The sequence below is a fragment of the Billgrantia sp. Q4P2 genome, from assembly GCF_052806135.1.
In genome coordinates this window covers 1-110,913 of the sequence record NZ_JBRBAI010000008.1, presented here as the reverse complement: position 1 = coordinate 110,913, position 110,913 = coordinate 1, and the positions used below count along the sequence as shown (strand labels likewise).

Below are 110,913 nucleotides of genomic sequence, written 5' to 3'. Positions count from 1 at the left end.
ACTGGCTGCAGTCGCGGCCGCTGCTGGTACGCGAGAACTTCGACGGGCAGGGCGAGACCGTGATGACCCATGCCGGGCTTCTTCCCGACTGGTCCCCGGAACAGGCGGCCAGCCTTGCCGGCGAGGTCGAGGAGCGGCTCGGCAGTGAGCGCAGCGGGGCGTTTCTCGAGCGGATGTACGGCAACGAGCCGGCCTGTTGGGAAGCGTCGCTCGACGGCATCGATCGCCTGCGCGTCATCGTCAACGTGCTGACACGGATGCGCTTCATCGATGCCGACGGCTGTCTCGACTTCAGCGCCAAGGAGGGGCTCGACAGCGCCCCGGCCGGCTTCGCTCCCTGGTTCCGCTATTCCCGCCAAGACGACGTGCGCCTGCTGTTCGGCCACTGGGCGGCCCTGGAGGGGCGTACAGAAGGCGCCCGGGTGCGCGCAGAGGCGTTGGATACCGGCTGCGTATGGGGCGGCAGCCTCATCGCGTTGAACCTCGCCACCGGCGAACGCATCGGTGTGCCCAGCCGTCAGCGCCACTGATCATTTCTGCTCAATGGGAGGCCTTATGGCGAACCCCACGTTCCAACACCTGACGATAGAGACCCTGACGACCTGGATCGATGCCGACGACCCGCTCACCCTGGTCGATATTCGCGACCCCATGAGTTTCGGCGCCGGTCGCATTCCCGGTAGCCGTCATCTCGACAACGACAGTGCCTCGGCGCTGCTCGAGTCGGCTCCACGCGAACAGCCGCTGGTGGTGGTGTGCTACCACGGCCACTCGAGCCAGCAGGCCGCGGCCTGGCTGGCGGGGCAGGGCTTCGCCGAGGTCTACAGCCTCGATGGCGGCTTTACCGAATGGGAGCATCGCCTACCCGAACGAGTGGAGCGCGGTCGCCCATGAGCGGATGGCGGGATCGCTGCCTCGACGGCCTCGCGGTCTACCGCGTGGGCGGTGCGGTGCGCGACGCTCGGCTAGGCTGGCCCACCGTCGATACCGACTGGGTCGTGGTGGGGTCGACGCCGGAGGAGATGCAGCGCCGCGGCTTCCGTCCTGTGGGGCGCGACTTCCCGGTCTTCCTGCACCCCGAGACCCATGAGGAATATGCCCTGGCCCGCACCGAACGCAAGTCCGGCCATGGCTACACCGGCTTCGAGGTTCACGCCAGCCCCGACGTGACGCTGGAGGAGGACCTGGCCCGTCGCGACCTGACCATCAACGCCATGGCCGAAACACCCGAGGGCCAACTGGTCGATCCCTACGGCGGCCTGGCTGACCTCCAGGCCAAGATGCTGCGCCATGTCTCGCCGGCCTTCGTCGAGGACCCCTTGCGGGTGCTGCGCACTGCGCGCTTTTTGGCGCGCTATGCCCGGCTCGGCTTCGCCATTGCCGAGGAGACCCGGGCGCTGATGCGTGAGCTGGCCGCGAGCGGTGAGCTCTCGCACCTGGTGGCTGAGCGGGTCTGGACCGAGACCGAGAAAGCGCTGGGCGAGCCCGAGCCCGCAGTCTACTTCCGTTCCCTGCACGACTGCGGTGCACTGCCGGTACTGATGCCGGAACTCGTCGAGGATGAAGCGGAATTCGAACGGGCGCTTGCAAGACTCGACAGCTTGCCCCGCGGCTTGCCCGATGAGCAGCGCCCCCGCTGGCGCTGGGCGCGATTGGTGGAGCATCTCGATGAAGACGGGCAGGCGGCGCTGGCCGAACGCCTGCGCCTGCCGCGAATCTATCGCGACCTGGGTCGCCAGGCCGCGCTGACCCGCCAACTGCGCCGCCAGGCCACGCCCGATGCGGATGATGTGAAAGAGTGGCTGGATGGCATCGATGCCTGGCGGCGCAGCGAACGCGTGCAACCCTTGATCGCGCTGCTGGCGCTGGATGCCCCGGCACTTGCTGCGGCGCTTGCGCGCGCCTGGCAGGCGGCATCGCGGATCGAGGCCAAGACCCTGGTGGCGGAGGGCTTTCGCGGCGGTGAGTTGGGCGCCGAGCTGGCACGCCGTCGTTGCGCCATACTCGACACGGAGCTGGCGCGACCGTAGCCCTCTTGGCCATTGGCTGTCAGATCGACGAGACCTAGCGCGCCGTATTGGGTTTCCAGTCGAACTCGACCGGCCACAACCGCTGATCGCCAGCCTCGAATTCGGACCACAGTTCGGCGTAGGTTCGCCCGTCTTCGGGATGCGGCGTATCCGGCAGCAGCTCGGCGAGCGGCAGCAGCACGAAGGCGTGGTAAAGGATCTCGTCGCGTGGCAGCATGACGCCGTCGTGCTCGCCGACCAGGTCGCCTACCGTCAGCAGATCGATGTCCAGTGTCCGCGGGCTGAACTTGGGCGAGCCCTTACGTCGGCCGTGGTCGTGCTCGATGCGCTTGCACCAAGCCTGCAACGCCCCAACCGACCAGTCGCTGTGGAATACCGCCACCAGGTTGAAGAAATTGCGGCCATCCTCGAAGCCCACCGGTTCGCTTTCATAGACACGCGAGACGACCAGCTCGTCAAAGGTGGCGTCGAGAATGTCCAGGCAGCTCCGAATGTGGCGCTCGCGGTCGATGTTGCTGCCGATGCTGACGCTTACCTGGGTCATCGAGTACTCTCCGGGCGAGTGCCGCGTTCGATGCGCACGCCCACGGCCGCCGCTGCGGGTACGGCGCCCGGCTTGCGCAGTGTCAGCCGCAGCCAGGGCACGGCGAATTCGTCCATGAGCCGCTGGGCGAGGCGTTCGGCGAAGGTCTCCACCAGGGCGAAGTCGTGTTCGTCGGCGAAGCGGACGATACGCTGGCTAATGGCAGCATAGTCGAGCGTCCTGGTTAGATCGTCGCCGGCCGCCGCCGGGCGAATGTCGGCGGCCAACTCGAGGTCGAGCGTCAGCCGCTGGCGAATGGTGCGCTCCCAGTCGTAAACGCCAATCACCGTCTCGAACTCGAGCGACTCGATCAGTATGCGGTCCATGCGCGGCCCCCAGCAAAAAGGAGGTCCGATTGTACTGAGCGTCGGGCGCGAATGACAGGTCTGAGGCGCTGTCCCCGGGGCGTCGGGACTGGCAGAATCCGTTGAGTTCCTGGAAAGGCGTGGAGGCGGAGGTTGGGCGAAGCCATGTTGCCGCTGTTGGGCCTGTCGCTGCTGGGTTATCTCAGCGGTTCCTGGCTGGGTGCGCTGTGGGTCTGCCGCCTGGCGGGCGCTGGCGATCCGCGGCAGGAAGGCTCCGGCAATCCCGGTTTCTCCAATGTGCTGCGCCTGCATGGCTACCGCTTGGCCGTGGTAACCCTGCTGTTCGATGCCTGCAAGGGCATGCCGGTGCTGTGGTTGGCCATGGTACTGGGCATGGCGCCTTGGGCCCAGGGCATGGTGGGGCTGGCCGTGCTGCTGGGACACAGCTACCCGCCCTGGCATCGCTTTCGCGGCGGCAAGGCGGTAGCCAGCGCCTTTGGCGTGTTGCTGGTGCTGACGCCGTGGGTAGCACTCTGCTGTGCCGCACTATGGGTCTTGCTGGCCTGGCGGGTGCGAACCGCGGCCGTGGCATCGCTGGCCAGCGCCGGTATCGCCCCGTTGGCCAGTCTGTGGCTGGCCCCGGACTACGTGCTGGTGGTGATGGCCTTCACGGTGCTGGTGCTGGTGCGCCACTTGTTCAATATTCGGCGCCTCAAGGCGGGGGGCGAGCACACCCTTTGAGCCCTTGAGCTTCGAGGTCCTGCCGAGGCCCCGTGGCTCAGGCGCCGGCAGGGGCTTCGAGCGTTGCCATCGGCCAGCGCGGCACCGCCTTCATGCTGCCGATTGCGTCGCGCTCTCCCGCCAGCAGTCGCTGTGCACCGGCGAGAGCGATCATGGCGCCATTGTCGGTGCAGAAGCGGCCACGGGGGTAATAGACCCTGGCGCTGCGCTTCTCGGCCTCGTGCGCCAGGCGCTCGCGCAGGCGTGCGTTGGCGCTCACGCCGCCAGCCATGACCAGGCGCTTCAGTCCGGTATCGTCGAGCGCCCGGCGGCACTTGATCACCAGGGTATCGACCACGGCCTCCTCGAAGGCTCGCGCTACGTCGGCGCGCGCCTGCCCGTCGAGCTTGCCGTCCCGCTCCAGTTGGCGAAGCGTGGTCAGGGTATGCGTCTTGAGCCCGGAGAAGCTGAAGTCGAGGCCGGGGCGGTCGGTCATTGGGCGCGGGAAGCGAAAGCGCCCTGGGTCGCCGTTCTCGGCCAGCCGGGCGACCTGGGGGCCGCCGGGATAGGCCAGTCCAAGCATCTTGGCAGCCTTGTCGAAGGCCTCGCCGGCGGCATCGTCGACCGATTCGCCGAGCAGGCGATAGCGGCCAAGCCCCTGGACCTCTACCAGTTGGGTATGGCCGCCGGAGACCAGCAGGGCGACGAAGGGAAAGTCGGGCGACTCCTCCTCGAGCATGGGCGCCATGAGATGCCCCTCCATGTGGTGCACGCCGAGCACTGGAATGTCGAGGGCACGTGCCATGCCATGGGCGGTGCTGGCGCCCACCATCAGCGCACCGACCAACCCCGGCCCGGCGGTATAGGCGATGGCATCCAGCTCGTGGCGGGTCATGCCGGCCTCGTCGAGCACCTGCTGGATCAGCGGCAGCAGGCGCCGGGTGTGGTCGCGGGAAGCGAGCTCCGGCACCACGCCACCATATTCGGCATGCATGGCGACCTGGCTGTAGAGGGCGTCGGCCAGCAGGCCGCGGTCGGTGTCGTAGATCGCGACGCCGGTTTCGTCGCAGGAAGTCTCGATGCCAAGGACTCGCATGGTGCAGGCTCGTGAAGAGGGAAAGCCGGCATTCTAGCAAATCGGAGCGTGGCCATCCCGTTTCCGATACGCGAAATTTGCAATGCTTGGTGTCGCCGACTAAACTACTGTGCGCTGTACAATTGGGTCGCGTACCTGAGTCAGGGTATGCGTTCTAACCGAACTCAAGATTCTAAGGTAGGTGAGTGCTTAATGCCTTCTGTCAAAGTACGTGATAACGAGCCGTTTGACGTCGCGCTGCGTCGCTTCAAGCGTTCCTGTGAAAAAGCCGGCATCCTCTCCGAAGTGCGTCGTCGCGAGCACTATGAGAAGCCGACTGCAGAGCGTAAGCGCAAGGCGGCAGCTGCGGTGAAGCGTCACGCCAAGAAACTCCAGCGTGAGCGCAAGCGTTTCGAACGGCTCTATTGATCCGTACTAAGGAAGTGTCGATGCCCTGGGCATTGGTGCTTCTGGAAGGATGACCAAGCGGCTGCCGTCAGGTGGCCGCTTGTTTTTCACGACCCGTTCCGCCCCTTTGCTTCATCTATCCCCGCCGGAGAGGTAGCGAGACTGCATGGCCGGCCAGATCCCTCAGCGTTTCATCGATGACCTGCTGGCGCGCGTTGACGTGGTCGAAGTGGTGGGCGAGCGGGTGCAGTTGAAGAAGGCTGGGCGTAACTATTCCGGTCTGTGTCCCTTTCATCAGGAAAAGACGCCGTCCTTCACCGTCAGCGCCGACAAGCAGTTCTATCACTGCTTCGGCTGTGGTGCCCACGGCAACGCCCTGCGCTTCCTGATGGAGTACGACAAGCTGCGCTTCCCTGAAGCGGTGGAGCAGTTGGCTTCACGGCTGGGGCTCGAGGTGCCGCGGGAGGGTGCCGACGATCCTCGTGCCCAGGCGCGCGAGCGCAAGCGCCAGGAGGGGGTCAACCTGCTCGAACTCTCGGCCAGCTTCTTTCGCGAGCGGCTGAAGATGCCGGAAGGGGGGCAGGCGCGGGATTACCTGGCCCAACGCGGCCTCTCGGAGGAGGTGCAGCGTGACTTCGGTATTGGCTATGCCCCGGACGACTGGGAGGCGCTCAAGCGTCATCTGAGCGCTCGGGAGATAGCGGAAGCGGTACAGGTCGAATATGGCCTGTTGGTGCAGCGCGAGGATACCGGGCGGACCTATGATCGCTTTCGCGATCGGGTGATGTTTCCGATCCGCGATGTGCGCGGGCGTACCATTGCCTTTGGCGGACGGGTGCTCGGCGATGCCAAGCCCAAGTACCTGAATTCACCCGAGACACCGGTCTTTCACAAGGGGCGCGAGCTCTACGGGCTGTTCGAGGCCCGGCAGGCCAACCCGCGGCTGGAGCGGGTGGTCATCGTCGAGGGTTACATGGACGTGGTGGCACTGGCCCAGTTCGGTATCCGCAATGCCGTCGCCACGCTTGGCACCTCTACCAGCGAGGAGCACCTGGCCCGACTGTTTCGCATGGTCAATGAAGTGGTGTTCTGCTTCGACGGCGACAAGGCGGGGCGGCAGGCTGCCAGTCGCGCGCTGGAAACCGTGCTGCCGCAGATGATCGATGGGCGTGAGGCGCGCTTTCTGTTCCTGCCCGAGGGCGAGGATCCGGATACGCTGGTGCGCCGGGAAGGGCGTGAGGCCTTCGAGGATCGCATCACCTGCGCCAGCCCGCTGTCGGAGTTCCTGTTCGACCAGGCGGCGCGGGGGCGTGATCTGGCGCGAGTCGAGGAGCGTGAGCGTTTCGCCAGCCAGGTGCTCAAGGCGGCGAAGCGGCTGCCGCAGGGCATGCTGCAGACGGTGCTGCTGGGGGAACTCGCGCGCCGTACCGGGGTCGACCAGTCGCGCTTCGAAGCGCTCCTGGCGCGGGATGACGGTACAGCACCGTCACCGGCCGAGCCGAGTATCGCGCCTGCCGCAGCCCCCGCCGGGCAGGGAGTGGTGAGCCATGTACCATCGGCCAAAGGAGCTTCGCTGGGGCTGGTGGCGCGCGTACTGCAACTCCTGGTGCATGAGCCGGCGCTGGTCGAGCGCTTGCCCGCCGAGGACGACTGGTGTCCCGAGAGCGATGAGGATGCCGCGCTGTGCCGCGAGCTGGTTCGGCTGTTGCGTGCCGGACGCTACCGCAGCCCGCAGGTGGTGCTGGCCCACTTCCAGGGCAGTACCCAGGGCGAGCGGCTGGCGCTGTTGGCCCGGCGCGAGATGCTCATTCCGCGTGATGCCAGAGCCCAGGAACTCGATGGCCTGGTCGAGCATTTTCGCCGGTACCGGATGCGGCCATCGTGTCAGGAGCAGATCGATGCGCTTCTGGCAAAGCAACGCTCGGGAGAACGGCTTTCGCCCGAGGAGCGACAGCGGCTCATGACGTTGCTGGCCGAGCTGGGAAGTTGAGATACGAGCGTCAGGATGACGAAGGGTGCCGGTGTGGGGTTGAATTCCTTTCTGCCACCACCACATAGGGAGCATGGACTGGGCCCCCGCGACAGCATAACCGTTTAAACTAACACACCTGAGTGACCGAGCAAATGGGCCGTACTGGCGGGCTTGTGCTGTTTCCCGCTATACTATTGGGCTTCATGAGTTTTCTCCACCCCAGCGCTTCAGGTGCTTCATTCTTCTTCGTCGAGATAGGGTTTCTATGGCTGGAAATGCGCAGCAGCAGTCACGTCTGAAGGAGTTGATCGCGCGTGGCAAGGAACAGGGCTACCTGACCTATGCCGAGGTCAACGACCACCTTCCCGAGGATATTGCCGATCCCGATCAGGTGGAAGACATCATCGGCATGATCAATGACATGGGTATCAGCGTCGTCGAGGAAGCTCCCGATGAAGATACCCTGATGATGTCCGATCACTCCGCCGACGAGTCGGCCGCCGAAGAAGCCGTGGCTGCCCTGGCGGCGGTGGAGAGCGACGTTGGCCGCACCACCGACCCGGTGCGTATGTACATGCGCGAGATGGGCACCGTGGAGCTCTTGACCCGTGAGGGCGAGATCGAGATCGCCAAGCGCATCGAGGAGGGCACGCGCGAGGTGATGTCGGCCCTGGCCTGGCTGCCCGGCGCAGTGGACTCGATTCTCGAAGCGTACGATGCCACCCAGGACGAAGAGGCGCCTGGTCGTCTGTCCGATCTCTTTTCCGGCTTCATCGATCCTGACGAAGGCATTCCCGGCGTGGCCGAGGCCGAAGTTCCCGAGGAGGAGTTCGGCGCCGCCGGTAGCGATGACGATGCCGACAGCGATGCCGACGACGATGACGCCGGCGAGGCGGAGGAGGAGAGCACCGGCGGCCCCGATCCCGAGGAAGCCAAGGCTCGCTTCGAGCAGATCCGCTCGCAGAACGAGCTGGTGCGCGAGGCGCTGGCCAAGCATGGCCGGGGCAGTGCGGAAGCCCAGGTAGAGATGGAGCGTCTGGCCGAGTTGTTCTCGCCGATCAAGCTGGTGCCCAAGCACTTCGAGCGCCTGGTCGGCCAGGTGCGTATCAGCGTCGAGCAGGTGCGCGCCCAGGAAAAGGCGGTGATGCAGCTGTTCGTCAAGAAGGCCAAGGTGCCGCGCAAGAGCTTCATCAAGGCATTTCCCGGCAACGAGTCGCGCCAGGAATGGGTCGACGAGTTCATGGGCGATAATGCCAAGTTCGCCGAGCGCCTGGAGCCGTTGCGTGCAGACATTCAGCGCGCGCAGCGTCGCATCGCCTTCGAGGAGGACATGGTCCAGCTGCCGGTGTCGGAGCTGAAGGAGATCAACCGCAGGCTCTCCATCGGCGAGGCCAAGGCGCGCCGGGCCAAGAAGGAGATGGTCGAGGCCAACCTGCGCCTGGTCATCTCGATCGCCAAGAAGTACACCAACCGCGGGCTGCAGTTCCTGGACCTGATCCAGGAGGGCAACATCGGCTTGATGAAGGCGGTGGACAAGTTCGAGTACCGCCGCGGCTACAAGTTCTCGACCTATGCCACCTGGTGGATTCGCCAGGCGATCACCCGCTCGATCGCCGACCAGGCGCGCACCATTCGTATCCCGGTGCACATGATCGAGACCATCAACAAGCTCAATCGCGTGTCGCGCCAGATGCTGCAGGAGATGGGCCGCGAGCCGACACCCGAAGAGCTGGGCGAGCGTCTCGAGATGCCCGAGGACAAGGTGCGCAAGGTGCTCAAGATCGCCAAGGAGCCGATCTCCATGGAGACGCCCATCGGTGACGACGACGACTCGCACCTGGGTGATTTCATCGAGGACAGCACCATGCAGCTACCGGTCGACCTGGCCACTGGCGAGGGTCTGATCGAAGCCACCCGCAACGTGCTGGGCGGCCTGACCGCGCGCGAGGCCAAGGTGTTGCGCATGCGCTTCGGTATCGACATGAATACCGACCACACCCTCGAGGAGGTCGGCAAGCAGTTCGACGTCACCCGTGAGCGGATTCGCCAGATCGAAGCCAAGGCGCTGCGCAAGCTGCGTCACCCGAGCCGCTCGGAGCCGCTGCGCTCGTTCCTCGACGAGTGAGTCCGGAACGTTCCTGAACCTGGAGCTTCCCGATACGAGAAGCCCGTAGCCGAGAGGCTACGGGCTTCTTCTGTTCAGTCTTCCGGCATTGCTCCGCCGCCAGCGGCGGGGCAGATCGGTCAAGGCACGCAGTGAGTCGCGCCGATCACCCGATCGCCGTGCCGAAGTTGCTCCAGCTGATGGGGTTGCGAGTGGGCGTCAGCGCTGAGCGAGGCGCCAACGCCTGGCCAACAGCACCAGCTCGATGATGGCGAGCAGGATCAGGGCGTAGCCGAGCAGCTCCACCATCTCCTCGGCAGCATTCTTGAAGCTGCGCAGGTAGCTCTCCTGCATGATGGCCTGCCACAGGCTCTGGCGACCGAACAGCCGCGAGAAGACGTAGGTCACCAGCACGCCACTGGCGAACAGGCCGAAGGAGAAAGTGTTGGAATAATGGCGGAACTCGTCGGCAAAGCGGTGTCGCCAGCGCACCACCAGGGCCAGGGCAGGGAGGGCAATCAGGACAACCAGTACCTTCCAGGTGTGGCGAGCGACTTGAGTGTCGAGCCAGTAGTCCTGCTCGCGAACCAGCGAACAAGCAATGAAGGCGAACATCAGCAGGGTGACGGTGGGAAGCGCACGTTGCACCTGGCGCACGAAGAGCAGCAGGGCGGCCGATGCCGCCAGGACCAGACTCTGTGCCAGTTCCACCAAGCCATATTCAGTGAATCGGCTTTGCGGGAAATGGGTAGCCTCCAGATAGGCGAGCTGGCCGCATCCGGCGATAAGCAGGACGTAGAGCCCGGCGCGCAGGCAGGCAACGGCGAAGCCGATCGGCCAGGGGTGTCGGGGTGGTGAGGAAGGCATGGGAAGGTCGCTGTCGGGGCATGCATGAATGCTTGTCATTTTAATGACTGTTGCATGAGTCGGCTAGATATTGGCTGGCAAATTGGCGTGTCGCTGGGCTTCCTCCACGATCCAGTCATGTACCGCGGCCACGCGGCGATCGTCGAGCGCGCCGCTGGTATGCACGATGCCGTAGCGTTTGCCGGTCGGGATGCGAGCGGCAAAGGGAGCAATCAGGGCGCCGGTGCTGAGCTCATTGGTCAGCAGCGCCTGGCGGGCGATGGCGACTCCCATGCCGGCAATGGCGGCTTCCATGGCCAGGCGGTGGCGGTTGAAGGTGTAACCGCGGCGCACGTTGAGCGGTGGCGCCTCGATGGCCTGCAGGTAGTGTTCCCACTCGGCATAGGAATGCCCGCCGCGCCAGGCGGTGATGTCGTGCAGCAGCGGGTACCAGGCCAGTTCCTCGGGGCGTGACAGGGGCGGTCGGCGGCGCATCAGGGCCGGGGCGCAGACGGGAAAGATCACCTCTTCCATCAGCGGCGTGATGGCCAGCCCCGGGTAGTGGCCGTCATTGAGATCGATGGCCAGGTCGAACTCGCCTTCGCGCAGTGACAGGCTGCTGTCCTCGGCGATGACCTGAAGCTCGATGTCGGGGAAGCGGGCCTGCAGGCGTGGCAGGCGCGGCATCAGCCACTTGCTGAGAAATGCCGGCACGCTGCGCAGGCGGATTATGCCGCTCATCACGCCGCTGCGCAGGCGCTTTACCTCGAGGCCGACTGACTGGTAGGCCTCGTCGACCACCGCGGCCAGCCGCTTGCCTTCCTCGGTGAGTTCCAGGCGCCGCGGCAGGCGACGAAACAGCTTGAATCCCAGCCGCTCCTCGAGCTGCTTGATCTGCTGGCTCACCGCGCCGGTAGTGACATGCAGCTCCTCCGCCGCGCGGGTGAAGGAGAGATGGCGGGCGCTGACGGCGAAGACCTTCAGCCAGGCGTGGGTCTGGGCATGGAGTAAGCGGTTCATGGTTTAGTTTTACTATAGGCGTGAGCAGTTATTCTCGTTTGCCGCTCGATGCATTCACCCTCAACATAAGGCCATCCATGCCGTGAAGGCAAACATGTTTTAGCCAGGCTGATCCATGGGCGAGTGGCTTCTCGTAGTGAGGCACTCGGTAATTGGCCGGCGACCGATGAGGTGACTTATGGCAATCAGCGTCTTCGACCTGTTCAAGATCGGCATCGGGCCCTCCAGCTCCCATACCGTGGGGCCGATGCGGGCTGCCTACGACTTCGTCCAGGTGCTGCGTGAGCGTGACCTGCTCGAACGGGTAGCCCGGGTCGAGGTGAAGCTGTTCGGCTCCTTGAGCGCCACCGGCAAGGGGCACGTTACCGACCGTGCCGTGATCATGGGGCTGATGGGCGAACGCCCCGACCAGATCGATCCCGCCATCGTCGCACCCTGTATCGAGGAGCTGCTGGAGTCCAGCACCCTGCTGCTCGACGGCCGCTTGGCGATTCCCTTCCTCTGGGCGCGCGACATGCAGTGGTACGAAGAGTGCTTGCCCTACCACCCCAATGCCATGACGCTGGTGGCCCATGGGCATGGCGAGGAGCTGTGGCGCAACACCTACTATTCGGTGGGCGGTGGCTTCGTCATCGATGAGGGGCAGGCCGAGAGGGGAGAGCTGGACCAGGACAGCACCACGTTGCCCTACGACTTCAACTCGGCGGCTGAGCTGATGGCGCTGTGTCGTATGCACGACATGCGCATCAGCGAGCTGATGCTCGAGAACGAGAAGGCCTGGCGCAGCGAAGCCGAAGTGCGCGATGGGCTGTGGCAGATCTGGCAAGCCATGCAGGCCTGTGTCGACAAAGGTTTGCAGCAGGAGGGCATTTTGCCTGGCGGGCTCAACGTCAAGCGACGCGCTGCCTCCCTGCATCGTCGCCTGCTGGCAACGCAAGACGACCAGAGCTTGATCGCTACCACCTTCGGTGCGATGGATTGGGTCAATGTCTTCGCCTTGGCGGTGAACGAGGAAAATGCCGCCGGCGGGCGCATGGTCACCGCACCGACCAACGGTGCGGCCGGCATCATTCCCGCCGTACTGCACTACTACATGAAATTCCAACCCGGGGCCTGCGAGCGCGACGTGGTGGACTTCCTGCTGGCCGCTGCCGCGGTGGGCATCCTGTGCAAGAAGAACGCCTCCATCTCCGGTGCCGAGGTGGGCTGCCAGGGCGAGGTGGGCTCGGCTTGCGCCATGGCTGCAGCAGGGCTGGCCGAAGTGATGGGCGGCAGTGTTGGCCAGGTGGAAAATGCCGCCGAGATCGGCCTGGAGCACAACCTCGGGCTGACCTGCGACCCGGTGGGCGGCCTGGTACAGGTGCCGTGCATCGAGCGCAATGCCATCGCCTCGGTCAAGGCGATCAATGCAGCCCAGATGTCGCTGCGCGGTGATGGCGAACATTTCATCTCCCTCGACAAGGCGATCCGTACCATGCGTGACACCGGTCGCGACATGCAGGACAAGTACAAGGAAACGTCTCGTGGTGGGCTGGCGGTGAACGCCATCGAGTGTTGAAAAAGCGCGGCACCCCTACCTTCTAACCGAGCCTTTCCCCCTCTCGACGCGATGCCCATGTGGCATCGCGTTTTTATTTGCAAGCTATTGAATAGCAGCCGTCTCTACGCCATTGGTCGAGTTCGGTGCTTCAACGGTTGCCCCGCGGTTGCGTCTCCTCTAGCTTACGTTAACGTAAAGGTTAGAAGCCCTCGGGCTGAACCAAGCATAAGTCGCAGCCTTCACCACAACGACAACAAATCAGCATGGATCGTCACGGCGATCCAGAGAGGACGTCACATGACCCAGGAGTTCATACTGGAAACTCGCGGGCTGACCAAGCAGTTCCGTGGCTTCACCGCCGTGGACGACGTCAACCTGCAGGTCCGGGAGGGACATATCCATGCCTTGATCGGTCCCAATGGTGCCGGCAAGACGACCGTCTTCAACCTCCTTACCAAGTTCCTGCCACCGACCCGGGGCGAGATTCTCTATCGCGGCAAGCCGATCACCGGCAAGAAGGCCAACGAGATCGCGCGCCTGGGCATGGTGCGCTCCTTCCAGATCTCTGCGGTGTTCGCCCACATGACCGCCCTGGAGAACGTACGGGTCGCCCTGCAGCGCCCGATCGGCACTTCGTTTCATTTCTGGAAATCCGAGCGCACCCTGGAGCACCTCAACGAGCGTGCCATCGAACTGCTCGACGAGGTCGGGCTGCGTGACTATGCCGATGTACTGACCGTGGAAATGCCCTACGGGCGCAAGCGCGCACTGGAAGTAGCCACCACCCTGGCCATGAACCCGACGCTGATGCTGCTCGACGAACCGACCCAGGGCATGGGGGCAGAGGATGTCGATCGTATCGTCGAGCTGATCCGTCGCGTGGCCAAGGGGCGTACTGTGTTGATGGTCGAACACAACCTCAGCGTAGTGAGCCGGCTGTGCGACCGGATTACCGTGCTGGCCCGCGGTGCCGTGCTGGCGGAGGGCGATTACGAGACGGTTTCCGCCGACCCCCAGGTTCGCGAGGCCTACATGGGTAGCGAGACAGAGGAGGCCGGCGCATGAATCAGGTCGTCGAACAGTCGAATCGTACCGAATACCGCGATCACGATGGTGCCGAGATGCTGCGCATTCGTGACCTGCATGCCTTCTACGGCGAGTCGCACATCCTGCACGGTGTCGACATGGAGGTGCGTCGCGGGGAGCTGGTCACCCTGCTGGGGCGCAACGGCGCCGGCCGCAGTACCACCCTGAAGGCGATCATGAGCATGGTCGGCCGGCGTACTGGCTCGATCATGATCAACGGCACGGAAACCATCGGCATCAAACCGCACCGTATCCCACGGCTGGGCATCGGTTACTGCCCCGAGGAGCGCGGTATCTTCGCCAGTCTCGACGTGGAGGAGAACCTCCTGCTGCCGCCCACGGTGCGCTCGGGTGGCATGTCGATCGACGAGATCTACGAGATGTTCCCCAACCTCTACGAGCGGCGCCGCAGCCAGGGCACGCGCCTCTCCGGTGGCGAGCAACAAATGTTGGCCATGGCGCGCATCCTGCGTACCGGCGCTCGCATGCTGCTGCTCGACGAGATCACCGAAGGGTTGGCCCCGGTCATCGTGCAGAAGCTCGCCGAGGTACTGGTCAAGCTGCGTGACCGCGGCATGACCATCGTCCTGGTAGAGCAGAATTTCCGCTTCGCCGCGCCGCTCGCCGATCGACATTACGTCATGGAGCATGGGCGAATCATCGAGGAAATCAGCAAGGCGGCTCTGCCTGCCAAGCGTGAGCACCTGAACTCCTTGCTGGGCGTATAGCAGCAGCTTTCGTAACCACCATGAATCGCGTCTTACCTGCAGTGCGCGTGACAACAACAACCTGCCCAGTTGGGCTATGGAGACGAAAATGACCTTCATCAAGAAGACTCTCGCCAGCAGCATTGCCATCGCCGCTACCGCCGCCATGGCAACCGCCGCCCAGGCGGAAATCAGCGATGGCCAGGTACGCATCGGCTACCTGGCGGACATGTCCGGTACCTACCGCGACCTGGCCGGGCCGGGCGGCCTGGAGGCGCTGAACATGGCGGTCGAGGACTTCGGTGGCAGCGTCAACGGGGCGCCGATCGAGGTGTTCAGCGCCGACGACCGCAACAGCGCCGACGTGGGCGCCAACACCGTGCGTGAGTGGGTCGACCAGCGCAACGTCGACCTGGTGGCCGGGATGGTGGCCTCCTCGGTGACCATCGCCGTGACCAAGGTGCTCGAGGAGAACGACGGCCTGGGTATCGTGTCCGGCTCTGCGGCTTCGAGCATCACCAACGAGCACTGCACGCCTAACCACATCCACTGGGTCTACGACACCTATCCGCTGGCCAACGGCACTGCCCGGGCGGTGGTCGAGCAGGGGGGCGACAGCTGGTTCATGCTCACTGCCGACTATGCCTTCGGCCATGCGCTGGAAGGTGACGTGACCAAGGTGGTGGAAGAGAACGGCGGTGAGGTCATCGGCGGTGTACGCCATCCGTTCCCGACCGACGACTTCTCGTCCTACATCCTGCAGGCCCAAGGCTCCGGGGCCAAGATCATCGGCCTGGCCAACGCCGGTGCCGATACCGTCAACGCCATCAACACCGCCAGCCAGTTCGGCGTGGCCGAGGCCGGCCAGCAGCTCGCCGGCCTGCTGGTATTCCTCAACGACGTCTATGCCATGGGGCTCGAGACGACACAGGGCCTGCTGCTGACCACCGGCTGGTACTGGAACATGGACGATGAGGCGCGCGAATGGGCCGAGCGCTACTACGAGCGCGTAGGCAGCATGCCGACCATGGTGCAGGCCGGTATCTACTCCAGCACCATGCACTACCTCAAGTCCGTCGAGGCGACCGGCAGCGATGACAGCCAGACGGTGCGCGAGCATATGATGCGCCAGCCGATCCACGATTTCTTCGCCCGCAATGGGCGTGTTCGTGAAGATGGTCGCATGGTTCACGACATGTACCTGGCCCGCGTGAAGTCGCCGGAAGCCTCCACCCATGAGTGGGATCTCTACGAAATTCTGACTTCCATTCCCGCCGAAGAGGCCTACCGCCCGCTCTCAGAGAGCCAGTGCAAGCTGGTGCAGAACTGAAGCGATGCAAGATGGCGGCGGCTGCGGCCGTCGCCCCTCTGACGGCGAGGAGAACCTGACATGACGATGATATTCGGCGTGCCGTTGGCGGTGTTCATGGGCCAGCTGCTGCTGGGGCTGATCAACGGCGCCTTCTACGCCTTGCTGAGCCTCGGGTTGGCGGTAATCTTCGGCTTGCTGAAGATCGTCAACTTCGCTCACGGGGCCATGTACATGCTGGGGGCTTTCGCCACGCTGCTGGGCATGCGCTACCTGGGCATCAATTACTGGGCGGCACTGCTGCTGGCGCCGCTGGTGGTGGGTCTGTTCGGTATGCTGATCGAGCGGGTGCTGTTGCGCCGCATCGGTCATCTCGACCATCTCTACGGGCTGCTGCTGACCTTTGGTCTGGCGTTGATCTTCGAGGGTACGCTGGTCAACTTCTTCGGTGTTTCGGGGGCGCGCTACCCGACGCCCGAAGCGCTGCAGGGCGGCTACCAGACCGGCTTCATGTTCCTACCCAAGTACCGGGCCTGGGTGCTGCTGGCGGCCATCGTGGTCTGTTTCGGCACCTGGTACATGATCGAGCGGACACGGCTTGGTGCCTATCTGCGTGCCGGCACGGAGAACCCGGCGCTGATGCAGGCCTTCGGTGTCAATGTGCCGCTGCTGGTAACGCTGACCTATGGCTTCGGTGTCGCGCTTGCTGCCTTCGCCGGCGTGCTGGCCGCGCCGCTCTACCCGGTTTCGCCGACCATGGGCTCCAACCTGCTGATCGTGGTCTTCGCGGTGGTGGTCATCGGCGGCATGGGTTCCATATTGGGAGCCGTCGTAACGGGGCTTGCAATGGGGTTGATCGAGGGCCTGACCAAGGTGTATTACCCCGAGGCAGCCAACACCGTAATTTTCCTGGTGATGATCCTGGTGCTTCTGCTCAGGCCCGCCGGGCTCTTCGGCAAGGAGGCATGACGACATGGCCACGACCCAAACCATGACGCCGTCCATGAAGCGTGAGCGTCGCGCCAACCTGCGTCGCAATGCCTTCTACCTGGTACTGATCGCGATCGGCCTGGTAGCCCCCTTCGTCGCCTATCCGGTGTTCCTGATGAAGGTGCTGTGCTTCGCCCTGTTTGCCTGCGCCTTCAACCTGCTGCTGGGGTATGCCGGTCTGCTCTCCTTCGGCCATGCGGCCTTCCTGGCCACCGGTGGCTACGTGACCGGCTATCTGCTGTCGAGCTATCCGGCACTGACCCCCGAAATGGGCATTCTCACCGGTACGGCTGCTGCCGTGGTGCTGGGCGCCATCTTCGGGGCGTTGTCGATTCGGCGGCAGGGTATCTACTTCGCCATGGTCACCCTGGCCCTGGCACAGCTGATGTTCTTCTTCTATATCCAGGCACCCTTCACCGGCGGTGAGGACGGCCTGCATGGCGTGCCGCGCGGTCAGCTGTTCGGCTTCATCAGCCTGCGCAACAATTTCGCCATGTACTATTTCGTCTTTGCGGTCTTCCTGTTTGGCTTTGCCCTGATCCAGCGTACCGTGCATTCGCCGTTCGGCCAGGTGCTCAAGGCGATCCGCGAGAACGAGCCGCGTGCCGTATCGCTCGGCTATAACGTCGATGCCTACAAGCTGGTGGCATTCATCCTTTCAGCGGGGCTGGCCGGTCTGGCAGGTTCCACCAAGACGGTGGTGTTCCAGCTCGCCTCTCTGACCGATGCCCACTGGCACATGTCGGGCGAGGTGATTTTGATGACGCTGCTCGGTGGCGTGGGGACTCTGTTCGGCCCAGTGATGGGAGCGGGGCTGGTGATCAGCCTGCAGCATCTGCTGGCGCAGTCGCCGCTGGGCAACTGGGTCGGCCCGATCCTGGGCATCATCTTCGTGCTCTGCGTACTCAGCTTCCGCAGCGGTATCGTGGGCGAGGCGATGAAGATATACCGCAAGAACTTCAAGTAAGGTTGATGGCAGGCCTCTTCCTGGCGCCCCGCGGGGCGCCTTTTTTCATTCCCGTGTCGTGGAGCAGGCTCGCTCCAGGCTGGCGGGAAGATTCTCGACCAGATAGTCGAGGAACTGGCGCACCTTGGCGGCATGCTGGCGATGCCGCGGCATGACCGCCCATACCCCCGCATCGCGACATTGAAAGCGGGACAGCACTTCGATCAGTTCCCCGCTGGCAAGGTAGGGCATGACGTAGTAGTCGGGCAGTTGCGCCAGCCCCAGACCCTTTAGCGCTGCATCGAGCAGTGCGAGGCCCGAGTTGGCCTGCCAGGGACCCTGCACGCGTATTTCACGGTGCAGCCCCTCGATGTCGAAGCGCCACTGATCGCGGGTGCCGATCAAGCAGCGATGATGCACCAGTTCCGCTACCGAGTGAGGCTGCGATACGCCCTGGAAGTAGTCAGGGGAGGCGACGACGTATTCGCGCCGCTCGCACAAGCGGCGCGCCACCAGCGTTGAATCCTGCAGGGTGCCCATGCGAATGACTACATCGTAGCCCTCGTCGATGACATCCACTTGGCGGTTGGTCAGGTGAAGGCGCATCTCGAGCTGAGGGTGCAGACGCAGGAAGTCGTTCACCAGCGGGGCGAGGAAACGCTCGCCGAAGGTAGTGGCACAGCTGAGCTGGAGCACGCCGTGGGGACGATCCTGCAGGCTCTGCAGATCGGTTTCGGCATCGCGAAAGCCGTCGAGTAGCTCACGGCAGCGGGCATAATAGCGCTCACCTGCGTCGGTTAGGTGAATTTGACGCGTGGTTCGATAAAGCAGCGGCAGGCCCAGCTCTTGCTCGAGTTGGGCCACTTGCCGGCTAATATGTGAGTTGGATACGTGGAGTTGGCGTGCCGCCGCGGCAAAGGTGCCCAGTCTGACCACTTCCACGAAGGCTTCGATACCATCCCAGTGGGCCATGAGAACTCCATCGTTGCACACCTGGAATAATGTTGTGTCGTTGTTTCTATATCATCATAACGCTGGGCGCACCTAGACTGATAGAGATCGTTTACAAACGGATCGTTACAAACCATCAGGAGATCAGTATGAAGTCGCGTGCCGCCGTTGCTCTCGAAGCGGGCAAACCCCTCGAACTCACCGAGATCGATGTCCAGGACCCCAAGGCTGGGGAAGTCTTGGTGCGCATCGCCGCGACCAGCGTCTGCCACACCGACGCCTTCACGCTTTCGGGCGCCGACCCGGAGGGGCTGTTCCCCTCGGTGCTGGGCCACGAGGGCGCCGGCATCGTCGAGGCAGTGGGCGAAGGGGTCACCAGCCTCCAGCCCGGCGATCACGTCATCCCGCTCTATACCGCCGAGTGCGGCAAGTGCAAGTTCTGCCGCTCGGGCAAGACCAACCTGTGCCAGGCGGTACGCGCCACCCAGGGCCAGGGCCTGATGCCCGACGGCACCTCGCGCTTCTCGCTCGACGGCCAGATGCTGCACCACTACATGGGCTGCTCGACCTTCAGCGAGTACACCGTACTGCCCGAGGTCTCCCTGGCCAAGGTCTCCCAGGAGGCGCCGCTGGACAAGATCTGCCTGCTCGGCTGCGGCGTGACCACCGGCATCGGCGCGGTGCTCAACACCGCCAAGGTCGAGCCGGGCTCCACCGTCGCCGTGTTCGGCCTGGGGGCCATCGGCCTGGCGGTGATCCAGGGCGCGCAGATGGCCAAGGCCAGCCGCATCATCGCCATCGACGTCAACCCGGACAAGTTCGAGCTGGCGCGCCAGTTCGGTGCCACCGACTTCGTCAATCCCAAGGACCACTCGGACCCGATCCAGCAGGTGATCGTCGACCTGACCGACGGTGGGGTCGACTACTCCTTCGAGTGCATCGGCAACGTCAACGTGATGCGCTCGGCGCTGGAGTGCTGCCACAAGGGTTGGGGCGAGTCGGTGATCATCGGCGTGGCCGGGGCCGGCGAAGAGATCTCGACGCGGCCGTTCCAGCTGGTGACGGGCCGGGTGTGGCGCGGCTCGGCGTTCGGCGGGGTGAAGGGGCGCAGCGAGCTGCCCGGCTACGTGCAGCGCTACATGGACGGCGAGATCAAGATCGACGAGTTCATCACCCACGAGATGCCGTTCGAGAAGATCAACGAGGCGTTCGAGCTGCTGCACGAGGGCAAGAGCATACGTACCGTGCTTCGCTTTTAACACCGCGAGGAGACCGAACCATGACCATGACCGAGAACCTCGAGCCGATATCGAGCAACAAGAGCTTCGGCGGCTGGCACAAGCGTTACCGGCATCGCTCGCGGGCGCTGGATTGCGAGATGGAGTTCGCCATCTACCTGCCGCCGCAGGCCGAGACCGAGCGTGTGCCCTTGCTGTGGTGGCTGTCGGGCCTGACCTGCACGGATGAGAACTTCATGCAGAAGGCGGGGGCACATCGCATGGCTGCGGAGCTCGGCATTGCTATCGTCTGCCCCGATACCAGCCCGCGAGGTACCGACCTGCCGGGTGAGCACGACAGCTATGATTTCGGCTCGGGAGCGGGTTTCTACGTCAATGCCACCCAGGAGCCCTGGAAGCGGCACTATCGCATGTACGACTACGTGGCCGAGGAGCTGCCCTCGGTGGTGCGACAGCATTTTCCGGTCAATGGCCGGGAGGCGATCAGCGGCCACTCGATGGGCGGCCACGGGGCGCTGATCCTGGCGCTACGTCGCCCCGGGCACTATCGTTCGGTGTCGGCCTTCTCGCCGATCGTCAATCCCACCCAGTGCCCATGGGGGCGCAAGGCCTTCCGCGAGTACCTGGGCGACGATCCCGGTGCCTGGACGCAGTACGATACCTGCGAGCTGGTGGCCAAGGGCGCTTCCAGCCAGCATCTCTTCATCGATCAGGGTGAGGCCGATCAGTTCCTGGAGGAGCAGCTCAAGCCGGAGCGACTCGAGGCCGTATGCGATGAACACGATCACCCCCTGACGCTGCGCCGTCAGCCGGGGTATGATCATAGCTATTTCTTCATCGCTACCTTCATCGAGGATCACCTGCGTTACCATGCCGAGCACCTCCACAAGCGCTGAGCGCTCCACCCGCCAGGGTGGCGCATGATCCAAGACTTGCTGTATCGCGCGCTACGTTGGGCGGCCCTTGTCGGGGCCGCCTTCGTCGTACTGTCCATTGTCCTGGTGATGCTGCTGCGGCACGTGCCCGTATACGGCTCCATGGTGATGCTGGAGCGCAAGGTCGAGGCCTGGGTGGCCGGTGAGTCGCTGCCCATCCAGCATCAGTGGCGCCCTTGGGAGGAACTCTCCGACCACGCCAAGCTGGCGGTGATCGCCGCCGAGGATCAACGCTTCGCCGTGCACCGTGGCTTCGACGTGGACGAGATGCGTCGGGCGTGGGAGGCGAGCCGCAACGGATCGAGGCTGCGAGGGGCCAGCACCATCAGTCAGCAAACCGCCAAGAACCTGTTCCTGTGGACGGGCCGCAGCTGGGTACGCAAGGGGTTCGAAGCCTGGTTCACCGTGCTGATCGAGGCGCTATGGCCGAAGCAGCGCATCCTCGAGGTTTACCTCAATATCGTCGAGTGGGACCAGGGTGTGTTCGGCCTGGAGGCTGCCGGGCAGCACTATTTCGGCATATCGGCCGATCGCCTGAACGAGGTGCACGCCAGCCGCCTGGCGGCGATCCTGCCCAATCCCAGGGCCTGGAGTGCCAGCAGGCCGGGGCCCCACGTGGAACGCCGCAGCCAGTGGATTCGCCAGCAGATGCGCAACCTCGGCGGGTCGCGTTACCTCGAGGAGTTGGCGGCCAATTGAACCTGTTTTTGCCGGTGGAATACCCGAACCTACCGGCGTCCCTGGCTGCGTGCCGCGAGAACTACCCCCACGATAGTGATGGCCATGCCGACCAGTGCCATCAGCGGCAGACGCTCGTCGAACAGCCACCAGGCCTGCAGGGCCGTGACGGGTGGCACCAGGTAGAAGAGGCTGGCCACGCGTGAGGCTTCGCCGCGCCGGATCAGCGCCATCAGCAGCAGGATGGCGGCGATGGAGAGTACCAGCACGAGCCAGCCCAGGGTCAGTACGAAGGTGGTGGTCCACTCGATGTGGCGTTCCTCGAGCAGCAGGGCACCGAGGCCGAGCAGGACGCTGGCAGAGAGATACTGCACCACCGTGCCCGAGAGCAGCGGCATACCGGTGCAGAACCGCTTCTGGTAGAGCGTGCCCAGGGTAATGCCTGCCAGTGCGACGAGCACGCAAGCCAGAGCCCCGAGACCGAAGCCGTGGAACAGGGCGGTACCTGGGTCGAGCTTGCTGCCCAGTACCATGGCGATGCCGGCCAGCCCCAGGCTCAGCCCCAGCCATTGAATCGCGGTGATGCGTTCGCCAAGCAGTGGGCCTGCCAGGGTCGCCGTCAGCAGCGGCTGCAAGCCGACCAGCAGTGCCGTGAGACCTGCCGGCATGCCCAGATAGATGCCGTAGAAGACGCCGCCCAGATAGGCCGCGTGCACGAGCAGACCCGATACGGCAATATGTCCCCTCAATTTCCAGCTTGCCGGCCAGGTGCTTCCCATCATCTTTACCAAGGGAACCAGCAGGGCGAGGGTCAACACGAAGCGAACGAACAGGAAGGTGAAAGGCTCGGCATGGGGTAGGCCGAACTTGGCGCCAATGAATCCGGTACTCCACAGGGCCACGAACAGCACCGGCATGCTGGCCAGCAGCACGGCATCGAGACGAGAGTCGGCAGACGTCGTCATGGAAAAGGGATCCTTGTGCACGGCAATCGAGCTGTGACGATACTTGGTTGGCGGAGCGGACGAAAGCTAGCAGGTTAACTTTTTATCGAAGCGTTTCGCCGTGGAATGCACAGCCAATGAATCTTTACATCACGTAACATAAAAAACTGAACTCCGTTCATTCTCCTCCGTCAGAATCTCTACATTCACGGCAACACCCTTGGAGGTATTCATGCAACGGATCACTGCACTGTTCTCGGCCGCCCTGCTCACTGCTGGGCTGATGACCGTACAGGCGCAAGCTCAGCAAGACCCCGCCCAGGACCCGGCAGCCGGCCAGCCGCAGGCGCAGGCACCGGCGCAGGATTTCAGCGATGACCAGCTTCAACAGTTTGCCGACGCCTCTCAGGACATCGCCGTGATCTCGCAGGAGTACACCGAGCGCCTGCATGCGGCTGAAGACGAGCAGACCCAGCAGGAAGTCCGTATGGAGGCCAACGACAGGATGGTCGAAGTGGTCGAGGAGAATGGCCTCGACGTGGATACCTTCAACGCCATCGGTCATGCCATCCAACAGGATCCGGAGCTGATGCAGCGCGTGCAGCAGATGGCCGAGCAGTCGTAAGCCGACCGCCTTCCCATCGAAGCGAGAAAGGCCACCTGCGGGTGGCCTTTCTTGTGTCGGGAACCGGTAGGCCTTTACCCTCTGGTCTAGGGTATGATGGATGCTCGGTATCGCCAGCGGGAGCCAGACAGGACATGGACGCGGAACTACTCGAGATTCGGCAGCACATGGGGCGCTTCCCCCCCTTCGATACCCTCGACGATGAGCTGCTCGACAGCGTGGCCGGACAGGTCGAGGTGGGCTATTTCCAGGCCGGTTCCGACATTCTCCAGCTCGACCAGGAACTCCATGAGCTGTGCTATATCCGCAGTGGTGCGGTGGAGGTCCGGCGGCGCACGGGCGACCTCTATGATCGCCTGGGCGAAGGTGACATCTTTGGCCATTTCAGCCTGCTGAGAAACAACCGGGTACGCTTCCCGGCCCGCGCCCTGGAAGACACCCTGATCTACTACATCCCCGAAACGGTCTTCCAGCGCCTGTGTGAGGCCGACGAACATTTTGGCGATTTCGTGGAACTGGAGCGCCCGCGGCTGGAAGCGGCGGTGGAAGAGCACAAGAAAGCCAACGACATGATGATCACCCGGGTGCGCAAGCTGCTCACACGCTACCCGGTGATGGTCGAAGCGGGAACTTCGGTACAGGAGGCGGCACGCCAGATCACCGCTGCCCAGGCCTCGGCGGCGCTGATACTCGACGAACCAGACGACGATCCGCGGTATACCTTCACCGATAGCGAGGATCGTCCCTGGCGTTTACGTGGCATTCTGACCGACAGCGACTTTCGCACCCGTATCGTGGCCGAGGGGCTGCCTCCCGATACGCCCGTAGGTGAGCTGGCGGGTGGGCGAGTGATCACCATTCAGTCGGATGAATCGGTACACGAAGCCATGCTTTGCATGCTGCGCAACAACATTCATCACTTGCCGGTGCTGTATCGGCGCCGGCCGGTGGGTGTCGTTCATCTTTCCGACATCATCCGCTACGAGACCCACAGCAGCCTGTACCTGGTCAGCAACATCTTTCATCAGTCCAGCATCGAAGGGTTGGCCCGACTGGCGCCCGACGTGCGTGCTGCGTTCATCCGCATGGTGGAGGAAGGCGCCAACTCGCAAATGGTCGGCAGCGCCCTGTCTACCATCGGGCGCAGCTTCGTGAGGCGCCTGCTGGAGCTGGCCGAGGAAGCGCTGGGGCCGCCGCCCGTGGCGTATTGCTTCATGGTCAATGGCTCCATGGCGCGCAACGAGCAAACCATCGTCACCGACCAGGACAATGCGCTGGTGCTCGCCGACGATTTCGAGCCGGCCGTGCACGACGCCTATTTCGCCAGCCTGGCGCAGTTCGTCAGTGATGGCCTGGCTGCCTGCGGTTATGCCTATTGCAAGGGCGAGGTAATGGCGACCAATCCCCAGTGGCGCCAACCCGTGTCGGTATGGAAGCGCTATTTCACCGAGTGGATAGAGTCGCCCACGCCGGAGCGGCTGCTGCACTGTTCGATCTTTTTCGATCTCGATAGCGCCTATGGCGAGGAAGCCTACATCGAACAGCTGCAGGACTTGATTGCTCAGAAGGCACCGAAGAGCCCACGTTTCCTGGCGGCAGTGGCGCGCAACGCGTTGAACCGTACGCCGCCGCTGGGCTTCTTTCGTACCTTCGTGATGGAGAAGGATGGCAAGCACAATAACTCGATCAACCTCAAGCGCCGGGGGACGGCTCCGCTGGTCGATCTGATCCGTGTGCATGCGCTGGCCTGCGGGTCGCGTGCCCAGAACAGCTTCGAGCGGCTGGACGACATCGCCGCCACTCAGCTACTGGCCCCGGGCGTGGGCGACAAGCTGCGCTATGCCATGGAGCTACTCTCCATGGTGCGAATTCGCCATCAGGTCTTCGACCTGCAGCAGGAGCATGAGCCGGACAACAACGTCGAGCCAGAGAACGTCGCCGACAGTGAGCGCCATCACTTGAAGGATGCCTTCCAGGTGCTGAGCCACGCCCAGAAATTCCTCAAGTACCGCTATCCGGTGCCTGCGCGTACTGGCCGGGCGGCGCGCTGAGCCATGCTATCCCACCGAGTTACAGCGCGTTCGCATGGCCATGAGTGGCCTGCCTATCTGCAGCAACGGGCAGCCGAAGCGCAGGACCCCCTGCTGCGGCGTTTCTTTGCTGCGGATTGGCCAGCACCCGACACTCCCATCGGCGAGGCGCCACTGGTGGCCCTGGACCTGGAAACCACCGGCCTCGACGTCCAGCGCCATGCCATCGTCAGCATCGGTCTGGTTCCCTTCAGCCTGAAGCGAATCCCTCTGGCCAAGCGGCGCTATTGGGTCGTGCGCCCCAGTGGGCCGCTGTTCGAGGCCTCGATAGCCTATCACCACATCACGCACTCGGAAGTGGCCAAGGCGCCTGACCTGGAGGAGATCCTGCCCGAGCTGCTCGAGGCTCTGGCGGGGCGGGTTGTCGTGGTGCACTTTCGTCACATCGAGCGGCCGTTTCTCTTCGATGCGGTCAAGGCCAGGCTGGGGGCGGGGATCCGGTTTCCGATGATCGATACCATGTCGCTGGAGGCGCGACTCTATCGGCTTTCGCTGTGGTCGCGGCTGAGACGCTGGATGCGGCGGCCGCCCGTTTCGATACGCCTGGGTGACAGTCGGCGGCGCTATGGCCTGCCTGATTATCAGGGGCATCACGCCATGGTCGATGCATTGGCAACTGCCGAGTTGTTCCAAGCCCAGGTGGCGAAGTATTACGGCCCTACGCTCCCCGTCAGCGCCCTGTGGACCTAGCTGCCATCGCTCGTCGACTTTTCAGCCATGACCAGGCGGCTCGCTCGGCTGGTGTTGGCTCATAGCCAGAGTTCGGCGAAGGTATCGCCATCCACGGGGCGACCGAAGTGGAAGCCCTGGACGCCGGTGCAGCCCAGCGCACGCAAGGCCTCGGCCTGCTCGGCGGCCTCGACGCCTTCGGCCACCGTCAGCATGCCCAGGGTCTGGGCCATGGCAATGATGGTCGAGACGATGGCATGGTCGTGGCTGCTCTTGAGCATGTCCTGAACGAAGGACATGTCGATTTTCAGGGTATCGGCGGCAAAACGCTTGAGATAGGACAGCGAGGAATAGCCCGTACCGAAGTCGTCGATCGCCAGACTGAAGCCCGCCTTGCACAGGGCCCGGGTGATTCGCACCGTCTGCTCGGGGTTGCGCATCAAGCCGCTTTCGGTGAGTTCCAGCCCCAGCTTGCCTGGGGGCACTCGGGTGGCGACACGCTGGATGTGCTCGGCCAGGCGTGGGTCGTCCATCTGCTGGGCCGAGACGTTGACGCTCAGCCGTCCGGGAAACGGCTTGCCTTGGCGCTCCCAGGTCATGAGCTGTTGGCAAGCGGCCTCCAGCACCCATTCGCCCAAGGCGCAGATAAGACCTTGCTCTTCCGCCAGTGGGATGAAGGTGCCGGGACTGACGTGCCCCAGGATTTCATCGTGCCAGCGGCACAGGGCCTCTGCGCCGGTCAGCTTGCCCGTCTTGAGGCTGAACTGGGGCTGGAAGGCGAGCGTTAGCTTGCCCTTGGCCAAGGCCTCGCTGAAGCGTAGCTGCAGCAGCTCGTACTGGTGGAGTTCGTCCGCCATGGTGGCGGTGAAGAAGCGGGTGCGGCTAGTGTCTTGCTTGGCGTGATTGAGCGCGATGCTGGCATGCTGGAACAGCGATTGAGCATTGTCGGCATCGCGGGGGAACAGCGCCGCGCCAACGCTGGCGGAAATCGAAAAGCTTCGCTCCGACAGCTGGATCGGCGCGGTGAGGCTGTTGCGATAACGCTCGATGGCGTGAGCCATGGCGGCCGGCCGGGTGTCGGTGAGCAGTACCATGAACTCATCGCCTCCCAGCCGGGCGACGAACTCGCCGGGTTCGGCCTGGGCGCCGAAGCGACCGGCGATTTCGGCCAGCATGAGGTCGCCCAGTTCGTGTCCCTGGGTATCGTTGATCTGACGAAAGCGCTGCAGGTCGAGATAGAGCAGGCCCAGGCTGTTGCCACGCAAGCGGGCCTGTTCGCAGGCCTCTTCCAGCCGCTCCATGAAGTAGCGCCGGTTGGGCAAGCCCGTGACGCTATCCCAGTAGATGAGCTGCTGGATACGATAGTCGCTGCTGCGACGCTTCTCCTCTTCTGCCCGTCGCGCCATCTCGGCGCCTGCTTGGGCTGCGGCGATGCGCAACACTTCCGGGGCGTAGGCGGCCAACTCGAGGGGGTGGCTGGAGAGCACGGCGAGCAGGCCGACGAGGTGCCCCTGTGGTGCGCGTAGCGGAATGCCGACGTAGCTTTCGACTCCCAGCTCCTGCAGCATCGTATCGTCTGGAAAGCGTTGACAGACGCCGTCGGTAAATTCGCAGACTTCGTCATTCAGCACGTGCTCGCATGGCGTGCCTGCCAGCGTATAGACCGAAGTGGGTTGCAGTGAGCCTCGTGACCAGAAGGCGACGGTGCGGATGGAGGCCTCATCGGAAAGCAGCTTGCCGATGAGCACATGCTCCCCATCGAGAATCGTGGATATGCGCTCGACCAAATGATCGAACGCCTGGGGAGTGCCGGCCTTGCCCAAGCCATCGGCGAGCAGACGAAAGGCGTCTTCGGGGGCCATCATGGGCTTAGAACGGCTCCTTAGGCATAGTTGTAATGATCTATTGAGAATATGCCCGAAGCGTTAGCGCGTTGCTAGTAGTCGATAGATGCATGAAACACTTGACGAATGGGAATTTTTTAGTCTCGGGGCGAGCCCCGTTCGGCATGCCCGGACCACGGCCGCGAATTCAAGTTCGGGGCTAGCCCGCCGACGACAGGCCGCCCACTGGGCCGCCTGTCGTCGGGCAATGGCGTCAGGTTCTCGGCTCGCTCATCAGTCCCTTGATGATGGCATAGCAGCCTACCAGCAGCACCAGGGTGAAGGGCAATCCCGTCGAGACGGCCATCGCCTGGAGGGCGGCCAGGCCGCCGCCCAGCAGCAGGGCGATGGCGATGACGCCCTCGATGATGGCCCAGAACACCCGTTGCGGCTTGGGTGCATCGACCTTGCCGCCGGCCGTGATGGTGTCGATCACCAGTGAACCGGAATCCGACGAAGTGATGAAGAACACGACCACCAGCACGATCCCCACGAACGACGTGATGGCGGTAAGTGGTAGTTCGCCGAGCATCACGAACAGCTGCAGCTCGAGGGCCGCGTCGCGCACGCCTTCGAAGCCGGTACCCACCAGTTGGTCGATGGCGGTCCCGCCAAAGGCGGTCATCCACAGTACCGAGACCAGCGAAGGCACCAGCAGTACGGCGACCAGGAATTCACGCACGCTGCGCCCCCGGCTGACACGGGCAATGAACATGCCGACGAAGGGCGACCAGGAGATCCACCAGGCCCAGTAGAAGGCGGTCCAGCCCTGGGTGAAGTTGGCATCCTCACGACCGAAGGGGTTCGACAGCGCCGGCAGGTTGACCACATAAGCCCCCAGGTTCTGGAAGAACCCGGTCAGGATCAGCAGGGTCGGACCCACCAGGATGACGAACAGCAGCAGCAGCAAGGCCAGGCCCATGTTGATCTCGGAGAGCCGGCGTACGCCCTTGTCCACCCCAGCCAGGATCGACACGATGGCCACGGCGGTGATGCCGAGAATCAGCAGTACCATGGTGGCGTCCGTCTCGGGCACGCCGAACAGGAAGCTGAGGCCGGCTGAGGCCTGCGAGGCACCGAGGCCCAGCGAAGTGGCGAGGCCGAACAGCGTGGCAAATACTGCCAGGATGTCGATGATATGCCCGGGCCAGCCCCACACCCGCTCACCCAGCAGCGGGTAGAAGATGGAGCGCATGGTCAGCGGCAGGCCCTTGTTGAACGAGAAGATGGCCAGCGCCAGGGCCACCACGGCATAGATCGCCCAGGGATGTAGCCCCCAGTGGTAGATGGTGGCGGCCATGCCCAGGCTGGCCGCGGCCGCTGGGTCGTCTGCGGCGGCACCGAGCGGAGCCCAGTCGGTGCGCACGCCATCCTCGACGGTGGTGCCACCGAGAGCCGCGCCGAAGTGCGACATCGGCTCCGATACACCGTAGAACATCAGGCCGATGCCCATGCCGGCGGCAAACAGCATGGCGAACCAGCCTGTATAGCTGAAGTCTGGTTTGGCATGCATGCCGCCGATTCGCACCTTGCCCAACGGCGACACGATCAGCGCCAGGCACAGCACTACGAAAATGTTCCCGGCGAGCAGGAAGAACCAGTCCAGGTTGCCGGTAAGCCAATTGCGCAAGGCAGTGAACAGTGGCTCCACTTCGGCCTGCAGGGCAAGGGTAATGACCACGAAGAACACTGTGACTAGTGCCGAGATGGTAAATACCTTGCCGTGCAGGTCGATGCTGAAGCCGAGCTTGTCGGTGGCCAGGTTGTCCTGGCCGATGACGTAGTCGGTGTCAATCAGATTGGCTGGCCCTTCCGGGGCAGGCACGCCCTCCGAGGGCTCTGCCCCCATGGCGCGCTCGTCGCGGTAATTGTTATCCACGTTACGCTCTCCCATTGAAACGTCGAAGGTGTGATGGTGAGGAGTGGGTGATGTCAGGCGCGCGATGGCCTGACCAGGAAGACCGAGACATCGGTATGAGTGGCGATCTTGCCACCGTGAGACGGCATGATGACGTCGAGATGCTTCGGCGGGTGGGTCAGCATGACCACGAGGTCGGCGCCCACGTCTCGAATCGCCTCGATCAACAGGTCATCGAGATCGGCGACCGGGTCCGCACTGCTGATGGTGTGGGCGCTGACGGGCTGGCCATGCACCGCCGCTCGCTGCTGGGCAAACGCCTCCAGTTTCTGCTGGTACTCCTGCGGTGTCCTGGCCACGCTGCTCGGGGCAGTGGAGGTCACCCCGACATAGCAGACCTCGGACCGGTAGTGCCGAGCCAGATCGGCTACTGCCTGCAAGGAGGGCTCGAGCACATCCAGATGGGCAAGGTCGACCGGAACCATGATTTTGCTATACATATTCGTGCTCTCCTGGTTTACGTAATGTCGGCTGTCCGACGAGACGTACGCGGGTGCACGTTGGGAACGTTACACAATGTCAGTGTGGCGGCTTTGGCGTGTGATGCCAGTCCTGAGACCGACGCCCAAGAGCGTGGCTGCAGCACTTTTTTATATGAACAAGGATTGTACGCGAACGGGACGGCGCTGCCGAGTCGGCGCCTATGTCCCTGTTGTCGTCATTTTGGCGGTAACATAAGGTTTTCTTTGGGTAACGTTGGGTTACCCGATATCCCGGTTTCTGTCTCAGCTGTTGTTCAACGCTATTTGGACTCTGTGGGGATTGCGGTCACTGTCCGGAAAGGAATAGGGTCATGGTATTCCGATAAGAACAAAGCCAGCCTGCACGAATGCAACATACTTCGTTGCCGGTTGGCCATGAGTGGGAACCCTGCATGAACGAAAGTCTGCAACAAACGCGCAACGACGACGTTGGGCAAGCTGGTCACGAGACGGACAGCCACTTCGTACGTTTCATCAACGTGCAGAAGAGCTACGACGGAGTCGAGCTGGTCGTCAAAGGCTTCAACCTCGATATCAGCCGTGGCGAGTTCGTCACGCTGCTGGGCCCTTCCGGGTCGGGCAAGACCACCTGCCTGATGATGATGGCGGGCTTCGAGACCCCTACCCATGGTCAGATTTTGCTCCAGGGCAATCCGATCAACGACCTGCCGCCGCACAAGCGGGGCATCGGCATGGTCTTCCAGAACTACGCCCTCTTTCCTCACATGTCGGTTGCCGAGAACCTCGCCTTCCCCCTTGAAGTTCGTCATCTGTCCAAGGCCGAGACCAAGCGCAAGGTCGACCGTGCACTGGCTATGGTGCGCCTCGAGCATTTCGGCGACCGGCGCCCGGCGCAACTGTCAGGTGGACAGCAGCAGCGCGTGGCCCTGGCCCGGGCGCTGGTTTTCGAACCCGAATTGGTGCTGATGGACGAGCCGCTAGGGGCGCTCGACAAGAACCTGCGTGAGGAGATGCAGTACGAGATCAAGCGCATCCATGCCGATCTGGGCGTCTCCATGATCTACGTGACCCACGATCAGACCGAAGCCTTGACCATGTCCGATCGCATCGCCGTGTTCAACGATGGCGTCGTACAGCAGCTTGCCAGCCCTGAAGCGCTCTACGAAGCGCCCGAGAATGCTTTCGTCGCCAATTTCATCGGTGAGAACAATCGGCTCTATGGTGAAGTGATCGAAACCATCGGGGACAAGTGCCAGGTCCGCCTCGATAGTGGGGAGACGGTATTGGCCAAGGCCGTCGCAGCGGGCGGTATCGGCGCGCGCACGACCCTTTCCCTGCGTCCGGAACGTGTCGGCATCATATTGGGTGAAGCCGACGAGGCTTTCGATAACCGCTTCCAAGCCGAGGTCAAGGAGGTGATCTATCTGGGCGATCATCTGCGTACCCGTCTCAGTGTCTGCGGCAACGATGAATTCATTCTCAAGACCCCCAATGCGATGGGATACGTTTCGCTGAGGCCGGGCCAGTTGATCGATATCGGCTGGTCCAGTAGCGACTGTCGGGCTCTCGATGCCTGATGCGCTTTGATCTTGAAGCTGTGTCAAAAAAGTACAACAAGTGGAGATAGACAATGAAACATGACAACAAGCAAGCAGGGAAACCGGTGCTGAAGATTCCGGCTCTGAAACTGATGACATGTGCCGTGGCGGGAGCCTCGGTCATGGGCCTGGCGACCATGGCGCAGGCTCAGCAGACGCTCAATATCGTCTCCTGGGGCGGCGCCTACACCATGAGTCAGCAGAAGGCCTACCATGAGCCCTGGATGGAGCAGACCGGCGACCAGATCATCAACATCGACCGTAGCGGCAACGCCCTGGCCGGGTTGCGCGCACAGTCCCAGGCGGGCAATGTGACCTGGGATCTGGTCGACATGCTGCCGGCAGACGCCATGATCGCTTGCGCCGAGGGCTTGATCGAGCCGCTGAACCACGACGAACTGTTGGCGGACGCTCCGGACGGTACGCCCCCGAGCGAGGACTTCGTCGACGGTGCCCTGGGTGAGTGCTTCGTCGCCTCGATCGTCTACTCCAACGTCGTCGCTTTCAACACCGAAATGTTCCCCGAGGACAATCAGCCCAGTACCATCGCCGATGTCTTCGATCTGGAAAACTTCCCGGGCAAGCGCACCCTGCTGCGCAAGCCGATCAACAACCTCGAGTGGGCGCTGGTTGCCGATGGCGTGGCGCCCGAAGACGTCTACGACCTGCTCGAGACGGAGGAGGGCATTCAGCGCGCCTTCGACAAGCTCGATACCATCAAGGATCACGTGATCTGGTGGGAAGAGGGCGCCCAGCCGCCGCAACTGCTCGCCGACAAGGAGGTGGCCTTCGGCTCCGCCTACAACGGCCGCATCTTCGATGCGATGGTCTCAGAGGACCAGCCCTTCGAGATCATCTGGGATGCCCAGGTGTTCGAGCTGGATGGTTGGGTGGTACCTGTCGGTAAACTCGACAAGGTGAAGGATTACATCTATTTCGCCACCGACACCCAGCGGCTCGCCGATCAGGCCCAGTACATCTCCTACGGCCCGGCGCGCTACTCTTCCTCGGACATGGTCTCGGTGCATGCGGAAACCGGTATCGACATGATGCCGCACATGCCGACTTTCCCACCCAACTTCGCCACTGCCATCCAGAAAGACGACGAGTTCTGGGCCGACTATAACGATGAGCTGACCCAGCGCTTCGACGCCTGGCTGGCCCAGTAAGCCGTGCCCCCACCCGGCCCTTGGCCGGGTGGGGGCTGTCTGTCGACTCCCTTTTTGTTACGTCGCTTCCTGGAGGGGCCCGAGTGTCCGAATCTCCCGCTTCCCCTTTGACCACCGCCGATGGCGTGCCGCTCAAGGTCAGCTTGCGCCGTGCCGTGCGGCGCTCGAAGATCAAGGCCTTCCTGCTGGTATCGCCATTGCTGTTGTTCCTGTGCATCGCTTTCGTCATGCCGATCGTCGAAATGCTGTGGCGCAGTGTCGACAATCCCGAGGTCTCCACCCAGCTGTCGCGCACCGTCACCGCCCTGGAAGGCTGGGACAACGGCGCGTTACCCGACGAGCCGGTCTTTGCCGCCCTGGTGGAAGACCTGCGTGAAGGCCAGGCCGCACGCAATCTGGGGCTCTTGTCGAGTCGCCTGAACTACGAGAAATCGGGCATGCGCTCGGCGATCAACCGTACGGCACGCCAATTGCCCGTGGAACCGCCCTATCGTGAAGCCCTGATCGAGATCAATGACACCTGGGGTGAACTCGATACCTGGAAGCTGATCCAGCGTGAGGCATCGCCCTACACGCTCACCTACTATCTGGCGGCGGTGGACCGCCAACTTACGCCGACGGGTGAAATCGTCCAAGTGTCAGACCACCTCAAGGTGCACGTTTCGCTGTTCTGGCGCACCTTCTGGATGAGCGCGGTGATCACTGGGCTGACGCTGTTGCTCGGATACCCGATCGCCTTCCTGCTTGCCAACTTGCCGCTGCGCCATTCGAACCTGCTGATGATCCTGGTACTGCTGCCGTTCTGGACGTCACTGCTGGTACGAACCACGACCTGGATCGCCATCCTGCAGTCCCAAGGGGTGCTCAACGACATCATGGTCGCCCTCGGCGTGATTGCCGACGAGGCGCGCTGGCAGATGATCCATAACAAGACCGGCACCATCGTGGCCATGACCCATATCCTGCTGCCGTTCATGATCCTGCCACTCTATTCGGTGATGAAGACCATTCCGCCGAGCTACATGCGTGCAGCTCGCTCGCTGGGCGGCAGGCCCTTCCTGAGCTTTCGGCGGGTCTACTTCCCCTTGACCATCCCGGGCATCGCCGCCGGTGGCATCCTGGTCTTCATCCTGTCGATCGGCTACTACATCACGCCGGCACTGGTGGGCGGGCAGTCAGGTCGCTTCATCACCAACTACATCGCTTACCACATGCAGACCTCGCTCAACTGGGGGTTGGCCGCGGCCATTGCCTCGATCCTGCTGTTCGTGGTGATCGTTTTCTACATGGTCTTCAATCGCCTGATCGGCGTCGACAAGGTCAAGCTGGGGTAATCCGATGGCCATACCTTCCTATGCAACTCGCGGCGAGCGCATCTGGCATTACGTCTTCCTGGGCATCTGTGCGCTGATCTTCCTGTTCCTGGTGGGACCGCTGCTGATCATCATCCCGCTATCGTTCAATGCCCAGCCCTACTTCACTTTCTCGGAGGCGATGCTCAAGCTCGACCCGGCAGCCTACTCGCTACGCTGGTACGAGGATTTCTTCACCTCCAGCGCCTGGCTCAGCTCGATCAAGAACAGCTTCATCATCGGCATCGCCTCGACGATCCTGGCGACGATCCTGGGTACCATCGCGGCGCTGGGTCTCTCCAACCGGCATATGCCGGCGCGCGGGGCGATCATGGCGCTGTTGATCTCGCCGATGATCGTGCCGCTGATCATCTCCGCGGCGGCTATGTTCTTCTTCTTCTCCAAGATCAACCTGGCGCAGACCTACCTTGGCGTGATCCTGGCGCATACCGCGCTTGGCATACCATTCGTCGTCATCACCGTGACGGCCACCCTGTCGAGCTTCGATACCACGCTGATCAAGGCGGCACACAGCTTGGGTGCCAATCCCACGCGCACCTTCTTCAAGGTGGTGTTGCCTCTGGTAACGCCGGGTGTCGTTTCCGGCGCTCTGTTTGCCTTCATCACCTCCTTCGACGAGGTGGTAGTGGTGCTGTTCATCTCCGGACCCGAGCAGACCACCATGCCGATCCAGATGTGGTCGGGTATCCGCGAGCAGATCAGCCCGACGATACTGGCCGTGGCAACACTGCTGGTACTGCTCTCGATGCTGCTGCTGACGACGCTTGAGCTGTTGCGGCGGCGCAGCGAGCGGCTGCGGGGCGTTTCCCCGGGATAGCGCCTCGACGCAGCGACTCGATCCCTCAAGGCAAGGGGGCACCCAATAGGTGCCCCCTTGCTGCGTCATGCTTGGCACCAAGCAAAACCTGGGGCAAACCTGGCGAGGCCGCCTGTGGCAGACCTAGCCATGTGTCAGTTTGCACCATGGTAAAAGCAGGCGGGGGAGGTGGGAATTTCGTCTTCTGCGTAATCTAATTCATTGTTTTTTCTAAAATATAAGAGGAATAGGCAAGACTGGCACAACCTGTGCTCCCTGATAGGTGAGGACGAACCAACTAGGGAGAGATCCACATGAGCCATGATAAGCGTGCAAGCAGGTCCGCCAGGCGAATGACGGCCTTGGCCTCGGCAGTGGCTCTTGCGCTGGGGACGTTGACCCTTGCCGGCTGCGGCAATGACGACGACGAGCTTCCACCGGTTGAGGAGGAGCGTCCCACCATGGAAGAGCAAGGCTCGCCGATGCAGGACACCACGGCTGATCCTGGCATCGACCAGACCGATACTGGCGCTGGCGATGGGGCTGCGGATCCCACGACTGGGGTCGAGGAGAGCCCAGAAGGTGAGTTGGCTCCCGAACAGGATCCGCTCCCGGAAGCCGAGCAAGAGCCGGTACCTGGCGAACAGCCCGATGGGCAACAGCCCACCATGGATGACGATCAGGAAGATGACCTCTTGGTCGATGAGGAAGAGCAGAGTGGCAACTAATTAGCCATTGCTTGTAATTAGCCATTGCTTGTTCAAGTGCCGTTACCGAGTGGTGGCGGCTCGGGCAGGAAGCCCATGACATTCGTCGCAAGACGATATCGCAGGAGGTGGAAGTATGATGTCCAAGGAATTTCTGAAGAAGCTAGGCGTCTTTGGCGTGACCATGGGGCTGACTGCCAGCCCGCTGGCCTTGGCGCAGCAGACACAGCAGGACGAATTCCAGACCCAGCAGGGCACCGAGCAGCCTCAATATCCGGCTACCGATGAGGCTCCGGGCCATGAAACGGGTGCTGGTGTCGATCCGGGTGACCCCGCGGCTCCGGGCATCGATCCCGCTAGCCCCGGTGAAGACCCGGCCATGCCAGGCACCGAGGCGGAACCTGGTATGCAGCAGGATCCGGGTATGCAGCAGGATCCGGGCATGCAGCAGGATCCGGGCATGCAGCAAGATCCGGGTATGCAGCAAGATCCGGGTATGCAGCAAGATCCGGGTATGCAGCAAGCGCCTGGCACCGAAGCCGCACCGGGTACCGATCCAGCCGCGCCTGGGATGCAAGACGAGCCAGGCTTCGGCGAGGGCACCGAGGCGATGCCTGGCGAAGAGCCTCAGTTCGAATACGAGAACGAGGAAGAAGAGTGGGAATATCCGGAGGATGAGGACGACAACGCTTCTTGACCCTCCATCGTTCCGGCCCCGGCCGAGTGGCTGGGGCCGAAGGAGAAGCATCGACGCAAGGATGCGTCATCCACTAAGCATGACGCGGCGCAATCCGCTGACGGCCCGCCACCCTCCCCCCCTTGCACCGTCAGTTGGATTGCATGGCGTGCTTCGCCCCCAAGCTCCCATGGGGGCTTTTTTGTGCTTGTGACATCAGCGTGTCGTGTTGATGAGGATGACTATTTCTTCCTCGAGACTATTCTTCCTCGAGACGGCGGTAGAGGGTGCGTCTGGCGATGCCGAGGATGTCGGCGGTACGCCGCTTGTTGCCGCCCGTCGCCTCGAGCACTTTCTGGATGTAGCGCTTTTCGACCTCCTCCAGGCTCGGCCAGCTCTGCTGGCCGCTGGCGACCAGGGCCTTGCCAGTTTCGATCTGCCGCACGGCGCCACGCTGATCCTGGCCATGCTGGCGAATACGCTCCGGCAGGTCGGTATGGCTGAGCAGGCCATCTTCCGCCAAGGTCACGGCGCGCATGACGGCATTCTCGAGTTCACGAACGTTGCCTGGGTAGGGGTAGTCGAGCAAGGTCTGTAGTGCCATGGGTTCGATGCGCTCGATGCTCTTGCCCTGGGCGCTGGCGTGCTTTTCGATCATGGCGGAGATCAGGCGTTCGATATCCCCTTGGCGCTCGCGCAGCGGGGGAATACGCAGCGAAAAGGTCTCCAGACGGTAGAACAGGTCGCTGCGGAAGTTGCCGTTTTCGATCTCCTGTTCCAGATCACGGTGGGTGGCGGCAATGATGCGTACGTCCACGGCTTCTTCTTTTTCGGCCCCCACCGCCTTGATCATCTTCTCCTGCAGCGCCCGCAGCAGCTTGGCCTGAAGGCCGGGTGACATTTCGCCGATCTCGTCGAGAAAGAGGCTGCCGCCGTTGGCCGTCTGGAACAGGCCCTGGCGCGACTCGCTGGCCCCAGTGAAGGCGCCCTTGACGTGGCCGAAGAACTCGCTCTCCATCAGTTCCGAGGGGATGCTGGCACAGTTGATGGCAATGAAAGGTTCACCGGACCGGGGGCTCTCGGCATGAATGGCGCGGGCCAACAGCTCCTTGCCGGTGCCGCTCTCGCCCAGGATGAGGATGGGCGCATCGCTCTTGGCCAGCCGGGCCGCATCGTGAAAAAGCGCCTGCATCGTTTCGCTTTCGCCGACGATGCCATGGAAATGGCCGGGTGGCTCGTCCTGATGCAAGCGCTCGGTCAGGCGCCGGTTTTCCAGCACCCGGAAGACCGCTTCTCCCACGCTCTCCAGGTCCAGCGGTTTGGTAAGGAAGTCATCGGCGCCGATCTTCAACGCCTCGACGGCCTGGTCGATGGTCCCAAAGGCAGTAATGACGATGAAACCCAGGCGGCTGCCCTCGTGGCGCAGTTGCTCGAGCAGCTGCATGCCGCTCATGCCGGGGAGGCGCACGTCACTGATCACCAGGGCCACTTCACTGTGACTCAAGGCGACGACGGCTTCCTCGGCACTGCCGACGCCTAGCGTCTGGTAACCGGCCTCCTGAAGTTCCTCTTCCAGCAGCTCGAGGATGGCGGCGTCATCCTCGACGATGAGTATGGGTAAGTCGGTATGGCTGTGGCTCCCAGTCACGTGGCAGTTCCTCCTTCATCGGCATCGTTCAGTGGTAGTCCGATCTCGAAGCCGGCTCCCCCCAGTTCGCTGTCGAACACCCCGACGGTGCCGCCGTGGTCGTTGATGATTCGGTGCACCATGGAAAGCCCCAGGCCGCTGCCCTGGCCGACGGGTTTGGTAGTGAAAAAGGGATCGAAGACCTTGGATTTGTCCTTGTCGCCGATACCCGAGCCGTCATCTTCCACCCACAGCGTCAGCCAGCCCTCTTTTTCCCGCGTGCGTATGCGCACACGGCTGACTTCCTTGACCTGGGCGGCATTGCGCAGAAGGTTGGTCAATACCTGGATCAACTGCTGGCCATTGGCCAGCAATGGTGAATAGGAGGGGGGGAGGTCGAGTTCGAGGCGGATGGCGTTCTGCTCGAAGTCTTCCTCCACCAGTTCGCGTGCCGCTCCGAGGAGGTCGGCCAGGTCCAGCGGCTCCTTTTCGACATTGTGGCGGCGGCCGAGCTCCATCAGCTGACGCACGATCTCGACGATGCGCTCCACCTCGCTGCGAATGCGCCCCAACCTGGCCCGGTCGGCGTCGTTGAGCGTGTCGCGCCGGGCCAGTCGCTGGGCCTGGCCGTTGATCACCGTGAGCGGCGCGCCGATCTCGTGGGCGACGCCGGCAGCCAGCACCCCCAGCTCGGCGAGCTTCTTCGACTTGCGCAGCCGCTTCTCGAGTTCGATCTCCTTGCGCCGGCGAGCCTCGATGTCGGCATCCTTCTCGGCCATGGCATCCAGCATGCCGTTCAGGGCCACGGCGAGGCGCTCATACTCCTGCGGACCTTCGGCTTCGGCACGCTGGCCACGGTCGCCGGCCTCGACGCGCTGCATGACGGTGAGCAGGCGTTCGAGCGGCCGCTCGATGTGGCGCCGAAAACCCCACCAGATGCCCAGCACGATGCCGGCCGCACCGATGACGAAAGCCAGCAGGGCCAACTGACTGAGAAACCCGGTGTAGTTCTCGATACCGGTATTGAGCCGATTGACCTGCAGCACGCCCTGCACTTCGCCGGTGGCGGAAAGCAGTGGTTTCAGTGCCGAGTAGTAGTGCCAGCCGTCGTGCTCGCGGTAGGCGGCCCGCATCTCGCCGTGTTCGGCCACCTCGCGAATGGTCTCGGGGCTGAATAGCGCCTGACCCAGTCCAAGGCCGTAGATCTCGCGGCCATTGGGGTCGAATACATAGGCACCATAAATACGGTGGAAGGAGAAGGCGGAGTAGAGCGACTCCTCGAGGGGCTCGGTGGCGTTGCGCGTCAGAGCCTGGCTCAGGGTGGTGCCGATCACGTTGGTGATGACCTGGACTTCCCGCTCCAGGCGATTGCGCACGTTGTCCTCGAGCGACTTGATGGCCACCAGGCTGAAGATCAGCAGCACCAGGAAGAGCGGTGCAATGACGGTCAGAAGTATGAGATTGCGTAGGCGCATGGCGACTCGCGGACGGTGTTCGACGAATGTCACGGCACCGGGCTTCAAGTCCGGTGCCACACTTGGGATCAATCGACCGGCCTCAGCCGGTAAAGGTTGCCCTGTGGATCGTCGTTGATCAGGTAAATGGCACCATCATGCCCCTGGTAAACGTCGCGAATGCGCCCGATCTGCCCATCGAGTACGACTTCACTGTCGACCAACTCATCACCATCCAGGGCCAGACGGTGCAGCTGTTCGCTTTGCAGCCCCCCTGCCAGCAGGTTGCCCTGCCATTCCCGGAACATGGACGAAGTGACCTGGGTCAGGCCGGAGGGCGCGAAGCGGTCTTCGAAGACATGAACGGGGTCGCGCATGCCGGGTAGGGAATCCTCACCGACGGGCTGGCGCGAGACATAGCTTCGTCCCAGGCTCACCTCGGGCCAGCCGTAGTTCTCGCCGCCAATGAGGCGGTTGAGCTCATCGCCGCCCAGGGGGCCGTGCTCGGTGGCCCAGGCCTCGCCCGCCTCCGTGACCACCAGGCCCTGGGCATTACGGTTGCCGAGAGTGAAGATCTCGTCGAGTGTCCCGTCGTCCCCGACGAAGGGATTGTCTTCGGGGACGCCGCCGGTTTCCGTCAGGCGCAATATGCTGCCGGCATGGTCGCGGCCATCCTGAGCTCGCGGTGGGCTGCCGCGGTCGCCGATGGACATCAGCAGCGTGCCGTCCGGCAGCCAGGCGAGCCTGGAACCATAGTGGCGCCCGGGGTCGGCAGGCCGCTCTTGCTCGAACAGGGTCTCGAGGTCGCTCAGGCGGGTGTCGTCCAGGCGAGCCCGGCCCAGGGCCGTGGCAGTCTGGCTGCCGTCGGGCTTGCTCCAGGTGAAGTAGATCCAGTCGTGCTCGCCATCGCCATAGCGGGGGTGCAGCGTCACGTCGAGCAGACCGCCCTGGGTCCGGGCGCTGATCTCGGGCAGGCCGTCAAGGTGAGAGATGCTGCCATCCTCCTCGACCAGCGCCAGTCGCCCCGGGCGCTCGCTGACCAGAAAGCGGCCGTCGGGCAGCATGATCACCGACCAGGGATGTTCGAGGCCTTCGGCAATGCGTTCGAGACGTAGCTCCAGATGCTCGGTGGCAATGCGTTCGGCGACGATCTCAGCGGCCTGGACCGAACCGATGCTTCCTGCGATGCAGGCCAGCAGCGGAATCGCCAGCCGTTTGCTTGCTTCGTGCATGATCCTCTCCCTTGCATTTCGATACCGCCCCGGTAGATAGAGACTCTGGAGCAGCCCGGGTGTTCCCATCACCCTCGTGAACCGTTGGCGACTACATCAGGATCGCCAACAGGATCGGCAGATAGAGCAGTGCCAGCAGCGTCGAGCAGAACACCAGGCTGGCCACGTACTCTGGCTCACGCTTGGCACGCTGGGCGAAAAGATAATTGAAGACGGCTACCGGCATGCTCATCTGCAGCACGAGGATGCTGAGCGCAAGCGTCGACAGGCCCAGCAGTGTGCCGATCCCCCAGGCCAGCAGAGCGGCAACCGGAATACGCAGCAGGCTGAAGCCGATGCCCGAACGCAGATTCTTCACCTGGATGCTGGCCAGCGAGACTCCCAGCGTGATCAGCATGAGCGGTACGGTGAAGCCAGAGATCAGGTCTACGCTATTGGCCAGCCATCGCGGCAGCTCGGTGTCGCTCAGCAACAGAGCCAGTGCAATCAGGATAGCGTAAACCGTGGGAGTCCTGACCAGAGTTCGCAAAGGGTTGCCGCTGCTGCTGGCAATGATGGAACCGATGGTGAACTGGAACAGCGAGACCGTGACCATCACCGTGATGCCGAACGCGAAGCCGGCGCTGCCGAAGGCGTAGAGCACCACCGGCAGCCCCATGTTGCCCGTGTTGGGGTACATCATCGGCGCCAGCAGTACCCGCCAATCCCGGCGCAGCAGGCGCGCCATGGCAAAGGTGGCAAGGCCCATGCCGATCATCACCAGCGCAGTGGCGAGCATGGTGCGCCCGAAGCTGCCGGCATCGATTTCGGCATTCGTGAGCGAGGCAATGACCAGGGCCGGCGTGCCGATGTTGAAGACCAGCCGCGTGACGAAGTCCACGGGGTAGGGCTGGCCCAGGCGCATCCAGGTAAAGCCCAGGCCGGCGCCGGCCAGGACGGGCGCCATCACGGCGAAGAGGTCGGCGAGCATCGAACATCCTTGGCGTTGAGCAAGCTAAGTATTGTCGTGAATAGCGCCATGGCGATGCAAGTTCGGTGCGCGTTTCCGGATTTCGAACGGGGGTTGTTGAGGGTAGTCGGCCCGGTTACGCCTTGGTGCAAGCGGCCCTGACCCGGTAAGCTGCGACTCTTGCTCGAGACGCTTGCTCGAAAGGAATCTCCCATGTCAGCCAACGCTTCCGCCAACAGCTTCCAGGCGCTGGTGCGCCTGCTGCGCTATGCGCGCGGCTATCGGCGTCGCATCATCGCCGCCACTACCTGCTCGATCATCAACAAGATCTTCGATATCGCACCGGAGATCCTCATCGGTGTGGCCATCGACGTAGTGGTCAATCAGGAGCGCAGCTTCGTCGCCCGAGCGGGCTTCGAGACTGCCCAGCAGCAGATCATGGTGCTCGCCGTGCTCACCTTCTTCATCTGGGCCGGCGAATCGATCTTCGAGTATCTCTACAAGATCCTGTGGCGCAACCTGGCCCAGCGGCTGCAGGCCGACATGCGCCTGGACACCTACGAGCACGCCCAGCGTCTCGACATGGCCTATTTCGAGTCGAAGAGCTCGGGCCAGCTGGTGGCGACCATGAACGACGACGTCAACCAGCTCGAGCGCTTCCTCGACGGCGGTGCCAATTCGCTGATCCAGGTCGGCGTCACCGTGGTCGCGGTGGGCGCGGTGTTCTTCGTCATCTCGCCCCTGATCGCGCTGCTCGCCTTCACGCCGATCCCGCTGATCATCTGGGGCGCGTTCTTCTTCCAGCGCAAGGCCGGCCCGCTCTACGCCGACGTGCGCGAGAAGGTGGGCGACCTCGCCAGCCGGCTCTCCAACAATCTCTCGGGCATCGCCACCATCAAGAGCTTCACCAGCGAGGCGCGCGAGGCCGAGCGGCTGCGCCAGGTCAGCGAGGCCTACGTCGAGGCCAACCGTCGCGCCATCCAGGTCAGCTCGGCCTTCATCCCGGTGATCCGCATGGCCATCCTGGCCGGTTTCCTCGCCACCTTTACCGTGGGTGGCATGATGGCTTTGCGCGGCGACCTCAACGTGGGCGCCTACGGCGTGCTGGTGTTCCTCACCCAGCGCCTGCTGTGGCCGTTGACGGGGCTGGCCGAAGTGATCGACCTGTTCGAGCGCGCCATGGCCAGTACCCGGCGCATCCTCGACCTGCTGGCGGTACCGATCACGGTGAAGGACAACCAGGGGCAGCCGTTGGCAGAGCCGGTACGCGGCGAAGTGAGCTTCGAGAACATCAGCTTCCACTATGCCGCCAGCGGCGTGGGGGTGGACGGGGTGAGCCTGCACGTGCCCGCCGGCAATACCCTGGCGCTGGTGGGCGCCACCGGCTCGGGCAAGTCGACCCTGATGAAGCTGCTGCTGCGCTTCTACGACCCCGAGGCCGGCCAGGTCCGCATCGACGGCCAGCCGATCGGCGAGGTGAGTCTTGCTTCGCTGCGCCAGGCCATTGGCCTGGTGAGCCAGGACGTCTACCTGTTCGAAGGTTCGATACGCGACAACATCGCCTACGGCCGCCCCGAGGCCAGCGAAGCCGATGTGATCGAGGCGGCGCGCACCGCCGAGGCGTGGGAGTTCATCCAGGCTCTGCCCCAGGGGCTCGACACCGCCGTGGGCGAGCGTGGTGTGCGCCTCTCCGGTGGCCAGCGTCAGCGCCTCTCGCTGGCCCGCGCACTGCTCAAGGACCCGCCGATCCTGGTGCTCGACGAGGCCACCAGCGCGGTGGACAACGAGACCGAGGCCGCCATCCAGCGCTCGCTGGCCAAGATCGGCCACGGCCGTACGGTGATCATGATCGCCCACCGCCTCTCGACCATCGTGCACGCCGACGAGATCGTAGTGGTCGACGGCGGGCGGGTCGTGGAGCAGGGCACCCATGCCGAGCTGCTCGACAAGGGCGGCCGCTACGCCGCCCAGTGGCGAGTACAGACCGGCGCATTGGAGGAGAGCGAGGCACTGAGCTGAGCGCTTCGGACCCAGGCTCCGGCTGTCTCAACTGCAGTTCGCTTCTAAACCGTAGACCAGCGACAACGAGGCGGCAACGGGGCGTTGGTCGCTTCAGGAAACGTGCCGGAGCGTCACACGTGCAGGGCGGCTTTCACGCCGCCCTGAGAGGGGAAATGCCGGTTGGGGGGGAAAGCGGTGAGGGGATTATGAGTCCCCTGGCTTGACCAACAGAGCATCGAGACTGACCGGTACCTCGTCGCCAATCTGCTCGTAGCCGAGCAGCAGGAGAACCGAGCGCAGAGTCGGGTCGGCCATCAGCGCCTGCCCATCCAGCGCCACCCGTTCGGCATTGGTGACCTGGATCTGATTGCTACCCGTCTTGGTGAAGCGCACCGGCAGCGACTCCTCGCGCACGGCGTTGCCCGATTGCACCTTCATCGTCAGGTTCTCCACCATGGATTCGCCCACGGCGAGCCGCTCCAGCCGTTCGGGCGGGAACTGGGTGGTCAGGGTGGCCATGGGCCGCTGGGTGATACCGGAGAGCCACGGTGGCAACTGCCCGAGCCGCTCGACCACGTCGCTTTGGTTTAGCCGCAGCGGCAGTTCCAGGTTGCCGCTGGCATCGGCGCTGCCACTCAGCCGGCGCACCTCGTGCTGGCGCGGAATGGGTCCGTCGGGCGTAATCTGCATCACCGTGGCGGAAACCCGCGAACGCTCCGGATCGAGCTCCCAAGCCGCCAGCGGCGAGGCGAACAGCAGGGCGGTGGCACCCAAGGCCAGTACGGAGAAGGAAGAGAAAAGGCGTTTCATGAACGGTGCGTCTCCTGGAGCGGAAGGCTCACCCCAGAAGACACGCCAAACGCCGGGAAGTGCCCGGCGCGGCGAAACGAAATTGCCACCCGCGAGCCTCTGGCCTCGCCCACCAGCTTTCGCTATCATACGGCGGCGCAATGCAGGGCCTATAGCTCAGTTGGTTAGAGCAGGGGACTCATAATCCCTTGGTCGCTGGTTCGAGTCCAGCTGGGCCCACCATTCCCATCAAGTCAATAGCACCATCCAGTCTGCTCAGAGGAACCATAGGCTCTCTGGATGCATGCCTACACGCAAGAACGTAGGTGCTGCCGCGAGACGTATGCATAGCTCAATCGCAAGCAGGCCAGCCCATTGACATGACTGGAGCATCATCGCAGCATGTTGAATGCCATACCCGCCATGCCTCTCATGGAAGCACACTCTGGCGGGTTTTTTGTATTTATCAGTTAGCTAGCCAATCCTCCAGGAAGGGCACAGCTGCGTGTTCGATCTCAGAGACGCATGGCTGGTAAGGGGGCACAAAAAGATCGACGAGTGAAAGTTTCAAGAAAAATTAAATGTATAAAGTTTTATTGAGTATACAAGGGGCTGATAAACAATGCTGGTCTACAATGCCACCAAGCAGCAGTTTATCGACGATGTGCGAGCCAACGTCATCACCGACGCCATCGAGAACGAGGTGGCACGCAGACTGAACCGCAACTCGCCCCGTAGTGAGGTGACATCCTGGGAGAGCTCCCTTCGCTTCATGATGAGCGTTCTGCTCGATGAGGGCATCCCAGCATCGGCAGGAGTGGCCATTGAGTACAACATTCCGCTGACCAATCGCCGTGTGGACTTTATTCTCACCGGCAAGAACCACCAGCGTGACGATGCCGCCGTCATTGTAGAGTTGAAACAGTGGCAGTCCGTCGAGGTGACGAAGAAGGATGCCATCGTCCGTACCCAGTTGGGTGGCGGAGTGCGCGAGACCAACCATCCGTCGTATCAAGCGTGGTCCTATGGCGCGCTGATCGAGGACTACAACGAGACGGTACGCTCCGAGTCGATCCGCCTGGTGCCCTGCGCCTACCTGCACAACATGAAGCAGGGGCACGCCATCAATGATCCCTTCTACGAGCACCACACACGCCGGGCGCCGGTCTTCATTTCGCAGGATGCCCTGAAGCTTTCGAAGTTTCTGAGCCAGCACATCAAGTACGGTGACAGCAACAACATCATGTATCGCATCGAGCATGGTGTGATCAAGCCGAGCAAGAACCTGGCGGATGCACTGGCCTCGATGATGCAAGGCAACGCGGAGTTCCTGATGATCGACGACCAGAAGCTGGTCTATGAAACCGCGCTTGATCTTGCGCATCGGGCGGCCAAAGGCAACAAGCAGTGCCTGATCGTCAAGGGTGGGCCCGGCACCGGTAAGTCGGTGGTGGCCATCAACCTGCTGGTGGAACTGACGAAGCGCGAGATGATGACGCAGTACGTATCGCGCAACTCGGCCCCTCGGGAGGTCTTCAAGAAGAAGCTGACCGGAACGCGCAAGAAGACCCACATCGACAACCTGTTCAAGGGCTCGGGCAGCTACGTCAACGCAGAGCCGGACACCTTCCATGCACTGATCATCGACGAGGCGCACCGCCTGAACGAGAAATCCGGCATGTACCAGAACCTGGGCGAGAGCCAGATCAAGGAGGTGATCACCGCATCACGCTTCTCGATCTTCTTCATCGATGAAGCGCAGCGCGTGACGCTGAAGGACGTGGGCACGGTCGAGGAAATCAGGCGGCGGGCAGCGGAGTGCGGAGCCGACGTCCAGGAGCTAGAGCTGGCGTCGCAGTTTCGCTGTAACGGCTCGGATGGCTATCTGGCCTGGCTCGATCACGCTCTTCAGATTCGCACCACGGCCAACACCGACCTGGATGATATCGATTACGACTTTCAGGTATTCGGTGACCCGAGCGCCATGCGCCAGGCGATTCTCGAAAAGAACCGCAAGGCCAACAAGGCACGCATGGTGGCGGGATACTGCTGGCCTTGGGCGAGCAAGAAGGACAGGCATGCCATGGACATCGTCTTTCCTGAGCATGACTTCGCCGCCCAGTGGAACCTCGATGACGACGGCATGCTGTGGGCTATCGCCGATGGGTCAGCGGAGCAGGTAGGTTGCATCCACACTTGCCAAGGCCTGGAGTTCGACTACGTTGGCGTTATCATCGGGGATGACTTTGTTATTCGCGACGGCCGCGTGGTAACCGATGCCGGGAAAAGGGCAGGGCAAGACCGTTCCGTTCACGGGTACAAGACACTGCTCAAGGAGCAACCCGAGCATGCCCGTGCCCTGGCGGACCAGATCATCAAGAACACCTATCGCACCTTGATGACGAGGGGCCAGAAGGGCTGTTACGTCTATGCCACCGACCCCGAAACCCGAGAGTACTTTGCGGCTTTCGTCCGCTCCCGATCAGTGGCCGAGCATCCGGACGAGGCTGAGAACGTTGAGATTTTGGATGGCTTAAATCTTCCTATCGTGTCACGCGAGCAGGCAGAGCCGTTCGAGCGCCATGTGCCCGTGTACGATCTGAGCATCGCCGCCGGCGAGTTCAGCGAGATGCAGATCGCCGAAGCCGAGCACTGGGTCGAACTGCCGGACTTCATGCGAGTAAGTCCCGACCTATTCGTCAGCCGGGTGGTGGGGGAGTCGATGAACCGGCGCATTCCCAATGGAGCCTGGTGCCTGTTCCGAGCGAACCCGGGCGGTACGCGTCAGGGCAAGGTCGTCGTGGTGCAGCACCGAGCCATCGAGGACCCGGACCATGGCGGCAGCTTCACGGTCAAGCTGTATCAGAGCGAGAAGGTCGAGGAGTACGGCGAGTTCGTGAACCAGCGCATCGTGCTGAAGCCCCAGACCAACGCCTTCGGCTACAAGGACATCGTGCTCGAGGACGAGCTTGAGGACCTGAAGGTCATCGGAGAATTCCTCTCCGTGCTGTGAGCGAGTGGGCGACAGGATGGTCGCCTATGCCGATGCCGGCTGGATAGCGAGCGGCAGAGCAGGCATGCTCACTGAAATCCGATACCGCAGAATCAGGTGACCCCTAGATGTCAGACCCGTTCAAGCAGCTCCGTGACGCCATGGACCAGTTCGCCACCGAGCGCGACTGGGACCAGTTCCACTCGCCCAAGAACTTGGCCATGGCGCTGACGGTGGAGGCAGCTGAGCTGCAGGAGTGCTTCCAGTGGTTGACCGAGGCGCAGTCCAGGGAGCTGGATGAGCAGCAACTGGCCGCCGTGCGCGACGAAATTGCCGATGTTCAGCTCTATCTGATCCGGCTGGCGGGCAAGCTGGACGTGGATATCGAAGCGGCATGCCGGGCGAAGATGGAGAAGAATGCAGAGAAATATCCCGCCGACCAAGTGAAGGGAAGTGCGAAAAAGTACACGCACTATCAGGATTAATGTGATGTGTGGCCGCTTTGTCCACTGCAGCGGCCTTCTCTGCCTGGCTTCGTCCCTCAAGCTTCCTCCCGCTAAATTTGGGATCAAGCAGGGCGGAGACTCAGCTTTTGGTTTAATTTCTGTCCTAAAAGCGGCCTTGAATGGCGATTGTGGGCTTGAAGATAAACTAACGTGGTTTATTCTTCACTCTAAAGACGGAATTTAAGGCCGCTTTCTAACGTGAAAATAAACCAGCTGCTGCACAAAATCCCGTATGGCGCCGTCGTTACGACCTCCTGGCTTGCATCACACGGCGTCACCTCGGATCAGGCGCGTAAGCTGGCCGGCAGTGGCTGGCTGCAACGCGTGGGGTACGGCGCCTACTGCCAAGCGGGAGAGCCTCTTACCTGGGAGAGCGCTGTCTTCGCCCTGCAAGCGAGCGATGACACGGGGTTACCACCGCTTTGGCCGGGTGGCCAGACGGCCCTGGCACTGCATGGCTTCGTCCACTATCTGCCCATGGGGGAGCGCACGACGCACCTGTATGGCAAGGAGGCCGCTCGGCTGCCCCGATGGTTGAGTGACGCCGAGTGGGCAGGGCGGATGGTGCTCCACTCTGAAAAGGGCCTGCCAATGCAGCTTCCCGGCAGCTTCACGGACTACGCGTCGGCCGGCAGGGCCTTCAGCTTGCAGGTATCGACCCCTGAGCGAGCGATCCTGGAGTGGATTGCCGTGACGCCGAATGCGCTGCTGTTCAGCAGTGAGCTGGTTGACACCTTCGGTGGCCTCAATACGCTGCGTCCGCGTCGGCTTCAGGCATTGCTGGAGGGGTGCCGTTCGGTGAGAACCAAGCGGGCCTTCCTGGTGCTGGCTCGCCACGCCGGACATGCCTGGTACGGTCGTCTGGAACCACGTCGACTGGATCTCGGCAAAGGCAAGCGGCAGCTCTGCCAGGGCGGCAAGCTGGACAGGGAATATCACGTTACGGTGCCGGAGGCGTTCCTGCATGCCGATTGATGCTCGCTACCACGAACAGGTCCGGCTGCTGGTCTCGCTGCTGCCATTTCTCAATGACGAGCCGTGCTTCGCCCTCAAGGGTGGCACTGCCATCAATCTCTTCGTGCAACCGTTTCCGCGCCTCTCTGTCGATATCGACCTGGCCTACCTACCGCTGGAACCTCGTGACGAGGCTCTGCGACGCTGTCGCGAGGCGCTGCAGCGACTGGCAGAGACCTTCAGTGCTCGGCTGCCAGGTGTGCGGGCGAGCTTCAGGATAATCGCCGAGATGAGCTGAGGATCCTGGTGCGCCGAGGGCGTAGCCAGGTAAGGGTGCCCGAGTTATGTTGCACTGCACAAAATCCCCTGCTACTGTGTGGTATGCAGCAGAGCGGGGATCTCCCGCTACAAGGCATTCAGAACCCCGGAGGTTCCTATCATGAGCAACGCATTCGCATTCGATACCAAGCAGTTTGACACCGCCCAGCTTGAGTCCGTGTTCTTCGCCCCGGCTCGCGCCTTCACTGCTTTGTCCATCGACTACACCGAGAAGCTGGTCAATGCCCAGCTCGAGGCTGCCAAGGCGTATAGCGACACTACCCTGGCGCAACTGCGTAGCCTGTCCGAGGTCAAGGATGCCGAGGGCCTGAAGAGCTACCTGGAAGGCCAGCAGGCCGTTGCCAAAGACTTGACCGAGCGCCTGAAGGGCGATGCCGGCAAGGTCGTGGCCCTGCAGCAGGACTTCGTGCAGCAAAGCCAGAAGCTGACCGAAGATAGCGTCAAGCAGGCCCAGCAAGGCCTCAAGTCGGCCAGCGAGAGCGAGACTGACACAGCGTCCGCTCCCAAGTCGGTCAAGGAAACCGCCTCCAAGGCCAAGTAAGCCTTAGGCCTACGGGCCGCGCCGACGCAAGATTCAGGCCGCCGATCCATGATCGGCGGCTTTTTGCTATGTGAGCAATGGCCATGGGCCGGAGAAACATCCCTCCGACCAAGTAAAGAAAGTGCGAAAAAGTACACCCATTATCAGAATTAATATGATGTCGTCTTGATGAATCAGATAGTCCGAAGGGCCAATGTTGTGTTCCTGTGTTGGCAATAGGAGTGCCGCTTTAAATCTCTCCTCCGCTGCGGTTCAGCCCTACCTGTCGCCATCTTGATACTCGGGTGCCTGAATTTCTCAAAGAGTGTGGATCATTACCCGGTCAATGAACCGCCTTCCTTCTGGGGCTGTATAAGGTATACAGCGCATCGGCAGCCGGGGAACTCCCCATGGCACGAGATTTCGATACTGCGCTGTGCGGTTTCGACGACTTGCGCCCGGGCCAAGGCGTCGAGCGGATATCGAAGACCGGGGCGGTCGCCTGGTTGCCGAAGACATCAAACTGGATGCTTGATCACGATTGACCCTGTTGGGAGGGAAAATGATATGCGAATGCTATCTATCGGACTGTTGACCGGCGTGCTGGCCCTGGGACTCACTGGCTGCGGCACTACCACCGGCGAGCGAGCGCTGAGTGGCGCTGGCCTGGGAGCGGCCGCCGGCGCCGGCACCGCGGCCATGACCGGCGGCAGCATGACCAAGGGGGCGGTGATCGGAGGCGGCCTGGGCGCTGCCATCGGGGCGGCCACCAACCGCGACGACATCGATCTGGGACGTCGGCGTCGCTGATCCCCTTGAGATGATGCGGGCGTCCACGATGTCGATCAGCGCCCCCATCATCGAGCCTCAAGCGGCTCCCTGCTAACGCCACTCCAGGTCGACCACGATCGGATCGTGATCCGAGGAGCGGAAAGGGTCGGGGCGGAAGTGAGGCGCTGCGTTGTCCGGCCCGTCGTAGCCGAGGAAAGCAGGCTCGTCGGCATTGATATGCCACGGGTGGACTTCTGCCACTGCCGTGGCCAGCTCGGAGCTGGCCAGGGCATGATCCAAGTAACCCGACTCACCGCGGAACACATAGCTATAGCGGCGCTCCGGCGGCAGCTCTCGGGCGATCAGATTGACCAGGCCTGCGTGGGTCAGGGTGCGGATCGGGTCCTCGGCGCCGTAGGCGTTGAGGTCGCCGATCAGCAGCAGGCGCTCGTGCCCCTCGGCGGCAGCGAGGCGGTCGAGAAAGCCGTTCATGGCCTGTGCCTGCTCCACCCGGCGCTGGTTCCAGCAGCCCTGGCCGCGGTCGATATCGCCCCGCGGCGGGCAGCCGCTCTTGGATTTGAAGTGGGCGGTCACCACGCCGAAGGCCGGGCCGCCGTCCAGGCTGCGGAAGAAGGCCGCCAGCGGCGGCCGGTGATGGGTGGGGTCGTCGTCGGCATAGAGCTCGCTCACGGCCTCTACCCGGTCCGGCCGATAGATCAGGGCGAGCTTGATGGCATCAGAGCCGCGGTTGGCATCTCCACCGACCGCACGGTAGCGGATCCCGGTTCGCTCGCTGAGCTGCTCGACCAGGTCGGCCAGGGCGCGCGGGTCGTTCTCTACCTCCACCAGGGCCAGGATGTCGGCCTGCAAGCCCTCGACGGCAGCGGCAAGCTTGGCCCGCTGGCGCTCCAGCTCGGTGGCGTTCGCGGCGCCGCGCTGGCCGAGGGTGAGGAAGTAGTTCTCGACGTTGAAGGTCGCCACCCGCAGCCGCTCTCCCGGCTCGGGCAGCGGCCCCGGGCGCGGGTTGGCGTCCTCGAAGTGTGGCTCCAGGGTCGGGTGCAGGCGGTAGGCGTCGAAGGCGTGGGTCAGTATCCCGGTCAGCCCCTGGACGCTGCTGCCGACGCGGCGGCTGCCATCGGCATCCAGATAGGGAATGGGGGTCGGGAAGGCGCGGTAGCTGCCGTCGTCCAGCTCGAGGATGTCCCGCTGCTGGGGCTCGCCGGGTGTGTTCGTGGGGCGGAACAGGCGGGTGGCGGCCAGTCTCAGGGAGCCGTAGCGGGCGAGCTCGTAGTTGCCGGTGACAGTCAGCGTCTGCGGAAACGTCAGAAGCAGCCCCTCCTTGCGTGACAGCTGCTCTTCGCTGAGCGGCCAGTCAACCGCAAGTGGCTCGGGCAGTTGGTCGCGGGCGCAGGTCTCGATCCGCTCGACTCGGTGCAGCTGGATCTGGCCACGGTACTCGCCGGTGCTGGCGTGGAGCTGCAGGTGCCGCCCGGGGGTGATGAGCGCCGCGTCGCTCGATGTTGCCGTGGGCATGTAGACGAACAGGCCGACTGGGCCATGCTCGGTCACCTGCTGCAGATAGAAACCATTGAGCCCTTCGCGGCCGAGGAACGCTCCGGTCACCACGCCATCGGCGACCACCTCCTGGTCGGATGGCAGGGCCGTACGCTCGCCAACGCCCTTGATGGCGGCGAGGTCGGTGCTGGATGGTTCGGGGCAACTGGCTGCCGCCGATGCGGCCGTCAGCAGTAGGGTCAGCAGCAGGGTTAGTGGTCCTGTGCAGCGGGCCACGGCATGGCGTCGGCGCTTGCCGGTACCAGGGGGCTGGGCGATGTCGGTCATGGCGCTCTCCATGGCAAAAGCTGGCACCGTCTTGGCTACATGAGAAGAGTAACAGTGCCCGCCAGCATCACCACCGCTCCGTAGGTCGCCACGCCAGCTGCCACCGGCCAGCCCAGGGTGCGCTTGTACCACCACACGACCAGGGTCGCCAGAACGCCGATGAGGGTGGCCAGCCAGGAGGTGGCGCTGGGCGTTACTGGCATCAGCGATACCCCGAACACGGCGGCGATCATCACCGGGCCGAGCAGGCTCAGCCACTGGGGCATCGCCTCCAGGCTGTCGCCGTCGCCTTGCCGCTCGAGACGGCGCTGCATCCAGAACAGCGGCAGCACGCGTATCAGCAGGGTACCCAGCGCCGAGGCGAGAACGGCTATCCACAGGGCGCTACTCATGGCGTTCTCCTGGCGCGTGTTCTCTTTTCTGGCTGTGGCCGAACTTGACGGCCTGGAAGCACAGGGCACCGCAGGCGGCGGCAAGGGGAATCGCCAGGTTGGTCAGGCCCGTCACGGTCAGCGTCAGGGCGACCAGGATGGTCAGGCCGAGGGCCAGGCCCCAGCGCCGGGAGGTGAAGCGGGGCGCCACCAGTACCAGGAAGAGCGCGGGCAGGGCGAAGGGCAGGATCTCACCCATCAGGGCCCAGCGGGCAACCAGTTCGCCGCCGGCAAACGCGCCCAGGGCCGTGCCACCGATCCAGCTCGCCCAAGCCAGCAGGGCGGCGCCGCCGAACCAGCCGAGGCGCTGTGCAGCGGGCAACCGGGGCAGGCGGGCGTGGGCCAGGGCGAAGACCTGATCGGTGAGGCCGTGCATCAGCCAGGGCCAGAGGCGGCTGGACGTCAGCCAGGGGGCCAGGTTGGGGGCGTAGACCACATGGCGCAGGTTGATCAGCAGCGTCATGGCCACCACCAGCCATAGCGGTGCTCCGGCGGCCACCATGCCGACAAAGAGGAATTGCGAGGCGCCGGCATAGATCAGTGCTGATATCGCGATGGCTTCCCATGCGCTGAAGCCGGCTTGGGTAGCGATCAGCCCGAAGGAGATGGCCACCGGAACATAGCCGCCGAGCAGTGGGATGGCCTCGCTCATCCCGGTCAACCAAGGGCGGGCCGACGAGGAGGCCACTTGCAGGCTCATGGCGTTGGCTCCTCGTGATAGACGACGCTGAGCAACAGCGTGGCCCAGGTGTCCTCGGTGCGATAAAGGTGGGGGCGGTCGGCAGCGAAGCAGAAGGTATCGCCGGCCGAGAGGGTGCGGGTGTCGCCTTCCGGGCCGGCCTCCAGTGTGCCGCTGATCAGGGTGAGCGATTCCCGGGCGCCAGGAGTGTGGGGTTCGGCAAGGCGCAAGGTATGCGGCGCACAGCGCATCCAGTAGGCGTCGACCTGGGGGCGGTCCTTGCCCTGGTCGAGCAGGCGTACCTCCACGCCATCCTCGCCCAAGGGCACGGCGATAGGCGCCACGAGGGTGCCGAAGGGCACCTTCAACTGCACCGCCAGGCGCCAGATGGTATCCAGTGTAGGGTTGCCGTTGCCCTGCTCCAGGCGCGACAGGTTCGACTTGGCGATGCCGGCGGCGGCAGCCAGCTGCGACAGCGACCAGCCTTGCGCCTGGCGCAGGGTCTGCAGGTGCTGGCCCAGGGTGCCGAGTGAAAGCTTGTCCAATCTGGGTGGCCTCGATCTGTTCCTTTTAACGAACGTTCTATTAAAGGAACAGACTTGTCAACCCTTGTCGCCTGCCACACACGCCGTGCTTGGCAGGCGTCTCAAACGAACTCCGAGTCATCGGTCCTGACGGTCACGCCACCTTCCTCGCCGGGCACCATGATCATGAACTCACCGTTGCCCAGGTAGGTCACGTCGTGGCCGTCGTGGGTGCGAAAGCTGGTTGAGCCTCGCGTGGCCCCGGCATGCTGCATCTCGCTTAGGTCGCGGACGCTGACGAACATGTCGATCATGTATTCGCGGCCCTGGTCGTCGAAGGCCATCACGGTTCTTTCATGCTGGGTCACGGGGCTGCCTCCCTGAAGCTGTCTTCCCTAACCCATAGCAATACAACGACGGCTTGGCGAGCTGCGCGCCCTGCCCAGTAGGAGCAATACGGATATGGCCATGAGGAAAGGGCGGGCATGGGCCCGCCAGATCCTTCAGGATTGGGTCAGGTTGGGGTCCATGCTCATGAGCTCGTCGTCTCCACGAGCCGCTTGCAATGACACGCTCCGGTTAGCGCAGGGGGCGATGTGAGCGTACTTGAACGTACCGAAATCGATCGGTTCGTGGTCGGGGCGACGCGGGATGGCGAGACGTAAGCCCCACGGGGCACGGGAGCTGGCTGTCGGATTGCGAAGGTTTTCCATGTGGGTGACCTCGGTGACGCTATCCGCAAAATGCATGACGGCGACCCGACAATATTGCCCCAACCTGTCCACAAGTTCGGTGCGCTGGCGAACCGACAAGTGCCTGGTTTTTTCGCATGATCCTGGTAGTGACATATCGCCTGCCCCAGTGGGCAACGCGCATCGACCAGGATAGTGCTTGTGGCCTTTATTCATCGCATTTCTTTCTGGGCGCTTACCTCGGCATCACCCTGGAATGATACCGCCCCGGTACGGGAAGAGCTGTTCAGTGTCGAACGGCTCGATCAGCATGCCGGCAGCCTTGCGCTGGCTCAGCGTGTCACTGACCAGCCCCCTCGGGTCTTGCCGTTGGCAAGGAGGCTCGATGACAATGCGACGGTTCTGCTGAAGGCCTATCGCGCCAGCGCCGCAGAGGTGGCCGAGGGGCGCGATATCGTTCCCGCCGCGGCCTGGCTGCTGGACAATTACCACATCATCGAAGCCCAGATCCGCGAGATCCGCGGCGACCTGCCTCCCGGTTATTATCGACAGCTACCGAAACTGGCCGAAGGCCCCTTTGCCGGCTATCCCCGCGTCTTCGGCCTGGCCTGGGCCTTCGTCGCCCATACCGACAGTCACCTCGATCCCGATAACCTGCAAGGCTTCATTGCCGCCTATCAACGCGTTCAGCCGTTGAGTATCGGTGAGCTATGGGCGGTAGCGATTACCCTGCGCATCGTACTTGTCGAGAACCTGCGGCGCCTTGCCGACCAGATCGTCAGTGAGCAGGCGGCGCGCAACGAGGCTGACTCGCTGGCCACTCGCTGGCTCGCTCCCGAGGGCCATCGCTCCAACCTGGATGACGGTACGCCGCCGCGTAACACGAAGCCATTGGCAGCGCCTTTCGTTGCCCAACTGGCGAAGCGTTTGCGAGGGCTGGATTCGCGAGCCAACCCCATGGTGGGCTGGTTGGAGGAGCGCGTCGCTGCCCAGGGCGACTCCATCGATGACATGGTTCAGCAGGCTCAGCAGCGCCAGGGTGCTGCCAACGTCACCGTGCGCAACGTCATTACCAGCATGCGCTTGGTATCGAGTATCGACTGGGCGGAACTTTTCGAGAGCGTCAGCCTGGTCGACGCGCGGCTGAACCAAGGCAGCCCCTTCACGACGCTGGATTTCCCGACTCGCAATAGTTACCGCAGTGCCGTAGAACAGCTGGCCCGGGGTTCAAGGCATGAGGAACTGGAAGTCGTGGAATATGCCCTGGCCGCGGCGCGTGAGGCCATGGCGAACGCTGCAGACCCCGTCGAGGCCGCCCGGCTGGGCGACCCCGGCTATTTCCTGATTGCGTCGGGCCGGCCTTCGCTGGAGCAAGCGATCGGCTTTCGACCTTCGCCCCGCGAGCGCTTGCGGCAGGCCTTTCTGACATATGGGATGAGCGGTTACGTCGGCCTGATTGCGCTCGTCACGGTTGGGTTGCTGGCGCTGGTAACCGGGGCGTTATGGTCGCTGTCGCTTTCCGCAGGTGAGTTCCCCCTGGGGTGGCTGTCGTTACTGGGACTATTGGGGCTGCTGCCCGCCACCGAAGTGGCTACGCTGCTGGTCAACCGTCTCATCATTTTCACCGTCAGTGCGAAGCCCCTGCCGAGCCTGGATCTCTCCGAAGGGGTTCCGTCCTCACTTCGTACACTGGTCGCCGTACCGACGCTGCTGACCAGTGAGGCCGACCTGCAGGAGCAGATCGAACGGCTGGAGGTCCATCACCTGGCCAGCGGTGGCGGCGCCATCGTATACGCTCTGCTGACCGATGGGGTCGATGCCCAGCACGAAGATATCGCCGAGGATGCCCCGCTGCTGGTCGCCGCCGGTATGGCAGTCGACAAACTGAACCGCCGCTATGGCGCCAGTGACGGTGGCGCGCGTTTCTTTCTCTTGCATCGCCGGAGGGTGTTCAATCGCAGCGAAAACTGCTGGATGGGGTGGGAGCGCAAACGCGGCAAGCTGCATGAACTCAACCGCCTGCTCCGTGGCGCCCGCGATACCACCTTCCTGAATCCAGCCGCTCTGCCGAACGACGTGCGCTACGTCATCACGCTGGATGCCGATACTCGCCTGCCCCGTGGGTCGGCCAGCCGGCTCATCGGCAAGATGGCACACCCGCTGAACCGACCCAGGTTCGATGAACGCCACCAGCGTGTCATGGAGGGCTACGCCATTCTCCAGCCGCGTGTCACGCCCTCGCTGCCGTTGGGTCAACAAGGCTCGCTCTATCAACGCCTTTTTTCCGCGCCCGGGGGCATCGATCCCTATGCCGCGACCATTTCCGACCTGTATCAGGATCTTCTCGGCGAGGGCTCTTTCGCCGGCAAGGGCATCTACGATATCGATGCGTTCGAAGCCTCACTCAGCGGACGCATCCCGGAAAACAGCGTACTCAGCCACGATCTGTTCGAAGGGGTTTTCGCTCGTGCCGGTCTCGCCTCGGATGTGGAGGTCATCGAGGAGTTCCCCTCCCGCTACGATGTCGCCGCCAAGCGCCAGCATCGCTGGACCCGTGGAGACTGGCAATTGGTGCCATGGGTTTTCGCGCGGGAGATGCCCTGGACCGGGCGTCTGAAGCTGCTGGGTAACATGCGCCGCTCGCTACTGACGCCGCTGCTGCTGGCGTGTCTCGTCGTCAGTTGGCTATTGCCGCTGCAGGCGGCTCTGGCAGGCACGCTGTTCGTCATCACGGCCATTGCCGCCCCCACGCTGTTGCCCCTCTTGATATCGCTGGTTCCGGCTCGGGCGGGCGTCAACTGGCCTCACTATTTCCACCAGTGGATTATCGAGCTGAAGCTGGCATCGGCCCAGACGCTGCTGTGGGTCGCGTTGCTTCCCGACCAGACCTGGAGAATGCTGGATGCCATCGTCAGGACCCTGGTACGCGTAGCGATCACACGCCGCCACCTGCTCGAGTGGACGACCGCCGCTCAGTCGACGGGGCGCCCGCGACTGACGTTGACGGGCTTTTACCGGAGCATGGCGCCGGGGACCACGCTGGCTCTAGTGGTGTCGTTGGGCACCGTGAGCCATGCACCTGGGGCCTGGCCAGTAGTGCTGCCCTTGGCGCTGCTCTGGTTGGCCGCGCCGGCTATCGCCGCGTGGATCAGCCGGCCGCGGAGTCTCGCGCCGCAACACTCGCTGTCGGTAGCCGAGGCGCGTGAACTGCGGCTGATCGCTCGGCGCACCTGGCGCTTCTTCGAAACGTTCGTCACGGCTCGCGACAATTGGCTGCCGCCGGACAATTTCCAGGAAACGCCTCGACCCGTCATTGCCCGGCGTACCTCCCCGACCAACATGGGGCTTTATCTTCTCTCGGTTCTGGCCGCTCGTGATTTCGGTTGGCTGGGCGCCTTGACTGGCGCAGAGCGTCTCGAGGCCACGCTGGGCGTCATGCAGACCCTGCCGCGCTATCGGGGGCATTTCTTCAATTGGTATGACACCGAGGATCTTCGCCCGCTGGACCCCCAGTACGTCTCCTCGGTCGACAGCGGCAACCTGGCGGGCCACCTGCTGGTCGTCGCCAACGCCTGCGAAATGTGGTTGGAAGCCGACCTGTCGTTCGACCCTCGCCCGGGAATCGCAGACCACGTGCACCTGGTGCACGTGGCCCTCGAGGCGGCGCCCATGGCGCAAGGCGCGGAGGTCACATCGCTCGAGGCTGGCCTGGGTGATATAGCGGCGCACTTGCAGGGCGATCCCGATCACGAGGCGTGGTTACCGGGGCTGAAACGACTCAGTGACCGTACCGCGGGCATGGCCCAAGGGGCCCTGAAAAACCGCGAAGCTCCCTGGGTCGAAGAGGTGCTGTTCTGGGTGGGGGCCTTGCACACGTCGGTCGACGAGCATTGCCGCGACCGCAAGCAGCTCGCCAAGAGCGATCCCCGAGACCGGCTCCGGGCCCGCTTCAGGCAGATCGCCGACACGGCGCGACGCATGGCACTGGAGATGGAGTTCGGCTTCCTGCTCGTTGCCGAGCGTCAGTTGCTGTCGATCGGTTATTCCATGGAAGACAACACCCTCGACAGCAGTTGCTACGACCTGCTCGCCTCCGAAGCGCGGCTGGCCAGCCTGCTGGCGATTGCCAAGGGCGATGTCCCCACGCGCCACTGGTTCCGCCTCGGGCGTACGGCCACGCCGCTGGATCACGGCTCGGCGCTGATTTCCTGGTCGGGCTCGATGTTCGAGTACCTGATGCCGTCGCTGGTGATGCGCGCCCCCGCGGGCAGTCTCCTCGAGCAAAGCAACCGCCTGGTGGTCAAGCGCCAGATGGCGTATGCCGCTTCGCTGGGCGTCCCCTGGGGGCTCTCAGAATCCGCATACAACGCCCGCGATATGGAATTTACCTACCAGTATTCCAATTTCGGCGTGCCCGGCCTGGGCTTGAAGCGTGGCCTCTCTGCCGACCTGGTGGTGGCCCCCTATGCCACTGGCCTGGCGACGATGGTCGATCCATCCGGCGCGCATCGCAACTTCACTCGGCTAGCTGACCTGGGGGCACTGGGCCGCCATGGCTTCTACGAGGCGCTCGACTTCACTCGCTCGCGCGTTCCGGCGGGAAAAGAGGTCGCTATCGTGCGTAGCTTCATGGCGCACCATCAGGGCATGACCATCGTGGGCATCGCCAATACCCTGCATGACGGCCGCATGCGTGAACGCTTCCATCGTGAGCCGATCATTCAGGCCAGCGAACTCTTGCTGCAGGAACGCCTCCCGCGTGACGCAGCCATCGCTCACCCTCGTGCCGAGGAGGTCAAGTCGGCGCCGAGCGAGACGCTCAACGAGAGCCATGCGGTTCGGCGTATCACGGCAACGGCCGAAGGCGCGCCAATGACCCATCTGCTATCGAACGGGCGCTACTCGGTCATGTTGACGGCGAGGGGAGCGGGCTACAGCCGCTGGCGGCATATCGCCATCAGCCGCTGGCAAGAGGATGCGACCCGCGATCACTGGGGCAGCTTCATCTTCTTGCGCGACAGGCGCATGACCGAGGTCTGGTCGGCCAGCGGCCCCATGCCCGGTGAAGGCAGGGTGGTCGAGAAGGGCCGCCACGAGGTGCTCTTTGCCGAGGATTATGCTCGCTTCACGCATTGCCATGGCGACCTGGTCACCCACCTCGACGTCCTTGTCTCGGGCGAGGACGACAGCGAGGTGCGGCGCGTGTCGTTGACCAACAGCGGACGGCGGGTGCGGGATATCGACGTGACCTCCTACTCGGAACTGGTGCTGACCGCGCCGGCCACCGACAATGCCCACCCCGCCTTTGCGAAGCTGTTCGTGGTCACCGAGTACCTCGAGGAGTTCGGTGCGCTGATCGCCACCCGACGCCGGCGTGGACCGGACGAGGCAGAGACCTGGGCCGCCCATTTCGCCGTCGTGGAAGGCGAGACCCTGGGCGAAGCGCAATATGAGACCGATCGCGCCCGCTTCATCGGTCGGGGGCGCACGGTGACAACAGCCGCTGCCCTGAGCGGAGAACAGCCGCTGACGAATACCACCGGCACGGTGCTCGATCCGATCTTTTCGCTACGCCATCGCCTCCAGGTCGCCCCCGGCAAAGTGGCCCGTATCGCCTTCTGGACCGTCGTGGCAGGCTCGCGCGAGGCGCTGCTGGACCTGATCGACAAGCATCACGATCGCAGCGCCTTCGAGCGGGCCAAGACACTGGCCTGGACCCAGGCACAAGTCCAGCTCCGGCACTTGGCCGTCACGCCCGATGAGGCGGCGGACTTCCAGCGCCTGGCCGCCCCCATCCTGTATGCCGACGCCCGCTTCAGGGCCTCGCGTGAGGCCATTGCGCGCGGTGCGGGCCCGCAGTCGGCACTGTGGCCGCATGCCATATCCGGCGATCTGCCGATCGTCCTGCTGCGCATCGATTCGACCGATGACATGGCTCAGGTTCGCCAACTGCTGCGCGCTCACGAGTACTGGCGCATGAAACGTCTCGGTGTCGACCTGGTGATCGTCAACGAGCGTGCCTCCTCCTATGTGCAGGACCTCCAGCAGGCCATCGAGACGGCGGTGCACAGCAGCCAGCCGCGGCCACGCATCCACGAGGGCCATGCCCAGGGTTCGGTCATCACCTTGCGCGCCGATCTGATGAGTCTCGATGCACGTGTTCTGCTGCAGTCCGTGGCGCGGGTGGCGCTGGTGGCACACCGCGGGCCGATTGCCGACCAGCTTGCGCTGATCCCCCCCGCGCTTCACCATCCGCCACCCGCCCCGGCCCCAAGGGAGGTGGTGCCGCGCGACACGGTAGATGAGGCGCCGGGCGCTGAGACTCCGCCGGCTCTCGAATTCTTCAATGGCCTGGGGGGCTTCGACAAGCAGGGTAGGGAGTATGTGACCATACTCGAGGCCGGGCGCTCCACGCCGGCTCCCTGGCTCAACGTGATTGCCAACTCAGGGTTCGGTTTCCAGGTCTCGGCCGAGGGCAGCGGCTACCTATGGGCCGACAACAGCCGCGAAAACCCGCTTACCCCGTGGTCGAACGACGCCGTCATGGACCCCAGCGGTGAGGCGATCTACGTGCGTGACGAAGAGACCCTGGCGGTGTGGACGGCCACGGCACTACCGGTGCGTGACGAGGGGCGTTATGTCGCCCGGCACGGCTTCGGCTATAGCCGCTTCGAGCACGAGGCACAGGGTATCGCACTCGGCCTCGTGCATTTCGTGCCGCTCGACGATCCTATCCGCATTTCGCGTTTGACCCTCGAGAACCGCTCGGGGCGACCCCGTCGGCTGTCCGTTACCGCTTACGTGGAATGGTCGCTTGGCCTGTCGCGAAGTTCGTCAGGTCCGTTCCTGATAACGCACCGGGATGAGGGTAGCGGGGCAATGCTGGTACACAATCCCTGGAACATGGCATTTCCCGGACGCGTCGCCTTCGCCGACCTGGGCGGCCGGCAAACGGCCTGGACAGCGGATCGCGCTGAATTCCTCGGCCACGGTGGCAGCCATGCGGCACCCGCCGGCCTGGCCGGCCGCACACCTTTTTCCGGTACCACCGGGGCGGGCCTGGATCCCTGCACGGCCTTGCAGTGCACCGTCGAGCTGGCGGTGGGTGAGACGATAGAGGTTGTCGCGTTCATCGGGCAGGGCCGCTCCGACGACGAAGCCAGAGACCTCATCATCCGCTATCGCGAGGCCGATCTTGACGCCGAGCTCGCCAAGGTCACGGCCTACTGGCAGAAGCAGCTTGGCGCCGTGCAGGTCTCCACCCCCGACCGTGCCATGGACGTCATGCTCAACGGCTGGCTGCTCTATCAGACCATCGCCTGTCGCATCACGGCCCGTTCCGCCTTCTACCAGGCCAGTGGTGCCTACGGCTTTCGCGATCAACTGCAGGACGGCATGGCCCTGACCTTTGCCAGTCCCGAGACGACCCGGCACCACCTGCTACGCGCCGCTTCGCGACAGTTCGTCGAAGGGGATGTGCAGCACTGGTGGCTGCCTCATTCCGGCCAGGGCGTGCGGACCCGCATTTCCGACGACCGGGTCTGGCTGGCCTATGCCAGCGCCCTCTACATCGCCACCTCGGGTGATGCCGCCGTACTGGACGAGCCGGTGAGCTTCCTGGAAGGCGCCTTGCTCGGTGACGGCGAGCACGATGCCTTCTTTCAACCCATGGTCGCTGACGAAATCGCCTCGCTCTACGAGCATTGCGCCCGCGGCCTGGACCAGTGCCTGGCGCTGACGGGCGAGCATGGCCTGCCGCTGATCGGCGGCGGCGACTGGAACGATGGCATGAACCGGGTCGGTGAAGCGGGCAAGGGGGAAAGCGTATGGCTGGGCTGGCTGCTGGCACGTACTCTGGACATGTTCATTCCGCTCGCCGAACAGCGCAGCGCGGAAGATGCCCGTGCCAGCCGCTGGCGGGCGCGTGCAGCCTCGCTGCACGAGTCGCTCGAACAGTACGCCTGGGACGGCCAATGGTATCGGCGGGCGACCTACGACGACGGCAGTTGGCTCGGCACCCAGGAGAGCGAGGAATGCCGTATCGACTCGATTGCGCAATCGTGGGCGGTACTGTCCGGTGCGGCAAACCCTCAACGGGCCGCAACCGCCATGCGCTCGCTGGAGCGCGAATTGCTTCGGGAGGATCCCGGGCTTGCCCTGTTGTTCTGGCCCCCCTTCGACCAGCCCGAACGCGATCCGGGTTATATCAGCGGCTACCCTCCGGGGCTTCGGGAGAATGGCGGCCAATACAGTCATGCCGCGATGTGGGCCATCCTGGCGTTTACAAAGCTGGGAGAGGGCGATAAAGCCGCCGACCTGTTCTCGATGCTCAACCCCATCAACCATGCCCGAACATTGGAGGAGGCATCGCGCTATAAAGTCGAGCCCTATGTCGTCGCTGCCGATGTCTATTCCGTCGCCCCGCATGACGGGAGGGGCGGCTGGACCTGGTACACGGGGGCTGCCGGCTGGATGTATCGGGCGGGGCTCGAAGGCATCCTGGGTATTCGCCGCGAAGGTGACTTTCTGGTCGTCGCGCCTTGCCTGCCAGCCGCCTGGCCGGGTTTCGAGGCGACCATCGAAGTGGCTGCTACCCATTACACCATTCATGTGGAACAGATGCCCAAGGACCGTCTCGTTACCGCACAGGCCCAACTGGATGGAAACGTCATAGGCTGCGAAGAAGGAGAGGTCCGGGTGCCGCTCGACGGCACCCGGCACCATCTGGCAGTGGCTCTGCCAACTACCCACGACGATAAAACAGTTATTTCTGTAAGTGCCGGATTCTCGCTATGAGAAATGTTTCTCTTTCCGTTTTTTTCGTCTTATGCCTGAGCGTGAAGCCGGATTGCGGCAGGCCGCTGATCGGCCTGCCGCGAGGAACGCAGGAATTTAGCCTGCCCGCTTGTTGACGTCCTGCTTGGCCAACTTGCTCAGCTTGTCGTCGGTGGATTTCTCCTCCTTCAGTGTCTCGGCGAGTAGCTCCTTGGCCTTGGTGTAACCCAACTGCTCGGCCAGCTCGCACAGGGTGCCATAGGAGGCAATCTCGAAGTGTTCCACCTTCTGGGCTGCGGCGATCAGGCCGGCATCACGCACCGGGCCCTTCTCGGTGGAGTCGATCAACTCCTCTCCCTCTTGGATCAGGCTCTCCATCGCATGGCTCTTGATGCGCTTCACGCGAATGTCGGGGATGGAATCGGCGGCCTGCTCGATGCGTTCCAACTGGCCTTGTGTCTCTTCGAGATGATGCTGGAAGGCCTCGACCAGCTTCTCGTTATCGGCCGCGCGAGCCATCTTGGGCAGCGCACGAGTGATCTGCTTTTCGGCGCTGTTGGTTTCCGATAGCAGGCGTACGAATAGATCTTGAGCGTTCTTCATGACCATGATGAGGTTCCTCCTCTGGCTAGGTTCAGGTCCTTCTTTCCTTCACGGCTTCTCTAACGTAGCAGCCACCTGTCCAGGCGTTCTTTGCATGATCGAAACGATATGTATGGGAGTGAAAGCGGAGCCGGTCGCCTCTTGTCATGGGCCCTGCAGCCCCGTCGGCCTTGCACTGGACCGCGCAGTCGTAATGTGCAATAGCGCAGCTTCTCCTTGGCTTCTATAACTGTGGGCAGACGGATGTCTTGCCAACGGAAGGAGTCGTTATGAAATCGATCTGGACGCTGGGTAGTCGCGGCGTGGCCGAGCATCCTCCTCTCACCGAAGAGGCCGAGGTGGACGTTGCCATCGTCGGAGCGGGCATCACTGGGCTTACTGCCGCCATGGCCCTGGCCGAGGCAGGGCAGCGGGTCATGGTGCTGGAGGCGGCCACGGTGGGGGCCGGTGCAACGGGGGGTTCCACCGGCAATCTCTACGCCACGCTGGCCTCGGGGCAGGCTTCTCTACGCCACAAATGGGGCGACCAGGTGGCGGCCGAGGTGGTTCGGGCCAGGGACGAGGCGATCGATCACATCGAGGCACTGGTCTCGCGGCACGCGATTGACTGCCAGTTCCAGCGTCAGCCGGTCTACCGGCTGCTGAGCGAGGATCGCCAACAGGCCCAGCACGACCTGAACGACGAACTCGACGCCCTGGTCAGCGCTGGGCTCGATGCCGAGTTGTCGGATGGCCCCGGGCTACCCTTCGACAGCTGGGGCGTCCGTAATGCCCACCAGGCCCAGTTCAACCCGCTGCACTACGTCCAGGGCTTGGCCAGCCGACTGCTCGACGAAGGCGTGGTGATCCATCAGCACAGCCCGGTGCGCGAGATCGACGCGAGCAAGGGGCTGGTCAGAACCAATGAGGCCAGCATTGCCGCGAAGCACATCGTGCAGGCGACCCATACGCCCAAGGGCATCAGCCTGGTGCAGGCGGGCATGCTGGTATCGCGTGAATATGCGGTCAGCGCCACGCTGCGCAGCGGCGAGTATCCCGAAGGCATCATCTGGGTTCTCGATCCCTTCCACTCGCTGCGCAGTTATCGGCACGGCGATGAGCGATACCTGATGGTGATTGGCGAGAAGCACAAGACCGGGGAGCATCACGAGGACTACTACCAGAAGCTGCGTGCCTACCTCGAGAGCCATTTCGATATCGAGGCGTTCACGCATCAGTGGTCTGCCCAGCAGTACGGTTCACCGGATGGGCTGCCCTACATCGGCCGCATGCACGGCCACGGCAATCTCTACATGGCCACCGGTTTCGCCGCCGATGGCCTGGTATGGGGCACGCTGGCCGGCACGATCATCGCCGACCAGATCCTCGAACGCGACAATCCCTGGCAGGCACGCTTCGGTGCCCGCCGCATCACGCCGGGCAAGTCAGCGCTGCAGTACGCGCGGGAAAACGTCACCGTGACCAAGCACATGGTCAAGGATTACCTGGGTACCGAGAAGCTGGATACCTTCGATGTCATCGCGCCAGGGCAAGGCCGGGTCGCCACCGTGGATGGCGAGAAGCTCGCCATCCATCGCACCGAAGCCGGTGAACTCAAGTTGCTCTCCGCGGTGTGTCCGCACATGAAGTGCATCGTGCACTGGAATGCCAGCGAATCGACCTGGGATTGCCCCTGCCACGGCAGCCGCTTCGATACCGACGGCGAGGTGATCGAGGGGCCGGCCTATCATCCATTGGCGCGGCCGGTTGCGGGGGCTTAGCCTTCCTCATCAACCTGACCGGGCGTGCCGAAGTAGCTGCGATAGGCGGAAGGCGTGACGCCCACCAGCTTGTGGAAGGTGCGGTGCAGGCTATCCAGGCTGGCAAAACCCGAGTGTTCGGCGATTCGGGCCAGAGGCCAGCGGGAAGTTTCCAGCAGTGTCTTGGCGCGGTCGACCCGCGCCTGCTTGACGAATTGAGCGGGCGTTTCGCCGATCTCCTCGCGAAAGCGGCGTACGAAGGTGCGTTCGCTCATGTTGATGCGCGCCGCCAGCGCCGGCACGCTCAGGTCACCGGTTGGGTCTTCGATGATCGCGGTGATCAGGGGCGATAGACGAGAACCTGCGGCGGCCTGGGCCTGCAGTGCGGCGCTGAATTGAGCCTGCGAACCCGGCCGGCGCATGAACAGGACCAGATCGCGAGCCACGCCAAGGGCCACCTGCGACCCACAGTCGGCTTCTACCAGGGAGAGGCAGAGATCGAGGCCCGTGGTAACTCCGGCGGAGGTGTAGTAAGGCGGTTCGGCCGTGTAGATGGCGCCATGGTCCACCCTGATGTCGGGCCACATCTGCTGCAGCGTGTCGCATGCCGACCAGTGTGTTGCCGCCCTTCGACCGCGCAGCAGCCCGGCTGCCGCGAGCACGAAGGCGCCGGTACAGACGCTGGCCACGCGCCGGGTTCTGGGGGCGCGCTCTTGAAGCCATGCAAGCAGGTCGGTCTCTGCCGCGACATGGCGCAATCCTTCTTCACTTCCCCCGGCGACGATCAGGGTGTCCAGTGATGGCAGCGACGCCAGGGGCAGCGTCCCGGCGATGCGTAAACCCGCATTGGAGACGATGTCTCCGCCGCATGGGGAGGCCAGCAGAACCCGATAGGCGGGCGTCGCCGCAGGGCAGTGGGTATTGGCCTTGCTGAATACCTCCATGGGGCCGACCAGGTCGAGCGCCTGGATGCCATCGAAGCCGATCAGGGCAACGGTATGGGGTATCGCTGATGATGAAGGGTGCATTGGCGTATTTTGCGATGACTTTGTCATTTACGCCAGAGTTGGGCATGACGCAGCATTAGCGCAACGCTTACTGGAGATGCCCTGATGCCCATACGTTACGTCACGAGGCTGGTTGGTCTGGCCATGTTGATTCTTGCCATGATCGCCGTAGTGGGCTGGCGGTACGGCAACCCGGGTTCGGTGCGTCTGCTCGAGCATCACGCTTTGGAACTGCCGGCACCCAAGGGGGCGCGAGACCGCCACCTGGTGGCTGTCCTGGCTGCCAACGACGGCACTGAAACGACGGATTTCATGGTTCCCTACGGCGTATTGAGGGAGTCGGGCAAGATGGAGGTGGTGTCGGTCTCCACACGGCCAGGCCCTGTGCAGTTGCATCCTGCATTGGCGGTGCAGTTGGATCAGACGGCGGAGGAGTTCGACGCAGAGCGACCGGAGGGAGCCGATATCGTCATCGTACCGGCGCTGCATCGCCCCGACGATCCTGAAGCCATCCAATGGTTGCAGCGGCAGGCGGAGTCCGGTGCCGTCATCGTCGGGGTCTGCGATGGTGTTCTGACGCTGGCCCATGCCGGGCTGCTGCAAGGCAAGTTGGCGACCGGGCACTGGTTTTCGATGGGCAAGCTTGGCCGGCGATTCAAGGATACGACCTGGATACGCGACCGCCGCTTCGTGGTCGATGGCCGCCTGGTGACGACCACCGGGGTGTCGGCTTCCATTCCCGTTTCTCTAGCGCTGGTCGAGGCGGTGGCAGGAGCGGCCCAGGCCGACCGCCTTGCACTCGACCTCGGCATGCCGGACTTCGGTGTCAGCCATGATTCAGACGCCTTCGGCCTGTCATTCGAAATGATGCTGACCATCGCCCGTAATGCGATGACCTTCTGGAATCATGAGCGTCTCGAATTGCCGGTCGAGGATGGTGTCGATGAGATCGCCCTGGCACTGAGCGCCGACGCCTGGTCCCGCACGTTTCGCTCCAGCGTCGTGGCAACGCACCCCGCCAAGCGATGGGTTCGATCCCGGCGGGGGCTGGTCATAGAGGCTGTGCAGGACACGGATGCAACCGAGACGCTGCAATCGATGATGGGCCCCTCAGCCGCGGCGCTGGACGACACGCTTGTGGAGATCGGCGAACGCTATGGAATGCCCACTGCCCACCTGGTCGCCATGCAGCTCGAGTACGCCTGGTAAGCTACGGGGCCGATACCGCGTATGCGCCAGGCCCATCAACGGCCACGGCAGGTAGGCCTATCCTCTGCATGGCCTCGTATAGTCATTAAGACCATTCGCTCTATTGCTCCCGAACGGGCGGGAAGCCGACTTCGTAGCCCCGGGCATCGAGGTGGCGGATCGCCTGCGGGCGTCCTGCGTCGTCGAAATCGACCAGGCCGAGGCCACAGCCGTTCCAGAGCCGTTCCCCGGCCTTGGCACGGTCAGGGTCGCGTGGATGTATCGCCAGCCGGCGGCGCTTGGTGAACCAGTTGAGCGGCGAGAGCGGGGCATAGAGCCAGCGATTGAGCCGGTCGAACCAGTCCAGCAAAGTAATGGGAAAAGCGTTCTTGATGCCACTGGAGGTAATCTGCCATAGCCGTGGGCCTTCTTCACGGTGCCGCAGCTGAATGTCGTAGGCGAAGGAATAATGCACGTCGCCGGAGAGAACCACGTAATTACCCGGCGTGCGCGAATGACGAAAGATGTTGAGCATGACATTCGCGGCGCCGCGATGGGCCATCCAGTTCTCGGCATCCACCATCAGCGGCTTGCCGATCAGGACGAAGAGCCGCTGCACGGCCTCGATGAGCTTGACGCCGAACATGGGGGCAGGCGAGACGATGATGGCCGAGGGGGCATCGAGCATGGCCTCCTGTAGCTCGATCAGCGCCTCCCAATCCATCAGGCCCGAAGGGCGGGTCGGGTGGCGCTCGCTGCGCCAGCGCCGCGTACGGGTATCCAGCACCAGCAGGGGAGGCGAGCCCGGAATGCGATACTCCCAACCCTGGAAGCGCAGCAGCCGCTGCAGCAGGGCGTCGTGCTCCTGCGCCGGGAGCCGCCCCTCCTGCTGCCGGGCCTGCTCCATCAATGTCTCGCTGAGCGTGGTGAGTTCGGCCAGGCGGTCGGGGTCGTTGCCCCAGCCTTGGCAGAGCAGGTAGGCCAGCAGGGCATTGCCGATGATGCGCCGCGAGAAGGGGTGGCCATAGGCGACCTGCTCCCAATCGGCGGTCAGGTTCCAGTCGTCGGTCACGTCGTGATCGTCGAAGATCATCAGCGTGGGCAGATGAGCGAGCAGGCGAGCACAGGCGGGCAGGCCTTCCAAGAAGCGCTCGATGATGGCCTGCTCGGCCAGGAAGCGCTGATGGTTCTCGCTGTCGAGTAGGGGAGGGCTCGTTTCGATCAGACGCCACGGCACCGGCGACCAGGCCAACAGGTACATGGCCATGACCTCGGCGAAGGTGATCAAGTGGTTGTGCGCGTTGGCCGTGGTGAACACCGGCTTGCGCACGCCGCCGAAGAAGCGCTCGCGCAGGGCGGCGCCGCTCTCGGTGTCCGGTAGCAGCGCTTCGCGCCGGTAGTAGGTGGCCTCGTCGCGATAGAGCGCCTGGCTGTCGGGTACCGTGGCGCCCTCCAGCGTTTCGTCGAACAGGCCCAGCCTTGCGATCAGGGCATGGATGGCGACCAGCATGGGGCCGGCCACGTCATCGGCATAGACCTGATCGCCGGTCAGCAAGAGCCAGGCCGGCCACTCCTGCGGTTCCCGGCGTCGCTCGGCGAGCCAGGCATCGGCGCACACCAGGCCGTCGGGGCCGTCGTGGTGCGGTTTGCGGCAGGAGCCGTGCAGCAGCCGGTGGTGGCGCTTGCCCAGCACGAAGCTCGGATAGCTCGCGCCCTCATGCAACAGGTGCGGCGCCCAGTCGGCGATGCCGCGCTTACCGGACTTGCCCTGTAGCTTGAGGTCGTAGTCGACGAGCGTGCCGGTGGGTAGCGGCGTGGCCAGGGAAACGTCGATCAGGTGCAGCCAGGCATGACGCCCCACCGGAAGCCGCCGCAGGCGTTCGTCGCCCAGCACCAGGCGCCGCGGTGGGTGGCCTTCGGGGTGCAGCATGAGCGTGAATTCGAGAGGGCGCGAGGCTACCAGCCACATGACCAGGCGATTGGCCGTCAGGCGCCGCAGCAGGGGGCCGGCCAGGACATCGGGCAAGGGAGGGGCGTCGTCGGTCATCGAGGTCTCCGGGTGGCGACAAGGCTTCGTGCCATCGCTGGCGCTGAACACACCAAGTGAGTAGGCTTGGCTGCGATTCGTTCAATTCCTGCTGATGGAGACGGTGTCATGCTCGTAATGATTCTGGGGCTCGTGCTCTTCCTGGGTACCCACTCCGTACGCATCGTGGCCGACGACTGGCGCAACGAACAGATCCAGCGCCTGGGCGAGATGCGCTGGAAGGTGCTGTTCTCGGTCGTTTCCATCGCCGGGCTGGCGCTGGCCATCTGGGGCTATGGGCGCATGCGGCTCGATCCCACCTGGGTATGGTTCCCGCCGGTGGGGTTGCGTCACGCAGTGGCACTACTGATGATCCCGGCCTTCATCATGTTGGTGGCGGCTTACGTTCCCAGCAACCATATCAAGGCCAAGCTGGGCCACCCCATGGTGCTGGCGGTCAAGGTGTGGGCCTTTGCCCACCTGCTGGCCAACGGTCGCCTCGGCGACATCGTCTTCTTCGGCGCCTTCCTGCTCTGGGCCGTGCTCGACTTCCGTGCTGCCCGGCGTCGCCAGCCCGCACCACCGGTGGCGCCACGTCTGGCCGGAACCGCCATCACTATCGTGGGCGGGCTGATCGCCTACTACCTGTTCGCCTTCCATCTGCATGTGTGGGTTACCGGCGTGCCGGTGATGTAGGCCGAGTCTCGTTCGACTCGGGCCTCAGGGCTCGAGGTCGAACAGCACCTTGCCGCTTTGCATGTCGAAAGGGACGGAAAAGTGCTCGTGCACCACCTTCCATTGGCCCTCGATGCGCCGGTAGCCGCTGGTCATGCGTAACCAGCCTACCTGGGTCTCACCCTTGGCGTTGGTGCCACCGCAGCGATGCAGGGCATGGCAGAAGGCCACCTGGCCATCGGCATGGATCGCCACCTCATGCAGCTCGAAGACCATCGGCCCCGGGCACATCTCCATGCACGTTTGCCAGTGGTCGCGGTAGGCCGCCGCACCCTTGAATTGCAGCTTCGTCACCGCATCGAAGGCGACGATATCTGGGGCGTAGTGGGCGACGATGGCGTCGATATCGTTGGCACGCACCGCGGCCGTCCAGCTTTCCAGCTGTTCCAGCACCGCGGCCTCGGCGGACAGGCCGGTATGTGTCGTCATGGGTGTCTCCTCGGTTCGCCTGGTCAATCGTCAGTCTGGCACTTTCCTGTCGTTCGAGCGTTGATGAAATCAACCAGCGGCTGGCCATGGTCATCCGTCGGTAGGCGCGCGTTAGTGTGAATAGGGGGCGTGGCGGTCGTCTGGGTTGCCTTGATCTGTGTCAAGGTGCCTAGGCGGGCCGTGACCGATAGTTTCCGTAGGAAGTCATCTTTGCCAATCAGACGACAACAGGAAGCCACGCCATGCCTGCCATGATGAAAGCGGCAATATTCGTCGAGCCGGGCCGTATCGAGATCGACGACAAGCCCGTCCCGGATATCGGCCCCAACGACGCCCTGGTCCGCGTCACGACCACCACCATCTGCGGTACCGACGTGCACATTCTCAAGGGCGAATACCCGGTCGAAAGGGGGCTGACGATTGGTCACGAGCCGGTGGGCGTGATCGAGAAGCTGGGCGCCAATGTGCAGGGTTACCAGGAAGGGCAGCGGGTCATCGCCGGTGCCATCTGTCCCAGCTTTACCTCCTATGCCTGCCAGGACGGCTGCAGTGCCCAGGACGGCGGCCACCACTCCCACGGCTACAAGCCGATGGGTGGCTGGCGCTTCGGCAACACCATCGATGGTGCCCAGGCCGAGTACCTGCTGGTACCCGATGCCCAGGCCAACTTGGCCCCGGTGCCCGATGGGCTCAGCGACGAGCAGGTGCTGATGTGTCCCGACATCATGTCGACCGGTTTTGCCGGCGCCGAATCGGCGGGCATCAGGATCGGTGACAGCGTGGCGGTATTCGCCCAGGGGCCGATCGGCCTGTGCGCTACGGCCGGGGCCAGGCTGCGCGGGGCCGGCTTGATCATCGCGGTGGATGGCGTCGACGAGCGCCTCGAGATGGCCAAGCAGATGGGGGCGGACATTACCCTGGACTTCCGCAAGGTCGACGTGGTCGAGGAGATCCTGCGCCTGACCGGCGGCCGGGGCGTGGACGCCTCCATCGAGGCACTCGGCCTGCAATCGACCTTCGAGGCGGCGCTGCGGGTGGTCAAGCCGGGCGGCACCCTGTCGAGCCTGGGTGTCTACTCCGGCGACCTGACCATACCGCTGGGTGCGTTCTGCGCCGGGCTCGGCGACCACAAGATCGTCACCTCGCTGTGCCCGGGCGGCAAGGAGCGCATGCGTCGCCTGATGCAGGTGATCGAGACCGGGCGGTTGGATCTCGGCCACATGGTGACCCACCGCTATGCGCTGGAAGACATCGTCGAGGCTTACGATCTCTTCTCGCACCAGCGCGATGGCGTGCTGAAGGTGGCCATCCAGGCAAGCTAGGCAATCTTTGCAAGCTAGCTGACGCCGCGCTATGGGCGAAAAAGCGTTGAAAGCGCGAACGGACTTTTCCTGAGGGCCTGCTACTCTTTGTTACACGAGGATTGAACGGTCATTCAATGTTCATCCCATCGTCATGGAGTCGCGCGATAAGGGTCGGGGGCCAGGTCCCGCTGATCCCTGTCACTCTGTGCAAGACCCTCATGGAGAACCCGTCATGTCGTTCACACGTCGCCGTTTCCTCAAAGGCACCCTGGCTGCCGGCGCTGCCGCCACCGTGCCGTCGTTCTATATCAACAAGGTATTGGCCCAGGAGCAGACCCTGCGCATCTATGCCTGGGCGGGCTACTTCACCGACGAGATGCTGGCCGACTTCACCGAGAAGACCGGCATCCGTGCGACCTTCACTCCTTACGGCACCAACGATGAGCTGATGAACTCGCTGCGGGCCACCGACGGCACCGGCTTCGACGTGATCATGCCTACGGTGGACCGGGTGCCGGGCTACCTGGACTACGACCTGGTGCAGCCGCTGGACGAGTCGCGCATCAACTGGTCCGGGGCGCTCGACAGCGCCATCGATGGCTCCGAGGTGGGCGGCGTGGTCGATGGCAAGCGCTACTTCGCGCCCAGCGACTGGGGCACCGAGGCGATCACCTGGAACCGCCGCGACGCCAAGGTCGATCGCGCCAACCTCAGCTACGCCGATCTGTGGAACCCGGAACATGGCCAGGGCGTGACCGTACGAGGTCATTCGGCGCTGGTGGGCATCGGCCTGTGGCTGGAGCGCGAGGGCAGGTTGCCGCACCCGCTGCTCGACTCCTACAAGAGCGAGGAGGCCATGCGCGCCAACTTCGATGTCATCCTTGAGGAGGCGGTCAAGCACAAGCACATGCTGGTGCAGTTCTGGGATACCGAGAACGACGCCCAGGCGGCCTTCCGCACCAATGGCGCCATTATCGGCCAGACCTGGGACTCCACCGCCTTCCGCCTGCAGCAGGAGGGCGAGGACATCGCCTATGGCGCGCCGAAGGAGGGAGCGTTGGCGTGGATGGAAGGCTTCGTGATTCCCAAGAACGCCCAGAACCCGGACGCCGTCTACGAGCTGATCAACTGGTACTACACGCCGGAGGCGGGCGCCCTGTTCGTCAAGGCGACCGGCTACAACTCCACCTCCAAGGGAGCCACCGAGCTGCTGCCCGACGAGACGCGCCAGTTCTTCACCGACTCCTATACCGAGCAGGACCTCGCCAACCTGTGGTGGTGGCCGATCCAGGAGCCGTGGTACGTGGCGCTGCGCAATGAGTACCAGGACCGTTATTTGAGCTCCTGAGCAATGTGTCGTAGTAGCCGGGGCGGCGGACGCCGTGCCCGGCCTTTTTTGATGGCTGAGGTATGAATGGACGGTAGCGTCAAACTGGACGAGGTGGTGATGCGCTTCGGCGACTTCACCGCCATCGAGAAGACTTCGCTTGCGATAGGCTCGGGTGAATTCTTCAGCTTTCTCGGCCCCTCGGGCTGCGGCAAGACTACCCTGCTCAACATCATTAGCGGCTTTCTGACCCCGAGCGAAGGGCAGGTGTATATCGGCGGCGAACCCATGGCCGGGGTACCGGTGAACCGCCGGCCCACGGCGATGATCTTTCAGAACCTGGCGCTGTTTCCGCTCATGACCGTGTTCGAGAACATCGAGTTCGGCCTCGAGGTGCGCGGCGTCGACAAGCGCAAGCGGCGCGAGGTCTCCGAGCGCTTGCTGGCGCTGGTGGCGCTGGAGGGCAGCGGGCCGAAGATGGTGACCGAACTCTCGGGCGGGCAGAAGCAGCGCGTGGCCATCGCCCGGGCGCTGGCGGTGGAGCCGCGGGTGCTGCTGCTCGACGAGCCGCTATCGGCGCTGGACCTGAAGCTGCGCCAGCACATGCGTGCCGAACTCAAGGCGATCCAGCGCAAGACCGGTATCACCTTCATCTATATCACCCACGACCAGGGCGAGGCGTTGACCATGTCCGACCGGGTCGCGGTGATGTCGGCGGGCCGCATCCAGCAGGTCGCCGACCCCATGACGCTCTACCGCGAGCCGGCTACCGGCTTCGTCGCCGCCTTCGTCGGCGAGAACAATCGCATCCAGGCACGCGTGGTCGACCGTGAAGGCGAGCGGGTGCGCCTCGATGGTGGTCTGCTGGGTGAACTGGCCGGCCGTGCGAGCAGCGAGACACACCTGGCCAACGGCGAAGCGGCGGTACTGTTCGTGCGCCCCGAGCACCTGCGCCCGGTAGCGACAGGCGTAGCGGGCCCCAGCTTCGACACCGAGATCGAGGCGGTGCACTTCGAGGGCGCCTGGGTGATGCTCGAGACGCGCCTGGTCGCCTCGGGCGAGAAACTGCGCGTACAGCTCGGCCATGAGGTGTCGCGCGGTCAGGCCGATGCACTCGCCATAGGCCAGCGCATGACCTTCGGCTTCGATCCGGCCGATGCCGTGGTGCTGCCCGACGATGGCAGCCCGGTGCTCGACGAGGAGACCGGCGAGGTAGTGGAGGGTGCCCATGTTTAGGCAGCTGCAAGCGCGCTTCGGCGGGCCGCTGGCAATGGCCATCGTCACCCTGCTGGGAATCTGGCTGATCGTCATGGTGACCTTGCCGCAGCTGCAGATGATCGAGTATTCGCTCAAGCCCAACCTGCTGCCGGCCCAGATCGGCGGGCCCGAGGACCGGTTCACGCTGGCCAACTACGCCACCCTGTTCAACAACGACATTCACCGTGCCATCTTCTTCAAGACGATCTGGTCGAGCGTACTGGTCACGCTACTGACGCTCGCGGTGAGCTACCCGCTGGCCTGGTACCTGGCCAAGGTCGCCACCCCGCGCCAGGCGGCGCTGTGCATCCTGCTGCTGATCGTGCCGTTCTGGATCAACGAGATCCTGCGCACCTACTCGTGGTTCATCATCCTGGCGTTTCGCGGCCCGCTCAACGAGGTGCTGATGATGCTGGGTCTGATCGACCGGCCCATCCGTTTTCTCAGCGGCAACGGCGGGGTCATGGTGGGCATGGTCTACGCCTACATCCTGTTCATGGTGTTTCCGGTCTACAACGCCATCGAAAGCCTCGATGACAATCAGGTGCGGGCGGCCCGCGACCTCGGCGCCGGCACCGTGCGCACCCACCGCCGGATCGTCATCCCCCATGCCAAGCCGGGCATCGCCACCGGCTGCATCATGACCTTCATGCTGGCGGCGGGCAGCTACGCCGTGCCGGCGCTGCTCGGCTCGCCGGGTAGCCGCTGGTTCACCCAGATCATCTACAACTGGTTCTTCGAGGGCGGCAACTGGAACCAGGGCGCAGCCTACGCCTTCCTGCTGCTGGTACTGTGCATCGGCTTCATGTCGTTGGTGATGAAAGTGTTTAAAGTGGGCTTGGGGGACATCGGAAGATGAGTTCGCAACGCTTCCTGGCCTTCGGCCTGCGCTTCTACGTGGTGATCTTCTTCGCCTACCTGTTCCTGCCGCTGATCATCATGGCGGCGGCCACCTTCAACGACAGCCGCTTCCCGACGGTGACGCCGTGGGATGGCACCACCCTGCGCTGGTTCGGTGAGCTCGCCGCCGACCGCGGCATGTGGCATGCGCTGGGCAACAGTTTGATCGTGGCCACCGGCGTGCTGATCGTAGCGGTGCCCATCGGCATCGCCACGGCGCTGTTCCTCAATACGGTGTCGAGCCGCGCCAAGCCGTTCCTCTACGCCCTGATCCTCTCTCCACTGCTTACTCCCGGCGTGATCATCGGCATCTCGACGCTGATCTTCTGGCGCCAGTTCGGCGTCAGCGGCGGTATTTTCCTCACCGTGCTGGGCCAGGCCACCTTCATCGCCGCCTACGTGATGCTGATGGTCACCGCGCGCCTGCAGCGTTTCGACCGTACCATGGAGCGTGCGGCGCTGGACCTTGGCGCCAGCCAGTGGCAGATGTTCCGGCGCATCCTGCTGCCCTACCTCAAGCCGGCGCTCTACTCGGCAGCGGTGATCGCCTTTCTGCAATCCTTCGAGAACTACAATACGACCCTGTTCGTAGTGGGCTACGACACCACGCTGACGGTCTACATTGCCTCCAAGGTGCGCACCGGGCTGACCCCGGCGGTCAACGCCCTGGGGCTGATCCTGATCCTGGTTACCGTGTTGTTTGCCGCCGTCTACGAACTCAAGCGGCGGCGGGAGGCTGCGCGGATCGTCAAGGGGGTGTGAACCACCCTCAGCGCGGCCCCCACACGCTCTCCAGCACTTCCATTGCCGCGGCGATGGCGGGCTCCTCGCTGCGCTCGCGTTGCCACACGAAGCACAGCGCGCAAGGCAGGCGCACCCCCTCGACGATGACCAGGCCGCGCTCCTGGCGCTCGGCCATGGCCAGGGCATCACGGGCCAGGCTCAGGCCTACCCCGGCACGCACCAGGTCGAGCATGCAGGCTTCCTGATCCACTTGGGCGACCCCCTTGAGCGCCGCACCGAGCGGCTCGAGTACCCCTCGCAGCAGCCGATGGTGGGCCGAAAGCCCCGGGGTGACGATCCAGGGCAGGGCGGCCAGGCTCACCCAGTCGCTGTTGGCCACCCGGCTGCCCCAGCCGGGTGGCGCCACCACGTGGTAGTGGAAGTGGGTCAGCTCGCGATGGACGATCCCCGCCGCTTCCGGCCCCGGCCCTTCCCCGGGAGGGGCAAGGAAGAAGCCCACGTCGAGTTCACCGCGGCGTATCCACTCGAGTACGCTTCCACTCATGCCGTGCTGCAGTTCGGTCTCGAGCATGGGCGCGCGCTCCACCAGGCGATGCAGGAAGGCGCCCAGGCGGATGAACTCGGGGTCGACGATGGTGCCGATGCGCAGCCTGCCGCGCAGCGTGCTGTGCAAGGCGCGAGCGCTCTGCTCGAAGGCGGCCATGGCGGCAAGCGCACGCTCGGCCGCAGGCAGCAGGGCATGGCCGTCGGGTGTCAGCGCCAGGCCCTGGGGGCGGCGGTGGAACAGCGTCAGGCCCAGCTCCTCCTGGAAATGCTTGAGCTTGAGGCTGACGGCGGGCTGGGTCAGGTGCAGCCGCTCGGCGGCCCGGGAGACACTGCCTTCGCGGGCCACGGTGACGAAGGCGCGTAGGGCGGGGAGATCGTGCATGGTGCGAGTCGCTCAAGGATATAAAAATAGCTTATATCTGGCTTTGGGATTTCTCAATTGATCCCGGTGCCTACCGCGGTAGGCTGAATCCTGCGGCACGCGATAACAATGACGCACTGGTCCGGTCCGGCTTGCCGAACTCGAGACCATCGAGAGAGAGCACGCCATGGCAGAGCAGGAATTCGATTATATCGTAGTGGGCGCCGGCACCGCTGGCTGTCTGCTGGCCAATCGACTCAGTGCCGACCCGGCCAACCGGGTGCTGCTGATCGAAGCGGGCGGACGCGACAACTATCACTGGGTCCACATCCCGGTGGGCTATCTCTATTGCATCAACAACCCGCGTACCGACTGGTGCTTTCGCACCGAACCCGATCCCGGCCTCAACGGTCGTTCGCTGATCTATCCTCGCGGCAAGACCCTGGGCGGCTGCTCCAGCATCAACGGCATGATCTACATGCGCGGTCAGGCCCGCGACTACGACGGCTGGGCCGAGGCGGTGGGCGACGCTGCCTGGCGCTGGGAGAATTGCCTGCCCGACTTCATCAAGCATGAAGATCACTATCGCCTCGACCCCGGCGGCGATGCCGATGCCGCCCATCGCGACTACCACGGCCATGGCGGCGAGTGGCGAGTGGAGAAGCAGCGGCTCAAGTGGGAAGTGCTCGATGACTTCGCCGAGGCGGCGGTGCAGGCGGGCATACCGCGTACCCGCGACTTCAACCGCGGCGACAACGAGGGCGTCGATTACTTCGAGGTCAACCAGCGCGACGGCTGGCGCTGGAACGCGGCCAAGGCCTTCCTGCGACCGGCGTGCGCGAAACGCAGCAATTTCACCCTGTGGCACTCTTCCCAGGTGCACCGGCTGCTGTTCGAAAGGGAAGAGGGTGGGCGGCCTCGCACCACCGGCGTAGAGCTCGAACGCGGAGGTGCCATCGTGCGGGTGAAGGCCGCCCGTGAAGTGATCCTCTCCGCCGGGGCCATCGGCTCGCCGCAGCTGCTTCAGCTATCAGGTATCGGCCCGGCGGGGTTGCTTGCCGAGCATGGTATTCCGCTGGTGCACGAGCTGCCCGGCGTGGGCGAGAACCTGCAGGATCACCTGCAGATCCGCTCGGTCTATCGCGTCTCGGGAAGCAAGACGCTCAACACCCTGGCGGCCTCCTGGCTGGGCAAGGCCAGGATCGGTATGGAGTACCTGCTGCGTCGCACCGGCCCCATGAGCATGGCGCCGTCGCAGCTCGGCGCCTTCACCCGTAGCAGCGACGAGTACCGGCATCCCAACCTCGAGTACCACGTGCAGCCGCTGAGCCTGGAAGCCTTCGGCCAGCCATTGCACGACTTCCCGGCCATCACCGCCAGCGTGTGCAACCTCAATCCCACCAGCCGCGGCAGCGTACGCATCAAGAGCCGCGACCCGCGGCAGGCGCCGGCCATAGCGCCCAACTACCTAAGCACCGCGGAGGATCGCAAGGTGGCGGCGGATTCGTTGCGGGTCACGCGACGCATCGCCGAGCAGCCGGCTTTCTCCAAGTACCGTCCCGAGGAGGTCAAGCCCGGGGCGCAGTACCAGAGTGACGAGGACCTGGCGCGGCTCGCCGGCGATATCGGTACGACCATTTTTCATCCGGTGGGTACGGCCAAGATGGGCCGCGACGACGACCCCCTGGCGGTGGTGGACTCGCGTCTGCGGGTGCTCGGCGTGGCGGGGCTGCGGGTGGTGGACGCCAGCATCATGCCGACGATCACCAGCGGCAATACCAACTCGCCCACGCTGATGATCGCCGAGAAGGCGGCGGACTGGGTGCTTGGCGATCGGTAATATTCATGTCATCGACGCAAAATAGTATTTGACGTGAGTGCGCGAACAGCGCAAGATGCGTGCAGTTGGTTGGCAAGTCGAACATCGCAAGTGGTCATCGCAACGCTCATGGCGTCGATTTCCCGGTGAGAAAGTTTCTTGTTTTACCCACTGCAACTCGGGTATTTCCCGGAAAAATCAATGCTGTTAGAGGAATTGCGATAATGGCTACCGGTACTGTCAAGTGGTTCAACGACACCAAGGGCTTCGGCTTCATCTCTCCGGACGACAACGGTGACGACCTGTTCGCTCACTTCTCCGAGATCCAGGCTGACGGCTTCAAGACTCTGCAGGACGGCCAGAAGGTTTCCTTCGACGTCACTCAGGGCAAGAAAGGCCTCCAGGCTTCCAACATCAAGGTCATCGGCTAAGCTTCCGCTTACCATGAACTGATGTGCCACTCAGGTGGCAGAGAAGGCCCGCGAAAGCGGGCCTTTTTCGTATGCATAGATTTCTTCAGCGATTTTTATTCATTATGGTTATTTAGGAATTTCCAAAAATAACTTTTTAGAATAAGTGGCGGCAAGGCACAATAGCGGCACGTTCCCTCGTGCACGGACCTTCTATCATGCCGCTGGATGCCTGGATCGCTTCTGTCGTCGTCCTCGCCGTATTCCCGTTGATGGCCTTCTCCCGACTCGGTCCCGACATCATCCTGTTGGGGGCGGTCATCCTGCTGTTGACGCTGGGTGTGATCGATCCGGCCCAGGCCCTCGGCGGCTTCTCCAGTACCGGCCTGTTCACCGTGGCCTTCATGTACATATTGGTGGCGAGCATTCGCGAGACCGGTGGCATCGACCTGATCATTCGCTACGTGCTGGGGCAGCCGCGCAGCGAGAGCGGCGCCCTGACGCGGCTGGTCGTGCCGGTGGCCACGCTCAGTGCCTTTCTCAACAATACCCCAGTGGTCGCCACCTACATACCGGCAGTATTGAGCTGGTCCCGGCGCTTGCAACTGCCGGCCAATCGGTTGCTGATGCCACTCAGCTTCGCTTCGATACTCGGTGGCACCATCACGCTATTCGGCACCAGTACCAATCTGGTGGTGCACGGTCTGCTGGTAGAGCGTTATCCGGCGCTGTCGATGGGGCTGTTCGATCTTGCCTGGGTAGGGTTGCCGGTAGCCGTGATCGGCGTGCTCTACCTGATACTGGTAGCGCCGCGCCTGCTGCCGGCACGCCGTGGGACGGCCTCGGCATTCGACAACCCGCGTGAATACACCATCGAGATGGAAGTGGCGCCCACGGGGCCGCTCGTCGATCGCACCGTGGAAGAGGCCGGCTTGCGTCACCTGCGCGAGCTGTTTCTGGTGGAAATCGAGCGCGACGGCAACGTGGTCAGCGTGGTGGGGCCGGGAGAGCGGCTCAAGGGGGGCGACCGGTTGGTATTCGCCGGTACCTCCGACGGTGCGGTGGAGCTGCAGCAGATTCGCGGGCTGGTGCCGTCGCGTCACGGTGAGTCGAGCCTGGAGAAGGACTTCAAGGAGCGCCGCCTGGTCGAGGCAGTGGTCTCCGACCAGTGTCAGTTCGTCGGTAAGCGCATTCGCGACGGCCATTTCCGCACCCTGTATGGTGCCGCCGTGCTGGCGGTGTGCCGCGGGGGCGAGCGGGTAGCCGGCAATCTGGGCCAGGTACGCCTGCAGCCCGCCGACGTGCTGCTGCTGGAGGCGCGCCCGCCGTTCATCGAGCGCCACCGTCAATCGCGCGACTTCCTGCTGATCAGCCAGGTCAACGGCGCGGCGCGGCCCAATCACGAGAAGGCCCGGCTGGCCTGGAGTATCCTGGCGGGCGTCGTGGCGCTGGCTACCTTTGGTGTGATGAGCATGATGAATGCCGCCATGCTGGGAGCGGTGCTGGTGCTGGCCACCGGCTGCTGCTCGGTTGGCGCGGCCAAGCGCGGGCTCGATACCCAGGTGCTGCTGACCATCGCCGCCTCCTTTGGCCTGGGGGCCGCTCTGGAGAGTTCGGGGGTGGCGGTGACCCTGGCTGGCTTTGCGCTGGGGCTGGCCGACGGCAACCCCATGTTGTTGCTGGTCGGCACCTACCTACTGGTGGCGCTGCTTACCGAGCTGGTCACCAACAATGCCGCGGCGGTCATTACCTTCCCGGTGGTCATGGCCAGTGCCGAGAGCCTCGGCGTGAATCCCATGCCGTTCGTGGTGGCGGTGATGTTCGCCGCCTCGGCGAGTTTCATCACACCCATCGGCTACCAGACCAATCTCATGGTGCACGGCCCCGGCGGTTATCGCTTCTCCGACTTCCTGCGCGTGGGCGGGCTGATCAACGTGCTGACGGCAATCGTCGCGTTGACGCTGATTCCGCTGGTGTGGCCGTTCTGACTTGCCTGGCTGGAAGCTCTGGGGCTGGCGCCTCCTCGTAAGCCAGCCCCAGAGCGGATACGCGTGGTACTGCCTCATCCGTCATCAACGGACATGCTCGCCGGGAACATGTCTTTGCGGTAGGGTGACGGTTTTCGATTACCACGGAAGAGCCCCCCATGAGCCATCCCGGTGAACTGATCATCGAGCCCAAGAGCGGCCGTCCGGCCGATGCCTGCGTCTTCATCCTGCACGGCCTGGGCGCCGACGGCCATGACTTCGAGCCCCTGGTGCCGGCGCTGCCCCTGAAGGCGGGTCTCGAGGCGCGCTTCATCCTGCCCCATGCCCCACGGCTACCGGTCACCATCAATGGCGGCATGGTGATGCCGGCGTGGTACGACATCCACGAGATGAGCCTCGACCGTCGCGTCGACACGGCGCAGTTGGTGGCCTCCGCGGAGCGCATCCAGGAACTGGTGCAGGAGCAGGTCGACCACGGCATCGACAGCCGGCGCATCATCCTGGCCGGTTTCTCCCAGGGCGGTGCCGTTGCCTATCAGGCGGCGCTCTCGTTCGATGCCCCGCTGGGCGGGCTGCTGGCCATGTCGACCTACTTCGCCACCGCCGATACCATTGCCTTTTCCGAGGCCAACCGCGAACTGCCGATCGAGATCCACCACGGCTCCTTCGACCCGGTGGTGCCCGAGGCGCTGGGCAAGGCCGCCTGTCAGCGCTTGCAGGGGCTGGGCTATCCAGTTCACTACCAGAGTTACCCCATGGCCCATGCGGTCTGCCCCCAGCAGGTGGGTGACATTGCCACCTGGTTGAACGCGCGGCTGAGCTGACAGCCCATGCGCGACACCACCACTGGCGCATCGCGGCTGCGTACCTGCCTGCGCAGCAGCCGGCCGAACTTCCTGGTGCTGGCGCCGCTATGCGCGGGATTGGCGATCACCTCGGCCCTTGCCGACGGCTATTCGGTCGCCGTGCTCGATGCATTGCTGGTGCTGCTCGGTGCCCTGCTGGCCCATGCGGCCGTCAATTTGTTCAACGAGCACCACGATTTTCACTCCGGTCTGGACGAGATGACCGAGCGCACGCCATTTTCCGGCGGTAGCGGCGCCCTGCCCGAGCAGCCCGAGGCCGCTCATGCCGTGCTGGGCGCAGCGCTGGCGTGCCTGGCGGGCGTGATGCTGATTGGTGTCTGGTTCCTGTGGCGGGTGGGGCCGGTGATGCTCGCCTATGGTCTGGTGGGCCTCGGTCTGGTGGTGGCCTATACCGCCTGGCTGACCCGCAGGCCCTGGCTTTGCCTGCTAGCACCTGGGGCCGGCTTCGGCCTGCTGATGGTGCTGGGTGCCCATCAGGCGCTGGCCGGCACGCTGTCGGCCATGGTGGTGGCCGCTGCGCTGATTCCCACGCTCATGGTCAGTGCCTTGTTGCTGATCAACCAAGTGCCCGATATCGATGCCGACCGGCGGGTGGGGCGCGACCATCTGGCGATTCGCCTGGGGCCTCGTAGGGCTGCCCGGTTGGTGGCGGTGCTGCTGGCGGCGGCCTTCGCCGTGGTGCCCGTGGCCTGGCTCGTGGGGGCCCTGCCAACCGAGGCCTGGCTGATGTGGCTGGCAGTGCCGGCGCTGGCATGGCTGATTCGCGGTCTCTGGCAACTGCCGGTAGGCGTGGAGCGGGGCGAGCTTGCTTCATTGCTGCCGCTGATGGGGCTCAACGTGGCGATACTGCTGGCCAGCTTGGCCCTGCTCAACGTTGGGCTCCTTCTCGCTGCCTGACTCGACGACAGGAGTGGCTGAGTGGCAGACGCGCTCGGACTCTGACAGGCTTAGGGTACGCCCCTGCCTGGATTGGTGCTCGTGGGTTGAGTCAGGCAGGAGGCGTCCCCAAGGTATGGGAGTAAGACCTGGTCAATCAGCGCTGGACATTTACCACAAGGAGACTGTGATGACGCCCGACATTTCCGAGGAGCTGCGTTTGCCAGTGGCCTGCCCCAGTTGCGGCAGCCATCTCTATCGCGTTTCGAAGGTGCACAACCCCGACGACAAGGTGTTCTGTGCTTCCTGCAAGCGCTTCCTTTGTCTCTACCATGAAGCGCAGACGATGCTGGAGAAGGGGCCGAGTGACGAACTCGAGGCCATGATCGAAGAGGTCGTCAACCGCAATCATCACTAAGGCGCGCTTACCCAATGCCGCCATTCGAGGAGATGTCGCTGGCAGCCATCCTGCTGCTGCTGGCAGCATCGTCGCTGTTCGATCGCCACCTGCTGCGGCGGCTGCTGGCTTTCAACATCATCGGTACGGGAATTTTCCTGATTCTCATGTCCTTGGTGGGGCAGAATGCCATGGCAGCTGCCCATGGGCTGGTCGTTACCGGTCTGCTGGTGGCGCTGCTGGGAACGGCGCTGGGGGCACTGTTGATTCGACGACTCGAGCGCCTGGAGCAAGCGGGCGAGATGACGTCGGCGAAGGGTAATAGGGCGTCATGATCGAGCGTCTAGGCCTGGGAAACGACCTGTCCGGGCAGGCCGATAGCCTGCTCGCACTCTGGGTCGTGCTCGGCTTGCCGCTGTTGCTCGGGCTGCTGGGCGGGGTGGCACGCCCCTCGCGTGGCTGGCCCATTGTCGTGGCGGGGTTGCTGTCGCTGTCGGCCTTGGGCTGGCTGGCCGGGGCGGTGGGTGGCGGGGCGGGGCAGTCATGGACGCTCGACGTCGGGCCGCTCGCGCTGCACTGGCGCGTCAATGGCCTGACCCTCATGCTGCTGCTGCTCACTCACCTGATCGTCCTGGCCAGTGCACTTTACGCGCCGACCTATCTGCGCGGCGTGGTACAGGCCGCCCGCAGCGGCCAGGCTGCATTCTGGCCATTGCTGGGCATGTTGGCATCCAGCCTGTCGATGATCTGGGTAGCCGCGGACCTGCTGCTGCTCTACATCGGCCTGGAGCTGATGGGGCTGACGGCAGTAGGGCTGCTGTTGCTGCCGGGCAAGGCCGATGCCCTGGTGGCGGGGTTGCGCTACCTGCTGCTGGCGCTGGTGGGATCGCTGGCCTTTTTGCTGGGTGTCTCGCTGCTGCTGGGCGCCTGGGGGCGGCTGGACCTGGCGGGGCTGGCGCAGGTGGCCGAGGCCGGCGCCTTGTTGTGGGTCGCCATGGCGCTGCTCAGTGCGGGCTTGCTGCTCAAGGCCGCCGCCTTTCCCCTGCATGCCTGGCTGGCGCCGGTGCACGCTTCGGCCTGGATCCCCATCAGTGCGCTGCATGCGGGCCTGGTGATCAAGGCCTCTTTCTTCATTGCCTTGCAGTTGTGGCTGGTGCTGGTGCCCGCCGCATCGACGGCAGCGGCTTTGATTGGCGTGATGGCCGGGGGTGCGGTGATCTGGGGCGGCGTGATGGCCTGGCGCGCGGCAAAGCTCAAGGACGTGGTGGCCTGGTCCACCGTTTCGCAGCTGGGCTACCTGCTGCTGGCGTTTCCGCTGCTGGTGGGTAGCGACCCGGCTGTCGCCGCACTCGCCTGGGACGGCACCTGGCTTCAGTTGGCGGCTCATGCCCTGGCCAAGGCCGCCATGTTCCTGGCCGCCGGGAACCTGGTCCTGGCTACCGGCGAGTCCCGGGTGGAAGGGCTTGCCGGTGCCAGCCGGCGTTTCCCGCTCGCGCTGCTCAGCTTTGGTATCGCTTCGATCAGCCTCATCGGCTTGCCGCCGAGCATGGGCTTTACCGCCAAGTGGCTGCTGCTGCATGCCGCCCTGGCAGGGGGCCATTGGACCTGGCTGGCGGTGCTGGCCATCGGCACGCTGCTCAGCGCCGCCTATGTGTTCCGCGTGTTTCGCTTCTCCTTCGTCGAGGATGCACCCACCCTCGACTATCGCCCGGTTCCCTGGGGCATGGATACGATCGCCCTGTTGCTGGCACTCTCGGCACTGCTGTTGGGCCTGGTGGCGGAGTGGCCCCTGGTGCTGCTGCGCGGGGCGGGAGGCGAGCCATGAGCCAGGCCTGGCTGCCGGTCGTCACCCTGGCCACCTCGCTGTTGGTGGCGCCGCTGATCTTCGCCCTGCCCGAACGTGCGTGGCGGGCGCGGGCGGCGGTCAACCTCGCGGCTGCCGTGCTCAAGATACTGCTGGTGGCGCTGATGGTGCTGGGGTTCTATCAGGGGCGTGATTTTGCCTTCAGCTTCACCGTGGTGGAGGGCGTCAGCTTCCTGCTTCAGGTGGACGCCCTGGGGCTGATGTTCGCCGGGCTCTCGTCGTTGCTGTGGCTTGCCACCACGGTCTATGCCATCGGTTACCTCGAGGACTCGCCCAACCGCAAGCGCTTCTTCGGCTTCTTCAGCCTCTGCGTGGCCAGTACCATCGGTATCGCCCTGGCCGGTAACCTGTTCACCTTCCTGCTGTTCTACGAGCTGCTCACCCTTTCCACCTACCCGCTGGTAGTGCATCGCGGCCACGACAAGGCGCTCGCGGCGGGCACGATCTACCTGCGCTATACGTTGACCGGCGGCTTGGTCCTGCTGCTCGGCGTGGTGGCATTGCATGCGCTGGTAGGCGATGTCGCCTTCGGCCAGCGGGAGGTATTGGCCGACTTGGGGCCGCAGGCCCATCCCATGCTGACGGTGCTGTTCGTGGTGCTGCTGGTGGGGCTCGGAGTCAAGGCCGCGCTGGTGCCGCTGCATGGCTGGCTGCCGCGGGCGATGGTGGCGCCGGCACCGGTCAGCGCCCTGCTGCATGCGGTGGCGGTGGTCAAGGCGGGGGCCTTCGGCATCGTGCGCCTGGTCTACGACGTCTACGGCATCTCCCTCACCCATGAGCTGGGGATGTTGTCGTTGCTTTCCGCTATTGCCGTGGTCACCATCCTGTTTGGCTCGATGCGTGCCCTGTCGCAGCAGGAACTCAAGCCACGGCTGGCCTACTCCACGGTCAGCCAGGTCTCCTATATCGTGCTCGGTATCAGCCTGTTCGGGCCGTTCGGCACCATCGCCGGGCTGGTACACCTGATGCACCAGGGCCTGATGAAGGTGACCCTGTTCTATTGTGCCGGCAATTATGCGGAGGAGCTCGGCATTCATCGAATCGACGAACTCGATGGCGCCGGGCGACGCATGCCGTTGACCAGCCTGGCGTTCACCATCGGGGCGTTGGGCATGATCGGCCTGCCGCCGGTGGCCGGCTTCATCAGCAAGTGGTACCTGGGCCTGGGAGCGGTGCAGGCCGGCATGCCATGGGTCATCGCCGTACTGGTCACCAGCAGCTTGCTCAATGCCGCCTACTTCCTGCCGATCCTGCACCGGCTGTGGTTTCGTCAAGGCCCATCCCATGGGCTTGGCTCCTGGCCGGAAGAACGTAACCTGGGGCGCTTCGAAACCAGCGCCTGGCTGCTGCTGCCCACTGCTGCCACGGCGCTGTTCAGTGTGCTCGTGGGACTGCTGGCGGGCGTTCCCTTCAGCCCGCTGGATCTGGCGACCATCATGGCGACGGAGGAGTACGTGCCATGAGCCTGCTGCTTCCCCTGGCGCTGCTGTGGCCGTGGCTGATCATGCTGCGCAATGCAATGTGGCTGGCCATGGAGCAGGGTGGCCTGCGCCATGCCGAGTCGCGCCCGGAGCTGATCGATGGCTGGTGGATTTCGGCGCCGCTGCCGGCACTGCTCCTGGCGCTGTGGCCTGGCGAATTGACGCTTGCGATGGAGGGCTGGCTGCTGGGCGGCCTGTGGCAGCTCGACGAGTCGCGCCGGCCATGGCTGATGTTCAGTGGCTTGCTGTGGTTCCTGGCCGGCTGCTATGCGCGTGGTTATGTGGCCGACGAACAGCAGTGTGCCGAGGCCGGCGATACGAAGGCCTTCCGCCGGCTGCTGAGCTTTACGCTGCTGTGGCCGCTGACGCTCATCGGTAACCTGCTGCTGATCCTGGCCGAGGACATTCCGAGCTTCTACCTGGGATTCGCCACCATGACGCTGGCGGCCTATGGCCTGGTGGTGCACGCCGGTCACCGCGATGCCCGGCTCGGTGGATTTGCCTATCTGGTCATGGCCTTCCTCGGCGAGGCGCTGATCCTGGGGGGCCTGCTGTGGTCGGCGGGTAGCGCGGGCGTGGTGACCTTGACGGAGCTGCGTACGGCCATCGCCGAAGCCGAGCAGGGGCTTTGGATGGCGACCCTGCTGTGGCTGGGGTTCGGCGTCAAGGCGGGTGTGATCGGGCTACACGTGTGGCTGCCGCTGGCGCACCCGGTGGCGCCCACCCCAGCCAGTGCCGTGCTCAGTGGAGTGATGGTCAAGGCCGGCGTACTGGGCTGGTTGAGCACGCTGCCGCTGGGCATTCCCGGAACGGGGCTGGTTCCCTTGGGGCAGGCGATCACCCTGATGGGACTCGTTGGCGCCTTTACGGCGGCCTTGCTGGGCGTGGCCCAGCGACATCCCAAGGCGGTGCTGGCCTATTCCAGCGTCAGTCAGCTGGGCATGCTCGCCAGCCTGGTAGGCATTGGGCTCTCTTCGCCGACACTGTGGCCGGCGCTGCTGGCACCGGTGGTGTTGTTTGCGGGGCACCATGGCATGACCAAGGGTGCGCTGTTCCTCGGCGTGGGCATCAGCGAGCATCCCCCGCGACTGCCCACCTGGCTCATCTGGCTGCTGCTGGCGCTGCCGGCCTTTTCGCTGAGCGGCGCGTTTGCCTCCGGGCTGGTCGCCAAGGGCTTCATGAAGGAAGCGCTCTACCAAGGCGGCCACTCGACGCTGGTCACCTGGCTCAGCCTGGCGGCGATAGGCAGCACCCTGTTGATGGGGCGGGCGCTGTGGCGCCAATGGCGTGAGCGCGGTATACACCCGATTCCCTGGCGTTCGCCCATGTCGCTGGCCTGGCTATTTGCAGTGCTGGCGGCGGCCAGCGTGCCGCTATGGCTGCCCACCGGTGAAGCCGACGTACCGTGGCCGCCCCTGAAGGAGCTGCCAGGGCTGCTGTGGCCGGTGGCCTTGGGGCTGGGCCTGGCTGGCTTGGTGCTGATTGCAACGAGGTCCGGAGTGGGGGAGTGGCGCATCACGGTTCGCCTGCACCCGGGCGACCTGTGGTGGGGCTATGCAGCATTGGCTCGCCGCGCCGTCGAGAAGCTCGGCAAGCTGGGCGCCGCGCTGGAAGCCCGCGGGCAGCGAATTCGTGCGCGCCTGGCGGAAAAGGAACGGCGAACGATTGCTTGGCTCGATGACCTGACCCGTTACGAGCGTGGCTTCGCCCATCTTGCCGTACCGCTGATGGTGGGGGTGGCAGTGCTGCTGGCGCTGGGGTTCTGGCTGGGCTAGCTGGCCGCCCCCCCAGGCCTGGGGGGGGGCGGCCAGTTTGGGGAGGTTCAACTCACAACAGTTCCTCTCCCGCCAACGCCAGGCGTGAGCGCTCCACGCTGCGCAGGGTCACGTGGCCGGCATGGGGCCAGTTGCTGAAACGCTGTACCACCGCCGCCATGCCGCAGGTGTTGGCGGTAAGGTAGGGCGTGTCGATCTGGCCGACGTTGCCCAGGCAGACGATCTTGGTGTTGCGCCCGGCTCGGGTGAGCAGGGTCTTGAGCTGCTTGGGGGTGAAGTTCTGTGCCTCGTCGATGATCAGGAAGGTGTCGTTCAGGGTGCGCCCGCGCATGAAGCCGGGCGCGCGTATCTGCACGCGGGAGCCGATCAGGCTGCGTGTCGCGTCCTGGCTCCAACTGGTGCTGCCGTCGTGCTCGTCGCGCAGCAGGTTGTCCATGTTGTCGTGGAAGGCACCCATCCACGGCGACATCTTCTCCTCCTCGGTGCCGGGCAGGAAGCCGATGTCCTCACTCATCGAAATCGGCGCCCGGGTGAACACGATACGCTCGAAACGCTTGGCATCCAGCGTCTGCTGGAAGGCCGCCGCCAGCGTCATGAAGGTCTTGCCGGTACCGGCACTACCGGCGATGGTGACCAGGTCAATCTCGTCGTCCATCAGCAGGTTGAGGGCGAAGTTCTGGCGGCTGTCGTGGGCATGCACGCCCCAAACGCCATCCTTGTGGCGATAGTTGGTCAACAGTTGCAGCCGTGCCTGGGTGGGACCCAGTTCGCGCACGATGGCCTCGAAGCTGGCACCGTTCTCGCTGTCGGACACCAGCATGCCCAGGTGCCAGTCGCTGGGGATGCGGCCTTCCAGCCGATAGAAGGTGTGGTGGTCGACTCGCTCCACCTCGACCTCGACTTCCATCTGGTCCCAGGGACCGCTGCCGCCTTCCGCATCGGGATAGATGCGCACCCCCTCGAGCATGACGTCGCTGTCGCTGAAGGCGCGGTCGGTCAGGTAATCCTCCACCGGGACATTCAACGCCGTAGCCTTTACCCGCAGGTTGATGTCCTTGGTGACCAGGATCACCGAGGCGTCGGGCCGCTCGTCGCGCAGCCGGCAGGTTTCGGCCAGCAGTACGTTGTCGGGGCTCTCCGCGAGGTGCTCCAGCGGCTCCAGTTCGGGGTAGCAGAGAAACCGAAGCTTGCCGAGCGTAGCGCCGCCGGCCCGGGGGATCGGGATGCCTTGCTGAATCTCGTCGAAGGTGACCTGATTGGTGAGGTCGGAGAGGGTACGGCTGACCTGGCGGGCGGTGCGAGCGATCTCGCGCAGGCCATTCTTGTGCTTGTCGAGTTCCTCGAGCACGGTCATGGGGATGACCACCTCGTGTTCCTCGAACTGATACAGCGCAGCGGGGTCGTGAAGAAGAACGTTGGTATCCAGCACGTAAAGCCGCTTGGCTTTCTTGTCGAGTCGTACCATCGGGGCAGCGCTCCTGAGTTGACGGCACCTACAACACTGGCCTTCACATCATTCCATGGTATGACAATCCAGGCTCACTGGTGGCCAGTGTCCCTTGAGTTGGCATGGCTCCTTTTTTGGCTTTCGTTATTCCTAGCATGGGGTCTTCGCGCTCCGGCTGCCATCGAAATCCTTCAACGCAAGCTCCAGCAGCCGTTGAATGCACGCTACAGCTGGGTGGGTCACTACGCGAGGTAGGTCTCACCAACGTTGATTGCGCATATAGCGATACGTAGCGTAGCGGCGTAATCTGGAGGGAAACAACATGGCCCGACACGGCGTTGCCCTGAGTGGACGCAGACTTTTACAAACGTAGGAAGTGTCATGGCAGTAGGGAAATGCCTCGTGGGTCAACAAGGTAGGGGTACGCGGGATGGATCCGGTCGTAGTGGTACTGATCGTGGCGGGAGTGGCGTTGCTGCTCGCGCTGTTATGCATGGTGGCCTTTCTCAAGAGCCGTAGCGCTCGCAGCGAACTCGAGGAAGCGCCTTCGGCAACGCGCCGTGTGGCCGAAGCGGCCCCCGATACCGGTGCGGAAGAATCAACGCGACCGAAGGCGGCCGCTCAGCCGGAGCCGGATGAACAGGAACCGATGCACCGTTTCAAGGTGGCATCGGGCAAGGACATCAAGCAATGCCTGTTCGTGATACTCGAATGGCCGGGGCTGGACACCAACCGCCGCCTTGCCCGCTTGCTCAAGGAGTACAACGCCCAGTACGACGCCAAGCTGGGCGTCTACAAGATTCGCGACCCCCTCGCCGGCTACAAGCTCACCATTGCCAACTCGTCGCCGCCCGGCACACTGCCACCCATCCATGAAGGTGACGATCAGCCCACCGTGCCAGGCGTCTCCGTCCTGATCCACTTCGTCAGCAAGCGCAGCGTGGCGCGCAATCCCGAAACGCTGATCCAGATCACCCAGTCGATCGCCTCCCTTGGCGGCCATATCCTCGATGCCGAGCGCAATGCCGTCAGTAACGAGGAGTTCGAGCAGCTCAGGCAGCACGCACAGAACCGGGAGGCTGCGACTCGGAGGGCTTGAGGCTGGCTCGCCTACTGCGCTAGCAAGAACGAGGTAAATGATGGACGCAGCCGCTGGATTCGTCATCGAGACGCTTTCACCCCGCGACAGCAGGCTGATGAATGAGCTGCTGACCGTGTTCGGTGAAGCGTTCAACGAAGTAGATACCTACGGCGCCGCTCGTCCCGGCCGGAGTTACATGGAACGCCTGCTGGCAAGCGATACCTTCATTGCCCTGGTGGCCCGCAAGGGCGACGAGGTGGTGGGGGGCCTTGCCGCTTACGAGCTGCACAAGTTCGAACAGGAGCGCAGCGAGATCTATATTTATGACTTGGCAGTGGCGGAAGCGCACCGGCGCGAGGGCATCGCCACGGCGCTGATCGAAAGGCTCAAGGCGATTGCGGCGCAGCGGGGTGCCTACGTCGTCTACGTTCAGGCAGACTTGGGCGATACCCCTGCCATCGAACTCTACTCGAAACTTGGGGTTCGCGAGGACGTGCTGCACTTCGACATTGCAGTGCCGCTGAGATTGGGAGCGACCAGCGCCAAAGGCAAGGCGTAATGATTGCCAGGGAGGCACCATGTGTGAATTGGAAACCCCACGCCTTCGGTTGCGTCCACTGGCCACCGGTGATTTGCCGGCGCTAGCCGAGATACTCGCCGATCCGGAGGTGATGCGCCATTCACTGCGCGGCGTTTGCGATGAGATGGCCACTCGCATCTTCCTCGACTGGTGTTTCGATTGTTACATCAAATACCGCACGGGGCCGCTGGCACTGGTGGACAGGCATGGCGGCGACTTCGTCGGCTTCTGCGGCGTGTCTCCTGAAAAGATCAAAGGCGCCATGGAGTTGAACCTGGGCTACCGGCTTGCCAGGCGCTACTGGGGCCAGGGGCTGGCAACCGAGGCTGCACTTGCTGCGCTGGGGCATGCCTTCAACGACAGGCGATTCGATTCGGTCGTCGCAATCGTCGAGCCAACGCATGCCGCGTCGTTACGGGTGGCGGAGAAGGCGGGGTTCGGCCGCTTCCAGACGCTAACGTTCCATCAGCGGCCGGTACGCCTGTATCGGATGCTTCGGGGACAGTGGCAGCAGCGGTTGGCAGCCGAGCCGGATTGGGCCGGCGTGGCGACAATCGATTCAAGCAAGGCCACACCTTCTAGAAGCTAGGAAAGCCATCATGGACCTGACCACGTTATTGCTGTTCATACCAGCCTGCTTCGCGCTCAACCTGGCGCCGGGCCCTAACAACCTGCTCTCCATGAGCAATGCCAAGCGCTACGGCGTCAACGTCGCCTGCCTGGCCGGGATCGGCCGCCTGGTCGCGTTCGTGGCGATGATTGCGCTGGCGGCCTCGGGGCTTGCCACGCTGCTGTATGCTTCGGAAAAGCTGTTCCTCGTTATCAAGCTGCTGGGGGCCGCTTATCTGTTCTGGCTGGCCTACCAGCTGTGGTTCGCCGCGCCGGGTGAGGAGCGTGAGCTGGAAGAGCGGCAGCGCAGCCTGCTGGGGCTGGCCCGCCAGGAGTTCCTGCTGGCGGCGGGCAACCCCAAGGCGATCCTGATCTTCACCGCCTTCCTGCCGCAGTTCGTCGACCCTGCAGGCCCCGTTGCGCTGCAGTTCACCGTACTTGGCGCACTCTTCCTGCTGCTCGAGTGGGTGGCCATCGCCGGCTACGCCTATGTCGGGGCTTTCCTGCGCCAATGGTTCTCGCGCCCCGCCATGCGACGGCTGTTCAATCGCGGCTGTGCGGCGCTGCTTGGCAGTGCCGGGGTGGGCTTGCTGGTGGCTCGCCGGTAATGATGAGCGGCAGTGATCGTTGGGCAGGGAATAGAGGAGTCGCAACATGAAGCCAAGGATCAGCATGATCACGCTCGGCGTTCGCGACCTTGCGGCGTCGATTCGCTTCTACGAGCAGGGGCTGGGCCTTCCCAGGATGGAGTCGCCGCCCGAAGTGGCCTTCTTCACCCTCAACGGTACCTGGCTGGGGCTCTACGGCCGTGAGGCACTGGCCGAGGATGCGGGCGTTCCTGCCGAAGGCAGCGGCTTTACCGGCATCGCTCTAGCCCACAACCTGGCCTCCGAGGCGGAAGTCGACGAACTATTGGAGCAGGTGGTTGCCGCCGGCGCCAAGTTGGTCAAGCCCGGCCAGAAGGTATTCTGGGGCGGCTATTCGGGGTACTTCTCCGACCCGGACGGCTATCTCTGGGAAGTCGCCCACAACCCCTTCGCCTGGGTCGGCCCCAAGGACGAGTAGGGCAGAGCGCTTTTCCAGCGATCAAATACCCAGCGGCAGCCGCGTCTCGAACTTGGTGCGCTTGCGCGATATCAGCGTGCGGAACTTGTGCACGCCGTCGCTGGCATCCAGTACGCGGTCGCAGAAGCGATCGTAGCATTGCATATTGGGCACGCTGACGATCAGTACGAAATCCACCTCGCCGGTGACCTGGTAGCACTGGGTGACTTCGGGAGCCGCTTCCATCTGCTTGATGAAACGGCCGTAAAGCGCCTTGTCGTCTCGCGTCATGGTCACTTCCACCACCATGTGAAGGTTGGCACCCAGCGCTTCGGGCGCCAGGATCGCCACTTCACGCTGGATCACGCCTTGCTCCTTAAGGCGGCGAACACGCTTCAGGCATGCCGAGGGTGAAAGCCCGACCCGCTCCGCCAATGCCTGGTTGGTCAGGCTGGCATCGTGCTGCAATTGATCGAGGATCCTCAGGTCGAGTCTGTCCATGTGCAGGAAATTTCCCTCGGGGCCTACAGAAAGCAACATTCTTCCCGTTTCAGGGTAAGAACGCCATCGCCTTGTTCGGTACATGAGTAAAGTAAGCGGCTGGCTCCCTGACGGAACGACGCCCACATGACACAACGACTTCCTGCCCGCCTGCTCGGCACGATGGGCAAGCTGCTGCGCGAGGCCTGGACGGTCTATTGGACCCTGCTCAAGGTGATGGTACCGGCGCTGCTGATCGTGAAGGCGCTCGAGATGCTGGGCATGACCGAGCTGCTCGGCCACTGGCTCGCGCCGTTGATGGCTCCGCTGGGGCTGCCCGAGCCGATGAGCCTGGTGTGGGCCGCCACGCTGCTGACCAACATCTACACCGGCCTGGTCATCTTCTTCGAAGTCACGCGGGATACGCCGCTGACCGTGGCGCAGGTGACGGTGCTGGGTGTGCTGATGGCCGTGGGGCACTCGCTGCCGATAGAAGGGGCGGTGGCGCGCCTGGCCGGCGTGCCCTGGTGGCTGACCGTGCTGCTGCGAGCCGGCGGTGCCTGGCTGCTGGGTTGGCTGCTGCACCTGAGCTATTCGTGGGGAGGCTGGCTTCAGCACGCCAACCACGTGGTGTGGCAGCCTTCCGCCCAGGAGGCGACCCTGACGGCCTGGCTGCAGGGCCAGGCCATGACGCTGGCGACCATCTTCGTGGTGATCTTCGCGCTGATGAGTCTGCTCAGACTGCTGCACTGGCTGGGCGTCGAGCGGCTGATCCACAAACTGCTCTATCCGCTGCTGCGGCTTCTGGGCATCGGCCCGGCAGCGGCCAACATCACCGTGATCGGCATCACCCTGGGACTCACCTTCGGTGCCGGCCTGCTGTTGCGCGAGGCGCATTCGGGTCGCCTGACGCCGCGGGACATCGTGCTCACGCTCTGCTTCCTCGGCCTCTGCCATAGCCTGATCGAGGATACGCTGCTGATCATGCTGATGGGGGCGGACCTCTCCGGCCTACTGTGGGCACGGCTCGGCTTCGCGCTGGTGGTCATCGCCCTGCTGGCGAGGTTGCCCTGGCTGAAGCGCGCCCAGTTGCCGGCGTGGATGTTTGCCCAAAGCACGGTGCCGGAGAGAGCACCACGTCCGGAAGGGTGAACCAGTAAGGGCACGTAGCCCATGTCCAAGGAGGCTGACAGGTAGGTGAACGCTTACTGGGGCGGAGGCGTTGCAGGAACGGGAATTGGGGGAAAGATCAGGAGCATCCCCGCGCAAACGATAGCGTGATAATCTTTCCCCAAAGTACCTGGCCTGGCTGCCTGCTCTTCGGCAGCCACAAGCGGATACACCTTTCTGGGCCGAATGGAGATGGCATGAAGCTGTTGCGTGGGTTCCTGTGGCTACTCGGTTTCCAACTGCTCGGCCACGCTGTCGTCGAGCTGCTCTCGCTTCCCGTCTCCCACGCCATGGCGGGCCTGCTGTTGCTGCTGGCCTGGCTGCTGGTGAAGCGGCGCCTGAACGAGAGCGTGGCCACGGCGAGCCAGGCGCTGATTCCGCTGCTCGCCATGCTGATCATGCCTGGCGTGGTGGGTGTGTTCTTCGTGATCGACGAGTTCGCCGGCCACTGGACGGCGATCATGGCCGCCCTGGGAGTGGGTACCTTCCTCAGCGTGCTGACCACGCTATGGCTGATGCGACGCTTCATGCCCCGGGAAGCCGTGAGCGCCGATGAGCGGAGGCGTCAGCCATGAGCGAGCTGCACGCCTCCCTGCTGAATACCCCAATACTCGCCGTTGCGCTGACCCTGGCCGCCTATCTTGGCGGCATCCATTTGTTCGAACGGATGGGCCGGCCGAGCTGGTGCCCGGCGGTGCTGATCGGCGCCGTGCTCACGGCGGCAAGCCTGTGGCTGCTGCGGTATGAATATGTCGATTATCAGCGCAACGTCGCCTGGCTGACCCTGCTCTTGGGCCCCGCCACCGTGGCATTGGCGGTGCCGCTCTACCAGCAGCGACAGCACATCTTCGCGCTGTGGAAGCCCATTCTGTGCTGCCTGCCGCTAGCCGCCGTGCTGGCCGCGCTCTATGCCGTGCTGATCGCCTGGCTGCTGGGGGCGCCGGCTGACGTGCTGGCCTCGCTGGCACCGAAGTCGGTGACCGCGCCCCTGGCCATGGGCATTCGCGAACAGATCGGCGGCTCGCTCTCGCTGATGCTGGGCGGGCTGCTCATCACCGGCGTGCTGACCACCATCTTCGTCTCGCTGCTGGCCCGCCTGCTCAAGATCACCGACAAGCGCATCCTCGGCTTCGCGCTGGGCGTGAACGGGCATGCCATCGGCATCGTGCGCGCCTTCGAACTGGGCCCCACCGCTGGTGCCTTCGCTTCGCTCGGCATGAGCCTGACAGGTGTATTCACCGCGCTGTTCCTGCCGCTGGTGTGGCGTCTGTTTGGCAGCTGAATACGCTGGTCTGTGGCCGTTTCGGGGATTATGAATGCTCACTGGAGGGGCATGACAAGACGCATGGCAAGGAGGAGGCATGACCGAAAAAGAGAAGATGCTGGCCGGCGAACTCTACGACCCGCGCGATGCCCAGCTGCAACGCGAACGTCGCCGTGCCCGTCTGCTGACCAAGGCCTTCAACGATATGAGCGACGACCAGGGAAGTGAACGCAAGCGGTTGCTGCTCGAACTGTTCGGCACCATGGGCAAGGGCACCTTCATCGAGCCGCCGTTCTACTGCGACTACGGCGGCAATATCAGGCTGGGCGAGCGGGTCTTCTTCAACTTCAACTGCGTGATCCTCGACGTGGCGCAGGTCACCATCGGCAACCACGTGATGTTCGGCCCCAATGTGCAGGTCTACACCGCCACCCATCCGCTCGATGCCGAGCAGCGCCGCGGCGGCCTGGAAGCCGCAAAGCCCATCACCATCGGCGACGACGTCTGGATCGGCGGCGGGGCGATCCTCTCCCCCGGCGTCACCATCGGTGCCCGCTCGGTCATCGGCGCCGGCAGCGTGGTGACCAAGGACATCCCCGAGGATGTGTTTGCCGGCGGCAATCCCTGCCGGGTGATACGTTCTCTCGTGAATGACGCATCCCGCTGAAAGGGGAGAGCCATGATTTCCGGCATCAACCATCTGACGCTTGCCGTGCGTGATCTCGAACACTCATTCGACTTCTACACTCGCGTAGTAGGCCTCGAGCCGATCGCCTCTACTTCCTCGATCCGGATGGCCACAAGCTCGAAATCCACTCGGGCAATCTCGAAAGCCGACTGGCGGAACTGCGCAAAAGCCCCTATGAAGGGTTGGAGTGGTACGTTTGAGAGGGTTAGAGAGTAAGTAAGCACTGACTGGGTGGGGATGGCTTTCTGGTTGGAAGCGCAGTTCAGACGGCTCGTTTCAACCTGTCTCGGAGCGCATCGAAATGAAGACCCAATACTACACCACTTCAAGCCTCGACGGCTTCATCGCCACCGAAGACGACTCCTTGGACTGGCTCTTCCCACTGGGAGACATCAACGATACGAGCTACTCCGCCTTCTTCGCGGAGGTTGGGGCGCTGGCCATGGGCTCCACCACCTATGAGTGGATGCTGCGTCATTCGGAAAAAGTCGCCGAGGAAACCGGTTCAGCATGGCCCTATACGCAGCCAACCTGGGTCTTCTCGAGCCGCAAGCTACCGAGCATCGAGGGTGCGGATATTCGCTTCGCGCAGGGCAGCGTCGCGCCCATTCATGCCGAGATGGTACAAGCGGCAGGCGGCAAGAACCTCTGGGTCGTGGGCGGTGGCGATCTGGCCGGCCAATTCTTCGATGCCGGCTTGCTGGACGAACTCCTCGTGCAGGTGGGCTCGGTCACTCTGGGCAACGGCAAGCCGCTGTTTCCACGCCGCATCACCAACCCGCCGCTGGAACTGGTCTCCGTCCGCCAGGTGGGCACGGGGTTCGCGGAGCTGTGCTACCGGGTGCCGTGACCAGAGCAATACCGATAGCGCGATGGTGTTTTCACAGAGCGGTTTCTTACAGGAGGCGTTATGGTAAGTCTCGAGCAACGACGCACAGATTTCGCCAGGCTTCATGAGTCGGGTTGCTTCGTCATCCCCAACCCTTGGGATATCGGTACCGCGCGCTTCCTCCACCACTGCGGGTTTCGTGCATTGGCAACCACCAGCGCGGGCTTCCAGTTCAGCCAGGGCCAGGCCGACAGCGTGCTGGGGCTCTCCTGCGAGGCCGCTCTCGCTCACATCGTCGAGATGGTAAACGCCACCGAACTGCCGGTGAGCGCGGATTTCCAGTCTGGCTATGCGCACGAGCCCGAAGCCGTTGCGGCCAATGTGGCGCGCTGCGTCGATACCGGCGTTGCCGGGCTCTCCATCGAAGATGCCACCGGGGAACCGGGCCAGCTGTACGATCTCGATCTCGCCGTGGAGCGCATTCGCGCCGCCCGCGCTGCCATCGACGAAACGGGAGCGCAGGTGCTGCTGACCGCTCGGGCGGAAAGCTACCTGGTGGGCCGCCCCGAACCACTGAAGGACGTACTGCAACGTTTGACGGCATACGCCGAGGCCGGCGCAGACGTGCTCTTCGCCCCCGGGCCGCGAACGCGGGAGGAGCTTGGTGCCATCGTCAGTGCCGTTTCCCCGAAGCCGGTGAATGTCATCGTGATGGGTAACATGGGGCTGACGGTGGCGGACTTGGCGGGGCTTGGCGTGCGACGAATCAGCGTCGGCTCGGCGCTCGCGCGAACCGCCTGGGGCGCTTTCATGCGAGCCGCCAAGTTGATGGCCGAAGAGGGGAGTTTCGAAGGCCTGGGCAACGCGGCAAGCTTCGATGAGCTGAATACGATTTTCGAAGCTTATGATGAATTCAGTGTACGGCCTGGCAAGGCAGGTTAGTAAGCCCTGACGGGAGGGGGCTCAACGTACGACGGGCGCTCGCGCACACTGGACGGGCGCTTTCATGCGAGCTGCCAGTACGAAGGCCCTCAGATCATCAATCCCGGCTGTGCTCCAGCTGACGCTGGGCTTCGGCCAGTGTGTGGGTTTTGCCACTCCAAGGCAGACGCTCCCCTGCGTGGTGGAGGTGGTACTCGATCTGGCATCGGTCCTCATCGTCCAGGATCTCGTAGCGGTGGATCTGGTCGCCGAACTCGTTACACCACCAGTTGTCAGGGAGTTTGGTCCAGTTCATGGCGTCACCTCCACTGGCGCAATCAACGCCAGGATTCTCCAGTTCACTACAGCGCGCTTGCGCTCGACTTTGATCCCGTCTGTTCGGCGGGCTTCATGGCGCCAAAGCGCCGCTGCATCCATTAGCCACTGCCGCTGTCGTTCAGATACACTAAGCGCCTATTTTGTAACATTGAGTTGCATTTAGCCTAGTATAAGGTTGCCGGCTTGCCCATCCCAATCTTGAGCATTTTTTTGCGAGGCCTTGGAAGGGCGCAGCGGGCGCTGGCGTGGGGCCACGCCGTGGCCTTTGCCTGAAATGTGAGCAGCCATATCTTTAGCCACAACGCGGCCCAGCAGGGTACGCCAAGGTAAGTAAGTACTGACTGGAGGGGTTGGCTTCGCCTCGCTATGCTGAGGCGAAATCGACGCCAGGGAATCGGCCATGCTGATCGAGATAATAAGAAATACGCCGCGCTGGGTATTCCTGCTGTTCATCGTGCTGCCCGTCACCGGCTACCAACATTCAGTGTGATAGATCGCAGCTATGAGGAGGCAGGGTAATGAGTGATTCAACTAATCTGAAATCCGTGCTGGGCTCCAGTGTGTGTTACCCTGTAACGCACCTCAACATGGGGCTGCGACATGTAGCATTTTGGGCAGTTATGATGCTTGCAAATTTTCCTGTCATCGTATTTGCCCAAGGAGAGTGCCCCGGTATTCACGTGAATATTCCAAACATTAGTAACAGTAATGGAGCTATAGCTTGCGCGCTTTTCGAATCGCCGGAAGGGTTTCCTACTGAATTTCTTCACTCAGCAACCAATATAATGTTGATGAAAATTCAGGATACGCAGGCGCGTTGCTATTTTTTGGGTATCCCGCCAGGAACGTATGCATTGGCCATCATTCATGATGAAAATATGGACGGCAAGCTGGATACTAATTTTCTAGGTGTCCCCACGGAAGGCTACGGCTTTTCAAGCGGGGCAAAAGCCTCAATGAGTGCGCCTTCGTTCGAGGATGCCAGTTTTTCGTATGATGGGGGAAATTTGGATCTGTCCATTAGATTGAGTTACTGAGGTGTTTTATATGGAGAAATGATGAATGAGTTGAAGAATGTTTCAGGGGGGGTGGTCTCGCTTCGCTATGCTGAGGCAAAATCGACGCCAGGGAATCGGCTATGCTGATCGAGATAATAAGAAACACACCGCGCTGGGTATTCCTGCTCTTCAAGGGTGGTAGATATCGAAGATCTACGCGCGGTCCGTGAGAGAAAATAGAGGACTTAGGAGGATGCGTGGTGGAGGGCAAGAGGCTCATGCTGGATGACACGTCGTTTCAGGAACTGGCGGCCATATGCGAAATGGAGCAAGGTGAAACACTTGAATTCATTGTCCCGTATAGCCTGGAAAAACATCAGGAAGAATTCTCCAAGCCGAACGTAGTCTACAAAACGATTCGCCAAGGTAAAGACTTGGTTGGCTTCGTCATACTGGCGCTGGATCCTGATGACGTGAGCATTGAGCTTCGTCGAATCGTCGTTTCGAATCCAGGGCGTGGCATCGGTGCGTGCACCTTGGAAATTGTTCGGGACCTGTGCGGATGTGAGTACGGCAGAAGTCGTGTCTGGCTCGACGTGTTCGAAACAAACTCTCATGCCAGGTACGTGTACGAAAAGGCGGGGTATTCATGTTTTGGGAAATCCGAGCATGAAGGGCGAACCCTGCTTCTCTATGAAATCCTGACATAACGAAGTCAGGATTGCTTTTCGTTTGCACAATGCTCTGTTCTAGTCTTTAGTTTAAGGAGCTGAGTGACTTTGATAGCCTTGAAGGTACGACACTGATGGTGACTATCCGACCCTACAGGCAGGAAGACTACGAAGTGCTTCGTAGTCTTGTCCTTTGCCTGCATGAGACACTACGGCCGCTGGATACAGATCTCGCGCCTGGGGACCAGATCATCGACCGCTATTTTCAGGAGCTGATGACAAAGGTAGAGAGTACGGCAGGCGCGGTATTCGTAGCCGAGGACGACAGTGGCCTGGTCGGATACGTGTGCCTTTGGGGATGCATTTCACCCGAGGACCTTGACGAAAGGCCGGATCCATTCAGCTTCATGGCGGAGCTTTTCGTCCAGCCGGAGTGTCGCAATCTCGGGGTCGGTCGCAGTCTCGTGGAGCGGGCGGAACGCTACGCTGTCGAATGCGGTACCTACAAGATCGAGTTGAAGGTACTGGCACGGAACGAGGCGGCAGTACGCTTCTATGAGGCGCTTGGCTACGTGCCACGTGTGATGATAATGAGCAAGTATTTCTAAGCCATCCTGAAGACCAAACACAGCGAAGGCTCCCGGTAGTCGCCGATGATGCCGTGGTCGGTGACCTTGAAGCGCAGAAGGGCGCGGTGATCCTAGACCCACCCTTGTGACGAATTATTCTTCGATTTCGGCCTGTCAGTGGCATGCTTGGGTAGGGCATGCAATATTCGCCAGACCTGAATCAGTCAAAGAAATACTCGAAAAGGACAGTCATGCTTACCTGCTACCTGCGTTACGTCATCGATCCGTACAAACTCAAGGAGTTCGAGCACTACGCCAGGCTGTGGATTCCGCTGGTAGAGAAGTTCGGTGGAGAACACCATGGCTACTTCCTCCCGTCGGAGGGTGCCAACAACATCGCTCTCGCGCTCTTCACCTTTCCCAGCATGGCGACCTACGAAGAGTATCGGATAGCGTCGCTTGCCGATTCCGATTGCCAAGCTGCCTTCCAGTACGCCGAAGAGACCCGTTGCATCCTCAGTTACGAGAGGAGCTTCTTTCGGCCGGTGTTCGGTGAAGGTGCTGACCAAAGGTAGACATATGAAAGATGCCAGAGCGTTCTGGAACAATAGTGCTGCGCGCTACGCCAAGAGCCCCATTCGCAACGAGAGCGCGTATCGGAAGAAGCTGGCCATCACCCAGGAGTACCTGCGCCCGGATAGCAGCGTGCTGGAGTTCGGCTGCGGCACGGGGAGTACGGCAATACTCCATGCCCCCCATGTCAGGGATATGGTCGCTATCGATATCTCCGACAGGATGCTGGAGATCGCGGCGCGCAAGGCACGTGATGCCGGTGTCGAGAACATCTCCTTCCAACGAGGCACCTTGGAAGAGGTGGACCTGGCGAAAGCGAGTTTCGATGCCGTGCTGGGGCTCAATATCCTGCACCTGCTCGAGGATCTGGACGCGACGCTGGCCAGGGTGCATGGCTTGCTCAAACCCGGAGGGGTGTTCGTTTCCAGCACCGTCCTGATCGGCGATATCAACTTCCTGCTGCGCCTGGTGATTCCACCCATGCAGATGTTGGGATTCGCTCCCTACGTGAATCGCTTCGGCAAGCAGGCCCTGATCGATAAGCTGGTCAGTGCGGGGTTCTCCATCGAGCGGGAGTGGCAACCTGGAAAGGCGACGGTCTTCATCGTTGCCAGAAAGGGCGAGTAGACGATTCAGCGGCTGTTGAACGCTTATCCTGCCAATCCGGCCTTGTACAGCCCATGGCGGCCTCTTTCCGGCTGGCCTATCTTTTCCTGACCATGGAAAGCATCAGCCAGGCAGCGAGGCGCCATGACGCTGGAAGACCATCATGACCAAGAGCGCAAAGAACACGGTTTGCCTCTGGTACGAACGCGATGCCGAGGAAGCGGCAACGTTCTACGCCAAGACCTTTCCCGATTCATCTGTCGACGCGGTGCATCGCGCACCGGGCGACTACCCTTCGGGCAAGCAAGGGGATGTATTGACTGTCGAGTTTACCGTGATGGGTATTCCCTGCTTGGGGCTGAACGGTGGACCGCGTTCAAGCACAATGAAGCGTTCTCTTTCCAAGTCGCCACGGAAGACCAGGCCGAGACCAATCGATATTGGAATGCGATCGTCGGCAACGACGGCCAGGAGAGCGAGTGCGGTTGGTGCAAAGACAAGTGGGGCATCTCTTGGCAAATCACGCCAATCGCGTTGACCAAGGCGTATACCAGCTCCGACCGCTCCGCTGCCAAGCGGGCGTTCGATGCAATGATGACGATGAAAAAAATAGACGTCGCTGTGATCGAAGCGGCGGTTCGTAGGTAGAAGCCGAGGCTAGCAAGCCCATGTAAGAGATGGCTTACATGGCGTAAGTCTTTTCCCATGCTGACACGACCAAGGTCAAATTTCAGGCTCGTTACGTAGATTTACACGTAGGAAGGCGATAGGTTGGGAGCAAAGCGGGCCGAAGCAATCCGCTTGCCGATTCGTCTGTGCGAGATGTGCCTTGGACTACTATTCGATCTTTTATGACGCCGTGCGCCCGCTGTGGTGGTTCCTCCTCGTCGCGCTGGCGCTCGGCCTCCTCAAGTCTCGCTGGTTCAAGGGCCTGTTCGGTGAAGCCTTCGTCAAGCTGATCGCCAGGGTGCGGCTGCCGGCGGATGAGTATCGAGGCATTCACAACGTCACGCTTGCCACACCCGACGGCACCACCCAGATCGACCACGTGCTGGTCTCCCGCTATGGCATCTTCGTCATCGAAACCAAGCATATGACGGGCTGGATCTTCGGCAGCGAACAGCAGGCGCAGTGGACCCAGAAGCTCTACCGCAAGACCTTCAAGTTCCAGAACCCGCTGCGGCAGAACTACAAGCACGTGAAAGCGCTGGAAGCCCTGCTCGACGTGCCCTCGGAAGCCATCCACTCGGTGGTGGTCTTCTCGGGTAGCGCCGTATTCAAGACCAGCATGCCGGACAACGTCACCATCGGTGGCGGCTATGTGCGCTACATCAAGTCGTTCCGCGAGCCTGTATTGAACGATTTTCAGGTACAGGAAGCGCTGGAAAGAATCGCAACCGGCCGACTGGCACCCAACCGGAAAACGCACCGCCAGCACGTGAAACAGCTCCAGGCCCGCTTCGAATCCAGCTCCGACCGAACCTGCCTGAAGTGCGGAAGCGCCATGGTGCTACGCACCTCGAAACGCGGCGCAAACGTCGGCAACCGATTCTGGGGATGTTCGGCCTATCCGAGGTGCCGGGAGGTGCAGGACGTGGCGTAGGGCCGGGTAACTGCATCATTCGGTTTTTTCTCAAGATTCCTGTACGCAAGCCGATGATTCATAAAGCAAGCCAAAGTAAATAAATGGCTCAAATCGGATTCTAGCGTCATCCGGTGAAGGCATGTAGGCGGTCTGTGATCGTCGGGGAAGGGGGCTGATTAACAGCATCTCCTGGCGGTAGCGTGCCTGAACGTCTCGATGTTCCAGAGGGCTACGCATTCAGCGCTTGGTTCTGTGTGGCGACTGCCACATAGCGTTCCACCGTAAGGTGCTCCAAGAAGCACGTACCTCGGGGCTTCCCATGCTGGCAGGGTGTCGCACGCCCTGGAAGCGGATGAAGTAGCGTATCCAGTAGCAGTAGAAATTCTCAGTACGTGGGCTGTCGCGTTTCACACGCATGGTAGCCTTGACGCGGTAAAATCGTTCTAAAGCCGGGCCTCTTATGCATAAAGAGTACGGCTGATACAAGATGCTCTCGATGCTGGTACATTCGCGAATTTTAGATTAAGTCGAGGAGACTGACATAAAATGACAGAAAAAGAAGGGGAAAAGCTGGTAAGCAGTAAGATTTTAGCAGTCGGTGCTTTGTACATTTTTACCTTTATAGGAGGTCATGCGCTCTATGTAGGTCGATATCGATGGGCGATGCTGTATATAACGCTAACGCTGCTGTTTTGGGGCAGTGCGTTCACACCTGCTTTAGGAAAGGGTGGGGCCTATGTAGACATAGGAACGTATCTGCGAATAGGGATTATGGTGCTCGGTGTTATACTTGTGGTTGTTGATTTTGTGAGGATTGTTTTCTTTAAGTTCTGTGTAGTAGACGTGAAGCGAGCGAGCTTTAGTGCTTCGAGCCCCCCTTCACCCTCTGAATAAAGCCATTACGCGATAGCTGTCGCTGAATCACTTCTTTCCAGTTGCTTCCCCTGGCGTTCCACGGCGAGGTACCAGGAAGGCGCGTACCTCGGAACCTCCCATGCTGGCAGGATGAGGCACGTCATGGAAGCGAATGAAGTAGCGTATCCAGTAGCGTATCCAGTAGCAGTAGGTTTTCTCGGTGCGAGGGCTGTAGCGTTTAACCTTCATGATGGCCTTCACGCGATCCATGAGCTTTGGAGGTCGCCTGTGCGCGTCCATAAGCTGCTCCTTGCATTCCTTTTTCTGGTTTTTTATACAGCATATCCATTCCGGCTAAATGCGCAAGAACGCGAATTCTGTATAGGTTGCCTAGCTATTCTTAGTCTAATGAGATATCAATGGGTTAGGTGCGAAGCAGCAGGCTAGATAAGATTGTTGAACGCGCCGGCGCGTTCAAGATGATGAACGAGCGTGCTATCCAATACCTGTTAAGCATAGAGGAAGATTATGGATTATCCTGGAGAAAAGTTACTCCTGAAAATGTGGGAGAGTCTCGCAGATAAAGGTATCGGGGGCTTGCTTGCACCTTGGCAAGAAAAGCGTATGGCTGAGGCGCGTGCAGAAATACGTCGAAAGGAAATGCTGTTAGTTGCTCAGGCAGAGAAAGAAGTCGAGTCAATTAAATCTGGATCGGCAAAGCTTCATATAAATTCTGATATTATACTTATTCAAGACTCAGATCACACGACTGATGATCAACGCAGAATTGAACCGAAACTAGATCTGTCTGAGTTGGCGACATCAGTTGTAAATTCGGACTTGTCGGAATCAATACGCAAGGAAGCTAATGTAGCCAAGTCAATAATGGTTGCAGAAGATATTTTGAGTAGGGATCAACAAGAAGCATCTGACAAGCCAATAGAAGATGATTGGTTATATTCTTGGAGAGATTATGCTGGAAGAGTATCCTCTAGTGAGCTTCAGGATTTGTGGGGAAGAATTCTTGCGGGAGAGGTGAAGCAACCGGGCTCCTATTCTATGCGAACCCTTGAATTCCTCAAGGGTCTCTCGAAAGCAGAAGCGGAGCTTATTAGCAAAGCTGCTAGATTCGTGATAGGGGAACGAATTTACCGCAAGAAGGAGAAGTTTCTTGAGAAAGAAGGGCTATTTTTTTCTCAGCTACTTTTCTTACAAGATATTGGCGTTCTCTCAGGAGTTGAAGCTGTTGGGCTGAGTACGACCTATAAATCTAGAGATGCAACTAAGTTTTTTCTGCCGCTTATTGCAAGTAACAGAATCATGCTGGTGGAGCACGAAGAACAAGCCAAAACCTTAAAGGCAGAGGTTTATCTTTTGACGCAAGTAGGAATTGAAGTGCTCAAGCTGGCCAGCTTCCAAGTTGACGAAGAATATTTTGAGGCAGTTGCAAAAGACTATGCAAAAAAAGGTTTTAAAGTGCGTATTGCGGATTTTGTTCAGCAGACAGCTGATGGCGGTCAATATTTTAATGCTAGAGAGGTTCAGTCAGACGAAAATGCTTAACAAAGCATTGCAGCGGACAAGCCGCTGAATGCGGCGTTATAAGAAAAGGGGGCATCTTGCAGCTACATGAGCTTTGGCGGTATGAGTATGATCAGGACTCTTATTTGACTCACCTGTCAACTACCGCCCTGTGTGCTCGTGCGAGATACTTAATAGAAAATTTAACAACTCTTGAGTTAAACGGAAAGATTGGTTTAAGGGATGTCCGAATGGAACCCGGAATGAGCCTGATGAGAAAATTTACTCATGTGCTTCAAGCGTTAGACTCACGCAATGAAGGATTTGAGCCCATGTTTATGAAGGGGGCATCAATACCTAATGCGATGATCGGTCACGAAGAAAAGCTTAAAAAATTAAATGACTATGCGCTAAAGAAAAAGCCGCACTTAATAAAATTCGGTAAAAGTGCTTTTCTGAAGGAGTATAGCCTTAAAATATCATTGGCAAGCACGTTTTCTGATCCTTCTTTAAATGTTGCGCAAATGGATGATGAACTGAAAGCTATCTACAGTCCGCATCCAAGAGATATTCAGGTAACAACGCTAGATGGGCGACCGGTTGAAGGAGTTCTTGGCGTAGAACTGACAATGGAGGCGCAAAGTGACTATTACGTATTTTGTTCTTCTTTTAAGTTTGATGTGAGATTGTTCGGAGATTTCGAAGCTGATGCCTGCCTTTTTATATATGACTCTGAAATATTTTCAAATCAACTTTACGAAAAGGTTAAAGCTAAGACCGAGATTATAGATCATGGGTATAAGCCGGTAATCTATTCTGATCCAATCAGACCGAAGCATGAAAAAGCTTCGTCGGTAGAGTTTCATAAACACATTAAATATTTGTACCAGAACGAATACCGGCATGTATTTATACCCAATAAAAATATTGAAACGCCAAAGCATTTATATATTTCTATCCCCGAAGCAAAAGCATATGGCGAACTGGTTTTCTTATAACAATGCGTGCCAGCTGACAGTTTGGGCGGCACTCCGCCTTGTGTATGGCTGCGCCATTCTACACAAAGCCCCGCGCCGTCCAAACTGCAGCTGCACTTGGCGTTATACGAAATTATAAAATTGAGAATTAATCATTGATAAGTAAAGCATCTGAATTACTTGAAATATTCATCAGAGAAGAAACCAAGAAATTGGCTGGATTTGAAATGCCTCATATGCCGACGCTGGGTAGCGCGTATGAAGAGATAACGAAGCAAGGCATTGATCAGAACTTCGCCATACCTAAACATTTAGACTTGAGTGTGGTTTCCGGTTTTGTGTCTATTGGTGGCGAAATGCAACCAGCGCAAATTGACTGCATGCTTGTGCATGGGAAAGGTGAACGATACGGGCTTACAGAGCAATACATATATGATATCGAAAATATTCTCTGTATCTTTGAGGTAAAAAAAACGCTCAGGAAGCCGGATTATATTGATGCAATGGATCACCTCGCCAGCATTCGCAGAAAATTTGCAGAACATTTCGAAAATAAGCTAATTCACGAGGGGTATGAGCCCGACATTACTTCAGCGAGAAGACACTTTGCACAAATAACGGGGAAAATTGCGCCTGAGCGCTATTCTGGAATTCATGGGTTATCCGAGATCGACGGCATTCTTTTTTACTGTCTTGTTCAAGAGTCTTTGGCTCCAGTCACCATTATCCACGGCTATTTTGGATACAAAACCGAAAGCGGCTTGAGGAAAGTTTTCGTTGATATATTGGAAGAAAAAAAAGAAGCGGGCGCAGGATTTGGAATTCCTAGCATTCCTTCTTTAGTAACTTCTAATCAGTATTGCCTTGTGAAAGGGAATGGTGTCCCATTCTTAGCCATAAAGGATGAAGATAAGTGGGTAGCTGTTTTTTCTACACGTCACAACTCTGCAAAACTTATCCTAGAGTTAATCTGGTCAAAAATATCTTGCCACTTTGATATTAAAATGCCATGGAACGACGGTCTTCATATGGACAGCATTGAACCCCTTTTAATAGCGAAAGCAGTGCGAATTGGAGATGAAGCTGGCTGGATGTATAACTCGGTTGAATTTAAAGAAAAACGTCTCAAGCGCGATGATGACAATATTTGGGAGCCGGCTATTTTAGGAAAAGCGGAAATATCAGCGATAAACATTATGGCAATGCGCGGAGGTTATCTACCCTTAGATGAAGGCATGAATGAATACCTTACAAGCAAGCACGGCGCGATGGCAGTTGAGGTTGGTCAAAATCTGATCGCCACAAGGTTATTTATGAGAGATGGAGAATACATTCGGCCAATTCATGCTCATACACACGTAGTAACGCTTGACGATAATACCGGATATGCTTCCTCTGAAAGAGATAGATTAGATCTTTGGTGCGATAAAAATGGAATACCACCACATTATCTGAACTTATTGTTTATCGAGTGATATCGTATAACAAACGGCTACACGCAGACGCTCAAACCTACGCTGCTTTGTAGGTTTCGCTGCGCTCACTTTACTACAAAAGCCTCTCCGGTTTGGGCGCTGGTGAGCCGGGCGTTAAATGCTGCAGAGCCATACGGAAGCAATGAACGAAAATCAACGATTAATATGCACCCATCTTCGCGAGCTGCAATCCTCGGAAGCAGCAAGCTGGTTAATGGATCATTACCCGAATAGCAGCGACAATTGGGACGAAGCACTACTTGTTATGCCTCATAGGTCTTGGAGAAAGTCAGATCAAATCCGATTGGCCAAGCACTATCTTTCCAAGCTCCCATTTGCAAGCGCTCGTGGGTATGAGGTATTTGCGTCATTTATGACGGTCGCGAACCTGATTGCTGTAATTCGAGGCTACATTCCAGCAGATGCGGAAGACAAAAAGCTGCTTGAGTACCATCTTGCCCCGGTACTGCGTCGTAAGGCTGAGTCCGAGAAGGATCTGGATGCTATCAATAGCTTTCTAGATGCGCTTGCATGATTGTGCGGGTCGCATTTAACAAGTGTAGGCAAGGGACGCTCCTGACGTCGCGCCCCTGCTACAAACGTTATGTTGCCGAGTGAGCTATGCAGAAAGTAACAATATACGTAGATCATGTCGATGATGCTTCCGATTTTGATTTCATGCAAGAATGGCTCAAGAAATGGGAAGGTGTCGTACGTGTTACCGACTATTCTACTGGTGGTTGGGAGCATATTTGGGATCTCGAGGGGCCTGAAGAGGCTATATCCGAAATTCCAAAAGACTGGCATTGCTCAAGCAAATGGGCAACACCCGAAATATTCAAAAAATGATTATGCGAAACAACATAACCACCAAGGCAGCGGGAAATATTTTGCTTCGCTGCGCTCAAAACGCAAAATATTCCCCTGCTTGGGGCGTTAAGTGTACCCCGTATGAAAAATACTGATTTAGCGTTGAGTATACAAAGAGCTCTATTAGGAGAAGTTCCGCCGACGCTTCGGTTCCTATATGCGCATATCGATAATGGTACGCTGCACTATCGTGCTGTATTCACTGACGACGCGATCGATGATCATTTGGAATGTGCGAGTGTTGCGCTCACGGAAATCATTGCCGACCTTCCATCCGATATCCAACTGGAAGAGCGCATCGAACGTGACAGCTCTGTCCCCTGGTGAAGTGACCCCCTCCAGAGCTGCACAGGCTATAGTGCAGCCATCAGGAGGACGAAATGAGCAACGAACCCACCGTCAAACGCTGGACCGCCAAGCGCAAAGCCGCTGTGGTCATGGACATTTTCAAGGGTAAGACCACGGTCGCCGAAGTGGCTCGTGAGCATGATCTCACCGTCTCCGAGGTCGAAGGTTGGATCGAGGAGGCCCAGCGCAACATGGAGAACGGGTTCCGGGCACGCCCCAAGGACATTCGCGAGCAGTATGAGTCGGAGCTGAGGGAAACCAAGGAGGCACTGGGCGAGGCCCATCTGCAGATCTACGCACTAAAAAAATTCAAGCGCCTGCTCGACGAAGACGAGAACTCGTAAAGTCGCTGCAGGCGGA

The 110,913-nt window shown here is 62.3% G+C and carries 108 protein-coding genes, 1 tRNA gene and 2 pseudogenes (1 of these 111 only partly in view); 81 read left to right on the top strand and 30 right to left on the bottom strand.

Annotated elements, in window-relative coordinates; translation table 11 throughout:
• The 3 genes in view from ACUY1T_RS15080 to ACUY1T_RS15070 are tightly spaced (at most 25 nt apart) and all read left to right on the top strand, a layout consistent with a single transcriptional unit that may run on beyond the window.
• Positions 1-530, top strand: the 3' portion of a protein-coding gene (locus ACUY1T_RS15080) for a symmetrical bis(5'-nucleosyl)-tetraphosphatase (RefSeq protein WP_446024161.1). 298 nt of this gene lie to the left of the window's left edge; only the last 530 of its 828 coding nucleotides appear in the window; its start codon lies beyond the left edge, outside the window; it ends in the stop codon at positions 528-530.
• Positions 531-555: 25 nt separating this feature from the next.
• Positions 556-894 carry a thiosulfate sulfurtransferase GlpE gene (glpE, locus tag ACUY1T_RS15075; protein ID WP_446024160.1) on the top strand — a complete coding sequence of 113 codons (339 nt, stop codon included), beginning with the start codon at positions 556-558 and terminating at the stop codon, positions 892-894.
• On the top strand, positions 891-2,030 hold the full coding sequence (locus tag ACUY1T_RS15070; protein WP_446024158.1) for a polynucleotide adenylyltransferase: 1,140 nt from the start codon (positions 891-893) through the stop codon (positions 2,028-2,030). Before glpE ends, ACUY1T_RS15070 begins: the two co-directional genes overlap by 4 nt.
• Positions 2,031-2,064: 34 nt before the next feature.
• Here ACUY1T_RS15070 and folK read toward each other — a convergent pair whose 3' ends face one another.
• A complete protein-coding gene (gene folK / locus ACUY1T_RS15065) occupies positions 2,065-2,574 on the bottom strand; it encodes a 2-amino-4-hydroxy-6-hydroxymethyldihydropteridine diphosphokinase (protein ID WP_446024156.1) in 510 nt (169 codons plus the stop codon).
• Positions 2,571-2,939, bottom strand: coding sequence for a dihydroneopterin aldolase (gene folB, locus ACUY1T_RS15060; RefSeq protein ID WP_446024155.1), 369 nt, complete (start codon positions 2,937-2,939; stop codon positions 2,571-2,573). Before folB ends, folK begins: the two co-directional genes overlap by 4 nt.
• 144 nt (positions 2,940-3,083) lie before the next feature.
• On the opposite strand from folB, the gene plsY reads away from it, so the two are divergent.
• Positions 3,084-3,659 carry a glycerol-3-phosphate 1-O-acyltransferase PlsY gene (gene plsY, locus ACUY1T_RS15055; protein ID WP_446024334.1) on the top strand — a complete coding sequence of 192 codons (576 nt, stop codon included), beginning with the start codon at positions 3,084-3,086 and terminating at the stop codon, positions 3,657-3,659.
• 37 nt (positions 3,660-3,696) lie between these two features.
• Here the strand turns inward: plsY and tsaD are convergent, their stop codons facing one another.
• Complete coding sequence (tsaD, locus tag ACUY1T_RS15050; protein ID WP_446024154.1) at positions 3,697-4,734, bottom strand: tRNA (adenosine(37)-N6)-threonylcarbamoyltransferase complex transferase subunit TsaD; 1,038 nt, start codon at positions 4,732-4,734, stop codon at positions 3,697-3,699.
• A 192-nt stretch (positions 4,735-4,926) separates the two neighbouring features.
• On the opposite strand from tsaD, the gene rpsU reads away from it, so the two are divergent.
• The 3 genes from rpsU (at position 4,927) to rpoD (ending at position 9,218) form a co-directional block, all read left to right on the top strand.
• Entirely contained in the window at positions 4,927-5,142 is a 216-nt protein-coding gene (gene rpsU, locus ACUY1T_RS15045) for a 30S ribosomal protein S21 (protein ID WP_010629611.1), read from the top strand.
• A gap of 145 nt (positions 5,143-5,287) precedes the next feature.
• Positions 5,288-7,111, top strand: coding sequence for a DNA primase (gene dnaG / locus ACUY1T_RS15040; RefSeq protein WP_446024151.1), 1,824 nt, complete (start codon positions 5,288-5,290; stop codon positions 7,109-7,111).
• A gap of 247 nt (positions 7,112-7,358) precedes the next feature.
• Positions 7,359-9,218, top strand: coding sequence for an RNA polymerase sigma factor RpoD (gene rpoD / locus ACUY1T_RS15035; RefSeq protein WP_446024150.1), 1,860 nt, complete (start codon positions 7,359-7,361; stop codon positions 9,216-9,218).
• Between the two features lie 198 nt (positions 9,219-9,416).
• Here the strand turns inward: rpoD and ACUY1T_RS15030 are convergent, their stop codons facing one another.
• Positions 9,417-10,064, bottom strand: coding sequence for a hypothetical protein (locus ACUY1T_RS15030; RefSeq protein WP_446024148.1), 648 nt, complete (start codon positions 10,062-10,064; stop codon positions 9,417-9,419).
• 63 nt (positions 10,065-10,127) lie between these two features.
• Positions 10,128-11,063 (bottom strand): LysR substrate-binding domain-containing protein, encoded by a 936-nt coding sequence (locus tag ACUY1T_RS15025; RefSeq protein WP_446024146.1) that lies wholly within the window; start codon positions 11,061-11,063, stop codon positions 10,128-10,130.
• A gap of 178 nt (positions 11,064-11,241) precedes the next feature.
• Here ACUY1T_RS15025 and ACUY1T_RS15020 point away from each other — a divergent pair, with 178 nt between their 5' ends.
• From ACUY1T_RS15020 to ACUY1T_RS14995, 6 genes are all read left to right on the top strand, one after another.
• Positions 11,242-12,621, top strand: coding sequence for an L-serine ammonia-lyase (locus ACUY1T_RS15020; RefSeq protein ID WP_446024145.1), 1,380 nt, complete (start codon positions 11,242-11,244; stop codon positions 12,619-12,621).
• Between the two features lie 279 nt (positions 12,622-12,900).
• On the top strand, positions 12,901-13,668 hold the full coding sequence (locus ACUY1T_RS15015; RefSeq protein ID WP_446024144.1) for an ABC transporter ATP-binding protein: 768 nt from the start codon (positions 12,901-12,903) through the stop codon (positions 13,666-13,668).
• The gene (locus ACUY1T_RS15010; protein WP_446024142.1) at positions 13,665-14,417 is read left to right on the top strand and encodes an ABC transporter ATP-binding protein; all 753 of its coding nucleotides are present in this window, start codon (positions 13,665-13,667) and stop codon (positions 14,415-14,417) included. Before ACUY1T_RS15015 ends, ACUY1T_RS15010 begins: the two co-directional genes overlap by 4 nt.
• 88 nt (positions 14,418-14,505) lie before the next feature.
• On the top strand, positions 14,506-15,726 hold the full coding sequence (locus tag ACUY1T_RS15005) for an ABC transporter substrate-binding protein (protein ID WP_446024140.1): 1,221 nt from the start codon (positions 14,506-14,508) through the stop codon (positions 15,724-15,726).
• A 60-nt stretch (positions 15,727-15,786) separates the two neighbouring features.
• Entirely contained in the window at positions 15,787-16,674 is an 888-nt protein-coding gene (locus ACUY1T_RS15000) for a branched-chain amino acid ABC transporter permease (protein WP_446024138.1), read from the top strand.
• Between the two features lie 4 nt (positions 16,675-16,678).
• Positions 16,679-17,662, top strand: coding sequence for a branched-chain amino acid ABC transporter permease (locus ACUY1T_RS14995; protein ID WP_446024137.1), 984 nt, complete (start codon positions 16,679-16,681; stop codon positions 17,660-17,662).
• A gap of 45 nt (positions 17,663-17,707) precedes the next feature.
• Here the strand turns inward: ACUY1T_RS14995 and ACUY1T_RS14990 are convergent, their stop codons facing one another.
• A complete protein-coding gene (locus tag ACUY1T_RS14990) occupies positions 17,708-18,613 on the bottom strand; it encodes a LysR substrate-binding domain-containing protein (protein WP_446024135.1) in 906 nt (301 codons plus the stop codon).
• Between the two features lie 128 nt (positions 18,614-18,741).
• Here ACUY1T_RS14990 and ACUY1T_RS14985 point away from each other — a divergent pair, with 128 nt between their 5' ends.
• The 3 genes from ACUY1T_RS14985 to mtgA are packed head-to-tail and all read left to right on the top strand — an operon-like array spanning position 18,742 to position 21,464.
• Positions 18,742-19,851 carry an S-(hydroxymethyl)glutathione dehydrogenase/class III alcohol dehydrogenase gene (locus ACUY1T_RS14985; RefSeq protein ID WP_446024133.1) on the top strand — a complete coding sequence of 370 codons (1,110 nt, stop codon included), beginning with the start codon at positions 18,742-18,744 and terminating at the stop codon, positions 19,849-19,851.
• Positions 19,852-19,871: 20 nt separating this feature from the next.
• The gene (fghA, locus tag ACUY1T_RS14980) at positions 19,872-20,726 is read left to right on the top strand and encodes an S-formylglutathione hydrolase (protein WP_446024132.1); all 855 of its coding nucleotides are present in this window, start codon (positions 19,872-19,874) and stop codon (positions 20,724-20,726) included.
• A 24-nt stretch (positions 20,727-20,750) separates the two neighbouring features.
• Positions 20,751-21,464: a monofunctional biosynthetic peptidoglycan transglycosylase gene (mtgA, locus tag ACUY1T_RS14975; protein WP_446024130.1), complete on the top strand. Its 714-nt coding sequence runs from the start codon at positions 20,751-20,753 to the stop codon at positions 21,462-21,464.
• A gap of 29 nt (positions 21,465-21,493) precedes the next feature.
• On the opposite strand, the gene ACUY1T_RS14970 is transcribed toward mtgA, so the two are convergent.
• Positions 21,494-22,408, bottom strand: a complete 915-nt coding sequence (locus tag ACUY1T_RS14970; protein WP_446024128.1) for a DMT family transporter — start codon at positions 22,406-22,408, stop codon at positions 21,494-21,496.
• Positions 22,409-22,619: 211 nt separating this feature from the next.
• Between ACUY1T_RS14970 and ACUY1T_RS14965 the strand changes: the two genes are divergently transcribed.
• The 3 genes from ACUY1T_RS14965 (at position 22,620) to ACUY1T_RS14955 (ending at position 25,792) form a co-directional block, all read left to right on the top strand.
• Positions 22,620-23,012, top strand: a complete 393-nt coding sequence (locus tag ACUY1T_RS14965) for a DUF4168 domain-containing protein (RefSeq protein WP_446024126.1) — start codon at positions 22,620-22,622, stop codon at positions 23,010-23,012.
• 134 nt (positions 23,013-23,146) lie between these two features.
• Positions 23,147-25,063, top strand: coding sequence for a DUF294 nucleotidyltransferase-like domain-containing protein (locus ACUY1T_RS14960; RefSeq protein WP_446024125.1), 1,917 nt, complete (start codon positions 23,147-23,149; stop codon positions 25,061-25,063).
• A gap of 3 nt (positions 25,064-25,066) precedes the next feature.
• Positions 25,067-25,792 carry a 3'-5' exonuclease gene (locus ACUY1T_RS14955; protein WP_446024124.1) on the top strand — a complete coding sequence of 242 codons (726 nt, stop codon included), beginning with the start codon at positions 25,067-25,069 and terminating at the stop codon, positions 25,790-25,792.
• Between the two features lie 59 nt (positions 25,793-25,851).
• Here the strand turns inward: ACUY1T_RS14955 and ACUY1T_RS14950 are convergent, their stop codons facing one another.
• The 3 genes from ACUY1T_RS14950 to ACUY1T_RS14940 all read right to left on the bottom strand — a co-directional run bounded on the left by ACUY1T_RS14950 (position 25,852) and on the right by ACUY1T_RS14940 (position 30,012).
• Complete coding sequence (locus ACUY1T_RS14950) at positions 25,852-27,636, bottom strand: putative bifunctional diguanylate cyclase/phosphodiesterase (RefSeq protein WP_446024122.1); 1,785 nt, start codon at positions 27,634-27,636, stop codon at positions 25,852-25,854.
• A gap of 232 nt (positions 27,637-27,868) precedes the next feature.
• On the bottom strand, positions 27,869-29,548 hold the full coding sequence (locus ACUY1T_RS14945; RefSeq protein WP_446024121.1) for a BCCT family transporter: 1,680 nt from the start codon (positions 29,546-29,548) through the stop codon (positions 27,869-27,871).
• Between the two features lie 38 nt (positions 29,549-29,586).
• Positions 29,587-30,012, bottom strand: coding sequence for a universal stress protein (locus ACUY1T_RS14940; RefSeq protein ID WP_446024119.1), 426 nt, complete (start codon positions 30,010-30,012; stop codon positions 29,587-29,589).
• Between the two features lie 434 nt (positions 30,013-30,446).
• On the opposite strand from ACUY1T_RS14940, the gene ACUY1T_RS14935 reads away from it, so the two are divergent.
• The 6 genes from ACUY1T_RS14935 (at position 30,447) to ACUY1T_RS14910 (ending at position 36,355) form a co-directional block, all read left to right on the top strand.
• Positions 30,447-31,592, top strand: coding sequence for an ABC transporter ATP-binding protein (locus ACUY1T_RS14935; protein WP_446024117.1), 1,146 nt, complete (start codon positions 30,447-30,449; stop codon positions 31,590-31,592).
• Positions 31,593-31,645: 53 nt separating this feature from the next.
• A complete protein-coding gene (locus ACUY1T_RS14930) occupies positions 31,646-32,782 on the top strand; it encodes an extracellular solute-binding protein (RefSeq protein WP_446024115.1) in 1,137 nt (378 codons plus the stop codon).
• 83 nt (positions 32,783-32,865) lie between these two features.
• A complete protein-coding gene (locus tag ACUY1T_RS14925) occupies positions 32,866-34,116 on the top strand; it encodes an ABC transporter permease (RefSeq protein WP_446024113.1) in 1,251 nt (416 codons plus the stop codon).
• Between the two features lie 4 nt (positions 34,117-34,120).
• Positions 34,121-34,972, top strand: a complete 852-nt coding sequence (locus ACUY1T_RS14920; RefSeq protein WP_446024111.1) for an ABC transporter permease — start codon at positions 34,121-34,123, stop codon at positions 34,970-34,972.
• A 293-nt stretch (positions 34,973-35,265) separates the two neighbouring features.
• Positions 35,266-35,679, top strand: a complete 414-nt coding sequence (locus ACUY1T_RS14915) for a hypothetical protein (protein ID WP_446024109.1) — start codon at positions 35,266-35,268, stop codon at positions 35,677-35,679.
• A gap of 115 nt (positions 35,680-35,794) precedes the next feature.
• Positions 35,795-36,355 (top strand): hypothetical protein, encoded by a 561-nt coding sequence (locus ACUY1T_RS14910; protein WP_446024107.1) that lies wholly within the window; start codon positions 35,795-35,797, stop codon positions 36,353-36,355.
• A gap of 238 nt (positions 36,356-36,593) precedes the next feature.
• Here the strand turns inward: ACUY1T_RS14910 and ACUY1T_RS14905 are convergent, their stop codons facing one another.
• From ACUY1T_RS14905 to ACUY1T_RS14890, 4 genes are all read right to left on the bottom strand, one after another.
• Positions 36,594-37,982: a sigma-54-dependent transcriptional regulator gene (locus tag ACUY1T_RS14905; protein WP_446024106.1), complete on the bottom strand. Its 1,389-nt coding sequence runs from the start codon at positions 37,980-37,982 to the stop codon at positions 36,594-36,596.
• On the bottom strand, positions 37,979-39,436 hold the full coding sequence (locus tag ACUY1T_RS14900) for an ATP-binding protein (protein WP_446024104.1): 1,458 nt from the start codon (positions 39,434-39,436) through the stop codon (positions 37,979-37,981). The genes ACUY1T_RS14905 and ACUY1T_RS14900 overlap by 4 nt, the downstream gene beginning before the upstream one ends.
• 68 nt (positions 39,437-39,504) lie before the next feature.
• Positions 39,505-40,647: a PQQ-dependent sugar dehydrogenase gene (locus tag ACUY1T_RS14895; RefSeq protein ID WP_446024102.1), complete on the bottom strand. Its 1,143-nt coding sequence runs from the start codon at positions 40,645-40,647 to the stop codon at positions 39,505-39,507.
• Positions 40,648-40,738: 91 nt separating this feature from the next.
• A complete protein-coding gene (locus ACUY1T_RS14890) occupies positions 40,739-41,617 on the bottom strand; it encodes an AEC family transporter (protein ID WP_446024100.1) in 879 nt (292 codons plus the stop codon).
• A gap of 192 nt (positions 41,618-41,809) precedes the next feature.
• Between ACUY1T_RS14890 and ACUY1T_RS14885 the strand changes: the two genes are divergently transcribed.
• Positions 41,810-43,615 (top strand): ABC transporter ATP-binding protein, encoded by a 1,806-nt coding sequence (locus ACUY1T_RS14885; RefSeq protein ID WP_446024098.1) that lies wholly within the window; start codon positions 41,810-41,812, stop codon positions 43,613-43,615.
• Positions 43,616-43,801: 186 nt separating this feature from the next.
• Here the strand turns inward: ACUY1T_RS14885 and ACUY1T_RS14880 are convergent, their stop codons facing one another.
• Positions 43,802-44,407, bottom strand: coding sequence for a hypothetical protein (locus ACUY1T_RS14880; protein WP_446024097.1), 606 nt, complete (start codon positions 44,405-44,407; stop codon positions 43,802-43,804).
• A gap of 145 nt (positions 44,408-44,552) precedes the next feature.
• On the opposite strand from ACUY1T_RS14880, the gene ACUY1T_RS14875 reads away from it, so the two are divergent.
• From ACUY1T_RS14875 to ACUY1T_RS14840, 8 genes are all read left to right on the top strand, one after another.
• A tRNA-Ile gene (locus tag ACUY1T_RS14875) sits at positions 44,553-44,629 on the top strand.
• Positions 44,630-45,008: 379 nt separating this feature from the next.
• Entirely contained in the window at positions 45,009-47,399 is a 2,391-nt protein-coding gene (locus ACUY1T_RS14870; RefSeq protein ID WP_446024096.1) for a DNA/RNA helicase domain-containing protein, read from the top strand.
• A 107-nt stretch (positions 47,400-47,506) separates the two neighbouring features.
• The gene (locus tag ACUY1T_RS14865) at positions 47,507-47,863 is read left to right on the top strand and encodes a nucleotide pyrophosphohydrolase (protein ID WP_043527825.1); all 357 of its coding nucleotides are present in this window, start codon (positions 47,507-47,509) and stop codon (positions 47,861-47,863) included.
• A gap of 219 nt (positions 47,864-48,082) precedes the next feature.
• Positions 48,083-48,859: a type IV toxin-antitoxin system AbiEi family antitoxin domain-containing protein gene (locus tag ACUY1T_RS14860; RefSeq protein WP_446024093.1), complete on the top strand. Its 777-nt coding sequence runs from the start codon at positions 48,083-48,085 to the stop codon at positions 48,857-48,859.
• On the top strand, positions 48,849-49,136 hold the full coding sequence (locus tag ACUY1T_RS14855) for a nucleotidyl transferase AbiEii/AbiGii toxin family protein (RefSeq protein ID WP_446024091.1): 288 nt from the start codon (positions 48,849-48,851) through the stop codon (positions 49,134-49,136). Before ACUY1T_RS14860 ends, ACUY1T_RS14855 begins: the two co-directional genes overlap by 11 nt.
• 141 nt (positions 49,137-49,277) lie before the next feature.
• The gene (locus ACUY1T_RS14850; RefSeq protein ID WP_446024090.1) at positions 49,278-49,718 is read left to right on the top strand and encodes a phasin family protein; all 441 of its coding nucleotides are present in this window, start codon (positions 49,278-49,280) and stop codon (positions 49,716-49,718) included.
• A 389-nt stretch (positions 49,719-50,107) separates the two neighbouring features.
• Entirely contained in the window at positions 50,108-50,242 is a 135-nt protein-coding gene (locus ACUY1T_RS14845) for a hypothetical protein (RefSeq protein ID WP_446024088.1), read from the top strand.
• A 28-nt stretch (positions 50,243-50,270) separates the two neighbouring features.
• Complete coding sequence (locus tag ACUY1T_RS14840) at positions 50,271-50,507, top strand: hypothetical protein (protein WP_446024332.1); 237 nt, start codon at positions 50,271-50,273, stop codon at positions 50,505-50,507.
• A 72-nt stretch (positions 50,508-50,579) separates the two neighbouring features.
• On the opposite strand, the gene ACUY1T_RS14835 is transcribed toward ACUY1T_RS14840, so the two are convergent.
• The 5 genes from ACUY1T_RS14835 to ACUY1T_RS14815 form a co-directional block, all read right to left on the bottom strand.
• Positions 50,580-52,310 carry an ExeM/NucH family extracellular endonuclease gene (locus ACUY1T_RS14835; RefSeq protein WP_446024086.1) on the bottom strand — a complete coding sequence of 577 codons (1,731 nt, stop codon included), beginning with the start codon at positions 52,308-52,310 and terminating at the stop codon, positions 50,580-50,582.
• 35 nt (positions 52,311-52,345) lie between these two features.
• The gene (locus ACUY1T_RS14830; protein ID WP_446024084.1) at positions 52,346-52,702 is read right to left on the bottom strand and encodes an AzlD domain-containing protein; all 357 of its coding nucleotides are present in this window, start codon (positions 52,700-52,702) and stop codon (positions 52,346-52,348) included.
• Positions 52,695-53,441 (bottom strand): AzlC family ABC transporter permease, encoded by a 747-nt coding sequence (locus ACUY1T_RS14825; RefSeq protein WP_446024083.1) that lies wholly within the window; start codon positions 53,439-53,441, stop codon positions 52,695-52,697. Before ACUY1T_RS14825 ends, ACUY1T_RS14830 begins: the two co-directional genes overlap by 8 nt.
• Positions 53,438-53,965, bottom strand: coding sequence for a helix-turn-helix domain-containing protein (locus ACUY1T_RS14820; RefSeq protein WP_446024081.1), 528 nt, complete (start codon positions 53,963-53,965; stop codon positions 53,438-53,440). The genes ACUY1T_RS14825 and ACUY1T_RS14820 overlap by 4 nt, the downstream gene beginning before the upstream one ends.
• A gap of 101 nt (positions 53,966-54,066) precedes the next feature.
• On the bottom strand, positions 54,067-54,312 hold the full coding sequence (locus ACUY1T_RS14815; protein WP_446024079.1) for a hypothetical protein: 246 nt from the start codon (positions 54,310-54,312) through the stop codon (positions 54,067-54,069).
• Positions 54,313-54,837: 525 nt separating this feature from the next.
• Here ACUY1T_RS14815 and ACUY1T_RS14810 point away from each other — a divergent pair.
• A complete protein-coding gene (locus ACUY1T_RS14810) occupies positions 54,838-63,432 on the top strand; it encodes a GH36-type glycosyl hydrolase domain-containing protein (RefSeq protein WP_446024078.1) in 8,595 nt (2,864 codons plus the stop codon).
• A gap of 96 nt (positions 63,433-63,528) precedes the next feature.
• Here ACUY1T_RS14810 and ACUY1T_RS14805 read toward each other — a convergent pair whose 3' ends face one another.
• Complete coding sequence (locus ACUY1T_RS14805; RefSeq protein WP_446024076.1) at positions 63,529-64,014, bottom strand: YciE/YciF ferroxidase family protein; 486 nt, start codon at positions 64,012-64,014, stop codon at positions 63,529-63,531.
• A 269-nt stretch (positions 64,015-64,283) separates the two neighbouring features.
• Between ACUY1T_RS14805 and ACUY1T_RS14800 the strand changes: the two genes are divergently transcribed.
• Positions 64,284-65,774, top strand: coding sequence for an FAD-dependent oxidoreductase (locus ACUY1T_RS14800; RefSeq protein WP_446024074.1), 1,491 nt, complete (start codon positions 64,284-64,286; stop codon positions 65,772-65,774).
• Here ACUY1T_RS14800 and ACUY1T_RS14795 read toward each other — a convergent pair.
• A complete protein-coding gene (locus ACUY1T_RS14795) occupies positions 65,771-66,781 on the bottom strand; it encodes a GlxA family transcriptional regulator (RefSeq protein WP_446024072.1) in 1,011 nt (336 codons plus the stop codon). The genes ACUY1T_RS14800 and ACUY1T_RS14795 overlap by 4 nt on opposite strands.
• A gap of 84 nt (positions 66,782-66,865) precedes the next feature.
• On the opposite strand from ACUY1T_RS14795, the gene ACUY1T_RS14790 reads away from it, so the two are divergent.
• Entirely contained in the window at positions 66,866-67,969 is a 1,104-nt protein-coding gene (locus tag ACUY1T_RS14790) for a DJ-1/PfpI family protein (protein ID WP_446024071.1), read from the top strand.
• 100 nt (positions 67,970-68,069) lie between these two features.
• Here ACUY1T_RS14790 and ACUY1T_RS14785 read toward each other — a convergent pair whose 3' ends face one another.
• Positions 68,070-69,995 (bottom strand): alkaline phosphatase family protein, encoded by a 1,926-nt coding sequence (locus tag ACUY1T_RS14785; protein WP_446024069.1) that lies wholly within the window; start codon positions 69,993-69,995, stop codon positions 68,070-68,072.
• A 108-nt stretch (positions 69,996-70,103) separates the two neighbouring features.
• Here ACUY1T_RS14785 and ACUY1T_RS14780 point away from each other — a divergent pair, with 108 nt between their 5' ends.
• Positions 70,104-70,670, top strand: a complete 567-nt coding sequence (locus tag ACUY1T_RS14780; RefSeq protein ID WP_446024067.1) for an NnrU family protein — start codon at positions 70,104-70,106, stop codon at positions 70,668-70,670.
• Between the two features lie 24 nt (positions 70,671-70,694).
• Here the strand turns inward: ACUY1T_RS14780 and ACUY1T_RS14775 are convergent, their stop codons facing one another.
• The gene (locus ACUY1T_RS14775) at positions 70,695-71,138 is read right to left on the bottom strand and encodes a YybH family protein (protein ID WP_446024065.1); all 444 of its coding nucleotides are present in this window, start codon (positions 71,136-71,138) and stop codon (positions 70,695-70,697) included.
• 242 nt (positions 71,139-71,380) lie between these two features.
• Between ACUY1T_RS14775 and ACUY1T_RS14770 the strand changes: the two genes are divergently transcribed.
• The 5 genes from ACUY1T_RS14770 to ACUY1T_RS14750 all read left to right on the top strand — a co-directional run bounded on the left by ACUY1T_RS14770 (position 71,381) and on the right by ACUY1T_RS14750 (position 76,688).
• Entirely contained in the window at positions 71,381-72,460 is a 1,080-nt protein-coding gene (locus ACUY1T_RS14770) for an NAD(P)-dependent alcohol dehydrogenase (protein ID WP_446024063.1), read from the top strand.
• Positions 72,461-72,674: 214 nt separating this feature from the next.
• The gene (locus tag ACUY1T_RS14765; RefSeq protein WP_446024061.1) at positions 72,675-73,790 is read left to right on the top strand and encodes an extracellular solute-binding protein; all 1,116 of its coding nucleotides are present in this window, start codon (positions 72,675-72,677) and stop codon (positions 73,788-73,790) included.
• Positions 73,791-73,856: 66 nt separating this feature from the next.
• Positions 73,857-75,005 carry an ABC transporter ATP-binding protein gene (locus ACUY1T_RS14760; protein WP_446024059.1) on the top strand — a complete coding sequence of 383 codons (1,149 nt, stop codon included), beginning with the start codon at positions 73,857-73,859 and terminating at the stop codon, positions 75,003-75,005.
• The gene (locus ACUY1T_RS14755) at positions 74,998-75,885 is read left to right on the top strand and encodes an ABC transporter permease (RefSeq protein ID WP_446024057.1); all 888 of its coding nucleotides are present in this window, start codon (positions 74,998-75,000) and stop codon (positions 75,883-75,885) included. The genes ACUY1T_RS14760 and ACUY1T_RS14755 overlap by 8 nt, the downstream gene beginning before the upstream one ends.
• Complete coding sequence (locus tag ACUY1T_RS14750) at positions 75,882-76,688, top strand: ABC transporter permease (protein ID WP_446024056.1); 807 nt, start codon at positions 75,882-75,884, stop codon at positions 76,686-76,688. Before ACUY1T_RS14755 ends, ACUY1T_RS14750 begins: the two co-directional genes overlap by 4 nt.
• Before the next feature lie 7 nt (positions 76,689-76,695).
• On the opposite strand, the gene ACUY1T_RS14745 is transcribed toward ACUY1T_RS14750, so the two are convergent.
• Positions 76,696-77,598, bottom strand: coding sequence for a LysR family transcriptional regulator (locus ACUY1T_RS14745; RefSeq protein WP_446024053.1), 903 nt, complete (start codon positions 77,596-77,598; stop codon positions 76,696-76,698).
• Positions 77,599-77,764: 166 nt separating this feature from the next.
• Here ACUY1T_RS14745 and ACUY1T_RS14740 point away from each other — a divergent pair, with 166 nt between their 5' ends.
• From ACUY1T_RS14740 to ACUY1T_RS14695, 10 genes are all read left to right on the top strand, one after another.
• Positions 77,765-79,417 carry a GMC family oxidoreductase gene (locus ACUY1T_RS14740; RefSeq protein ID WP_446024051.1) on the top strand — a complete coding sequence of 551 codons (1,653 nt, stop codon included), beginning with the start codon at positions 77,765-77,767 and terminating at the stop codon, positions 79,415-79,417.
• A 203-nt stretch (positions 79,418-79,620) separates the two neighbouring features.
• The gene (locus ACUY1T_RS14735; protein WP_010629501.1) at positions 79,621-79,827 is read left to right on the top strand and encodes a cold-shock protein; all 207 of its coding nucleotides are present in this window, start codon (positions 79,621-79,623) and stop codon (positions 79,825-79,827) included.
• Between the two features lie 197 nt (positions 79,828-80,024).
• Positions 80,025-81,794 carry an SLC13 family permease gene (locus tag ACUY1T_RS14730; protein WP_446024049.1) on the top strand — a complete coding sequence of 590 codons (1,770 nt, stop codon included), beginning with the start codon at positions 80,025-80,027 and terminating at the stop codon, positions 81,792-81,794.
• Between the two features lie 158 nt (positions 81,795-81,952).
• Entirely contained in the window at positions 81,953-82,618 is a 666-nt protein-coding gene (locus tag ACUY1T_RS14725; protein ID WP_446024048.1) for an alpha/beta hydrolase, read from the top strand.
• A 6-nt stretch (positions 82,619-82,624) separates the two neighbouring features.
• Positions 82,625-83,557 carry a prenyltransferase gene (locus tag ACUY1T_RS14720; protein WP_446024046.1) on the top strand — a complete coding sequence of 311 codons (933 nt, stop codon included), beginning with the start codon at positions 82,625-82,627 and terminating at the stop codon, positions 83,555-83,557.
• Positions 83,558-83,726: 169 nt separating this feature from the next.
• Entirely contained in the window at positions 83,727-83,954 is a 228-nt protein-coding gene (locus tag ACUY1T_RS14715; protein ID WP_446024045.1) for a hypothetical protein, read from the top strand.
• A gap of 14 nt (positions 83,955-83,968) precedes the next feature.
• A complete protein-coding gene (locus ACUY1T_RS14710) occupies positions 83,969-84,268 on the top strand; it encodes a hypothetical protein (protein ID WP_446024043.1) in 300 nt (99 codons plus the stop codon).
• Positions 84,265-85,758, top strand: coding sequence for a complex I subunit 5 family protein (locus ACUY1T_RS14705; protein WP_446024041.1), 1,494 nt, complete (start codon positions 84,265-84,267; stop codon positions 85,756-85,758). Before ACUY1T_RS14710 ends, ACUY1T_RS14705 begins: the two co-directional genes overlap by 4 nt.
• The gene (locus ACUY1T_RS14700) at positions 85,755-87,260 is read left to right on the top strand and encodes a proton-conducting transporter transmembrane domain-containing protein (protein ID WP_446024039.1); all 1,506 of its coding nucleotides are present in this window, start codon (positions 85,755-85,757) and stop codon (positions 87,258-87,260) included. Before ACUY1T_RS14705 ends, ACUY1T_RS14700 begins: the two co-directional genes overlap by 4 nt.
• A complete protein-coding gene (locus ACUY1T_RS14695) occupies positions 87,257-89,053 on the top strand; it encodes a complex I subunit 5 family protein (RefSeq protein WP_446024037.1) in 1,797 nt (598 codons plus the stop codon). The genes ACUY1T_RS14700 and ACUY1T_RS14695 overlap by 4 nt, the downstream gene beginning before the upstream one ends.
• 52 nt (positions 89,054-89,105) lie before the next feature.
• On the opposite strand, the gene ACUY1T_RS14690 is transcribed toward ACUY1T_RS14695, so the two are convergent.
• Complete coding sequence (locus ACUY1T_RS14690) at positions 89,106-90,518, bottom strand: PhoH family protein (protein ID WP_446024036.1); 1,413 nt, start codon at positions 90,516-90,518, stop codon at positions 89,106-89,108.
• Positions 90,519-90,930: 412 nt separating this feature from the next.
• Here ACUY1T_RS14690 and ACUY1T_RS14685 point away from each other — a divergent pair, with 412 nt between their 5' ends.
• Genes ACUY1T_RS14685 through ACUY1T_RS14665 form a run of 5 tightly spaced genes read left to right on the top strand, consistent with a single transcriptional unit; the run spans position 90,931 to position 93,835 of the window.
• Entirely contained in the window at positions 90,931-91,599 is a 669-nt protein-coding gene (locus ACUY1T_RS14685) for a cell division protein ZipA C-terminal FtsZ-binding domain-containing protein (protein WP_446024034.1), read from the top strand.
• Positions 91,600-91,639: 40 nt separating this feature from the next.
• Positions 91,640-92,140: an AAC(3)-I family aminoglycoside N-acetyltransferase gene (locus ACUY1T_RS14680; protein ID WP_446024331.1), complete on the top strand. Its 501-nt coding sequence runs from the start codon at positions 91,640-91,642 to the stop codon at positions 92,138-92,140.
• Positions 92,141-92,159: 19 nt separating this feature from the next.
• Complete coding sequence (locus ACUY1T_RS14675) at positions 92,160-92,750, top strand: GNAT family N-acetyltransferase (RefSeq protein ID WP_446024032.1); 591 nt, start codon at positions 92,160-92,162, stop codon at positions 92,748-92,750.
• Between the two features lie 10 nt (positions 92,751-92,760).
• Entirely contained in the window at positions 92,761-93,378 is a 618-nt protein-coding gene (locus tag ACUY1T_RS14670) for a LysE family translocator (RefSeq protein WP_446024030.1), read from the top strand.
• 46 nt (positions 93,379-93,424) lie between these two features.
• The gene (locus ACUY1T_RS14665; protein WP_446024028.1) at positions 93,425-93,835 is read left to right on the top strand and encodes a VOC family protein; all 411 of its coding nucleotides are present in this window, start codon (positions 93,425-93,427) and stop codon (positions 93,833-93,835) included.
• Positions 93,836-93,856: 21 nt separating this feature from the next.
• On the opposite strand, the gene ACUY1T_RS14660 is transcribed toward ACUY1T_RS14665, so the two are convergent.
• The gene (locus tag ACUY1T_RS14660; RefSeq protein ID WP_446024026.1) at positions 93,857-94,315 is read right to left on the bottom strand and encodes an Lrp/AsnC family transcriptional regulator; all 459 of its coding nucleotides are present in this window, start codon (positions 94,313-94,315) and stop codon (positions 93,857-93,859) included.
• A gap of 126 nt (positions 94,316-94,441) precedes the next feature.
• Here ACUY1T_RS14660 and ACUY1T_RS14655 point away from each other — a divergent pair, with 126 nt between their 5' ends.
• The 8 genes and pseudogenes from ACUY1T_RS14655 to ACUY1T_RS14620 all read left to right on the top strand — a co-directional run bounded on the left by ACUY1T_RS14655 (position 94,442) and on the right by ACUY1T_RS14620 (position 99,187).
• On the top strand, positions 94,442-95,446 hold the full coding sequence (locus tag ACUY1T_RS14655) for a nucleoside recognition domain-containing protein (RefSeq protein WP_446024024.1): 1,005 nt from the start codon (positions 94,442-94,444) through the stop codon (positions 95,444-95,446).
• Between the two features lie 215 nt (positions 95,447-95,661).
• On the top strand, positions 95,662-96,039 hold the full coding sequence (locus ACUY1T_RS14650; protein ID WP_446024022.1) for a CidA/LrgA family protein: 378 nt from the start codon (positions 95,662-95,664) through the stop codon (positions 96,037-96,039).
• On the top strand, positions 96,036-96,746 hold the full coding sequence (locus ACUY1T_RS14645) for an LrgB family protein (RefSeq protein ID WP_446024020.1): 711 nt from the start codon (positions 96,036-96,038) through the stop codon (positions 96,744-96,746). Before ACUY1T_RS14650 ends, ACUY1T_RS14645 begins: the two co-directional genes overlap by 4 nt.
• A gap of 79 nt (positions 96,747-96,825) precedes the next feature.
• The gene (locus ACUY1T_RS14640; protein WP_446024018.1) at positions 96,826-97,395 is read left to right on the top strand and encodes a sugar O-acetyltransferase; all 570 of its coding nucleotides are present in this window, start codon (positions 96,826-96,828) and stop codon (positions 97,393-97,395) included.
• Between the two features lie 12 nt (positions 97,396-97,407).
• Positions 97,408-97,491 (top strand): annotated as a pseudogene (locus ACUY1T_RS14635) (VOC family protein); the annotation flags it as partial.
• 11 nt (positions 97,492-97,502) lie between these two features.
• Positions 97,503-97,616, top strand: a pseudogene (locus tag ACUY1T_RS14630) (glutathione transferase); the annotation flags it as partial.
• Between the two features lie 101 nt (positions 97,617-97,717).
• A complete protein-coding gene (locus ACUY1T_RS14625) occupies positions 97,718-98,266 on the top strand; it encodes a dihydrofolate reductase family protein (RefSeq protein ID WP_446024016.1) in 549 nt (182 codons plus the stop codon).
• Positions 98,267-98,326: 60 nt separating this feature from the next.
• Entirely contained in the window at positions 98,327-99,187 is an 861-nt protein-coding gene (locus ACUY1T_RS14620) for an isocitrate lyase/PEP mutase family protein (protein WP_446024014.1), read from the top strand.
• Positions 99,188-99,284: 97 nt separating this feature from the next.
• On the opposite strand, the gene ACUY1T_RS14615 is transcribed toward ACUY1T_RS14620, so the two are convergent.
• Positions 99,285-99,482 (bottom strand): hypothetical protein, encoded by a 198-nt coding sequence (locus ACUY1T_RS14615; protein WP_446024012.1) that lies wholly within the window; start codon positions 99,480-99,482, stop codon positions 99,285-99,287.
• Between the two features lie 541 nt (positions 99,483-100,023).
• Here ACUY1T_RS14615 and ACUY1T_RS14610 point away from each other — a divergent pair.
• The 7 genes from ACUY1T_RS14610 (at position 100,024) to ACUY1T_RS14580 (ending at position 104,525) form a co-directional block, all read left to right on the top strand.
• Complete coding sequence (locus ACUY1T_RS14610; RefSeq protein WP_446024011.1) at positions 100,024-100,542, top strand: DUF2141 domain-containing protein; 519 nt, start codon at positions 100,024-100,026, stop codon at positions 100,540-100,542.
• 218 nt (positions 100,543-100,760) lie between these two features.
• Positions 100,761-101,213 (top strand): GNAT family N-acetyltransferase, encoded by a 453-nt coding sequence (locus ACUY1T_RS14605; protein WP_446024009.1) that lies wholly within the window; start codon positions 100,761-100,763, stop codon positions 101,211-101,213.
• 95 nt (positions 101,214-101,308) lie between these two features.
• A complete protein-coding gene (locus tag ACUY1T_RS14600) occupies positions 101,309-101,782 on the top strand; it encodes an N-acetyltransferase family protein (protein WP_446024007.1) in 474 nt (157 codons plus the stop codon).
• Between the two features lie 212 nt (positions 101,783-101,994).
• Positions 101,995-102,318, top strand: coding sequence for an NIPSNAP family protein (locus ACUY1T_RS14595; protein ID WP_446024005.1), 324 nt, complete (start codon positions 101,995-101,997; stop codon positions 102,316-102,318).
• A 4-nt stretch (positions 102,319-102,322) separates the two neighbouring features.
• A complete protein-coding gene (locus ACUY1T_RS14590; protein WP_446024004.1) occupies positions 102,323-102,943 on the top strand; it encodes a class I SAM-dependent methyltransferase in 621 nt (206 codons plus the stop codon).
• Positions 102,944-103,066: 123 nt separating this feature from the next.
• Positions 103,067-103,570 (top strand): VOC family protein, encoded by a 504-nt coding sequence (locus ACUY1T_RS14585; RefSeq protein ID WP_446024002.1) that lies wholly within the window; start codon positions 103,067-103,069, stop codon positions 103,568-103,570.
• 181 nt (positions 103,571-103,751) lie between these two features.
• Positions 103,752-104,525: an NERD domain-containing protein gene (locus ACUY1T_RS14580; protein WP_446024000.1), complete on the top strand. Its 774-nt coding sequence runs from the start codon at positions 103,752-103,754 to the stop codon at positions 104,523-104,525.
• Positions 104,526-104,744: 219 nt separating this feature from the next.
• On the opposite strand, the gene ACUY1T_RS14575 is transcribed toward ACUY1T_RS14580, so the two are convergent.
• Positions 104,745-104,924 carry a phage integrase N-terminal SAM-like domain-containing protein gene (locus tag ACUY1T_RS14575; protein WP_446024329.1) on the bottom strand — a complete coding sequence of 60 codons (180 nt, stop codon included), beginning with the start codon at positions 104,922-104,924 and terminating at the stop codon, positions 104,745-104,747.
• 129 nt (positions 104,925-105,053) lie between these two features.
• Here ACUY1T_RS14575 and ACUY1T_RS14570 point away from each other — a divergent pair, with 129 nt between their 5' ends.
• Complete coding sequence (locus ACUY1T_RS14570) at positions 105,054-105,401, top strand: hypothetical protein (RefSeq protein WP_446023999.1); 348 nt, start codon at positions 105,054-105,056, stop codon at positions 105,399-105,401.
• Between the two features lie 27 nt (positions 105,402-105,428).
• On the opposite strand, the gene ACUY1T_RS14565 is transcribed toward ACUY1T_RS14570, so the two are convergent.
• Entirely contained in the window at positions 105,429-105,632 is a 204-nt protein-coding gene (locus ACUY1T_RS14565; RefSeq protein ID WP_446023997.1) for a phage integrase N-terminal SAM-like domain-containing protein, read from the bottom strand.
• A 258-nt stretch (positions 105,633-105,890) separates the two neighbouring features.
• On the opposite strand from ACUY1T_RS14565, the gene ACUY1T_RS14560 reads away from it, so the two are divergent.
• The 7 genes from ACUY1T_RS14560 to ACUY1T_RS14530 all read left to right on the top strand — a co-directional run bounded on the left by ACUY1T_RS14560 (position 105,891) and on the right by ACUY1T_RS14530 (position 110,897).
• A complete protein-coding gene (locus ACUY1T_RS14560; protein WP_446023996.1) occupies positions 105,891-106,925 on the top strand; it encodes a DUF2806 domain-containing protein in 1,035 nt (344 codons plus the stop codon).
• A gap of 221 nt (positions 106,926-107,146) precedes the next feature.
• On the top strand, positions 107,147-107,881 hold the full coding sequence (locus tag ACUY1T_RS14555) for a hypothetical protein (protein WP_446023994.1): 735 nt from the start codon (positions 107,147-107,149) through the stop codon (positions 107,879-107,881).
• Between the two features lie 134 nt (positions 107,882-108,015).
• Positions 108,016-109,335: a DUF6602 domain-containing protein gene (locus ACUY1T_RS14550; protein ID WP_446023992.1), complete on the top strand. Its 1,320-nt coding sequence runs from the start codon at positions 108,016-108,018 to the stop codon at positions 109,333-109,335.
• A gap of 118 nt (positions 109,336-109,453) precedes the next feature.
• Positions 109,454-109,870: a hypothetical protein gene (locus ACUY1T_RS14545; protein WP_446023991.1), complete on the top strand. Its 417-nt coding sequence runs from the start codon at positions 109,454-109,456 to the stop codon at positions 109,868-109,870.
• A gap of 86 nt (positions 109,871-109,956) precedes the next feature.
• Positions 109,957-110,184, top strand: coding sequence for a hypothetical protein (locus tag ACUY1T_RS14540; protein WP_446023989.1), 228 nt, complete (start codon positions 109,957-109,959; stop codon positions 110,182-110,184).
• Between the two features lie 102 nt (positions 110,185-110,286).
• Positions 110,287-110,532, top strand: a complete 246-nt coding sequence (locus tag ACUY1T_RS14535) for a hypothetical protein (RefSeq protein WP_446023987.1) — start codon at positions 110,287-110,289, stop codon at positions 110,530-110,532.
• A 53-nt stretch (positions 110,533-110,585) separates the two neighbouring features.
• The gene (locus tag ACUY1T_RS14530) at positions 110,586-110,897 is read left to right on the top strand and encodes a transposase (RefSeq protein WP_446023985.1); all 312 of its coding nucleotides are present in this window, start codon (positions 110,586-110,588) and stop codon (positions 110,895-110,897) included.
• Positions 110,898-110,913 lie beyond the last annotated feature (16 nt).

Bases quoted from the DNA above. Each gene is read 5' to 3' on its own strand.
- ACUY1T_RS14965 (WP_446024126.1), top strand. From the start codon at position 22,620: ATGCAACGGATCACTGCACTGTTCTCGGCCGCCCTGCTCACTGCTGGG.
- ACUY1T_RS14890 (WP_446024100.1), bottom strand. From the start codon at position 41,617: ATGCTCGCCGACCTCTTCGCCGTGATGGCGCCCGTCCTGGCCGGCGCC.
- glpE (WP_446024160.1), top strand. From the start codon at position 556: ATGGCGAACCCCACGTTCCAACACCTGACGATAGAGACCCTGACGACC.
- ACUY1T_RS14675 (WP_446024032.1), top strand. From the start codon at position 92,160: ATGTGTGAATTGGAAACCCCACGCCTTCGGTTGCGTCCACTGGCCACC.
- ACUY1T_RS14640 (WP_446024018.1), top strand. From the start codon at position 96,826: ATGACCGAAAAAGAGAAGATGCTGGCCGGCGAACTCTACGACCCGCGC.
- ACUY1T_RS15000 (WP_446024138.1), top strand. From the start codon at position 15,787: ATGACGATGATATTCGGCGTGCCGTTGGCGGTGTTCATGGGCCAGCTG.
- mtgA (WP_446024130.1), top strand. From the start codon at position 20,751: ATGATCCAAGACTTGCTGTATCGCGCGCTACGTTGGGCGGCCCTTGTC.
- ACUY1T_RS14570 (WP_446023999.1), top strand. From the start codon at position 105,054: ATGACAGAAAAAGAAGGGGAAAAGCTGGTAAGCAGTAAGATTTTAGCA.
- ACUY1T_RS14825 (WP_446024083.1), bottom strand. From the start codon at position 53,441: ATGAGCCTGCAAGTGGCCTCCTCGTCGGCCCGCCCTTGGTTGACCGGG.
- ACUY1T_RS14920 (WP_446024111.1), top strand. From the start codon at position 34,121: ATGGCCATACCTTCCTATGCAACTCGCGGCGAGCGCATCTGGCATTAC.
- ACUY1T_RS14715 (WP_446024045.1), top strand. From the start codon at position 83,727: ATGACGCCCGACATTTCCGAGGAGCTGCGTTTGCCAGTGGCCTGCCCC.
- dnaG (WP_446024151.1), top strand. From the start codon at position 5,288: ATGGCCGGCCAGATCCCTCAGCGTTTCATCGATGACCTGCTGGCGCGC.
- ACUY1T_RS14830 (WP_446024084.1), bottom strand. From the start codon at position 52,702: ATGAGTAGCGCCCTGTGGATAGCCGTTCTCGCCTCGGCGCTGGGTACC.
- ACUY1T_RS14645 (WP_446024020.1), top strand. From the start codon at position 96,036: ATGAGCGAGCTGCACGCCTCCCTGCTGAATACCCCAATACTCGCCGTT.
- ACUY1T_RS14990 (WP_446024135.1), bottom strand. From the start codon at position 18,613: ATGGCCCACTGGGATGGTATCGAAGCCTTCGTGGAAGTGGTCAGACTG.
- ACUY1T_RS14935 (WP_446024117.1), top strand. From the start codon at position 30,447: ATGAACGAAAGTCTGCAACAAACGCGCAACGACGACGTTGGGCAAGCT.
- ACUY1T_RS15020 (WP_446024145.1), top strand. From the start codon at position 11,242: ATGGCAATCAGCGTCTTCGACCTGTTCAAGATCGGCATCGGGCCCTCC.
- ACUY1T_RS14610 (WP_446024011.1), top strand. From the start codon at position 100,024: ATGAGTGATTCAACTAATCTGAAATCCGTGCTGGGCTCCAGTGTGTGT.
- ACUY1T_RS14870 (WP_446024096.1), top strand. From the start codon at position 45,009: ATGCTGGTCTACAATGCCACCAAGCAGCAGTTTATCGACGATGTGCGA.
- ACUY1T_RS14795 (WP_446024072.1), bottom strand. From the start codon at position 66,781: ATGCACCCTTCATCATCAGCGATACCCCATACCGTTGCCCTGATCGGC.
- ACUY1T_RS14745 (WP_446024053.1), bottom strand. From the start codon at position 77,598: ATGCACGATCTCCCCGCCCTACGCGCCTTCGTCACCGTGGCCCGCGAA.
- ACUY1T_RS14620 (WP_446024014.1), top strand. From the start codon at position 98,327: ATGGTAAGTCTCGAGCAACGACGCACAGATTTCGCCAGGCTTCATGAG.
- ACUY1T_RS14785 (WP_446024069.1), bottom strand. From the start codon at position 69,995: ATGACCGACGACGCCCCTCCCTTGCCCGATGTCCTGGCCGGCCCCCTG.
- ACUY1T_RS14655 (WP_446024024.1), top strand. From the start codon at position 94,442: ATGACACAACGACTTCCTGCCCGCCTGCTCGGCACGATGGGCAAGCTG.
- ACUY1T_RS14565 (WP_446023997.1), bottom strand. From the start codon at position 105,632: ATGGATCGCGTGAAGGCCATCATGAAGGTTAAACGCTACAGCCCTCGC.
- ACUY1T_RS15015 (WP_446024144.1), top strand. From the start codon at position 12,901: ATGACCCAGGAGTTCATACTGGAAACTCGCGGGCTGACCAAGCAGTTC.
- fghA (WP_446024132.1), top strand. From the start codon at position 19,872: ATGACCATGACCGAGAACCTCGAGCCGATATCGAGCAACAAGAGCTTC.
- ACUY1T_RS14895 (WP_446024102.1), bottom strand. From the start codon at position 40,647: ATGCACGAAGCAAGCAAACGGCTGGCGATTCCGCTGCTGGCCTGCATC.
- ACUY1T_RS14725 (WP_446024048.1), top strand. From the start codon at position 81,953: ATGAGCCATCCCGGTGAACTGATCATCGAGCCCAAGAGCGGCCGTCCG.
- ACUY1T_RS14850 (WP_446024090.1), top strand. From the start codon at position 49,278: ATGAGCAACGCATTCGCATTCGATACCAAGCAGTTTGACACCGCCCAG.
- ACUY1T_RS14665 (WP_446024028.1), top strand. From the start codon at position 93,425: ATGAAGCCAAGGATCAGCATGATCACGCTCGGCGTTCGCGACCTTGCG.
- ACUY1T_RS14805 (WP_446024076.1), bottom strand. From the start codon at position 64,014: ATGAAGAACGCTCAAGATCTATTCGTACGCCTGCTATCGGAAACCAAC.
- ACUY1T_RS14680 (WP_446024331.1), top strand. From the start codon at position 91,640: ATGGACGCAGCCGCTGGATTCGTCATCGAGACGCTTTCACCCCGCGAC.
- ACUY1T_RS14945 (WP_446024121.1), bottom strand. From the start codon at position 29,548: ATGGGAGAGCGTAACGTGGATAACAATTACCGCGACGAGCGCGCCATG.
- folB (WP_446024155.1), bottom strand. From the start codon at position 2,939: ATGGACCGCATACTGATCGAGTCGCTCGAGTTCGAGACGGTGATTGGC.
- folK (WP_446024156.1), bottom strand. From the start codon at position 2,574: ATGACCCAGGTAAGCGTCAGCATCGGCAGCAACATCGACCGCGAGCGC.
- ACUY1T_RS14750 (WP_446024056.1), top strand. From the start codon at position 75,882: ATGAGTTCGCAACGCTTCCTGGCCTTCGGCCTGCGCTTCTACGTGGTG.
- ACUY1T_RS14765 (WP_446024061.1), top strand. From the start codon at position 72,675: ATGTCGTTCACACGTCGCCGTTTCCTCAAAGGCACCCTGGCTGCCGGC.
- ACUY1T_RS15010 (WP_446024142.1), top strand. From the start codon at position 13,665: ATGAATCAGGTCGTCGAACAGTCGAATCGTACCGAATACCGCGATCAC.
- rpoD (WP_446024150.1), top strand. From the start codon at position 7,359: ATGGCTGGAAATGCGCAGCAGCAGTCACGTCTGAAGGAGTTGATCGCG.
- ACUY1T_RS14865 (WP_043527825.1), top strand. From the start codon at position 47,507: ATGTCAGACCCGTTCAAGCAGCTCCGTGACGCCATGGACCAGTTCGCC.
- ACUY1T_RS14970 (WP_446024128.1), bottom strand. From the start codon at position 22,408: ATGACGACGTCTGCCGACTCTCGTCTCGATGCCGTGCTGCTGGCCAGC.
- ACUY1T_RS14720 (WP_446024046.1), top strand. From the start codon at position 82,625: ATGCGCGACACCACCACTGGCGCATCGCGGCTGCGTACCTGCCTGCGC.
- ACUY1T_RS14755 (WP_446024057.1), top strand. From the start codon at position 74,998: ATGTTTAGGCAGCTGCAAGCGCGCTTCGGCGGGCCGCTGGCAATGGCC.
- ACUY1T_RS14685 (WP_446024034.1), top strand. From the start codon at position 90,931: ATGGATCCGGTCGTAGTGGTACTGATCGTGGCGGGAGTGGCGTTGCTG.
- ACUY1T_RS14775 (WP_446024065.1), bottom strand. From the start codon at position 71,138: ATGACGACACATACCGGCCTGTCCGCCGAGGCCGCGGTGCTGGAACAG.
- ACUY1T_RS14770 (WP_446024063.1), top strand. From the start codon at position 71,381: ATGCCTGCCATGATGAAAGCGGCAATATTCGTCGAGCCGGGCCGTATC.
- ACUY1T_RS14950 (WP_446024122.1), bottom strand. From the start codon at position 27,636: ATGATGGCCCCCGAAGACGCCTTTCGTCTGCTCGCCGATGGCTTGGGC.
- ACUY1T_RS15005 (WP_446024140.1), top strand. From the start codon at position 14,506: ATGACCTTCATCAAGAAGACTCTCGCCAGCAGCATTGCCATCGCCGCT.
- ACUY1T_RS14710 (WP_446024043.1), top strand. From the start codon at position 83,969: ATGCCGCCATTCGAGGAGATGTCGCTGGCAGCCATCCTGCTGCTGCTG.
- ACUY1T_RS14855 (WP_446024091.1), top strand. From the start codon at position 48,849: ATGCCGATTGATGCTCGCTACCACGAACAGGTCCGGCTGCTGGTCTCG.
- ACUY1T_RS14530 (WP_446023985.1), top strand. From the start codon at position 110,586: ATGAGCAACGAACCCACCGTCAAACGCTGGACCGCCAAGCGCAAAGCC.
- ACUY1T_RS14545 (WP_446023991.1), top strand. From the start codon at position 109,454: ATGCTGCAGAGCCATACGGAAGCAATGAACGAAAATCAACGATTAATA.
- ACUY1T_RS14700 (WP_446024039.1), top strand. From the start codon at position 85,755: ATGAGCCAGGCCTGGCTGCCGGTCGTCACCCTGGCCACCTCGCTGTTG.
- ACUY1T_RS14800 (WP_446024074.1), top strand. From the start codon at position 64,284: ATGAAATCGATCTGGACGCTGGGTAGTCGCGGCGTGGCCGAGCATCCT.
- ACUY1T_RS14540 (WP_446023989.1), top strand. From the start codon at position 109,957: ATGCAGAAAGTAACAATATACGTAGATCATGTCGATGATGCTTCCGAT.
- plsY (WP_446024334.1), top strand. From the start codon at position 3,084: ATGTTGCCGCTGTTGGGCCTGTCGCTGCTGGGTTATCTCAGCGGTTCC.
- ACUY1T_RS14730 (WP_446024049.1), top strand. From the start codon at position 80,025: ATGCCGCTGGATGCCTGGATCGCTTCTGTCGTCGTCCTCGCCGTATTC.
- ACUY1T_RS14535 (WP_446023987.1), top strand. From the start codon at position 110,287: ATGAAAAATACTGATTTAGCGTTGAGTATACAAAGAGCTCTATTAGGA.
- ACUY1T_RS14735 (WP_010629501.1), top strand. From the start codon at position 79,621: ATGGCTACCGGTACTGTCAAGTGGTTCAACGACACCAAGGGCTTCGGC.
- ACUY1T_RS14835 (WP_446024086.1), bottom strand. From the start codon at position 52,310: ATGACCGACATCGCCCAGCCCCCTGGTACCGGCAAGCGCCGACGCCAT.
- ACUY1T_RS14915 (WP_446024109.1), top strand. From the start codon at position 35,266: ATGAGCCATGATAAGCGTGCAAGCAGGTCCGCCAGGCGAATGACGGCC.
- ACUY1T_RS14555 (WP_446023994.1), top strand. From the start codon at position 107,147: ATGAGCCTGATGAGAAAATTTACTCATGTGCTTCAAGCGTTAGACTCA.
- ACUY1T_RS14575 (WP_446024329.1), bottom strand. From the start codon at position 104,924: ATGCGTGTGAAACGCGACAGCCCACGTACTGAGAATTTCTACTGCTAC.
- ACUY1T_RS14955 (WP_446024124.1), top strand. From the start codon at position 25,067: ATGCTATCCCACCGAGTTACAGCGCGTTCGCATGGCCATGAGTGGCCT.
- ACUY1T_RS14560 (WP_446023996.1), top strand. From the start codon at position 105,891: ATGGATTATCCTGGAGAAAAGTTACTCCTGAAAATGTGGGAGAGTCTC.
- ACUY1T_RS14670 (WP_446024030.1), top strand. From the start codon at position 92,761: ATGGACCTGACCACGTTATTGCTGTTCATACCAGCCTGCTTCGCGCTC.
- ACUY1T_RS14585 (WP_446024002.1), top strand. From the start codon at position 103,067: ATGACGCTGGAAGACCATCATGACCAAGAGCGCAAAGAACACGGTTTG.
- ACUY1T_RS14600 (WP_446024007.1), top strand. From the start codon at position 101,309: ATGGTGACTATCCGACCCTACAGGCAGGAAGACTACGAAGTGCTTCGT.
- ACUY1T_RS15030 (WP_446024148.1), bottom strand. From the start codon at position 10,064: ATGCCTTCCTCACCACCCCGACACCCCTGGCCGATCGGCTTCGCCGTT.
- ACUY1T_RS14995 (WP_446024137.1), top strand. From the start codon at position 16,679: ATGGCCACGACCCAAACCATGACGCCGTCCATGAAGCGTGAGCGTCGC.
- ACUY1T_RS14880 (WP_446024097.1), bottom strand. From the start codon at position 44,407: ATGAAACGCCTTTTCTCTTCCTTCTCCGTACTGGCCTTGGGTGCCACC.
- ACUY1T_RS14740 (WP_446024051.1), top strand. From the start codon at position 77,765: ATGGCAGAGCAGGAATTCGATTATATCGTAGTGGGCGCCGGCACCGCT.
- ACUY1T_RS15070 (WP_446024158.1), top strand. From the start codon at position 891: ATGAGCGGATGGCGGGATCGCTGCCTCGACGGCCTCGCGGTCTACCGC.
- ACUY1T_RS14660 (WP_446024026.1), bottom strand. From the start codon at position 94,315: ATGGACAGACTCGACCTGAGGATCCTCGATCAATTGCAGCACGATGCC.
- ACUY1T_RS14985 (WP_446024133.1), top strand. From the start codon at position 18,742: ATGAAGTCGCGTGCCGCCGTTGCTCTCGAAGCGGGCAAACCCCTCGAA.
- ACUY1T_RS14780 (WP_446024067.1), top strand. From the start codon at position 70,104: ATGCTCGTAATGATTCTGGGGCTCGTGCTCTTCCTGGGTACCCACTCC.
- ACUY1T_RS14590 (WP_446024004.1), top strand. From the start codon at position 102,323: ATGAAAGATGCCAGAGCGTTCTGGAACAATAGTGCTGCGCGCTACGCC.
- ACUY1T_RS14650 (WP_446024022.1), top strand. From the start codon at position 95,662: ATGAAGCTGTTGCGTGGGTTCCTGTGGCTACTCGGTTTCCAACTGCTC.
- ACUY1T_RS14705 (WP_446024041.1), top strand. From the start codon at position 84,265: ATGATCGAGCGTCTAGGCCTGGGAAACGACCTGTCCGGGCAGGCCGAT.
- ACUY1T_RS14940 (WP_446024119.1), bottom strand. From the start codon at position 30,012: ATGTATAGCAAAATCATGGTTCCGGTCGACCTTGCCCATCTGGATGTG.
- ACUY1T_RS14615 (WP_446024012.1), bottom strand. From the start codon at position 99,482: ATGAACTGGACCAAACTCCCTGACAACTGGTGGTGTAACGAGTTCGGC.
- ACUY1T_RS14930 (WP_446024115.1), top strand. From the start codon at position 31,646: ATGAAACATGACAACAAGCAAGCAGGGAAACCGGTGCTGAAGATTCCG.
- ACUY1T_RS14910 (WP_446024107.1), top strand. From the start codon at position 35,795: ATGATGTCCAAGGAATTTCTGAAGAAGCTAGGCGTCTTTGGCGTGACC.
- ACUY1T_RS14885 (WP_446024098.1), top strand. From the start codon at position 41,810: ATGTCAGCCAACGCTTCCGCCAACAGCTTCCAGGCGCTGGTGCGCCTG.
- ACUY1T_RS14790 (WP_446024071.1), top strand. From the start codon at position 66,866: ATGCCCATACGTTACGTCACGAGGCTGGTTGGTCTGGCCATGTTGATT.
- ACUY1T_RS14845 (WP_446024088.1), top strand. From the start codon at position 50,108: ATGGCACGAGATTTCGATACTGCGCTGTGCGGTTTCGACGACTTGCGC.
- ACUY1T_RS14690 (WP_446024036.1), bottom strand. From the start codon at position 90,518: ATGGTACGACTCGACAAGAAAGCCAAGCGGCTTTACGTGCTGGATACC.
- ACUY1T_RS14625 (WP_446024016.1), top strand. From the start codon at position 97,718: ATGAAGACCCAATACTACACCACTTCAAGCCTCGACGGCTTCATCGCC.
- ACUY1T_RS15025 (WP_446024146.1), bottom strand. From the start codon at position 11,063: ATGAACCGCTTACTCCATGCCCAGACCCACGCCTGGCTGAAGGTCTTC.
- ACUY1T_RS14960 (WP_446024125.1), top strand. From the start codon at position 23,147: ATGGACGCGGAACTACTCGAGATTCGGCAGCACATGGGGCGCTTCCCC.
- ACUY1T_RS14595 (WP_446024005.1), top strand. From the start codon at position 101,995: ATGCTTACCTGCTACCTGCGTTACGTCATCGATCCGTACAAACTCAAG.
- ACUY1T_RS14900 (WP_446024104.1), bottom strand. From the start codon at position 39,436: ATGCGCCTACGCAATCTCATACTTCTGACCGTCATTGCACCGCTCTTC.
- rpsU (WP_010629611.1), top strand. From the start codon at position 4,927: ATGCCTTCTGTCAAAGTACGTGATAACGAGCCGTTTGACGTCGCGCTG.
- ACUY1T_RS14695 (WP_446024037.1), top strand. From the start codon at position 87,257: ATGAGCCTGCTGCTTCCCCTGGCGCTGCTGTGGCCGTGGCTGATCATG.
- tsaD (WP_446024154.1), bottom strand. From the start codon at position 4,734: ATGCGAGTCCTTGGCATCGAGACTTCCTGCGACGAAACCGGCGTCGCG.
- ACUY1T_RS14760 (WP_446024059.1), top strand. From the start codon at position 73,857: ATGGACGGTAGCGTCAAACTGGACGAGGTGGTGATGCGCTTCGGCGAC.
- ACUY1T_RS14840 (WP_446024332.1), top strand. From the start codon at position 50,271: ATGCTATCTATCGGACTGTTGACCGGCGTGCTGGCCCTGGGACTCACT.